Here is a 115,343-nt window from a genome sequence, read left to right on the forward strand (position 1 = left end):
CTGGAGCTGGCCCTGCTAAGCCACGTTTTCACGGTCGCTATCCAAGAGTGGGGGCTGGGCCTGACGTTTAACCCCGTGTTGAATATATGCAAGCCAAGCCCCGGGGAGGGTCGCAATCGTAGACTCTCGCCGGATGAGGAACGGCGGCTGTTCGCAGAGGTGAATCGGCATAGCAATCCAATGCTTGGGTGGATCGTTGGCATCGCTCTGGAAACTGGTATGCGCTCAGGTGAAATCGCGTCGCTACGCAGACCTCAGGTGGATACAGAGCGACGCATCGTAAGACTCGTTGACACGAAAAATGATGGTCAAAGAACTGTGCCACTGAGCAAGCGAGCAACTGCGCTTTTCAAAGCCGCGATGATGAATCCCGCTCGCCCTAGCGATTGCAACCTGGTTTTTTTTGGTGAACCTGGGAAGGACGGGAAACGTCGCCCCTACGCGTTCACAAAAATCTGGGGGCTACTGGTCAAGAAGCTACAGCTATCCGACTTCAGATTTCACGACTTGAGACATGAGGCGGTAAGCCGCCTTGTGGAGGGCGGTCTCTCCGATCAAGAGGTATCGAGCATCAGCGGCCACAAATCAATGCAAATGTTGAAGAGATATACGCACTTACGCTCCGAGGATCTAGTTGCCCGACTAGATAGCATATCAAAAAGAAAGAAAAGTTTAGCTAAAACCCAAAAGGTAGTTTAGCCAAAGTCCTCAGCTCTTTTATCGCGACTCGCAAGCTGAACATAAATTTTAGCCGCTAAAAAACCACAACTCTGGGAAAAGTTTAACTAAATAATCAGCAGGCACTATAGCTAAACTTTTTCACTGTCAAGTTCAGCTTGAAAAAATACTTTTAAAAATTGCGTTAGGTGTCATAGGATATCCGAAATTAAGCGGAGGACACCTAACATGACCACGGAAGAATACATACGCGACTTATTCTCTGGGGCTCCACTTTTGTCCCTTGAGCAGCTTGCAGAGGTATTACATAGAAGCAAGGACGGCCTGAGAATTAGCCTGAGTGGCGACAATGAGGTATCGAGAAAATTTCTTCCTTGCAAGGTCAGAATTGGCAGAAGGATTTACTTTAGAACCGCTGATGTAGCCAAGGTTCTCGAGCAGGGCTGACGAAGATGTCTATATCCCTAATTGTAAAAAGGAAAGTATCAAGCCATTTCACAATTATCCCTAACGATGTAATAAATGACAAAAACCTAAGCTGGAAATCGTTAGGGCTATTGGTGAAATTGCTGTCCCTACCCTCAGGCTGTTCATACCTGACAATGGAATCACTATCCAAGAAAAATGGCACTGGTGCAGCCGCAACCAGGAGCGGACTGCATGAGCTTGAGACCGCTGGCTATTTGAGCATCGAGCGCACCCATGACTCCCGAGGTCGATTCGCAAAAACGGTGTGGCATATCTCTGACGAGCCGTCTGAGAGGGCCGATTCTGCACCATATTGCGAAAATCCAAAGATGGATAAGCCGAAGACGGATCAGCCGCATCCGGACAAACAAGCACATATAAATACTAAACAAACAATAAAACCAAAAAATAAAAAAACTACTACGTCGCTCGACTCAGCTCTGGAGGCCGGGGAGCCCCCGCTGCGGTTGGCGGCATTGGTCTCCGCGGAAACCAGGAGCCAGATTTTCAAGGCACTGGAGCTGGTTGCACCCGTGGACCAGCAGCGGATGCTGAACGAGCTCTCAGCTGCCATCAAAGCAGGATCGATCAAAACCACAGCGATCAGGTGGTTCCACGGAGTGATCAAGCGATATCGCGATGGCAGTTACAACTTCAAGGATCAGTCATCTGCATGGGAGCCAACGAGCGCCGATAACGCGCCTCCAAGGACCCCGACAGCAATTTCGAAAGAAAGCCCCTCAACTGTCAAGAACGAGAGTCGGTCTACCGTAGGAAAGGAATATTTAAAGAAGTTAAAGATAAACAGGTCTAGCCCTGGCTCATCACCAGTTCGGATTTTGACAGTTGAGGGGCCAGAGCCTAGCTCTGAGACATAGCCGTCCGGGAGGTTGAAATGAAGCCACTTAGTGTGCGGATCGCGGAACGAGTAGCTGCAACCTATCCGCCCTCAAGCCCTGCTACCAACTTGGCCCAGTTCATCCTGCTACGCGAGGATATTCTGCAAGCGATTGAAGGTGGTTGGTCTTTGTTAGGGATATGGACGACCTTGCATGATGAGGGATCTATCGACTTTGGCTATCAAGCGTTTCGTCGCTACGCCAAGCGATTGCTACCCGTACACTGCGGCGTTCAATAGCTATTGCACACCGTTGCTGAGCCGAACAATCGTTGCCCAGGCGTTCAATATTCGATCAATACCGTTGTTTCAGCGATCACCTCATAACTGAACGCTGTAGCAACCCTATTGTTTGCCCGAGATCACTGCTGACATTCATGCCAGCCATGCGAATATTCAGGGCAAGACAGGTGAAGTTAGCTAACCGACAAGTCGGCTATCTAATTTCACTCTCGCGTATTCGCGCCTTCGGCGCTCAATGCTGTCTTGCTCTGCGAGGCAGTCGCTGCCGCGACTCTGTGAACACCAAAGAGAGGTCAGACCATGAACCGCAATGAAGCTGAGAGAGATACACGTAAACATGGAAAGCATTTACGTGTGCCGGTATTACCGAGCGAGGAGCTAACCATTTAAGAGAGCGCATCCAAGGCGAGCCTGACGGTCGCTGAGTGCCTGCGGCGCCTGAGCCTCGGCTATGAGATTACAGGCACGCTCGACTCCCAGTACCTAGCGCAGACCGTAAAGATCAACGCTGACCAAGGCCGCCTTGGTGGGCTTCTGAAGCTATGGCTAACCGATGACGCCAAATTGACGGCCTGCAGTACTCCGCTAACACCAGCCATGGTATGAGCGCTGCTGAAACGCATTGGCGCCAATCAAGACGAAATGCTTTCTCTGGTCCAGGCAAGGGGTCTACCCCAGTTCCACAGATCGGCGCCGCGTAATATTGCGTAAGAGTGATACCTGAAAGTCACCCGCACGTCACTCAGGGGCTCAGACGTGGTTAGGTCCTAGCCGGGTGAGCTGCACGAGCTTGTGGCGGCAGTCTGGCAACGAGACTGCCAGCATGATTTTCAACCTGAACTGTACAAATATACAGCATAAGGAAATTGAATCGAATCTCTTTAGACATCTCCTTTAGGGACGGTTGCGATTCGGTATCATCGGGGATGCTGGTGGTGGTTCATGCCTCTACCTCTCAACGATCTGGGTCGGGCTCTCAGCATATGCGCTTCCCCTGCAAATTAGCCCCCCGCTCAGGCGGCTCGGCTCCTGTCCGCGGCTAAGTGTTCAAAAACTTGGCGATATGAGGCGAAAGGCGTTACGAATGGAATTTCTAAGCCCGAAGCTACCCCTGTCTGGGACAGCCCGTATCGAGCTCCATGAGTCTCAAGGGCGCCCTGGGAGGCTTCAACTTCCCACCCGCCGCATGCTCAAATACATACAGGCGATGTAATGACAGACCTGTTATTGGTTAGAATAGAGGGTCATGCGTGTGAACACCCTGAAGGGCAGCGTAAACTATACAACGCCGGACAATATTAAACATTATAGGACTCACCAATGGCTGTGATTCAAGAAGATCTTGCAGAGGAAGGAGTAGGTTCAGGAGTTGAGAGTGAGCCGGAAGAGGAACAGTTCCAGACCGGTGAGCCATTTGACCCCGCCTCGATATCCCTTTCGTCTAAAATTATTGCCCTAGACACAGTACTTAGACGAATTCGTAACCGAACCATCCAGCTAGCACCCGACTTCCAAAGGAATTTCGTGTGGGACATCAAGCGTAAAAGTCTGCTGATCGAGTCGATGATGTTGCGCATTCCCCTTCCGATGTTCTATGTATCGGAGGATAAAGATGGTCGCTGGGAAGTTGTTGACGGCCTCCAGCGTTTAAACACTATTAAAGATTTCATTCTTGGCGAGGATGATGACGGAAAAGGCTTCAAGCTAAAAGGCCTAGAGTTTTGGGGCGCCTCGTTTGACGGAAAAGACTTCTATACAATTGAAAATAAAATCAAAGCAGCACGAGTAATTAATAACATCATGGAAGCTGAGCTTTCATTCACAATTATCAATCCAGACACACCAGAAAAAGTAAAACGCAATATATTCAAACGAATCAACACTGGAGGCATGCGCCTTTCCAATCAAGAAATTCGGCACGCACTGTACCAAGGTGAGGCCTCCGATCTATTGAGAGATCTTGTCCAAGACCCGATATACAAAATGGTCTTAGGCAAAACTGTCAAAGACGACCGAATGGCCGGAAGAGAACTAGTACTTCGATTTGTATCGTTCTACTTGAGGAATAAATCTGAATTTACTGGCGACATGGATGAATTTCTCGCCGACACAATGAGGCATATTAACAAGGAATACACAATAGAGGTCAGAACACCTTATAATAGATCAAACTTAACTGAAGCATTCAGAAAAGCACTAACTAGGAGTCATGAGCTTTTTGGCGAACATGCATTCAGGAGATCCACAGGAGCCTCGAGAAAAACTCCTATAAATAAATCTTTATTTGAAGTATGGATGGTTTTGCTTGCACGATTAAAAACAAGCACTTATGAAAACATATTACAATCCAAAACAACATTCCTCAAAGAATATTATGAAACACTGAAGGACGACGACTTCTCAGAAGCCATTGGCAAATACGGCAGTGAACCGTCCGGAGTCAGGGACAGATACACAAAAATCATAAAGCTTCTAAGGGGATACCAAGATGCTTAGTCACCTAGCCATAAAAAACTTTAAATCCTTTGAATTCCAGCAGCTGGAGCTTGGAAACTTAACTGTTTTTACAGGATTGAACAACACAGGCAAGAGCACCGCCATCCAAGCACTGAGAATGTGCCTTTCAGAGCACACCGCCGGCGGCCCGTACATCAGCGGCCTTGGTGGTTACGCCGAACTTCGCTCTCGACAAGCTGGCACTACTGAAGAAATACAGGTAGGGGCGCTTACCGAGGACGGCAGAGAAATTTCGCTATCTATTTCAAAAAACTCCTTCGACCACATCGGCAAAGAACTGGCACCGCTGACACAGTTCATCTCAGCAGATAGGTTTGGTCCAAGAGTCGGATTGCCCGCTATTGGAGATGATATATCTTCACTCTCTATAGGCCAGAACGGTGAGTACTCTGCACACTTCGCAGCGCTTATGGAGGGATGCATTATTCCAGACGCCCTTAGGCATCCGGACGCGCAAGGGAATACTCTTAAAGCCCAACTTAATTGGTGGATGAGTGATATCGCACCAGGGGTACGACTAGACTATGGCGTTCAAGAAAAATTTGATATGTCCCACCTATCAGTGGACGGTTTCCGCCCTACAAACTCTGGTTACGGCATTAGTTATGCGCTTCCTTTAGTTCTCGGCCTGCTTACCATGCCTGCGAGCCTGGTAGACGACTCTGATCCACGGGTATCGCACTGGTTCCAGCGCATATCAGATACTGGAGCATGTCTAATTTTAGAAAATCCTGAAGCCCATTTACATCCTCGGGGCCAAACGGGTTTAGGCGTACTAGCCGCCATGGCCGCATTTTCCGGCGTCCAAGTTATTATAGAAACTCATAGCGATCACGTTCTCGATGGGATTAGGCTAGCGGCCAAAACAAAGCAGAATATCTTATCACATAAAATAAAAATCTATTTCTTTACAAAGAATTCATCCCAATCAACTATCGCCGAGCAGGTAACTCTCAGACCCGACGGAAAACTTGATCGTTGGCCGGATGGTTTCTTTGACCAACACGCAAAAAACCTTAGAGCATTAGTATCGGGGAAGGCCTGATGGATTTCTTCATGGATGAACAAGCTATCGCAAGCAGCCTAGCAAACTTACCAGCCAATATACAAGCATTCAAGGTTATCGCTGAAGCGCTGGATGAAATCACTTCTAACGAAGAGCTCAGCCTTCATTGCATTCATGATTACCACTCATATAACCACAACGGAGAAACATTCGCAGATCTCCTTTATGCCCATTATGCTGATGGCGATTATCGTGACGCCATCTTGATGTTTGACATCGCTGCTCAGAAGGCTTCTAGCCTGCAAAATGGACGACCACTGGAAGCAGGCAATATAGAATTGGCAAGAGCCAATATCGGGGGATGCATATCTACTGTAGACCATCGAACCATGGAATGGTGGCAGGAAGAAACTATGTGCCTAGTCAACAACTTGGCAAGTTTGACTTCCGCTACGCGTAGACTATTCATAAAAATGAGCCTGCTTACGGAGCAGCTTGCGAAGCTGAGCTCGATTATGTTTCCCAACGTTTATTTTCATGCGAACATTGACAGCTTGAAACGAATGGGCCTTTCGTATCGAGACCACAGCGAAACAATCATCGACCATCTATCTTACCTAAATGATCACGCCGCAATCGATTTCAACAATGACCTCCCGGCTCATATCATTCAGTTAGCAGCAAGTAAAGGAATAGATATTTCCCCTGAAAGCCCTAATACTCACGCCAATGCTCAAGCTATGAGCAGAAGAAAAATTGAGATCAACGGCACACCTTTAGTGTGCGAGTGGCACTCAAAAATAACTTACAATAAAGGCAGAATTCACTTTCATGCTCGACCAAGCACACATCATGAAAACATATTGAAGGTGAGCAAATCCAAAGTAATCGTTGGAATAATTGCAGAGCACTTACCAACGTAACATCTTGCTTTTCCATAAAAGCTTTGGAAAGCACTAGCTTCTTCGATGGGGAAGTGCTATGCGCTGCCCCTAGGCAAACTCCTAGCTATGGGCCTCTTCCTTTGATTTTTCAGAACATGGGCTGAATTGTCCAATTCTGGAGCAGACCTTAGTGCTGACGTGCAGCCTCCGACCTGCTAAGTTTTCAGCTTGCACAGTAGCTCAGATTTTGAATCCATCGGTGAAGCTTTGGCGCCTTTCTTTATCAGCAAATGCCCAAGCGGAGCGATGTGGTGTGGTATCTTGGCGTCCATTGATTCTGGGAGGTCCACCTATCCTAGGAATCAGTACAATCCCGGTACAGTGGCTAGCTTGACCTAGCTACTCCAAACTACGCTCAATGCCACGATATACAGGGCGTCTAGCTGTGCTACGCTTCGATTAGCTTTGGGTGCTTGTGTTAGCCATAATGGTTAGCCCAGCAACTCATAATCCTTTGGTCCACGGTTCGAGTCCGTGTGGGCCCACCATAAAAATCAAAGGCTTGCAGCGATCTGCAGGCCTTTTTTCTTTTCAGCTATTCAATTTTCCTCGTTCGTTCCCCGTTTTTGTGGTTTCTGATTGAAGTCACAGCACCTCTGCAGAGGAGGCGTGGTTTAGAAAACCAGCCGAACGCGCTGATAAACAGAAGCCTCAACCGACAGCATGCATGCGCTTCCAGCCATGAGTGTTATGTGGGTACAAACGAATCCCCGCCACACATGACCTAGCGGAGGTGACATGCCAAGGAAGCATCTCGCGTTTGTTGAGCATCATTACGAAACTGCAGACGAGTTGTGGCTCGCTGTGTCACCGACTTCAAAGCTCGGCCCTGGTGCAGAGGATCTAATCTATCGCGGCCAGTCTGATGCGCGCTGGCCGCTAGTGCCATCGATCTTGAGGCCTCGCCAGCATCCTCCAATATTCTCCAAGCCCGGGCTGGTAGATGCGACTGAGATGGTGTTCTACGAAATCATGATGCTCAACGAGTATGCCCGCCATTGCGATGCTATTGGGATAGCAGTACCCAATGACTCTCCAGGATTCAGGAGAGATGTAATCGAAGCCCAAACCGCAGACCGTTATTTCAAGAATCCCTCGCTTTGGCCTAATCCTGAAGTACTTGACCTGATGGCGATGGCTCAACATCATGGGGTTCCCACCAGGTTGTTGGACTGGACTACCAAGCCCTTCACTTCGCTTTATTTTGCAGCCAGCTCAGCTCTTGCCAACAATGACACGTGGATTCCAGAGCAACGCCTTGCTATTTGGGCAATCAATCGAGCTAAACTTGGGTTACACCCAAAAATAAAACTTCACACATCACCTGGTGTCATTAGCAAGCACTTGGCTGCCCAGGGAGGGCTTTTTACAGTACATCCCCACTCGGGATCACGACGCAGCGCGTTTGAAGTTCATGGTCTCGAGAGCTACTTCGAAGACCTCCCTCCTTCTCTGTTTAAGTTAACCCTACCGGTATTCGAAGCTGGTCGACTTCTAACTTTGTGCTGTCGAGCTGGCTTCAGCGGTGCTGAGATATACCCCACCCCCGATGGTGCTGGCAAGGCAGTTATCGATGGACTTAATATAGAAGGCGCCAGATATCGCTGGAACACTACTGAGGTTCTCGTGCGAATCTAGCGTTGCACTCCGACTAGACGAGTATCACACCCTAACTCTTCCACAGCCCAATCAACGGTGCCATTGCCATGACTCTGAGAGAAGCTCTTCCCACATGCGTTCAAGGTAGCGCAGCACCAATGTTTTCAGGTGATGGGCCGGCGGATCTGAAATGTCGATGCGGCCAAGTTCTCGTTAGCGGCTACCGCTCTCGCCAGCTGTCAGGAATCGCTCTTGAGTGCTTTCACTGCGGCGGCACTACACTCAGCGAATTGTGGCCCTCCGGCGAACCGCTGCCCCGAACCATCGTTACGCTCGGTAGGACGGGACGCTACCGACTAGCTAGCACCGTTGACATTCGCGGAAAGGCCGGTTTCACAACTGATCAGGAAATTGAGAGGATAGGGCGGGAGACCTCTCCGCGCCCACACTCAGATACTCCCTTAGAGCTATCTCACGAAGCTCTCTATGCTTTTGAGAATGAAATCGACGCCATCGCAAATGGCGCGCTAAAAAAAAGCATGGAATCCACCGCCCGAGCATTTAAGGGAGGTAACAAGCATTTCCTCAGTTCGCCGCTCGCATGGGCGCTCTGCCACCTGCATCGCTGTATCGACAAGGGCGAATTTGACTTGGATGACGAAGATAGCAGAGTCGCATTATCGTACATCCAGATATCCAAATACCTGATAAGCCGATGGCAGCATCATCCTCTATTTCATACAATGTCTAAAGCGTTAGTCTTGGAGTTTCCACATTGCATAACACAACTCCTAGCGGCCACATATCTAACAGAGCATGGCAATCCAATAGGCTTCAATGATCACGTCAAGTTTGATGGGCAGTCCCCTGACCTGTTTCTTAATGCCAACGTTTTCGAGACTATTTCCATTGAAATAAAGGCCCCTCAAGACCTCCAGTGGCCCAATGCGGTGCCTAGTGTAGCTAGCCTAGAAAAGATAATTTGCAAGCAAATTCAGAAAGCTAGCTCGCAACTCACCGGAGAGCTGGGAGGCGTGATAGTGATAGGCGCAGCTTGGGCGAAGCTCGAGGGAGAGGAGCATTTTGCTAAGGCTCTTGCAAATTTAAACGAGCGCAGGAAAATCTCAACAAAGGTAGCTGGAGTGGTCGCAGTTTGCATTAGACTTATGGGTGATTACTACTGGTCGCCCACACTGCCTATGAGAACCTCTATATCTAGCAATATATTTACACAAATTAATTTGCGCTTCGCCGGGGATCAGTTTTTAAGGAGATGAATTCGGTAATAAAATGAACATAAGAGTGTCCTCAGTTTTGAGGACACTCTCTACATACCCGGAAATACAGGTATGTAGAAGTGACTCAGGCTCACATCAAGCCTTGTCCTGTGCCACGATTGAAGCCGAGATGATGGCTCCGCCCCAGCGACGTTCACCGATGCAGATAGGTACGGGTAGGCCGCTGGCAGTGGTGTTCTTGGCGGAGCCGAAAGCGTAGGACGGCATGTTTTCAGGCGCTCCGCTCATGGCTAGCCCTTTGGCTTGTGGGCTCAGCATTTGGATTACGCCGCCTGCCACGTTCGCGAGACCTCCCACTAGAAGGGCTGGCTGTGTGCCTGGCGCCACGAAGAACGAGGCGACGATGAGAGCGGCGCCGAGGATCGTTTGAAACAGGCCACCACGCTTGCTACCGGTGACGATCGGCATAAACGTTAGTTCACGCGCTCTGCCCAGGTCGAGGTCACGCTCACCAATGTTCTTCCCGTTCTTGAACACGGCGAACCGTAGGCCACGGCTCTCCGCTTCAGCCAGGTCCTTTGCAAACCCGGGAAAATTCACGTCGAGCGCTCTCGTGGCTTCTCTGGCGTCCCCTCGATCGAGCACCAGGTAATGCACCTTGCCATAGCGCTTGCCTAGAAAGCTGCCCAGTCGGACCTTGGTGCGCGGGGTGGAGCTGCACGCCGGTTTGCCCTACCCACTGGGCCAAGGTCGAGCGAGCAATGGCCAGCCCGGCACGGCCAAAGATTTTCTCCTGCCGGTAGAGCGGCAAGTGATCGGCAAACTTGGCCACCATCACGTGAGCCAGCAGGCCTGCGGTCGGGATACCTTTGTCGATAACTTGCGCCGGAACCGGCGCCTGAATCAGGGTTTCGCACTGACGGCAGGCCCATTTACCACGCACATGTTGCTCGACGGTAAACACGCCCGGCGTGTAATCCAGCTTCTCGCTGACATCTTCGCCAATGCGCTGAAGCTGGCAGCCACAGGCGCACTGAGTGTTTTCGGGTTCGTGACGAATCACGGTGCGCGGAAACTGCGGCGGCAATGGCCCACGCTTGGGCGATTGCCGCGACTCGGCCTGTGACGAAGCGGGAAGAAGCTGTTTTAGCTCTGCCTCGATAGCTTCAAGGTCTGTATCGAGCAGGTCATCCAGCAAGCTGCCTTGCGCCGGGCTGATTTGTTCGCTGCGCTTGGCAAACTTGTGGCGTTTGAGCAGGGCGATTTCGAACTTGAACTGTTCGATGAGAGTTCCATCGTTCTGGATCTTCTTGCTCATCGCCTCGACCTGGGACTGCAACTGCAACGCCTGTGCCGCCAAGGCACGAAGCTGTTCCGGGGTCATCTGGTCGAGGTTGGGCGAGGAAGTCATGCCGCCGATTGTGCCAGAGCAGGCACGTGACGACGACACGTAGACCGGCCAAATGCACGGCGGTTACAGCATGCTGATCACACCGCCTGCGCCAACGCGCTGCCATGGCAAGCCCAGCACCAAGGCCTGGAGTTGTTCACTATCGAGTTCGAGCTCGCAACCATGACGAATGCCGGGCCAGTGAAACTTGCCTTGATTCAAGCGCCGCGCGGCAAGCCAGACACCCACGCCATCGTGCACCAGCACTTTCATCCGGTTAGCCCAGCGATTGGCGAACAGATAAGCGCAGTGCGGCTTCGCCGCACCGAACACCGCGATCACTCGGGCCAATGCCGTTTCGGTACCGGCGCGCATATCCATCGGCTCGGTGGCCAGCCAGATCGCATCAATGCGGATCATTGAGCGACAGCCCTGATAAATTGCGCGCAGCCCTCGGGATCTGAGGTTGGCCATTTCACCGTGATCACTTGCCCGGCCATGGACAACTCGATAATCACTGACGCTTCGACTGGCCGTTTAGGCGCGGCTTTTAGCGGGACGAATGCAGGTAGTGAAGCCGCTGCGGGCTGATCTCGATATAGCGGCAGCCATTTGCGGATGACGTTGGCATTTATGCCGTGACTGATGGCGACACTGGACACAGTTGCGCCAGGTTGCAGGCATTCTTGAACGACCTGGGCTTTGAACGGTTTCGGATAAGAGCTTCGCTGGCGCATGGAAATCCTGGCGATAAGGGTGATCGCGTCCGCTTAAAAATACGCGGACACCATCGCCCTTAAAGCTGGAGTTCGGAAGGTGAGTTCGCCGGACGCTTACGATGCAGATGCAGATGCAGATGCAGATGCAGAGCTATGCCTGGAAGCTTGTAGCCCTTGAGCTACAAGACAGCTTGGACTGTGCCATTTTGTAGCCCAAGAGCTACAAATGACCTCTTTCAACGATGTTTCTGAAACGCTGAACAAGCGTGCGCGCAACAACCCTGATCAGACGCGCTCATCAACCTAGCAAGCCCGGCTTGAGAATTAGACAGTGAGCCGAATAGGCGGCATTATCGGCTCACTGCATGAGCCGAATAGGCTCGTTAATCGGCTCACAGATAACAACCCTTATGAATGACCCGCTCTGGATCTGGCAACGGCCCGACTGGCCGCACTTCAGTTGGCAAGGCGAAGCGCTCGCCCCGCTGTTGCGAGCCTGCAGCCAGGCTCAGGGTCGTTTGTTGGGAATGCTCGGTGCGGTGGGCAGTGACACCGAAGTGCAGAGCAGCCTGGATGCCATGCTGCAGAACATCGTCACCTCCTCAGCCATCGAGGGTGAGCAACTTAATGTCGGTTCGGTGCGTTCATCACTGGCGCGGCGCTTGGGGCTGAGCGAAGAGGGTCGCACCACCTCACGTTCCGAAGGCCTGGCGGAACTGCTGCTCGATGCAACCAGCCTGCATCAACAACCGCTAGAGGAACAGCGACTCTTCACCTGGCACCGTTGGCTATTCCCCACCGATGACCAACTACTGGCTCGACCGCTACACATCGGCACACTACGCGGGGAAGAGCCGATGCAGGTCGTTTCCGGTCGCATAGACCGCCCTACGGTGCATTTCGAGGCCCCTCCCCGCGCAGGGCTGGAAGCGCAATTGGCGGACTTTCTCGCCTGGTTCGAGAGCAGCCGAAGCGATGCCAGCCTTGACCCCTTCCTGCGCGCTGGCATCGCCCATTTCTGGTTCGTGACCCTACACCCTTTCGACGACGGCAATGGTCGCCTCACCCGCGCCATCACCGATCTGGCGCTGGCCCAAGGCGAACAGCAAGCCATTCGATTTTACGCGATGTCCGCGAGCATCCTCGACGACCGCGCCGGTTACTACCGCATCCTCGAAGTCAGTCAGAAAGGTGGGCGAGATATCACCAGTTGGCTGCAGTGGTTTCTCGCGACCTTACTCAACAGCCTGGAACAGGCCCTCGCTCGCATCGACCGTGTACTGGTCAAGGCGCGCTTTTGGCAGGCACACCGCAGCCAAACGCTATCGGCAGAGCAGATCAAAGTTCTGAACCGCCTGCTCGATGGTGGCGAAAAGGGTTTCGAGAACGGTATCAGCGCGGGGCAATACCAAGCCGTGGCCAAAGTCTCCAAAGCCACCGCGACCCGTCATCTGAGCGACCTGCGAGAGAAAGGTTGCATCGAACGGCTACCCGGTGGTGGACGTAGCACCCGTTACCAGATAGCACGCTGAGCACCTGAGCCGATCCCATCGCACCATAGGACTATGGTCGCGATCCCCTTGAGCCATTGAAAGCAATTAGCCACCATCCAGATCTGTGCCAGACATCAGGTTTTCAGCACATCTGCTCGCCCTGCCACGGGCGCTCGTCAAGCAGCTCGGCTCAAGGAAGAAAATGGATTACAGCCCGATAGTCGCCCAGGTCTGGGGCAGGCCCCGCAGCAGTGATCGCTTGATGCTCGGTGGTGTGCTCTGGGTGCTCTGCTCAGGAGCAGCCTGGCGAGATATGCCCGAGCGCTTCGGGTCTTGGGCGACGGTCTATCACCGCTTCCGACTCTGGCGAAACCGCGGAACATTCGATCAGATGCTCAGACGATTGCACCTCAGACTCAATGACAAAGGCTTGATCGATCCCCACACCTGGATGATCGATTCGACCGCTGTTCGAGCAACCCGTGCTTCATCTGGAGCGCGGAACAAAGGGGGCCTGACGAGCCTGCCGATCACGCTCTAGGCCGCAGTCGCGGCGGCCCCGAATCGTCACGCGCTTCGACAAACTCGCAAAAAGTTATGCCGCAATGATCTCGCTGGCTTGCATCTGGCGGCCATGTCCGGCGATTCATTCCTCAGCCGCCAATCCCCTCCAGCGTCACCTCCACCAACGCCTCCACATACGCCGCTTCCAGCGGCTCACCGGAAAACAGAATCCGGTACACCAGCGGTGCCATCAGTCTATCGACCACGCGATCATTGCTCGGAACCGGCTCACCGCGTGCCACTGCGCGTTCGAGAATCGCACCAAACTGCGCCGTGGCAATTTCCAGGCAGCGCCCGGAGCAGCCGCCACCAGCTGCCAGCAGGTCGAGCACCGCGGCGCGGCCGGGCACCGATGATGTCTCTTCCATGTACTGGATGCCCCAGGCGAGCAGGTCTCCGGGCAGGCTGCCGGTGTCGGCCGGGCCGCTGTCCGGACGGATGCGCTGCAGCGCAACGTCTCCCAGCAGTTCGTTGAGGTCGCCCCAGCGCCGGTAGATGGTCGAAGGCGTCACACCCGCGCGGGCAGCGATCAGCGGCACGGTCAGTTCGCCACGCTCGCGCTCCTCCAGCAACTGGTTGACCGCACTGTGGACCGAAGCCTGGACCCTCGCACTACGCCCGCCTGGACGCACGCCCTGATTGATCGCCATACGCACCTTAACGCAAAGAATTTGCTTTTATCTCGAAACAGGTTCATCGTCTGCAAAAGCTAACTCTTAGCCTTTGCGAGAGCAACCATGAGCGATACCTTACCCAAAAGCACGCGCGAACGCCGCAACGGTCTGTCTCGCGCCGCGTCCCTGTGGTTGCTGGGGGCGATTCTGATCGCCTTCTCGGCTGCGGCCAGCGCGCCGACACCACTCTATGCCCTCTACCGCGAAACCTGGGGCTTCTCGCCGGCCTTGCTGAGCGTGGTGTTCAGCATCTACGCGGGCGGTTTGCTGCTGACGCTGCTGGTCTGCGGCTCGCTGTCCGATCACATCGGCCGGCGCCCGGTGATCGCGGCGGCCTTGGCGCTGGAGGTATTGGCCATGGCGGTATTCCTGCGGGCAGAATCGGTCGAGGCGCTGATCGTCGCGCGCCTGCTGCAGGGCTGCGCAACAGGGCTTGCCACCAGTGTGCTCGGCGCGGCGTTGCTGGACTTCGACCGTGAGCGCGGGCCGCTGCTCAATAGCGTGACGCCGATGCTGGGCCTGGCCCTTGGCGCCTTGGGCAGTAGTGCGTTGATGCAGTTTTCCGGCGAGCCGCTGCACCGGGTCTTCCTGGTCCTGTTGGGCGTCTTTGCGCTGTTCGCGGTATTGCTGCCGCGCCTGCCGGAAAGCATCAGCCGTCAGCCCGGCGCCTGGGCCTCGCTGCGACCACGGGTGCGAATTCCACCGCAGGCCCGGCGCGCCTTCTGGCGGATCGCTCCGCTGAATGCGAGCCTCTGGGCACTGGGCGGCTTCTACCTGTCGCTGGGGCCGACCCTGGCGCGCCAGGTCACAGGGCTGCAGGCACCGCTGGTCGGCGGCACCCTGGTTTTCCTGCTGACCAGCTGCGGCGCGCTGGGCATCTTCGCCCTGCGCAACAGCGAGGCCCAGGTGATCCTGCGCCGCGGCAGCCTGGCACTGGTCAGCGGCTTGCTGCTGACCCTGATCGGCGTGGACGGCGGCCTGGCCTGGCTGTTCTTCCTCGGCACCGCGGTCGCCGGCCTGGGCTTTGGTGGCGGGTTTCTCGGCGCCCTGCGCTCGGTCGTACCGCTGGCCCATGCTCACGAACGCGGCGGGCTGATGGCCGGGTTCTATGTGCTGAGTTACCTGGCCTTCAGCCTGCCCGCAGTGGCCGCTGGCATCGCCACCCAGCATGTCGGGCTGGTCGTGACCACCAATGCCTATGCCTGTGTGCTGCTGCTGGCGGCGGCCATGGTGCTTTTGTCGGGCAGTCGCAGCGATCGGTCGCCTGCAGCGTCGGTCGGCTGAGCGTCACGGCAACGCTCAGCGCTGCAGCAGCGTCGCCTGCCGTGGGTTGTAGAACGTCGTGTCGGCGGGAATGTCGCGGGTGACCAGTGACATCGCACCAATCACCACGTTGTCGCCGATGCGCAGGCGGTCGGCGATGATGCAGCTGTTGGCGCCCAGGCTGACGTTATCGCCGATCTCCAGCGCGTAGTGCTCCAGCCCCAAGGTCTTGATGCCGATGGTGCAGTTCTGGCGAATGAAGAAATTGCGCCCGATCCGTACATGCCGGGTAATGACAACGCCTGGCAGATGGGCGATGCGCAACCCCGGCGCAATCTGCGCGCCGATGTCGATGTCCACGGCATACTTCAGGTTGAGTCGCTGCTGCATGCCCCGGGCATAGCGGCGCGCCAGCCCTCCCTTGCCATCCAGGTACTGCGCCAGACGGTAGCAAAACAGGAAGCGCAGCTTGTTATCCCTGCGCGACCGACGCAGGACATTACTCAGCAAACTGATCCACCGTCCCGGCTTCTTCTTATTGGAAACTTCCAGTCGCCAGCACTCGAGCAGATGTTCGAAGGTCAATGCCGGTTTCCCCCTGCGCTATCAAAAGCTCCAGCGTAACAAGGTTTTCCAGAAATACTTCAGCGGCGAACGCAGGTGACGCGCCCAGTTCTGCTGCCACTGCGCATCCTCATGCCGGGCGACACGCGCATCCTGGGAGGCGGCGGTGCTGATGCGGCGGAACAGCATCGGGTAGGCGCAGTGCTGCTTGACCCGTCGCTTGAACAGGCTGTCCAGTGTCCTGCCGTCGTAGGGTGCGGCCACCAGCACTCGACAGCCTTCCTGGGAAAGAATGTAGGCATGCGGCGCACTGACTCGGCCACGGGCGATGAACGGAAACCAGGTCAGCCAGGTGCGGCCCATGGTGTAGCCCAGGTGCAGGCTCTCGAACGGGCGGGTGGCGATGAAGCGGTTGATCCAGTTGATCGACGCGGCGCACCAGTCGTAGGCCTTGGCATCGTCCTCGAAAATCAGGATGCGTTGCCAGCCCTGCTCCAGGGCCATCAGCGCCAACGCGCGATGGGACTCGTAGTGGGCCCGGATCGGGTTGACGTCCTTGTCCCTCAGGTGGAAGACCAGCGGATTGCCAATCCTGCTGCCCACTTCTCGCATGAAACGCTCGCGGCTGTCTTGCCGATCGCGCAAGGAAACACAGAACGCCGCATCGACGTCGAACTTGAACAGGCTGGACACGTGGCACCTACCGCTAGGCAGAGAGGATTTCTGGCGCCAATTCCATAGCGCGAATGATTATCAAATACCAAGTGGCGCATCATAATACGCGCCCGCTCTGAGACAGAAGTGAAATCGATTAAATCATTTTGCCATCATCGTGCGAACGGCTCACCTTGCCGCCCGAGCCCAGGTCTGGCTAGGCTAGCGCACCCATTGCAGAGATTTGTCATGCCGGACTCCCGTGCCATCGCCCTCGACGAAATCGATCGCCAGCTCATCGCCCTGCTGCAGATCAACGCCCGCGAAAGCGTCGCCACTCTCGCACGCCATCTGGGCATCGCCCGCACCACCGTCACCTCTCGGCTGACGCGCCTGGAGAAGCACAAGGTGATCACCGGCTACGGCGTGCGCCTGGGCCAGCGCCTGGCCGGGGGTGGTCTGCAGGCCTATGTCGGCATCACGGTGCAGCCACGCTCAGGACGCGAGGTGGTGCGCCGCCTGTCGGCAATGGGGCAGGTACAGCAACTGTGTGCGGTGAGTGGCGAGTTCGACTACGTCGCCTGGCTGCTCAGCGACTCACCGGAACAGCTGGACCAGCTGCTCGACCAGATCGGCAGCCTGGAGGGCGTGGAAAAGACCACCACCTCGATCATCCTGAGCAGCAAGGTGGATCGCGGGCAGCCTGGATAGAGGTATCGCCACAATGCAAACTCTTATCGTCATATCGACATAATCCCCTGCAGATCGACGCCACTATTGCTCTTAATTACGAGCGCCCCGCTTCATAAAATGACCACCAGGCATTTCCTATACTCAGGCTCCGCCCTCAGCGCAGCCGCTCTGGCAAGGTCATCAGATGAACAAGAAAAACCGCCACCCCGTCGACGGCAAACCGCCGGTCACCATCTTCGGCCCTGATTTTCCCTTCGCCTTCGACGACTGGCTGGAGCATCCCGCAGGCCTTGGCAGCATCCCCCCTGAACGGCATGGCGAAGAAGTGGCGATCGTCGGTGCCGGTATCGCCGGGCTGGTGGCGGCCTACGAACTGATGAAGCTGGGCCTCAAGCCGGTCGTCTACGAAGCCTCGAAGCTCGGCGGGCGCCTGCGCTCGCAGGCCTTCAACGGCACCGACGGTATCGTCGCCGAACTGGGCGGCATGCGCTTCCCGGTGTCGTCCACCGCCTTCTACCACTATGTCGACAAGCTCGGCCTGGAAACGAAACCCTTTCCCAACCCGCTGACCCCGGCCTCGGGCAGCACGGTGATCGACCTCGAAGGCCAGACCTACTACGCCGAGAACGCCGCCGACCTGCCGGCGCTGTTCCATGAGGTGGCCGAAGCCTGGGCCGACGCGCTGGAAGACGGCGCACGCTTCGGCGAGATCCAGCAAGCCATCCGCGAGCGCGACGTGCCACGCCTGAAAGCTCTGTGGGACACCCTGGTGCCGCTGTGGGACGACCGCACCTTCTACGATTTCGTCGCCACCTCCAAAGCCTTCGCCAAGCTGAGCTTCCAACACCGGGAAGTGTTCGGCCAGGTCGGTTTCGGCACCGGCGGCTGGGATTCGGACTTCCCCAACTCGATGCTGGAAATCTTCCGTGTGGTCATGACCAACTGCGACGATCACCAGCACTTGGTGGTCGGAGGCGTGGAGCAAGTGCCGCAGGGCATCTGGCGGCATGTGCCGGACAGCACTGCGCATTGGCCGGCCGGCACCAGCCTCAGCTCACTGCATGGCGGCGCGCCGCGGGCGGGGGTCAAGCGCATCGCCCGCGCCAGCGATGGCCGTCTGGCGGTTACCGACAACTATGGCGACACCCGCCACTACGCCGCCGTGCTCACCACCTGCCAGAGCTGGCTGCTGACCACCCAGATCGACTGCGAAGAGTCGCTGTTCTCGCAGAAGATGTGGATGGCCCTGGACCGCACCCGCTACATGCAGTCCTCGAAGACCTTCGTCATGGTCGACCGCCCGTTCTGGAAGGACAAGGACCCGCAGACCGGCCGCGACCTGCTGAGCATGACCCTCACCGATCGCCTGACCCGCGGCACCTACCTGTTCGACAACGGTGACGACAAGCCGGGAGTGATCTGCCTGTCGTACGCATGGATGAGCGATGCGCTGAAGATGCTGCCGCACCCCACCGAGAAACGCGTGCAGCTGGCCCTGGATGCGCTGAAGAAGATCTACCCGAAAACCGACATCGCCGGGCACATCATCGGCGACCCGATCACCATCTCCTGGGAAGCCGACCCCTATTTCCTCGGCGCCTTCAAAGGCGCGCTGCCAGGTCACTACCGCTACAACCAGCGCATGTACGCGCACTTCATGCAACAGGACCTGCCCCCCGAGCAGCGCGGCATCTTCATTGCTGGCGACGACGTGTCCTGGACCCCGGCCTGGGTCGAAGGCGCGGTGCAGACGTCGCTGAATGCGGTGTGGGGTATCATGAACCACTTCGGCGGCAAGACCCACGCGGACAATCCCGGGCCGGGCGACGTGTTCCACGAGATCGGCCCGATCGCCCTGCCTGACTGACACGAGGAGGCGCCCATGCGCATCGCCCTGTTCCAGGGCACGCCCAGGCCACTGGACGTGCCCGGCAATCTCGAACGCCTGCAGCAGCAGGCGCAACTGGCCGCAGCGCGTGGCGCGCAACTGCTGGTGTGCCCGGAGATGTACCTCAGCGGCTATAACATCGGCGCCGACGCGGTGCAGCGCCTGGCCGAACCCGAAGACGGACCGTCGGCCATGGCGGTGGTGGAGATTGCCCAGGCGCAGCGCATCGCCATCGTCTATGGCTACCCGGAGCTGGCCGAGGACGGCTCGATTCACAACAGCGTGCAACTGATCGACGCCCACGGCCGCAGCCTGTGCAACTACCGCAAGACCCACCTGTACGGCGAGCTGGACCGCTCGATGTTCAGCCCCGGTGCCAACCATTTTCCGGTGGTCGAGCTCGATGGCTGGAAGCTGGGGCTGCTGATCTGCTACGACATCGAGTTCCCCGAGAACGCCCGGCGCCTGGCACTCGAAGGCGCCGAGCTGATCCTGGTGCCGACCGCGAACATGACGCCCTACGACTTCGTCTGCCAGGTGACGGTGCGCTCGCGGGCGCAGGAGAACCAGTGCTATCTGGTATACGCCAACTACTGCGGGTCTGAAGGTGAAATCCAGTATTGCGGGCAGAGCAGCATCATCGGCCCGGACGGCAGCCTGCTGGCCATGGCCGGACGCGAGGAATGCCAGTTGCTGGCCGACCTTGAGCGTGAGCGGGTGGTGAAGGGGCGCGAGGCGTTTCCGTATCTTGCCGACCTGCGGCGGGATCTTCACCGCGCACAGGATTGACGCCGACGGGCAAGGAGCGGCTTCACTGGCGAAATGGGCACCGTGGCAGATGGCACCGGCCGGGCCAGCGCAAATGCGCTAGCATCCCTCCATGACCGACGCTATCAACACACTCACCCTGCCCAACGGCCTGCGCCTGACCCTGCGCCACGCCCCGCGCCTCAAGCGCGCCGCCGCAGCCTTGAGGGTACATGCCGGCAGCCATGACGCCCCGCCAAGGTGGCCGGGCATTGCGCATTTCCTCGAGCACCTGTTGTTCCTCGGCACCGCGCGCTTCCCGCTGGAAGATGGCCTGATGCGCCATGTCCAGGCGTTCGGCGGCCAGGTCAATGCCAGTACCCGCGAACGCACCACCGACTTCTTCTTCGAAGTGCCTCCGGCGGCCCTGGGGTCTGCGCTGGAGCGCCTGTGCCAGATGCTCGCCGAGCCGGACCTGAGCCTTGCACGCCAGCACCGCGAGCGTGAAGTGATCCATGCCGAGTTCATCGCCTGGTCACGCAATACCGAGGCGCAGCGCCAGTTCAGGCTGCTGCAATGCGTATCGCCACACCATCCCCTGAGCGGGTTCCACGCAGGCAACCGGTACAGCCTGGCGCTGCAGGACCCTGCTTTCCAGGGCGCGCTGGGCGACTTCCATGCCCGCTTCTATCGCGGTGGGCAGATCCATCTGAGCCTTTGCGGCCCGCAATCGCTGATGCAGCTCGAAGCCCTGGGCCGACAATTCGGTGGCCTGTTCAGCATGGGCGCAATGCAGGCGCAAACGCCTCCCGTCCCTCTGCTCGATACCCCCTTGATCGAGCCTGAAGCCTCCACTGGCTGTCTTGACCTGCTGTTCGCCCATGAGCACCTTCCTCCAGGCGCCGAGCAGGCCCTCGACCTGCTGCAGGCCTGCCTGAGCGACAGCCGCCCGGGTGGCTGGCTCGATGTCCTGCGTCAACGCGGCTGGCTACAGGAGGTTCACAGCGACTCGCTGTACGCCTTTGCCGGTCAATTGCTCTGGCACATTCGCCTGCAACTGCAACCTGACGCCCCGCCAGCCGAGGTCCGCGCACTGCTGCACGGCTGGCTCGGCGCGTTGCGCCGCTCGGACACGGCAGCGCTCAACAGCGAATTCGAGCGCCTGCAACACAGCCGCAAGCAAGCAGCCAGCGCACTCGAGCTCGCCCGCCGGGACAGTGCCGGGCGCCCGTTCGAAGCACTGGATGCCCGGGCGCTGGAAGCCTTCCAGGCATTACTCGATGATCTGCCGAACGGCGATCAGGGCCAATGGCAGCAACCGCGCGAGGAGCCTCTGCTGATGGCCGACCTCCCTGTTGGCGGCGCGGCGCTGCCGAAGGACCTGACCGTCAGCGAGGTGCTGCCGGTCGAGCGAGGCTTCGCAACGCTCTATCTACGCTGGCAGATCGCCTCGCCGCTGCGCGAGCGCTTTCATGCGGTGCTGTCACAGGCGTTGCAACCACTGCTCGAACGCGCCCGCCGCGCCTCGCTGCAGCTGGACTTCACCCTCGTTGGTGAACACTGGCAACTGCGCTGTGCAGGCATGCCAGGCGCGGTGATCCGCACCCTCGAGCTGGCCCTGGAACACCTGCGCCATCCTCCACCACACTTGTTGCGCACACCTGCGCCCGCCGAACCGCCGCACATCCCGATCAGGGCACTGCTCAAGGTGCTGCCCGATCACCTGCGCCCGGCAGCCGTACAGCCACAACCAGCCTGCTTGCTGGATCTGGCGGTGCTTGAGCAGATCTGGGCCAGCGCCCCTCGACACGGGCTCGCCATCGGCTTCGATGGCGCGGCGCAAGCAGCACTCGGCGCGGTGCTGGCAGGTGCACCGGGGGTGCAGGGAACGCCCCCGCCGGCCTCTCTGTTGTTACCGAACCGGCGCTGGGTGCAGCACTCCACGGGCGGCAGTGAGCATGCATTGCTGCTGTTCTGCCCGCTTCCTGCCCACGATGAAGGCGCAGGTCGGGTACTGGCGCAAGCGCTGCAAGGCCCGGTGTACCAACGCCTGCGGATCGAACTGCAACTGGGCTATGCCGTGTTCAGCGCCTTTCGTCTGATAGAAGGCCAGGGCGGCCTGCTGTTCGGCGTGCAATCGCCACAGGCCACGCCCGGCAAGATTCTCGAGCACCTGCTGAGCCTGCTGGCCGACGGCGTCACGTTCGATCCCACCGCCCGGCAGGCCCTGGCCGCGCAGTTCGAGGAGCCGGCGATGGCCAATGGCGAAGTCGCCGAATGGGCCTGGCAGACATATCTGGCTACAGAGCCGACAGACCTTGCCCGGCTGCGCAGGTCTATTCTCAGGACAGACCAGCCAATACTGGACCATTTGCTGAAACGCCTTCTGGACGCCGACCACGGCTGGCTGTGCCTGGCCACCAGCGCTGCGCCGGATGCGCGCTTCGAGTAAATACCCCCTGTCCGAGGCGAGGATTGTTACCTGTACTGCAAGGGCGCTTTTCGAAGAATTAACCTTTCGGTACAAATTTTTCTTGTAAGATAGCGCAATCTCAGCCAATGGAACCTCCTGACTCAGGCGGCACCAAAGTAGATAGCTGACATCCACCCACACCATCCGGAAGGAGTTCGACCATGACCACCTGGACCAAACCCGCTTACACCGACCTGCGCATCGGCTTCGAAGTCACCATGTACTTCGCCAGCCGCTAAGCAGCGCTGCAGTGCAACGCCTCGGCCCGCCGGGGCGTTTTCGTTTCATGGACCCGCGGCAAGAGAGTAGCCATGTTCATCCAGATTCTCGGTTCCGCCGCCGGTGGCGGTTTCCCGCAGTGGAACTGCAACTGCGTCAACTGCAAGGGCTTTCGCGATGGCAGCCTGCGCGCGACGGCACGCACCCAGTCGTCCATTGCCCTGTCCGACGACGGTGAGCACTGGATCCTGTGCAATGCCTCGCCCGATATCCGCGCCCAGCTACAGGCCTTTGCGCCGATGCAGCCGGCACGCGCCCTGCGCGACACCGGCATCGACGCGATCGTCCTGCTCGACAGCCAGATAGACCACACCACCGGCCTGCTTAGCCTGCGCGAAGGCTGCCCGCACCAGGTCTGGTGCACCGACATGGTCCACCAGGACCTGAGCACCGGCTTCCCGCTGTTCACCATGCTCAGTCACTGGAACGGTGGCCTGCAGTGGAACCGCATCGAGCTGCAAGGCAGCTTCGTCATCCCCGCCTGCCCGAACCTGCGATTCACCCCCTTCCCCCTGCGCAGCGCAGCGCCGCCCTACTCGCCGCACCGTTTCGACCCGCACCCGGGCGACAACCTTGGCCTGCTGGTCGAGGACCTGCGTACTGGCGGCAAGCTGTTCTACGCACCGGGGCTGGGTCAGGTCGACGACAAGCTGCTGCAGATGATGCATGGCGCCGACTGCCTGCTGGTCGACGGCACCCTGTGGGAAGACGATGAAATGCAGCGCCGCGGCGTCGGCACCCGCACCGGCCGCGAGATGGGTCACCTGGCCCAGAACGGCCCCGGTGGCATGCTGGAGGTGCTCGACGCCTTCCCACGCCAGCGCAAGGTGCTTATCCACATCAACAACACCAACCCGATCCTCGACGAAGACTCCCCGGAGCGCGCCGAAGTCCAGCGCCGTGGCGTGGAAGTCGCCTACGATGGCATGAGCATCGAGTTGTAAGGAGGCCTGATGAGCGACGCACTGCCGATGTCCCCTGCCGAGTTCGAGCAGGCCCTGCGCGCCAAGGGCGCCTACTACCACATCCATCACCCCTACCATGTGGCGATGTACCAGGGCCGCGCCACCCGCGAGCAGATCCAGGGCTGGGTGGCCAACCGCTTCTACTACCAAGTGAACATCCCCATGAAGGATGCCGCGATCCTGGCCAATTGCCCGGACCGCGAAGTACGCCGCGAGTGGATCCAGCGCCTGCTCGACCACGACGGCGCCCCGGGCGAGGACGGCGGCATCGAGGCCTGGCTGCGCCTCGGCCAGGCGGTGGGCCTGGACCCGGACCAACTGCGCTCGCAGGAACTGGTGCTGCCCGGCGTGCGCTTCGCCGTCGACGCCTATGTCAACTTCGCCCGCCGCGCCTCCTGGCAAGAAGCGGCCAGCAGCTCGCTGACCGAGCTGTTCGCCCCGCAGATCCACCAGTCGCGCCTGGACAGCTGGCCGCAGCACTACCCCTGGATCGACCCGGCCGGCTACGAGTACTTCCGAACCCGCCTGGGCCAGGCCCGACGCGATGTAGAGCACGGCCTGGCGATCACCCTGCAGCACTACACCACGCGCGAAGGGCAGGAGCGTATGCTGGAAATCCTGCAGTTCAAGCTGGATATCCTCTGGAGCATGCTCGATGCCATGAGCATGGCCTATGAACTGAACCGCCCGCCCTATCACAGCGTCACAAGCGAACGGGTCTGGCACAAGGGGATCGCACTATGAGTCTCGACCGCACACTGGTGCCGAAGTGGCGCACCGGCTACCGCTTCCAGTACGAACCCGCGCAGAAGGGTCACGTACTGCTGTACCCCGAAGGCATGATCAAGCTCAACGACAGTGCCGGCCTGATCGGTGGACTGGTCGACGGCCAACGCGATGTCGCGGCGATCATCGCCGAGCTCGAACAGCAATTCCCCGGTATCCCGGAAGTGGCCGAGGATATCGAGCAGTTCATGGAGGTGGCCCGTGCCGAACACTGGATCACCCTCGCCTGAGGTGCCGGTCGGTCTGCCGTTGTGGCTGCTGGCCGAGCTGACCTACCGTTGCCCGCTGCAGTGCCCGTACTGCTCCAACCCGCTGGACTTCGCCGCCCAGGGCAAGGAGCTGAGTACCGAGCAGTGGTTCCAGGTGATGGCCCAGGCCCGTGAAATGGGCGCGGCGCAGATCGGTTTTTCCGGCGGCGAGCCACTGGTGCGCCAGGACCTCACCGACCTGATCGGCGAGGCCCGGCGCCTGGGTTACTACACCAACCTGATCACCTCCGGGATCGGCCTCACCGAGCAGAAGATCGCGGCCTTCAAGCAGGCCGGCCTGGACCATATCCAGATCAGCTTCCAGGCCAGCGACGAACAGGTGAACAACCTGCTGGCCGGTTCGAAGAAAGCCTTCGCACAGAAGCTGGAAATGGCGCGCGCGGTGAAGGCCCACGGTTATCCGATGGTGCTGAACTTCGTCACCCACCGGCACAACATCGACCGCATCGACCGCATCATCGAGCTGTGCATCGCTCTCGAGGCCGACTTCGTCGAACTTGCCACCTGCCAGTTCTATGGCTGGGCGCACCTCAATCGCCTGGGCTTGCTGCCGACCCGCGAGCAGCTCGAGCGTGCCGAGCGCATCACCAACCAGTACCGCGATCGTCTGAAAGCCGACGGCAACCCGTGCAAGCTGATCTTCGTCACGCCCGACTACTACGAAGAACGCCCCAAGGCCTGCATGAACGGCTGGGGCAGCCTGTTCCTGACCATCACCCCCGACGGCACCGCCCTGCCCTGTCATGGCGCGCGCCAGTTGCCGGTGCAGTTTCCCAACGTGCGCGACCATGACCTGCGGCATATCTGGTACGACTCGTTCGGCTTCAATCGCTTTCGCGGTTATGACTGGATGCCCGAACCCTGCCGTTCGTGCGACGAGAAGGAAAAGGATTTTGGCGGCTGCCGCTGCCAGGCCTTCATGCTCACCGGCGATGCCAGCAAGGCCGACCCGGTGTGCGCCAAGTCGCCGGATCACGGCATCATTCTCAAGGCCCGCGAGGAGGCGCAGACCGCCCAGATGAACATCGAACAGATGACCTTCCGCAACGAGCGCAACTCCCGTGTCATCGCCCGCGGCTGAGTTCAGCGCCACCCAGGCAGTGGCCGCCGGCACCGACTTCGCCGAACTCAAGGTCGGCGACCAGGGGCTGTTCTGGAACGAATTCCGCCCCGCCGATGGCGCCTGCCGTATCTGGCACTGGCGCCAGCAGCAGGCCCATTGCCTGACACCGGATGGTTTCAGCGCGCGCAGCCGAGTCTATGAATACGGCGGCGGCAGCTTTTGCCTGAGCCCGGATGCCGTGCTCTTCGTCAACGAGAAAGACCAACAGGTCTATAGCCAGGCGCTGGACGGCTCGCAGCCACAGGCGCTGACCGCAGCACCTGACTGTCGCTATGGCGACCTGCAGTGGCATGAGGGCCAGGTACTGGCGGTCGAAGAGCATCATGCCGAGCGCGTCGAGCATCGGCTGGTGGCGCTGGCCGCCGGAACGCGCCAGGTGCTGGCCGAGGGCGCCGACTTCTACGCCTCGCCCACCTTGAGCGCGGATGGCCAACGCCTGGCATGGATCGAGTGGGATCGCCCGGCACAGCCCTGGACGGTCACCCGCCTGATGCTCCGCGAACTACAAGGCGATGGGCTCTGGGGGGCGGCACAATGTGTGGCCGGCCAGGACGAGTCCCTGCAGCAACCACGCTTCGACGCTGACGGCAGGCTGTACTGCCTGTCCGATCGCAACGGTTTCTGGCAACCCTGGGGCGAGGTCGGCGGTCGTTGGCAGGCGCTGCCCGCCGAGGCCGCCGACCACGCTGCCGCGCCCTGGCAGCTGGGCGCATGCACCTGGCTACCCTTGGGGCCGCAGCGCTACCTCGCCACCCGCTTCGAAAACGGGTTCGGGACCTTGGCGATACACGGCGAAGACAACCGTATGCAGGCCTTCGCCAAGGACTACACACGGTTTCGCAGCCTGGCGATGGACGCGCAATACCTCTACGCCATCGCAGCTTCCCCCACACGCCCGCCTGCAATCCTCGCCATCGAACGCGACGGCCAGCGCAGCCGGGTCCTGGCGGGAGGCAGCCAGGTGCTGCCGGACACGCGCATCAGTTGCCCGCTACCCATCAGCTACCCCAGTGGCGAGGCCCTGGCCCATGGTTTCTTCTACCCAGCCATGGACAGCCAGCACAAACCCCCACTGGTGGTGTTCATCCACGGAGGCCCGACCTCGGCCTGCTATCCGGTGCTCGACGCACGCATCCAGTACTGGACCCAGCGCGGTTTCGCCGTCGCCGACCTCAACTACCGGGGCAGCAGCGGCTATGGCCGCGCCTATCGCCAGGCATTGCACCTGCGCTGGGGCGAGATCGACGTGCAGGACGCATGCGCCGCCGTTGTATTTCTCGCCGGGCAAGGTTTGATCGACCCGGACAAGGCGTTCATTCGCGGCGGCAGTGCCGGCGGCTACACCACGCTATGCGCCTTGGCCTTCCACGACGTATTCCGCGCGGGCGCCAGCCTTTATGGCGTCAGCGACCCCATCGCGTTGGGCAAGGCGACTCACAAGTTCGAAGGCGATTACCTGGAGTGGCTGATCGGCGACCCGCAGCAAGATGCCGAGCGCTACCGGCAGCGCACGCCGCTACTGCATGCTGAGCGGATCAAGGCGCCGGTGATCTTCTTCCAGGGCGAACTGGATGCCGTAGTAGTGCCGGAACAGACCCGCAGCATGCTGGAAGCACTGAAAGCCAATGGCATCAAGGCCGTGGGGCATTTCTATGCCGAAGAGCGTCATGGTTTTCGCAAGGCACAGAACCTTGCCCATGCGCTGGAGGAGGAATGGCGATTCTATTGCCAGGTGCTGGAGCGCTGAGGGGGCCGCGCACGGCCCCACCATGGCCTAGCGTTTGGCGATGATGTACACCGCATGCACGATCCCTGGAATGTAGCCCAGCAGGGTCAGCAGGATGTTCAACCAGAACGCGCCGCCGAAGCCAACCTGCAGGAACACGCCCAAAGGCGGCAGAAGAATAGCGATGATGATACGAATGAAGTCCATGTGATGCTCTCCTGGAGGGTTCTCAACACAGACTAGTGCGCTTCGTCAGAGGTTCCACACTGATATCACGCTCAAAAAAAACGCCCCGGGCCAAATACAGCTGGCCAAGGGCGATGCGCAGGAACGCGAGACGGTTCTTTGAAATTCGGTGGTCAGGCCGTCGCTTCGCGGCGAACCTGTTGGCGGGAATGCACACGGGCGAAGGCGCGGGACAGCCGCAGCAGCATCTCGTCGATATTGCCCCGGCTCACGGTCAGCGCTGGCGAGAAGCGCACCACATCCGCTTGCGCGGCATTGAGCAGCAGGCCTTCTTGCAGTGCTGCCTCGACCAGTTCCTGAGCCAGCGCTTCACGCAGCTGCAACGCCCATAACAGCCCCAGGCCCCGCACCTCGCCCTGCCCGTAGCGCCCCGCCAGACGGCTGAGACCCTCGCGCAGGTGTCGGCCGCTGTCCTGCACCTTCTCGAGAAAACCCGGCGCCAGCACGGTATCCAGCACAGCCAGGCCCGCCGCGCTCATCAGGGCGTTGCCGTGGTGGCTGCCCTCGAGCTCGCCCGGCGCGGCGCAGCAGGCCGTACCGCGGGCCAGCAGGGCCGCCAGCGGCACCCCGCCGCCCAGGCCCTTGCCCAAGGTGAGGATGTCGGCCCGCACGCCGTAGGTCTGTTCGGCCAGCAGCGCGCCACAACGGCCGATACCGGTCTGCACTTCGTCGAGAATCAACAGGATGCCCAGCTCGCGGCAAAGCTTTTCGACACCCTGCAGGTATTCACGTGTTGCCGGAATCACGCCGGCCTCGCCCTGGATCGGCTCGAGCATGATCGCCACGGTGCGCGAGTCGACCTCGGCATGCAGGGCGGCCAGGTCGTTGAACGGCACCTTGCTGAAACCGGGCAATCCCGGTTCGCAGCGGTTGCACGGCAGCGGGTCGGACGCCGACAGCGCGCCAAGGCTGCGGCCATGGCAGGCCTGGCTGGCCGTGATGATGTGATAGGCACCGCCGCGATGCAGCTGGCCCCATTTGCGCGCAAGCTTGATTGCGCCCTCGCAAGCCTCGGCGCCACTGTTGAGCAGGTACGCCTGGTCGCTGCCGGTGCTTTGGCACAAGCGCCCGGCCAACGCCAGCAGCGCCGAGCTGTGAAAGCCCGCGCCCGGATTGATCAGGGCCTGGGCCTGGCTGCCGAGGGCCCTGGCCAGCACTTCCGGGCTGTGCCCGAGGCTGTTGACCGCGCAGCCCTGGGTGAAGTCCAGGTACGCATGCCCTTGGTCGTCCCACAACCACGAACCCTGGCCACGCACGAACACCTGAGGTGCGCGCTTGCGGCCAGGCATCAGCCACTCGCGGGACAGTTGCGATGGCGCCGCCTCCTGCGTCGTGCTCTGCACGGGCCCGGCAACGGCCGCAGCCGAACGACGCAGCTTGAACAGGTTCATGATGACTCCAGGGCAATCACGGGGACGGCAAGGCGCCCCGGTCTTCGCCTGGGGTCGGATATTTTGCCTTGCCTATCAAAAGTGTTTCTCATCCGGGGTAACAATGAACCGGGCTGATCGCTTCAGCCCTCCGGAATACGGCGATAGACTAGGCGTACCGGCGCTTCGCGGCCATTTCGTTTTTCCAGCTTTTTCGATAAGTATTTCTTATGGATTTTCGCCAACTGCGTTATTTCGTCGCGGTCTATGAAGAAGGCCATGTGGGCCGGGCTGCCGAGCGCCTGTCACTGTCGCAACCGGCACTGTCGCAACAGATCCGCCAGCTTGAGCACAGCCTTGACCTGAACCTGTTCGAACGCAGCAACAAGCGCTTGCTGCCAACCCTCGCCGCGCACACCCTCTACAACCATGCGCTGCCCCTGCTCGACGGGCTGCAGCGCGCCCAGGAAGCCATGCAGGGGTTCAAGGGCCAGTCCTTGCGCACCCTGGCCATCGGCGTGCTGCAGACCGTACGCCCGAGCCTGGTGCCGCGGCTGCTGGAGAAACTGCGCAAGGCCCAGCCACACCTGATCGTGCAGATCTACGAGTTGTCGGGGCTGGAAATCGAGCGGCGGCTGCTCAACGGCAGCCTGGATATCGGTATCAGCTACCTGCCGCCACGTCAGCCAGGGCTGCATGGGCTGTTGTTGTACGAAGATGAACTGCAGCTTGTCATCCCCAATACGCATCCACTGAAAGACTTCAAGAAGGTCTCGATCAGACAAGCCGCCGAATTACCGCTGCTGATGCTGGGGGAGGAATTCCAGATCCGGCAGATCTGGAAGGCGCAACTGGCCAATCTCGGGCGCAGGCCGCAGGTGCAGGCAGAGATGAACAACATGGGCGGGATTCTCGACAGCCTGGCCAATACCGCCCTGGCGACCATCCTTCCGGGGCGTGCCAAGGAAGCGGCCGAAGACGATCAGGCACTGCTGTGGAAACCCCTGAGCGAGCCACGGGTTCCGCTCAAGGTGGGCCTGGTATTTCGCGATGCCCAACGCCAGCAGGCGTCGGTGGAATTGCTGCGCACCCTGCTGGAGGAGGAGAGCGATGCTCGCCAGGTGGGCGTCCCGGCGCTGGACGGCCGCAACGGGTAAAAACGCCAGAAAAAGAAAACCCCGCCGAGGCGGGGTTCTCCAGACTGTTTCCCTGACATCCTTATCGTCCCACCATCCTGGCGGGAAATCCTACGTGTCCCTGTTCTGTCCTTTGCGCTTCCTGCGCTCCGTCCATGTAAGAAAGATTAACCGTGGATCCAATCTTAGGAAAGAGGAGAAAAGTCACCACGTGATGTAGGAAAAAGCTTACAAAGCCGAGGTTTTCAGAACGTCCTGTTCGCACGCGTAAACCCCGGCCCTCGATCAGAATTGCGCGGCATCCAGCAAGTACAACGACTCGCTGCCCGCCTTCACCGAAGCCACCAACGAATCCAGCCTTGGCAGCAGGCGGGCGAAGTAGAAGCGCGCCGTCCCAAGCTTCGCGCCATAGAAGGCCTCGTCGCCCTCACCTACCTGCGCAGCACGGGCCATCAGTGCCCACATGTAGCCATAGGCCACGTAGCCGAACGCATGCAGGTACTCGACCGAGGCGGCACCAATTTCGTTGGGGTTGCCTTTGGCCCGCTCCAGCACCCATTCGGTCAAGCCGTCGAGCTGATCCAGCGCAGTACCCAGCGGCTGGCTGAACTCGACGTCGGTGGTGCGGATGAACTCGCGGATCTCGTCCGCGAACAGACGGTAGTAAGCGCCGCCGCTGGCCACCACCTTGCGCCCCATCAGGTCCAGGGCCTGGATGCCGTTGGTGCCTTCGTAGATCTGCGTGATGCGCACATCGCGCACCAACTGCTCCTGGCCCCATTCGCGGATGTAGCCGTGTCCACCGAACACCTGCTGGCCATGTACGGTGCACTCCAGGCCGAGGTCGGTGAGGAAGGCCTTGGCCACCGGCGTCAGCAAGGCCACCAGTTCCTCGCTGCGTTTGCGGGTGGCGGCGTCTTCGCTGAACTTGGCGCTGTCCAGTTGCATCGCGACATAGGTGGAAAACGCCCGACCGCCTTCGGTCAGCGCTTTCATGGTAAGCAGCATGCGACGCACGTCGGGGTGGACGATGATCGGGTCGGCGACCTTGTCCTTGGCTTGCGGGCCCGTCGGCGCACGGCTCTGCAAGCGGTCGCGGGCGTATTCGACGGCATTCTGGTAGGAGCGCTCGGCCGACGCCAGGCCCTGGATACCGACACCCAGGCGCTCGTAGTTCATCATGGTGAACATCGCCGCCAGGCCTTTGTTCGGCTCACCGACGATATAGCCGACCGCCTCGTCGAAGTTCATCACACAGGTGGCCGAAGCCTGGATGCCCATCTTGTGTTCGATCGAGCCACAGGTGGCCGGGTTGCGCGCACCCAGGCTGCCGTCGTCGTTGACAAGGAACTTGGGCACCAGGAACAGCGAGATGCCTTTCGGACCGGCCGGCGCATCCGGCAGCTTGGCCAGCACCAGGTGGATGATGTTTTCAGTCAGGTCGTGCTCACCACCGGTGATGAAGATCTTGGTGCCGCTGACCTTGTAGCTGCCGTCAGCCTGCGGCTCGGCCTTGGTGCGGATGATGCCCAGGTCGGTGCCGGCATGGGGCTCGGTCAGGCACATGGAGCCGGCCCAGACGCCGGCGTACATGTTCGGCAGATACTTTTCCTTCAACGCTTCGCTGGCGTGGGCGTTGATCGACAGGCAGGCACCTGCGGTGAGCATCGGATACAGCCCGAACGACAGGCTCGAGGCGTTGACCATTTCCTCGACCTGGGCCGAGATGGCCTTGGGCATGCCCATGCCACCAAACAGCGGATCACCACCGACACCGACCCAGCCGCCTTCGGCGTAGGTCTGGTAAGCCTCGATGAATCCGGCCGGGGTGCGGACCGCGCCGTTGTCCCAGTGACAGCCTTCTTCATCAGCGGCGCGGCTCAGCGGCGCGATGCTCTTGCTGGTGACCTTGCCGGCCTCCTCCAGCACGGCCAGGGCGGTCTCGGCATCGACGACGTCCGCCAGGCCCGGCAGTTGAGCCCAGAGTTCGGAAACCTTGAAGACTTCATTGAGTACGAAGCGCATATCGCGCAGGGGCGCTTTATAGTCGGCCATGACAACCTCTCGTTAGCAGAGTCGGGGCGGCCACCAGGGGCCGCGCACTGGGTTGAGGCCAGTGTAACCGAACAACTTTTACGAGACATAGGGTCATCACTCGACCATATAGTCCGATATGGTCACGCCGTGCGAACCGCCCCGCGCCGCGCGGTCTGCCCCGACAGCATCACACAGTTGCGCCCTGCAGCCTTGGCGCTGTAGAGCGCCTGGTCGGCGGACTTGAGCACCTCTTCCGGGTTGCGGTGCTCCGGCAGGCGCTCGGCGACGCCGATACTGATGGTCACCGACACCGTGTTGCCTGCCGACCCTGCCCGTCGCTGGCGCCCGGTGGAATCATCCTGCGGGCGGTTGTTCTGGTCGCGCAACTGGATGGCATAGTTGGCGATCATCTCGCGCACCGCCTCCAGGTGCGGCAGGCATTCTTCGGCAGTCTGGCCGGCGAACACCAGGGCGAACTCCTCACCGCCATAGCGATAGGCACGCCCACCCCCGGTCACCTTGGACAGTCGACTGGCGACCAGGCGCAGCACTTGGTCGCCAACGTCGTGGCCATGGGTGTCGTTGAATTTCTTGAAGTGATCCACGTCGGTCATGGCGATCACATAGTTGCGGCCCAGGCGCTGCATGCGTTCGTTCAGCGCGCGGCGGCCAGGAAGCCCGGTCAGCTCATCGCGAAACGCCATCTGGTAGGCCTCGTGGGAGACCGCTGCGGCGATCATCAGCATCACCTGGCTGCACATGATGTTCAGGGTGAAGGGCAGTATGAACGTCTGCGGCAGCATCCAGAAGATCCCCACCAGGCCGGTGATCTGCGCGGCGTGCAATGGCCGGGGCTCGCGCAGGTACTGCACCACCAGCAGGATGAACACGCCCAGGAACAACGGGTAGGCCAACTGGATCAGGCTCATCCACTGCCCATGCAGCGACGGCCAGCGGATCTCTGCCAGCCACGTCAGCAGCGCCTGTGGGTAACTCTGCTCCAGCGCCAGGGTCACGCTGCCAACCGCGAACAGCACGGCGAAGCGAGCAAGCATGTCCTGGGCCAGGTGGGTGCGCTCCTGCCAGGCGCCGAACAGGCCGAACAGCGCAGGCAGCAACAGGCACACCAGGTGAAACACGACTGCAGCGTCTTCGCGGACCTGGCCGTGATCGCGGTAGTAATCGGTCTGGGTATCGAGCAGGAAGTAGGCGATGTACACCGTAACCATCAGGAACAGTTCGCGCTGGCGGCGATACACCGCACAGTAGGCACCGCCGAGCAGCAGCACCAGGGTAGGCAGCACGTTGAACAGGGACGTGAAGAACACGCTCAGGTCCCTGACGTAGGCCGCCGCAAGCCCCGACAGCAACAGCAGGATCGAAGGCAGGAAGTGGCTGGCGCGAACAGCGGATAGACGAAACAAGGGTAATCTCCGACCCGGCAGATCAATAATGGCATTGTGCCCTTACTTCATCGGCAGCGCACATGAATAGATGAATACAACAAAAGGGTTTAACGGCAGGCGGGTGTCGAGTCTTGAGGTTTTCTCGTTACCGGATGCAACGAGGGCGGGCAAAAAAAAACGCCTGCCGATAATGGCAGGCGTTTTTCCGTACAGCGTCAGGCGTCAGATCGACAGACCGAAGTCTTCTTCTTTCATCGCCATCAGGTTGTTGGCACCCGACAGGATGGCCGCCACATGCGTGCGGGTGCGCGGCAGGATGCGCTGAAAGTAGAAGCGTGCGGTCTGCAGCTTGGCAGTGTAGAACGCCTCTTCAGCAGTACCGGCCGCCAGCTTCTCGGCCGCCAGGCGGGCGATGTCGGCCCAGAAGTACGCCAGGCACGCGTAACCGGAGTACATCAGGTAGTCCACGGACGCGGCACCGACTTCCTCGCGGTCTTTCATGGCGGCCATGCCGATCTTCATGGTCAGCTCGCCCCATTCCTTGTTCAGCGCAGCCAGCGGCTCGACGAACTCCTTGGTGGCTTCGTTACCTTCCTGGCCCTGGCAGAACTTGTGGACGATCTTGGTGAAGCCCTTGAGCGCCTCGCCCTGGGTCATCAGCACCTTGCGGCCGAGCAGGTCGAGGGCCTGGATGCCGGTGGTGCCTTCGTACAGCATCGAGATACGGCTGTCGCGCACGTTCTGCTCCATGCCCCATTCGGCGATGAAACCGTGGCCACCGTAGATCTGCACGCCATGGTTGGCGGCCTCGAAACCGACTTCGGTCATGAACGCCTTGGCGATCGGGGTCAGGAAGGCCAGCAGTGCATCGGCCTTCTTGCGCTCTTCCTCGTCCTGGCTGTACTTGACGATGTCCACCTGTTTGGCGGTGAAGTAGACCATTGCGCGGTTGCCTTCGGCGAAGGCTTTCATGGTCAGCAGCATGCGGCGCACGTCCGGGTGGACGATGATCGGGTCAGCGGCCTTTTCCGGTGCTTTCGGGCCGGTCAGGGAACGCATCTGCAGACGGTCGCGGGCATACTTCAGGCCACCCTGGAAGGCCACTTCGGCGTGAGCCAGGCCTTGCAGTGCAGTGCCCAGGCGCGCGGTGTTCATGAAGGTGAACATGCAGTTCAGGCCTTTGTTGGCCGGGCCGATCAGGTAACCGGTGGCCGCGTCGAAGTTCATCACGCAGGTGGCGTTACCGTGGATGCCCATCTTGTGCTCGAGCGAGCCGCAGCTCACGCCGTTGCGCTCGCCTACACCGCCTTCGGCGTTCGGCAGGAACTTGGGCACGATGAACAGCGAAATGCCCTTGGTGCCGGCCGGAGCATCGGGCAGGCGCGCCAGCACGATGTGGACGATGTTGTCGGCCATGTCGTGCTCGCCGGCCGAGATGAAGATCTTGGTGCCGGATACCTTGTAGCTGCCATCGGCCTGCGGCTCGGCCTTGGTGCGCAGCATGCCCAGGTCGGTGCCGCAGTGCGGCTCGGTCAGGCACATGGTGCCGGTCCATTCGCCGGACACCAGCTTGGTCAGGTAGGTTTCCTGTTGCTCGGGGGTGCCGTGCTCGGAGATGGTGTTCATCGCGCCGTGCGACAGGCCTGGGTACATGCCCCAGGACCAGTTCGACTCGCCGACCATCTCGCTCAGGGTCAGGCCCAGCGACTCTGGCAGGCCCTGGCCGCCGTGCTCGACGTCATGGGCCAGGCTCGGCCAGCCACCTTCGACGAACTGCTTGTAGGCTTCCTTGAAGCCGGTCGGAGTCTTCACGCCCGACTCGCTCCAGGTGCAGCCTTCCAGGTCGCCGACACGGTTCAGCGGGGCCAGCACCTGCTCACAGAACTTGGCACCTTCCTCGAGGATCGCATCGACCATGTCCGGCGTAGCATCCTGGCAACCCGGCAGGCTCTGATAGTGCGCTTCATAGCCGAGCAGCTCGTCACGGACGAAGCGAATATCACGCAAGGGGGCTTTGTATTCAGGCATGGCGATGAACCTCTGGGCTGAGTTCGTTGGGGAGACCGCGGGTACCAACCAGCTCTTGGCGGCTTTCGGTCAAACAGTTGTTTGAAACTTACGTTTAGCTCAGGGCAATGTCAAGAAGGGACGATGGTGCCAATTCGGTCGCGAACGATGGCATTTATGCCAGCGCTTGATTCATCGGCCCAAAGCGCCTGTGGGAGCGGGTTTACCCGCGAATCAACCAGGCCACGCAATGGTGTCTGGATTGTTCGCGGGTAAACCCGCTCCCACAGGTGCTTGGCCGACGGTTATGCAGTCAGGCGTAGGTGTCGATGAACCGACCGAGCATTTCGTCGGACGCTTTGGCGACTTTCACGCCCAGTTCGACTTCATGCTTGCCCAGGGCGAGCTGCACAGTGCTGGTGGCCAGGTCTTGCTGCTGGCTGCGGTCTACGCCACGCAGGCGCTCGGCCTGATAGCTGGTGGACTGGCTGGTGCCTGCGCGCTCGACGCCATTGCTGGCGATCTGGCCGGCGGCCTGGTCGACACGGTTCTGCCCGTTCTGGATGGCGCCGAGGCCTGCGTAGAAAGCAGAGCTGCCGGTGATTTCCATATCAGGACTCCACAAGACTGGGTGAAGGAAGAGGCCTCAATTAAAACAGCCCGGAAAGGAAATTACCCGTTTAAATCCTTAATAGCCCAGTGCCAGCTAATAGAATCAGGGCATTTTTCGTAACCGGATGTTCACCGAGCGATCAGTCAAGCAGGTCCAGATCCAGATGCTCGGCCACCGCCTCGGCTGCGGCAGGTTTCAGCCACGGCACCCGCCCCAGGCATGGCGCCGGCAGACGCTCGGCGAGGCTCGCCAGGTTCTCTTCTAGCCGCGAAGTCCGGGGATCGACGATATTGGCCACCCACCCCGCCAGTTGCAGACCATCGCGGGCGATGGCCTCGGCACTGAGCAGCGCATGGTTGATGCAACCCAGGCGCACCCCCACCACCAGGATCACCGGCAGCTTCAAGGCAATCGCCAGGTCGGACAGGTTGGCATGATCGGACAAGGGCACCCGCCAGCCACCCGCACCCTCGATCAGGGTGAAGTCGGCGCCGTGCGCCAGTACTTGCTGCATGGCGTCACGCAGCGTCGGCACGCTCAGTGCCACACCGGCTTCGCGTGCAGCCACATGTGGGGCGATGGCCGGTTCGAAGGCGAAGGGATTGACCTGCTCATAAGGCAGCTTGATCGAGCTTTCGTCGATCAGCGCCAGCGCATCACTGTTGCGCAGCCCCTTGGGGCTGACCGTGCATCCGGACGCCACAGGTTTGGCAGCCAGTGTGCTGCGCCCAAGGTTACGTGCTGCACGCAGCAGCCCGGCGGCGATGGTGGTCTTGCCGACATCGGTGTCGGTACCGGCGATGAAATAGGCCTGGTTCATGTCACTCCTCTTCGCCTCTGCGCAATACCCCATAGACCACCTGATAGGTGGCAGGCAGGCCTTGGTCATCACGGAACTGCTCATAGGCCTGCAGCAGCCCCTGCATGCGTGCACGCCCGGTCAGGCCCGACGGGCGCCCGGGATTCAGGTTGTGCGCACCCAGCGCCTTGAGTTCGTGGGTCAGGCTGCGCACATCCGGGTAGTGCAGTACGTGGGGCAGGCGCTCCAGCCCGAGCAGGGTCAGGCCGCTGTCGGCGCACAGGCGCTGGTAATCCTCGAAGCGCCGGAACCGATTGACATGCACCATCCCATCCACCGCCTGCCAACTGGCACGCAACTCCTCCAGCGTGCCGACACACAAGCTGCTGAACGCCAGCACCCCACCCGGTCGCAACACGCGCCGGGCTTCGGCCAGCACGCTGGCGAACTGGTCGCACCACTGCACCGCCAGGCTGGAGAACACCAAGTCGAAAGCGTCATCGCGCAGCGGCAGACGCTCGGCATCGCCCGCCACGTGATGATGCGCCCCGCCCTGCTCGCGAGCATGGCCCAACATGCCTTCGGCGATATCCACCGCCACACCGTGGGCAGCCTCGAAGCGGGCGGCCAGGGCCCGGCTGAAATGGCCAGTACCGCTGCCCAGGTCGAGCCAGCGGGTCGGCGTCATCGACGTCGGCAAGCGCGTGAGCAAAGCCTCACCCACCGCGCGCTGCAGGGCGGCAACGCTGTCATAGCTGGCCGCCGCGCGGGAGAACGAGGCCGCCACCTGGCGCTTGTCCGGCAGGGCACCGGGCAGGATCGGACGGGAAAGATCAGTCATCACCACTCTCATGCAAGAAACTCTTGATACCCGCCGCCAGCTCCTGTGGGTACTCCTGCAGGAACGCGTGGGAACTGTCTTCGACCAGGCCGACTTCGACATCCGGCAGCAGCTCGCTGAGCGCCTTGGCCGCATCCGCCGGCACCAGGGCATCGCTGCCGGCGAACAGGTGCAGTTGTGGGCCGCCGTACTGTTCGAGCGCCTGGCGGGTGTCCAGCCTGGCCAGCACTTGCAGGCCGGTGGCCAGGTACAAGGGGTCAGTGTCCGGCACGCCCACGCCAAGCTGGCGCAGCAAGGTGCGGGGTTGCTGCGCGCCCTCGCTGCACAGCGTACGGAATCGCTTGAGGGTGACCTGGGGGTGGCTGCGACAACCATCGAGGAAGGTGCCGAAGGTGTCCTCGGCCATGCCGTGGGGCCAGTCGGGCCGGGCCACGAAACTGGGGTTGCTGGCCAACGTCAGCAAGCCGCAGCAGTGGTCGCCGCGCTTGTGCGCCAGGGCGCTGGCCAGCATGCCGCCCAGCGACCAGCCGCCCAGCCAGACATCCGTCGGCAGCTTGCGGTCGAGGTGATCGACCCAGGCCTGGACGTCATCGTCGGCCAGTTCCGGTAACGGCGCCAGTTCGATCTGCAGGCGTGGATCCTGTGCCCGCAGGCTGGCAGCCAGGGGTTCCAGTGAAGCAGTGCCCAGCCCCCAGCCGGGCAGGAGGATCAGTCGGTTACGCATCGGCGGACTCCAGCTGTGCATGACACTCGGCCAATGCATTCAACAATAGCTGGACCTGCGCTTCGCTGTGCGCGGCGCTCAAGGTTACCCGCAGGCGTGCACCGCCGGCCGGTACGGTTGGCGGGCGGATCGCGGTGACCAGCAAGCCCCGCGCGCGCAGCATCTTCGACAGCGTCAGTGCCCGCGCCGCATCGCCAACCAGGATCGGCTGGATCGCGGTCGGGCTGTCCATCAATGCCAGGCCGATCTGCTGCGCGCCCTGGCGGAACTGGCGGATCAACGCGCCAAGGTGCTCGCGCCGCCAGCGTTCGTCACGCAGCAGTTGCAGGCTTTTCAGCGTTGCGCAGGCCAGTGCCGGCGGCTGACTGGTGGTGTAGATGTAGGGACGGGCGAACTGCACCAGCGCCTCGATCAGGTCATCGCTGCCCGCGACGAACGCGCCGGCAGTACCGCAGGCCTTGCCGAGCGTGCCGATCAGCACCGGCACCTGGTCGATGCCCAACCCGAAGTGCTCGACGATACCGCCACCATTGGCGCCCAACGTGCCGAAACCATGGGCGTCGTCAACCATCAGCCAGGCGCCGTGCGGACGCGCCACTGCAGCCAGGGCGGGCAGGTCGGCAAGATCGCCGTCCATGCTGAACACGCCGTCGGTGACCACCAACGTGTCACCGGTCGCTTTATCCAGGCGGCTCGCCAGGCTGGCCGGATCGTTGTGCAGGTAGCGACTGAAACGGGCGCCGCTGAGCAGTCCGCCGTCGAGCAGGGAGGCATGGTTGAGGCGGTCCTGCAGCACCGTATCGCCCTGCCCCACCAACGCCGTGATAGCACCCAGATTGGCCATGTAGCCGGTGGTGAACAACAACACACGCGGACGCCCGGTCAACTCGGCGATGGCCTCTTCGACCTCGTGGTGCGGCGTACTGTGGCCGACCACCAGGTGCGAGGCACCGCCACCGACGCCCCAGCGCTCGGCACCGTCACGCCAGGCAGCGATCACCTCGGGGTGGCTGGCCAGCCCGAGGTAGTCGTTGCTGCAGAACGCCAACAGGCGTTGCCCATCGACCACCACCTCCGGGCCTTGCGGGCTCTGCAGCAGGGGGCGCTGCCGATACAGGTCCGCGGCGCGCCGTTCGGCCAGGCGTGCCGCCAGATCGAAGGCCATGCTCAGACCGATGCGGCGTTGTAGAACATCTCGCTGCTGCGCTGCTCGACCAGCGCCTGCTCGATGGCCGCCTGGTGCACTTCGTCGGCATGCTCTTCGCGCTCTTCAGGCTTGATCCCGAGGCGGGCGAACAGTTGCATGTCCTTGTCGGCCTGCGGGTTGGCGGTGGTCAGCAGTTTCTCGCCGTAGAAGATCGAGTTGGCACCGGCCATGAAGGCCAGGGCCTGCATCTGCTCGTTCATCTGCTCACGGCCCGCGGACAGGCGTACGTGCGACTTGGGCATAAGGATGCGGGCTACCGCCAGCATGCGGATGAAGTCGAACGGGTCGACATCTTCGGCGTTGGCCAGCGGCGTACCGGCCACCTTCACCAGCATGTTGATCGGCACCGACTCCGGGTGCTCGGGCAGGTTGGCGAGCTGGATCAGCAGGCCTGCGCGGTCGTCCAGCGACTCGCCCATGCCGAGGATGCCGCCGGAGCAGATCTTCATCCCGGCGTCACGCACATAGGCGAGGGTCTGCAGGCGCTCGCTGTAGGTGCGGGTGGTGATGATGCTGGTGTAGAAGTCCGGCGAGGTGTCGAGGTTGTGGTTGTAGTAGTCCAGACCCGCCTGGGCGAGTGCCAGGGTCTGGTCCTGATCGAGCTTGCCGAGGGTCATGCAGGTTTCCAGGCCCAGGGCCTTGACCCCTTTGACCATCTCCAGCACGTAAGGCATATCCTTGGCGGAGGGGTGCTTCCAGGCGGCGCCCATGCAGAAGCGGGTCGAGCCGATGGCCTTGGCCCGGGCAGCCTCTTCCAGCACTTTCTGCACTTCCATCAGCTTCTGTTTTTCCAGCCCGGTGTTGTAGTGGCCGGACTGCGGACAATATTTGCAATCTTCCGGGCAGGCGCCGGTCTTGATCGACAGCAGGGTCGAGACTTGCACGCGGTTTGGGTCGAAGTGCGCGCGGTGCACGGTCTGCGCCTGGAACAACAGGTCGTTGAACGGCTGCTGGAACAGCGCCCTGACCTCGGCCAGGGACCAGTCGTGACGTGTTGTTGCATTTGTGCTGGCGCTCATCGGCGTTTCCTTATCTAGGCTCTGACAGGCGCCGGGACAGGAAAGCCCGCCAGCGCTTCACGGATAGCTCGCATAGTCAGGGAAGGCCCATGCACTGTCAACCAAACATAAAATCACTGGTTTACAAGTGGATAAATATTAAACAATTCTGTTTGCTCTGCGACGAACCTGCGCAACAGGCATATCCCCTGTGCCCGGCCTGCGAGCATGAGCTGCCCTGGCTCGACGAGCATTGCACGCGCTGCGCGCTGCCACTGGCGATGCGGGCGATGACCTGTGGCCAGTGCAGCCGCAGGCCACCGCCTTTCGAGCAGGTGATCGCGCCGTGGCACTACGGGTATCCGTTGGATACTGCAATCAGCCGCTTCAAGCACCGCAGCCAGTGGCCGCTGGGGCGGTTGCTGGCGGATCTGCTGGCGCAGGCCCTGCAGCATCGCTATGACGAGGGCCTGACAAAACCCGACCAGCTGTTGCCCGTGCCACTGGCTGCACGTCGACTGCGCCAACGCGGCTTCAACCAGGCCGCCATGCTCGCCCGCTGGCTGTCGAGCCAGTTGCACATCCCCTGCGACGAGCGCGTGCTACTGCGCCCACGCGACACTGCGGCGCAGCAGACCCTCGACGCCAAGGCGCGCTGGCGTAACCTGCGCCAGGCCTTTGCCATCGCACCGCACGCCGCGCTCGACGGATGCCATGTGGCCCTGGTCGACGACGTGCTGACCACCGGTGCCACTGCCCGAGCGCTGGCGAGCCTGCTGCGCAAGGCCGGGGCGCGCCGGGTCGATGTGTATTGCCTGGCACGCACGCCCAGGCCCGGCGGGGTTGACTAGACTCGGTCTCGAAGGCACTTTCGCCGCATCACACCGCCGGTAACCTGCCCCATGTCCCTGCCCGCCCTGCTTGCCCAGCACATCTTTCGTCGCCCGCAGCGCATCGCCTTGTTGCAGCACATCGCTGAACAAGGCTCGATCACCCGCGCCGCCAAGGCGGCCGGGATCAGTTACAAGAGCGCCTGGGATGCCATCGACGAGCTCAACAACCTCGCCGCCCAGCCGTTGGTCGAGCGCAGTGCCGGCGGGCGTGGCGGTGGCGGCGCCAAGCTGTCGACGGAGGGCGAGCGGGTCTTGCGCCTGTATCAGCGTCTCCAGGCGTTGCAGAGCGAAATCCTAGAATCCACCGAAGAACACAGCGACCTCGACCTGCTCGGCCGCCTGATGCTGCGCACCAGCGCTCGCAATCAATTGCGCGGGCAGATCAGCGGGCTGCGCCGCGAGGGGCGTTACGACCGGGTCAGCCTGGCACTGGGCGGCGGCCTGGAAATCGATGCGCTGATCACCCGGGACAGTACCGAACGGCTGGAGCTGACACTGGGAAGCACGGTGGTGGCCCTGCTCAAGGCCGGCTGGGTGAACGTGCTGGCTGACGCTGATCAGCCAGACGCCGAGAACAATTGCCTGCACGCCCAGGTCGACGAAGTGCTGGCCGATGAAGGCGGCGGCAGTGAAATGCGGCTGGCGCTGGAGAACGGGCAGACGCTGTGCGCCTTTGCCGAACCGCAATGGCTGCAGCAGCAGGCAATCGTGGTCGGCAGCAGGGTGCGGGCGCAGTTTCATCCGTCGTTCGTGCTGCTGGGGGTGCCGGTGTAACGCGCAATGCGTTGGAGCGGGCTCGCACCGCGATCACCCGAAGCGGCTACCTGGCATGCGACGTGATGGGCCTGAAGCACTGTAGTGGCTGGTTTGCGGCCGCTTCGCGCCCGATCGCGGGACGAGCCCGCTCCCACAGGATGGACTGCCCCCCAAGAAGCTGGACACACATCCAACCCTTGGGGGCAGTCCAGGAATGCTGGGAGCCTTGGCACCTGAAGCAACCATGGAATGCGTTACCATGCCACGCATGCATTCCCCTGCCGGAGCTCCCATGTCCCACCCCTTCGATACCCTCACCCCCGACCTGGTCCTGGACGCCGTCGAAAGCCTGGGCTTTCTCAGCGATGCCCGGGTGCTGGCGCTCAACAGCTATGAGAACCGCGTCTATCAGGTGGGCATCGAAGGTGAACAACCGCTGATCGCCAAGTTCTACCGCCCAGGGCGCTGGAGCGATGCGGCCATCCTCGAGGAACACCGCTTCAGCTTCGAACTGGCCGAGCACGAGGTGCCGGTTGTCGCCCCGCTTCAGCATGACGGTCGCAGCCTGTTCGAGCACCAGGGCTTTCGCTTCACCCTGTTCCCCCGCCGCGGCGGCCATGCGCCCGAACCCGGCAACCTCGACCAGTTGTATCGCCTCGGGCAATTGCTCGGACGTCTGCATGCCGTCGGCGCCACGCGCCCATTCGAGCATCGCGAGACGCTGGCTGTAGACAACTTCGGCCATGCCTCGCTCAAGACCCTGCTCGACGGCGATTTCGTCCCGCGCGAGCTGCTGCCGGCGTTCGAGTCGGTGGCCCGCGACCTGCTCAAGCGGGTCGAGGATATCTACCAACGCACGCCCTTCGAGGCGATCCGCCTGCATGGCGACTGTCACGCCGGCAACCTGATGCACCGCGACGACATCTATCACGTCGTCGACCTCGACGACTGCCGCATGGGGCCAGCGGTGCAAGACCTGTGGATGATGCTGGCCGGCAGCCGCGAAGAGCGGTTGGCCCAGTTGGCCGAACTGGTCGACGGGTACGACGAGTTCCACGATTTCGACCCGCGCCAACTGGCGCTGATCGAGCCGCTGCGCGCCTTGCGCCAGTTGCATCACAGCGCGTGGCTGGCACGGCGCTGGGACGACCCGGCGTTCCCGCGCAGCTTCCCCTGGTTCGGCCAGCCGCGCTACTGGGGCGACCAGATCCTGGCCCTGCGCGAGCAGATGGCCGCACTGGATGAAGCGCCACTGAAATTGTTCTAGTTGCAAGGCGTCACCTGTCTACAATAGGCGCCGCGATATCAGCTGCCAAAGCAAGGAATCTGCATGCACGCCGCAAACCCGCAGCGCGGGTACATCCTGGGCCTCAGCGCCTACATCATCTGGGGCCTGTTCCCCCTCTACTTCAAAGCTATCCAGAGCGTCCCGGCGGTAGAGATCATCGTCCACCGGGTACTGTGGTCGGCGCTGTTCGGTTCGCTCCTGCTGCTGGTGTGGAAACACCCGGGCTGGTGGCGGGAGCTGCGCGACAACCCACGGCGCCTGGCGATCCTGGCCCTGAGCGGCGCGCTGATCGCAGGCAACTGGCTGACCTACGTGTGGGCCGTGAACAACGGTCGCATGCTCGAGGCCAGCCTGGGTTACTACATCAACCCGCTGGTCAACGTGCTGCTGGGCATGCTCCTGTTGGGCGAACGCCTGCGCCGCCTGCAATGGCTGGCGGTCGGGCTGGCGGCGGCGGGGGTGGCGCAACAGGTGTGGCAGGTCGGTGGCCTGCCCTGGGTGTCGCTGGGGCTGGCGCTGTCGTTCGGTTTCTACGGCCTGATTCGCAAGCAGGCGCCGGTGGCGGCGCTGCCGGGGCTGGTTGTGGAGACCTGGATGCTGGTGCCATTGGCACTGGGCTGGCTGCTGCTGCATCCGCAGGCCAACAGCGCCAACCTCGCGTTCTTCAGCAGCAGCGAAGCGCTGTGGTTGATGGCTGCGGGCCCGGTCACGCTGGTGCCGCTGGTGTGCTTCAACGCCGCCGCGCGCCACCTGCCCTACACCACCCTGGGCTTCCTGCAATACCTGGCGCCGACCCTGGTGCTGCTGCAGGCGGTGCTGCTGTTCGGCGAGCACCTGTCCTCAAGCACGCTGATCGCGTTCATGTTCATCTGGGCGGGCCTGGCGATCTACAGCGTCGATGCCTGGCTGAGCCTGCGCAAACGCGCCTGATCAAAAAACGATCAAGCCTCTGCAGGCCACGGAAAGCGTGGCCTGCAGCAAGGTCTCCAGAGGTTATCCACACCCTGATCCCCGTGCTTTGTGCACAACCCCCTGAAATATGGACATTTTTTGCTCAATCCGGTGCAGCCCGCGATTGGTCGGGGCTGGCGGGGAGTACCCTCAGGTTATCCACAGGGGCTTCCCCGTTAAACCGGGGATAACCTGCTATTCCTCCGGCCTGAGCTTCAACTCCACCATCAGGTCATCGGCGAGGCTTTCCAGCTTCTGCTGCAGGTCATCCAGCGACAAGGTCAGCGGCAAGGCCAGCAAGGCATCGGCGTGGAACAGCGGCTCGCTGCTCATCGGTGCCGGACGCACCTCGGTGGTAAAGCGCTCCAGGTTGACCCCCTGATCCGCCAGCAGCCGGGTAATATCGCGAACGATCCCCGGGCGATCATTGCCCACCAGCTCCATCGCGATCGGCTTCCAGGTGCAGGACGGCTCGATGCCGCTCTCGGCAATCAGCACGCGAATGCCATGATCGCCCAGCTTCTGCAGCGACTCGACCAACTCGTCGTAGTTTTCCGCCGGCACCGCAACCCGCAGGATCCCGGCGAACTGCCCGGCCATGCGCGACATGCGGCTTTCCAGCCAGTTGCCGTTGTGATCGGCGATGCACTGGGCGATGCGTTCGACCTGTCCGGCCTTGTCAGGGGCGATCACGGTGAGTACAAGATGATCCACGGGCCACTCCTCTACCTGCGCGTACAAGGGCATCGAATCAGTATAGGCAAGGCGCGGCAACCTGCCGCAGGGCGGACCACGCAACAAATCGTGTACCGTTTAGAGATTTATCTGGAACAATCCACAGGTTTTTTGCGAACATACTGCCTTCCAGCGTGACCCGATGCGACCAATAGGTCGCACAACGACGCTTTTAGTCTGATGTTCACCCGCCTACTGCATCATGTAGTATGCGCCAGCGCGGACTACAAAACGTCGTTTGGATGTCTGCCAAGGCGCCTGTGAAAATACGCGAATCGCCCGCCAGCCTGTCTGGCAGGCCGCACCCAGCCGCGCTCGGGCTGCATGACGAGGGCATGTACTGGCCGCGTGTTTAGAGAAGCGCTACAGGCTTAATACAGAAGAGCGAAATAGCTGAGCAGAGTGAGGCAAGCAATGACTGGATACGTTCAAGTCGGTGGCCTTCAGGTCGCCAAGGTCCTGTACGACTTCGTCAACGACGAAGCCATTGCAGGGACCGGCATCGTCGCCGAGCAGTTCTGGGCCGGTGCAGAGAAGATCATCAACGACCTCGCTCCAAAGAACAAAGCCCTGCTCGCCAAGCGTGACGAGCTGCAAGCCAAGATCGATGCCTGGCACCAGGCACGCCAGGGTCAGGCCCACGACGCCGCGACCTACAAAGCATTCCTCCAGGAAATCGGCTATCTGCTGCCACAAGCCGACGATTTCCAGGCCACCACGCAAAACGTCGATGAAGAAATCGCCCACATGGCCGGCCCGCAGCTGGTGGTGCCGGTGATGAACGCACGTTTCGCCCTGAACGCCGCCAACGCCCGCTGGGGCTCGCTGTATGACGCACTGTATGGCACCGACGCCATCAGCGAAGAAGGCGGCGCCGAAAAAGGCCAGGGCTACAACAAGGTACGCGGCGACAAGGTCATCGCCTTCGCCCGCGCCTTCCTCGATGAAGCCGCGCCCCTGGCTGCCGGCTCCCACGTCGACTCCACCGGCTATCGCATCGACGCCGGCAAGCTGGTCGTCGCCCTCAAGGGCGGCAGCAACAGCGGCCTGCGCGACGACGCCCAGCTGATCGGCTTCCAGGGCGACGCCGCAGCACCGACGGCCGTGCTGCTCAAGCACAACGGCCTGCACTTCGAGATCCAGGTCGACGCCAGCACCCCGGTCGGCAGCACTGACGCCGCCGGCGTGAAAGACATCCTGATGGAGTCGGCACTGACCACCATCATGGACTGCGAAGACTCTGTCGCCGCCGTCGATGCCAACGACAAGGTCGTCGTCTACCGCAACTGGCTGGGCCTGATGAAAGGCGACCTGGCCGAAAGCGTGAGCAAGGGCGGCAAGACCTTCACCCGGACCATGAACCCCGACCGCGAGTACGCAGCGCCCAACGGCGGCAGCGTCACCCTGCACGGCCGTTCGCTGCTGTTCGTGCGTAACGTCGGTCACCTGATGACCAACCCGGCGATCCTCGATGCCCAGGGCAACGAGGTTCCCGAAGGTATCCAGGACGGCCTGTTCACCAACCTGATCGCTCTGCACAACCTCAACGGCAACACCAGCCGCAAGAACACCCGTACCGGCAGCGTGTACATCGTCAAGCCGAAGATGCACGGCCCTGAAGAAGTGGCGTTCGCCGCCGAGATCTTCAGCCGCGTCGAAGACCTGCTGGGCATGCCGCGCAACACCGTCAAGGTCGGCATCATGGACGAGGAACGCCGTACCACGGTCAACCTCAAGGCCTGCATCAAGTCGGCAGCCGAGCGCGTGGTGTTCATCAACACCGGCTTCCTCGACCGCACTGGCGATGAGATCCACACCTCGATGGAAGCCGGCGCCATGGTGCGCAAAGGCGCCATGAAGAGCGAGAAGTGGATCGGCGCGTACGAGAACAACAACGTCGACATCGGCCTGGCCACCGGCCTGCAAGGCCGTGCCCAGATCGGCAAGGGCATGTGGGCCATGCCTGACCTGATGGCGGCGATGCTCGAGCAGAAGATCGCTCACCCGCTGTCCGGCGCCAACACTGCCTGGGTCCCTTCGCCAACCGCCGCGACCCTGCACGCGCTGCACTACCACAAGGTCGACGTCCAGGCACGTCAGCGCGAGCTGGCCTCGCGTACCCCGGCCTCGGTGGACGACATCCTGACCATTCCGCTGGCGGCCAACACCAACTGGTCGGCCGACGAAATCCGCAACGAGCTGGACAACAACGCCCAGGGCATCCTCGGCTATGTCGTACGCTGGATCGACCACGGCGTGGGCTGCTCGAAGGTGCCGGACATCAACAACGTCGGGCTGATGGAAGACCGCGCCACCCTGCGCATTTCCGCCCAGTTGCTGGCCAACTGGCTGCGCCATGGCATCGTCACCCAGGCGCAGGTGCTGGAAAGCCTCAAGCGCATGGCGGCGGTGGTCGACAAGCAGAACGCGGGCGACGCCCAGTACCGCCCGATGGCGCCGAACTTCGATGACAACATCGCGTTCCAGGCCGCGGTCGAGCTGGTCGTCGAAGGTGCGAAGCAGCCGAACGGTTACACCGAGCCGGTCCTGCATCGCCGCCGTCGCGAGTTCAAGGCGCGTAACGGGCTGTAAGTTACATCTACGACGGGGTCGCTTTGCGGCCCAATCGCGGCACAAGGCCGCTCCCACAGGCACAGTGCAAGGTTCGAAGCTTGCGCCGTACCTGTAGGAGCGGCCTTGTGCCGCGATTGGGCTGCGAAGCAGCCCTAGTCCTGCATTACTCGATCTTCAATTCTTTTTTCACCAACTCCAGCAATTTTCCCAGATCCACCGGTTTAAGCAGAAAATCCACCACCCCCAGGTGCATCACGTCCACCGCCTCTTTTACATCGGTGTCGCCCGAGACCACGATGATCGACAACGCCGCCCGGTCCGAGTCGCGAATCTGCCGGATCAGCTCCAGGCCATCCTCGGGCTCCATGCGCAGATCGGTGATCATCAGCGCGATGCGCGGTTCGTAGTGCAACTTGAACATCGCCTCCTGCGCACCATCGGCCACCATGCAGTCGATGCCACGGCTTTTCAGGTACAGGCTCAGGGCCTCGCTGTTCACCGGGTTGTCGTCCACCACCAGCACCACCGGCCTGGGCGCCACTGGCGCGCTCACCACGGCCAACGCCTCGCGCTCGGCGTCACTCAGTATTTCGTCATGCTCAGCCATGGCCATCTCGTCAAAAAAATCTCGTGCTAGGTTTAGGACCGCGAAAACCGGCGTAGCCTACCCACCTTTCGTCGGATCCTTGACAGCGACTCTCACCGATAGACTTACGTCCAATGGGCATCCACGGGCCGCCAGCCGACCATGGAGGCCGAAAACAACAAAGCCGATACCTATAGATAGATATATATAGTTCGGCGTAGCGATACGGTCAGCTTCATGAGCAAAAAGGACGCCTACACCCAGGCCGGCAGGACAGCGGTGCTGCAGAATATCCAGGGGACGCTGCAGTTTCTGCAGCGCTTCCCGCCGTTCAACCAGATGGAACAGGGCCACCTCGCCTACCTGGTGGAACAGTGCCAACTGCGTTTCTATGCCAGCGGCGAAAGCATCATCAAGCCTGCCGACGGACCCGTGGAACACTTCTACATCGTCAAGCAGGGCCGGGTGATGGGCGAGCGCCAGCATGTCACCGGCCCCGGCGTGGAAACCACTTTCGAGATCGCCAGCGGCGAATGCTTCCCCCTGGCCGCACTGCTCGGCGAACGGGCCACGCGCACCGAACACCTGGCCGGCGAAGACACCTTTTGCCTGCAATTGAACAAGGCGGCGTTCATCCGCGTGTTCTCGTTGTCCGGTGTGTTTCGCGACTTCGCCCTGCGTGGCGTCAGCAGCCTGCTCGACCAGGTCAACCAGCAGGTGCGCCAGCGCGCCGTGGAAACCCTGGGCACGCAGTATTCGCTCAATACGCCGCTGGGCGAGCTGGCCATGCGTCACCCGGTGGTGTGCACGCCCGACACGCCGCTGCGCGACGCGGTAAGGTCGATGCACGAACAACAGGTGGGGAGCATTGCCATCGTCGATGAGCAGCGCTTCCCCATCGGCATCTTCACCCTGCGCGACCTGCGCCAGGTGGTCGCCGACGCCAGCGCCGAACTCAGCGCACCGATCGACCGGCACATGACCGCCGCACCGTTCTACCTCAGCCCCCAGGCCAGCGCATTCGATGCCGCCATGGCGATGACCGAGCGGCATATCGCGCATGTCTGCCTGGTCGACAACGGTCGCCTGTGTGGGGTGGTGTCCGAGCGCGACCTGTTCTCCCTGCAGCGGGTCGACCTGGTGCACCTGGCGCGCACCATCCGCCACGCGCCGCGCCTGGAGGTACTGGTGGCATTGCGCGGCGAGATCGGCCAACTGGTCGAGCGCATGCTCGCCCATGGCGCTTCCTCGACGCAGATCACCCAGATCATCACCCTGCTCAACGACCACACCGTGTGCCGGGTCATCGAACTGGCGCTGGCCGAACGCGGCGACCCCGGCGTGGCGTTCAGTTGGCTGTGCTTCGGCAGCGAAGGACGCCGCGAGCAGACCCTGCACACCGACCAGGACAATGGCATTCTCTTCGAGGCCCGCGACAGCGCCGAAGCCGATGCCATCCGCGCGCGCCTGCTGCCACTGGCGCAATACATCAACCACAACCTCGCCCAGTGCGGCTTCACCCTGTGCAAGGGCAATGTCATGGCCGGCAACCCCGAGCTGTGCCTGTCGCGTGCCGAATGGGCACGGCGCTTTGCCGGTTTCATCCGCGAAGCCAGCCCGGAAAACCTGCTGGGCTCAAGCATCTATTTCGACCTGCGCGTGGTCTGGGGCGACGAGCAAGGCTGCGAAGCGCTTCGCCAGGGCATCCTCGCCCAGGTTGCCGACAACCGCATCTTCCAGCGCATGATGGCTGACAACGCCCTGCGCCAGCGCCCGCCGGTCGGGCGCCTGCGCGAGTTCGTGCTGACCCGCCAGGGCAACGACAAGGCTGCCACCCTCGACCTCAAGGTCCAGGGCCTGACCCCCTTCGTCGATGGCGCCCGCCTGCTCGCCCTGGCCAACGGCATCGCTGCCAACAACACGCTGGAACGCTTGCGCCAACTGGTGGCCAAGGGCGTCATCGATGCCCTCGACGGCGCCGCCTTCGAAGAGGCCTATCACTTCATCCAGCAGACCCGCATGCAGCAGCACCAGCGCCAGAGTCGCGACAACCTGGCCTACTCCAACCGCGTCGACCCGGACAGCCTCAACCATCTGGACCGGCGCATCCTGCGTGAATCGCTGCGCCAGGCCCAGCGCCTGCAGAGCAGCCTGGCGCAGCGGTACCAGTTATGAAGCTGTTCGCCTGGCTGCGCCCCAACCCGCCCACTCTCGACGCCGACCTGCGCCAGCGCCTGGCGCTGCTGCCGCGCCCGATGCCGTCCAGCATGCAGACGCTGCGCGAGCAGCGCTGGGTGGTACTGGACCTGGAGACCAGCGGCCTCAACCTGAATCGCGACCAAGTGTTGTCGATCGGGGCCGTGGCCATCGAGGACGGCGGCATCGACCTGGGCCGCCAGTTCGAACGCACCCTGCGGCGTCCCGAGCAGAAAACCAACGCCAGTGTGCTGATCCATGGCCTGGGGCCCAGCGCCCTGGCGGCGGGTACCGACCCGGCCGAAGCCTTCGTCGAGTTGCTGGAGTTCATTGGCGACAGCCCGGTGCTGGCCTTCCACGCCCCATTCGACCAGGGCATGCTGGCCCGCGCCCTGAAGGACACCCTGGGCCATCGTCTGCAGCAGGTGTTCATCGACGTGGCGGAACTGGCGCCTATGCTCAACCCCGACACGGTGCTGCGTGAAGCAAGCCTGGACGATTGGGTGGCGCGCTTCGGCCTCGAGGTACAGGCGCGCCATCATGCCAGCGCCGACGCCCAGGTCACCGCCGAACTGGCCTTGATCCTGTTCAGCCAGGCACGACGCCAGCAACTGGACAGCCCGTTGCAACTGGAACAGCGGCTGAGGCAGTGGCGGCGGCGGGCTGTGCACAGCCATGGCCTGTAGGCAGATGGTGATCGTTTCACGGGTAAATCCGCTCCTGCTGGCATTCTGACCAGCGTCAATTGCATCCCCCCTCCCTCCTCTGCCACAATCGCGAATCATTATCGTTATATAACGCATTCTTCCCCGGGGAACGCCTTTGTCGTCTGCGCACAGCCCACATGCCGAGCTGGTCGGCAGCCTGTACCGCGACCACCGCAGCTGGCTGCTTGCCTGGCTGCAGCGCAGCACAGCCTGCCGCCAGCGCGCCGAAGACCTCAGCCAGGACACCTTCGTGCGCCTGCTCGGCCGCGAGCAACTGATCACGCCTCGCGAACCCCGGGCGTTTCTCGTCGCCGTGGCCAAGGGCCTGCTGTTCGACCATTTCCGGCGTGCCGCCCTGGAGCAGGCCTACCTTGCCGAGCTGTCGCTGCTGCCTGAAGCCGAGCAGCCTTCGCCAGAGACCCAGCACCTGATCCTCGAAGACCTCAAGGCCATCGACCGCCTGCTGTGCAAACTGTCGAGCAAGGCACGCACGGCGTTCCTGTACAACCGCCTGGACGGCATGGGCCATGCCGAGATCGCCGAGCGCCTGGGGGTGTCGGTGTCGCGGGTGCGCCAGTACATCGCCCAAGGCATGCGTCAGTGCTACGTGGCGTTGTACGGGGAGCCGACGTGAGCAATACGCCGGTCTCGGCCAAGGTCCTGGAAGCCGCCATCGCCTGGAAACTGTGCCTGGAGGGCGGCGACGGCACGGCCGATGAGCGCCACGAATTCACGCGCTGGCACGCCGCCAGCGAGGAGCATGCCCGCGCCTGGTTCCAGCTCGGCATGCTCGATCAACGCGTGGGCGCGGCTGCAGGCCCCGCCCGCCACGCCCTGCTGCAATCACGCGCCGGCCTGCGTCAGCGGGTTGGCAAACTCGGCGGCGGGCTGGCCGGGATGTTCCTGCTCGGTGGTCTGCTGGCCTGGGTCGGCGCCCCATCGCTGGCGCCCAGCTACTGGCTGGCCGATCAACGTACCGGAACCGGCGAGCTGCGCACCCTGCGCCTGGAGGACGGCACGCTGCTGAGCCTGGACACCCATACCGCAGTGGACATCGACTACGCGGGCGAACAGCGGGTGATCGTGCTGCACCAGGGGGAAATCTCCGTGGAAACCGGCCACGACGATCCGCGCCCCTTGTGGATACGCACCGACGATGGCCGACTGCGCCCGCTGGGTACGCGCTTTCTGGTCAAACGCGAAACCGCCGGCACACGCCTTGAGGTGCTGCAGGCCCAGGTTGCTGCGCAACCGCGCAACACGGGTAACGAAGAGGTGCTGAACGAGGGCCAGCAAGTCTTGATGCACAGCAACGGCCTCGGCCTGGTAGGTCCAGTCAGCGCCGGAGCCGACGCCTGGACCCGCGGCATGCTGGTGGTAGACAACGTGCGCCTGGCAGACCTGGTCGCCGAGCTCGGTCGTTATCGTAGCGGGCACCTGGGGGTGTCGGATGAGGTGGCCAACCTGCGCGTGACCGGCAGCTTCCCGCTGACCGATATCGATCTGGCACTGGCCTCGCTGGTGCCGGCACTGCCGGTGAAGATCGAACAGCGGACGCCCTGGTGGGTGACGGTAAGGCCTCGCTGAATCCAGCGAAGCCGTGCAGGCAAACTTTTTTCAAATAGCCCCTGTCACTTTCCAAATCTCGCTCGGCAAGGAAGCAGTTAGCACTTATCCGTCTAGGAGCCACTGCATGTCCCGTGCTGTCGAGTCTTACCTGCGTCCCAGCCTGATGGCCCTGGCCATCGGCCTTGCCACCCCCCTGGTCAGCCCCATGCTGCTGGCTGCCGAGCAGTCCAGCGTGCGGGCATACGACCTGCCCAGTGCACCGCTGGCCGGCACCCTGAACCGGATCGCCAGCGAGGCCGGCATCGCCCTGGCCCTGGACCCGAGCCTGGCCAGCGGGCGGACCTCGGCACCGGTCCGTGGCACCTTCAATGGCATCGGCGCCCTGCAGGCCGCCCTGCGTGGCACCGGCCTGCAACTGCAGCAGGGCAGCGCAGGCAGCTACAGCCTGGTCGCCGTCCCGGAAGGCAGCCTGGCGCTACCGGAAACCAGCGTGAACGCGTCCAGCGACAGCGAAAGCGCCTGGGGCCCGGTAGATGGCTACCTGGCCAAGCGCACCGCTGCTGGCACCAAGACCGACACCGCACTGGTCGAGGCCCCGCGCTCGATCTCGGTTGCCACCCGCCAGCAGATGAGCGACCGCGGCGTGCACAGCCTCGATGACGCGGTGAAGTACATGCCGGGCATCGTTTCCGCCAGCTTCGGCAGCGATACCCGCTACGACTGGATGCGTGTACGTGGCTTCGAGCCGACCCAGTTCCTCGACGGCCTGCCACTGCCACGCGGCGTCTACGCCAACCCAAAGCCGGAAACCTGGAACCTCGACCGCCTGGCCCTGCTGCGCGGCCCGGCGTCATCGGTCTACGGCCAGACCCCGCCCGGCGGCCTGCTGGACATCGTCAGCCGCCGCCCACAAGCCGAAGCCGCGCATGAGATCGAAGTCCAATACGGCAGCGACAACCATCGCCAGATCAACTTCGCCAGCACTGGCAAGATCGACGATGAAGGCCGATTCCTCTATGGCGTCAGCGGTGTGATCCGCGACAGCGGCACGCAGATCGACCACATCGAAGACAAACGCTACAACATCGCCCCAAGCCTGACCTGGAACATCGACGAGGACACCTCGCTGACCTTCCTCAGCCAGTTCACCCGCGACGATACTGGCGTTACCAGTCAGTTCTACCCGATTCAGGGCACCAAGATCGACATGCCGTTCGGCAAGATCTCGCACCACAAGAACCTGGGCGATCCGGACTACGACTTCTACGACCGCACCTACTACGCCGTCGGCTACGCCTTCGAGCACCGCTTCAACGATGTCTGGCAGTTCCGCCAGAACCTGCGCTACACCAAGTCGGACCTGTCGTTCCAGACCGTGACCGTCAACAGCTACAACCCGACCTTCGGGATGGTGGTGGACGATCAGGGCAACACAGGGCGCGGTACCACCAATGTCGACGAGGATATCAGCCAGTTCACCGTCGATAACAACTTCCAGGGCAACTTCAACACTGGAGCCATCAGCCATACCCTGCTGATCGGTCTGGATCACCAGCGCATGAACAACAACTACCTGGCTATCTTTGGTAGTGCGCCGGCGATCAACGTGAACAATCCGGTGTATGGCCTGCCCATCACCCGTCCGGATCGCTCCACGGCGTTCTACGACTACGACCAGAAAACCCGACAGACCGGCCTCTACGTACAGGACCAGATGGCCCTCGACAACTGGCGCCTGACCCTGGGCGGACGTGAAGACTGGGTGCATACCGGCACCAAGTTCTTCAACAAGGGCGATGCAACCAACACCCAGCGCGACAAGAAGTTCAGCGGTAACGCCGCGATCAGCTATGTCTTCGATTCGGGCTTCGTGCCATATCTGTCCTATGCCGAGTCGTTCCAGCCCAGCAGCAAGGCCGACATCGACCCGACCAACAGCCTCAAGCCGACCGAGGGCAAGCAGTGGGAGCTGGGGGTCAAGTACCAGCCACCGGGCTCCAACACCTTGCTGACAGCCGCGGTGTATGACCTGACACAGAAAAACGTCGCGGTCACCAACAACATCGGCAACGTGACCGTCACCAGCCAGACCGGCGAGGTGAAGGTACGTGGCCTCGAGCTCGAGGCCATCTCCGATGTTACCGAGAACCTGAAGGTGATCGCGGCCTACACCCTGGCGAAATCGGAAGTGCAGGACGGCCAGTTCAAAGGCAACCGCCTGCAGTTGATGCCCAACCAGCAAGCCTCGCTGTGGGCCGACTACACCTGGCACAGCGGCGTGCTCGACGGCTTCGGTATCGGCGGCGGTGCGCGCTACACCGGCAACACCTACGGCGACCAGGGCAACACCTACCTCGGCAAGGCCAAGGCCTACACCGTGTTCGATGCCTCGGTGCATTACGACCTGGGCCGCCTGGACAACAGCCTCAAAGGCGCTTCGGTGGCAGTCAATGCCACCAACCTGCTGGACAAGGACTACATTTCGACCTGCGATTCGTTCTACTGCTACTACGGCGACCAGCGTAGCGTAGTCGTCAGCGCCAACTACAAGTTCTGAGTGGCGCATCGCGGGGCAAGCCCGCTCCCACAGGATTGTGGTGTACCTGTAGGAGCGGGCTTGCCCCGCCATTGCGTCCTAAAAGACAGCACAAGCTGCAAAGGCTGCAACCCTGATGAAAAGCCAAACCATCCGCCGCTGGTCGGCGATCCATACCTGGACCAGCCTGATCTGCACGCTGTTCCTGCTGCTGCTCGCCCTGACCGGCCTGCCGCTGATCTTCCACCACGAACTCGAACACCTGCTCGGCGATGCCCCGGAACTGCGCGAGATGCCCGCCGACACCCCGCACCTGGACCTGCAGCAGCTGGTGCTGAAAGCCGAACAACACCGCCCCGGCGAAGTGATGCAGTACTTCGGCTATGACGAGGATGAACGCAACGGTGTGGTGGCGATCACCGCAGCCACCGCCGGCACCGAGCCCAACGCCTCGCACACCTTCATGCTCGATGCCCGCACTGGCGAAGCGGTGGCCATGCCCGCCGCCAATGGCGGCTTCATGATGTTCATGCTGCGCCTGCACGTGGACATGTTCGCCGGGCTGCCCGGCAAGCTCTTGCTGGCGGCCATGGGCGTGTTGTTCGTCGTTGCCATCGTGTCAGGCACGGTGCTCTATGCCCCGTTCATGCGGCGCCTGCAGTTCGCCACGGTCCGCACCGACAAGTCGCGACGCCTGCGCTGGCTCGACCTGCACAACCTGATCGGCGTTGTCACCCTGACCTGGGCGCTGGTGGTCGGTGTCACCGGGGTGATCAGCGCGCTGTCCGACCTGGTCATCGCGGCCTGGCGCAACGACAGCCTGGCGGCGATGGTCGCGCCTTACCGCGATGCCCCGCCGCTCATCGAGCGCGCGCCTGCCACGCAGTTGCTGCAGATCGCCGAACAGGCCGCACCAGGCATGCGTGCGGACTTCATCGCTTTTCCCGGTACACGCTTCTCCAGCGAGCACCACTACGCGGTGTTCATGAAAGGCGCGACACACCTGACCTCGCACCTGCTGACCCCGGTGCTGATCGATGCCCGTACCCTGGAGGTCACCGCAGTCGGCGATCGCCCCTGGTACATGGACGCCATGGGCCTGTCACAGCCGCTGCACTTCGGCGACTATGGCGGCCGGCCGATGCAGATCCTCTGGGCGGCACTGGATGTGCTGACCATCGTAGTCCTGCTCAGCGGCCTGTACCTGTGGTGGGGCAAGCAGCGCAAGCCACGCGAGGTGCGGACATGAGCCACCGCTCGCAAAGCACTCGGCGGATCTTCGCCTGGCCGACCGCCATCGCCCTCCTGAGTGCTGCAGGGCTGTTCGCGGCCTTGCTCGGTGATGGCGCCTGGGACGTGCTGTCCTGGATGGGGCTGGGCCTACCGGCGCTCCTTGCGGTGCGTGGCCTGTCGCGACGATGAGGTAATCGGCTAACGCGTCCACCGCGGGCAGGCACGCCAAGCTGATCGCTCCATCACTGCGGAGTGCAGCCCATGAGCCTGCAACATTTCCAAGCCTTCGACCAACAACTGAGCAGCCTGCTCACCTCGCCGCCCAGGCCTGATACCTCACAGCCCTGGCTCAAGGCGCGCCAGCGGTATTTCGCTGACCTCGCCGAGTACTGGCTCGACAAGGGCGCCAGCACCGAAAGCCGCAAGGCACGGCTGATCACCTTGTTGCGCGAACAACTGCTTGCACAGATCACCCTGCGCGTCGACGACCACACCCTCGGCTCGAACCACGCCGATTTGCTCAGAACCAGCATAGAGCTGCCGCTGCCCGGACAACGCCAGCATCTGCCCCACGCCGAACGCCCGCAGGTGTACCGCCCACTGCTGGACATCGGCACCCCTCACTGGCGCGAGTTCCTGCCCGGCGTCTTCGTGATTGTCGAAGGCGGCCCCGAGGGCAGCTCGCCCGACCCTGACCACCCCAGTGACTACGCCGTGCTGTGCAGTCTTTCCCACGGCATCGAGGCGTTCGACGATCTGGCAGAGCTGCACACCGAGCTGTGCGAACGCCTGGACGACCTGCAGCAGAGCAGACCATTGCTGCAGTTGATGGCCAGCGATGACCAGCGGGAGCTCGCGCGCAATGCCGAACGCCTGCGTTACGAGTGGTTCAACGACGATCCGCTGCAGTTGCAGGCCCAAGCCCTGATAGATGCCCAACATGCACGCCTGACCCAGGCTTGGGAAAGCGCTGCCCAGGCATCGTCACTCGACTGGCCAACCCTGGCCACCCAACTGGACACAGCCGCCGACCTGCTGCCCCTGGCCGACAGCCGGTCGGCCCTGCAGACGCGCTATGCCCTGCTGCTGGAGAGAAACAGCCCCGCCTGGCTCAAGAACACGTCGGCACAAGGCCTGACCCACATCATGCAGACCATGCAGGAGCTGGTGATCGCCATCGACAAGGCCGCCGCGCCAGGCATTCTCAGCCACGATCAGTTCCTCGACCGTGAAGGCCTGCGCACCTGGACCTGCGAGCAACTGCGCACAGCCCTGCGCCAGCAGTATCAATTCGATGTCGATCCGCTTGAGCTCCGTGTCAGCGTGACAATGGCACGCCAGACCGGGCCCGTCCTCCATCCCGGCCTCGCCACCGGCTACATCCCCGCCGCCAGCCGCCCGCAGGTTGGCGACACCGTCGAACTGGTTTCGCAGACTTACCGACTCGATCAGTTGGCCATGCTCAATATCGCCTGGTTCGACATCGACTATTGGCTGACAGCACGGGTACACCGCGCGGACGGCAGCCCCGTGACACAGATCACTGCGGCGCAGATCAAGCAGATGGTTCGCGCCCTGGACGTTGGCGAGAGCTACAGCCGCTACCTGCGCACGCACCTGCTGGAATCACCGACGGCCAAATGGCGACAGGACAGCTACGCCGCTATCAGCACAGCACGCATGCGTGCCGAGGCGGCCAAGGCGCGATACGCCGGCCACTACCTCGAAGATGCCTTCGAGCGCGGCTATAGGTGGACGAGCACCGTGCTCGACCATCCCGACAGCAGGCAGCGCGCGGCGCTGAAAACCACGCGCCTGAGCGTACGACAACTGCTGATCGGGGGTCATACGGTGCAAGGGGTCATGCTCGTCACCCCCGAGAACGCCGGCATGCTGCGCTTTCTGGTCTATACGCCAGATGCCCCGGATCGACGCGCCTGGCGCGAATATCGCAACGCCCGGCACATGCTGCGCACGCTACGCGAGAAGCCAGCCCTGCGTACCTATGTCAAAGAGCGCATGCCGTTGGCCAACCCGGATGAGATCGAGCGCTGGCTGTCCAAGGGCGGTTTGGGCTCACGGGTCAGCCGCCCGGAAATCACCGGCGACTTTCAGCACGCCCGCTATCAGGCCGAAGTCCATGCAGCCCTCGCAGCGGTGGACGCGGCCACCAACACCAAGCTGGAGTTACTGGGCGATTTCAGCCTGCATGTGCTGTGGATCATCCTCGACCTGCTCAGCCTGGTTCTGCCTAACCGTGCCCTGTCACCGCTGTCGTTCGCCCGTGCTGCGATCTCGGTAATCGACACCCACAAGGCGCGCGTCGAAGGTGATCGCATCGGCATGCTGCGCTCGCTGGTCGATGCCTTTACCCATACCAGTGATGGCATCAACAGCATCGCGGGCTCAACCGTGGTGCGCCGGGCAATTCGAGCCATGCCGCCGACACCGCCGCTGTCGCTGCCTCCGAGCATGGCCAGCGCGGTCAATACCAGCAAGCTGCGCTACCGGGTCGACGGCATCCACAAGGAGGGCATCTATGAGCAGCCTTCACCCTATCCCGGATTGAGCTTCTACTTCATCAAGGACAGCACGGGCCAGAGTTACCAGGTCGCGTTCGATGGTTACCGCTGGCGGGTGGTCGATCCGCGCAAGCCGGACACCTACACCAAGGTGCCGGTCAAGCGTCGCAAGGATGGCGAATGGGTCGTGGACTCCCCCGTCCTGTGGTACGACGGCCTGCCAGACCTGAAGGCGATGTTCGACACCTGTCGCCTCGCCGAGGTGCCTGCAGGGAGCAAGCGGGAGGATACCGACGGGCTGTACGAGAGCGAGCAAGGGCTTTACCTGCTTGCAGGTGGCCATGCCCTGCCGCTGCGCGCGCATCTGCTGAAGCATTACTACCACTTGCTGCTCGCCGAGCAAAACCGCGAAAGCCCCACCTCGACCATCCTGCGCTGGCAGGACAGCCAATGGCGCCTTCGCGTGCGCCAGGCCGGTCGCAGCAGCGACTGGCTGCCGCTACCGCAGGCTTATTCGGTGAGCCGCGGCAGCAACTGATCGAGGCGCTGGTGCAAGGCACTGCTGCTCGGCCAGTTGCGCAGCAAACGCGCACGATCACGTGCGTAGGCGGGAGCGAAGCTGAGCTGGGTGGCGTGCTGGGTCATGGCATCGAGGTCGATCAAGGCCCACTGGCCGTCCTGCCAGAACAGGTTGTGCCCCTTGAAGTCACCATGGCTGATGCGCTCGGCAATCAGCTGCTGCATCAGCCTGACCAGCGCCTGCACCTGTGCCTCCGGCACTTCGCCACTCTCGACATGGGGCGCGAAGCATGCGGTCAGATCCGGGCCGTCGATGTATTCGGTCACCAGGTAGGCGGTGCTGCGCAGCCCCATCACCCGTTGCTCCAGCACCGCCAGCGGGCGTGGCGTGGCGATGTCGAGAAACGCCAGGCGATGGCCTTCGATCCACGAATGCCAGGCGCGGCTCGGGCGCCAGAAACGCTTGAACCAGTGGGCGGTGTTCTTGATGTTGTAGCGCTTGAGCACCAGCGTGCGACCACCGGCCTCGATACGTGCGACGCTGGCGGCGCCGCCGGTCTTGTACAGGTGGCCCTGCTCGATCAGCGTGTCGGCCTGCTCCAGCACCGGCAACAGGGCAGCCACCTCCTCGCGCCGAATCGCCCGCAAGCCTGAGAGGCTGCGCTCGACGCTGAACAACGTGCAGTCGCGCCCGGCTTTGTCCAGGTAGTCTTTCAAGCGCCAGCTGCGCACCTTGTCGACCTGCTTCTGCAGGGCTTCGAGCGGCAGTGCATGCTCGCCATTGGCCAGCAGGTAATGCACCAGTGCCTCTTCGATGAAGGGTTCCAGGCGCTTGGGCAACTGGGCGAACAACACCCCGAGGTTTTCCAGCACGCGCTGGCGCGACAACTGCTGGCCCGGCGTTTCGGCCTTGATGCCGGCACCGTCGATCAGGTAGAGCTTGCCCTTGTGGCGCAGCAGGTTGTCCAGGTGCAGGTCTTCCTGCCACAGGCCCTTGGCGTGCATCTGCGCCACCGCGGTCAGTGCCTCGCCGAGCACACCATGCTGCTCATCCGCCAGCATCGGCAGATGCTCGACCCTGGCCCAGGCATCGCCCAGGTTCTCGGCGTTCTCAAGGAACTCGAACAGCAGCCAGCCACCCTCGCCATCCTTCAGGCCATCGGCCAGCAGGCGGGGTGTGGTCAACCCCTGTGCAGCCATCAAGCGCACACCCTCCAGCTCACGCTGGAAATGACGGGCGGCGCTGCTGCCGACCAGCAGTTTGGCCAGCACCGGCGTGCCACGCCAGATACCGGCACCGACATAGCGCTGCCCCGGCAGCACGCGCAGCAGGCTGAGCAACTGCAGCTCGGCACTGCCGGCAGCATCTTCGAGCGTCACATTCAGCGGCAGGCTCGGGCTGCGCCCGGCGTCCTTCAGTTCAGACAAACGCATCAGCGGGCCTCTTTTTCACGACGGCGTTGCGTCAGGCGTTGCAGCCAGGTGCCGACCAGAGCGCTGTCGGCCGGGTGCGCCAGGTAGGCGGCGAGCAGGCTGCGCACGTCTGCCTCGCTCCAGGCACGGGCGCGACGCAGCAAGGGCTCGAGGTCCTTGAGGCGGTCACGCATGCCAAACAGCAGTGGCCGCGTCTTTTCCAGGTCGATCAGCTGGGCCTGCCAGCCATCGCGGCGTTCACGCAGGAAAATATGCTTGGGATAGAAACAGCCATGCACCTGGCCGGCGCCGTGCAGGGTACGCGCCAGCTCGCCACAGGCCGCGAGAATGCCCTGGCGCTGCTGTTCGGGCAGTTGCGGCCATTGGCCGAGGAAGCTCTCCAGATCGCTCCACTCGTCGAGCGCGCGGGTCATCAGGATCGCCCGGTGCTTGCCGCCCTGCTTGCGCTCGCCATAGAACACCGCCTGCAACGCCGGGATGTTGAGCTTTTCGTAGCGGCTTATATTGCGGAACTCGCGGGCGAAGGTAGGCTCGCCGAACGGCCGATGCAGGGTACGCGTGAGGTAGTCGCTCTGGCGCTTGAGGTAGTAGCCCTTGCCCTCGAGCTCCAGGCGGAACACGCTGCTCCAGCCGCCGCGCCCGGTGTTGGGTTCGTCAACGGCGTCCAGTTGCAGCGCCCACAGCGCCTCGAAGTCGTTCAGGCCATGGCGTTGCAGCAGCGCCTGATCGACGCTGGCCAGGTAATCGGTCATTCCCTTCCCTCGAAGAAGCTCACCACCTGGCGAATCCGTCGCTTGTCACGGGCATTGAGCCGCGCGTGCCCGCGATATTGCAGGTAGAAGCGCAGGCGCTGGGTGGCCGAGAGGTGATATTTGGCGACCTTGTCCAGGCACGCCAGGTCCTTGATAAGCCGGTGGCGGAGCATGAAGCCGCGCCAGAAATCGCCCGTCGGGCAATCGATGAAGAACAGCGTCGCCTGATCATCCACCAGCAGGTTGCGCCACTTCAGGTCGTTGTGGGCGAAGTGGTGATCGTGCATGACCCGGGTATGGCGCGCCAGCTGACGACTGACATGCTCGACCCAGGCGCGGTCGGCCAGACGCGGATCGTTGCGCTCGGCCAGCGCCGAAAGGTCTTCGGTGCGCGGCAGCTCGCGGGTGATCATCGCCCCGCGGCCGAACGACAGGCCATTGCGCTCCAGCCCCCAGGCCACCACTTCGGCGGTAGGGATGCCCCACTTGGCGAACTGCTTGAGGTTCTGCCATTCGGCCTTGATCCGGGGGCGCCCGAGGAAGCGACGCATGTGCTTGCCGGCACCGGTGTAGCGTTTGACGTAGTAGTTGATCCCATCGCGCTCGATGCGGATGACTTCGCTGAGCGGGTCGCGGGTCAGGCGTTCGCCGTCAAGGGCGAACACCGCGTCGATACTGCCGAAATCCGCCGCCAGGTGTTCGTAGCCTGGCGCCAGTGTCCAACCCGCCATCAGAGCGCATCCCCATAGCGTTGCTTGCGATCGTAGAGTTTCTGCGCCTTGCGTTCGAGCCAGGCGAGCAGTGCGGCTTCCTCGCCGAGCACCTGGCGCAGCGGGCGCTGGAAATAGCCCTTGAGGAAGCGCAACTTGTCGCGGCGCGTCAGGCCGATGTCCAGGGCCGAGAAGTACAAGGCGGCCAGGTCCTTGTCGCGCCAGCGACGGGTGATTTTCGCCCGAGTCTGTGCGCGGTGCAGGTCGATCACCGACAGTTTGAAGTCTTCCGGCGTCACTGGCCGGTCGGTGTGCAGCAGGAAGTGGCAGATGTAGCAGTCACGGTGGTTGACGCCAGCACGGTGCATGCCGCCGACCATCTTCGCTACCTCGGCGATCAGCGCACGCTTGAGGCGCGGCTCGGGAGGCTGCCTGAGCCAGTCGATGCTGAAGTCTTCCAGGCTGACGGTAGGTGCCAGCTCCTCGGTGACGATGAACGAATGCTGGGCCGCCGGGTTGCTGCCCCGCTCGCCATAGGCGACGGCGGTCATGGTCGGCACGCCGACCTCCTGCAGGCGCTGGATCGCCAGCCATTCCTGGCCGGCACCGAGCACCGGCAGCTTGGCGCTGAACAGGTTCTTGAAGATCTCGCCCCAGCCAATGCCACGGTGAATCTTGACGAAATAGCCCTCGCCCTCGACCTCGGTGCGCAGGGTTCGGCGCCCTTCGAGCTCGCGGTATACCTCGCCCTGCAAGGCTTCGACGGCGTCGAAGGGGTCGCGCCCGGCCCACAGGCGCTTGAAGGGTTCGGCCAGCATCAGCTTCATGCGTGCTCCTGGCCGAGGATCACGTCGGCGGCGTGCTGCGGCATGCTGTAGAGATCGGCGCTGTCGGCAAAGGCCAGGCCGTTGCGCGCCCAGTCGGCGCGGGCCTGCGGGTCTTCGAGCATGCGCTGCAGGTAGGCGTTGAGCTGCTCCTGCTCGAACGGCTCGTCGAGCACCAGGCCGCTGTCGGCCTCGGCGATGTAATGGGCATAGCCGCAGACCTTGGATACCAGCACCGGCAAACCGGCGACCAGCGCTTCGAGCAGCACGGTGCCGGTATTTTCGTTGTAGGCCGGGTGGATCAGCAGGTCGGCGCCGAGCAGGAAGCGCGGGATATCGCTGCGCCCCTTGAGGAACTGCACCTGGTCACCCAGGCCGAGCGTGGCGCTCTGCAGTTGGAACACCTTCGGGTCGTCCTGGCCGATGACCATCAGCCGGGTGCGCTTGCGCAGGCTCGACGGCAGTGCGGCCAGGGCCTTGAGGCTGCGATCGACGCCCTTGGTCTTGAACCCCGAGCCGATCTGCACCAGCAGCAGGTCGTCGTCGCCCAACGCGAACTCCTGGCGAAACGCTGCGCGGATCTCGGCGGCATTGGAGGGTGCCCGGCGATCGTGAGAGATGCCCGGCGGCAGCAGGTGGAAACGCTCCACAGGGGTGTCGTAGTGCTTGATGAACAGCGGTTGCTGCACTTGCGAGATCATCAGGATCTCGGTGGCAGCATCCTTGGCGAACACGGCACGCTCGTATTCGGCGAAATGCCGGTAGCGGCCCCAGCGACGATACAGGCCGCCGCGCAGGGTCTGGGCCTTGTCTTCGAAGCAGCCGTCGGCGGCGTAGTAGACATCCAGCCCTGGCATCTTGTTGAAGCCGATCAGGCGATCGACCGGGCGCTTGGCCAGGTCGGCGGCCATCCAGGCGCTGAGTTTCTCGTTGCGGCGGTGGTTGAACAGCGCCTTGACCGGCGCCACCAGCACTTCGAAGCCCGGGGGGATATCACCTTCCCAGATGAGTGTGTAGACGCGGATCTGATGCCCGCGCTTCTGACACTCGAGGGCGATGCGCATGAAATCGCGCTGCAGCCCGCCGAAGGGGAAGTATTTGTAAAGCACGAAAGCCAGTTGCATCAACGAACATCCTCAGCCAGCAGCAGCGCGCTCAAGCGGCCCGCCACATGCTCGGGATTCAGGCGAGTGAAGCACAGCGGCCACTCGCGTTTGAGATCGAACCGGCGCAGGTCCTCGGCGCTCGGTTTGTAGGTGCACTTCTTCTGCAGGCACGGCGCGCAGGGGAAGTTGCTGGCCTGGTGGATCTGGGCGCGTCCGTAGGCACCGGTCAGACCAGGATTGGTGGGGCCGAACAGCGAGATGGTCGGCACGTCCAGCGCGGCGGCCAGGTGGCCGAGGCCGGTGTCCACCGCCACGCAGGCCTTGGCCGCGGCGAGTATGCGCGCGACCCCTGCGAGGTTCAATTTGGGGAGTACCTGGCAATTTTCCAAGCCTTGGGCGATGCGTTCGGCACGGGCCTTCTCCGCAGGATTGCCCCAGGGCAGCACGACTTTCATCTTGCGCCGCCCCATGCGCTCGGCCAGCTCGCGCCAGTAGGCTTCCGGCCAGTGCTTGGTGGCCCAGGTGGTGCCATGCAGGAACACCACGTAGGGGGCGGTCGGAGGCAGTTGCAGGCGGTTCAGGTCGAGGCCGTACTGGCCGATGCCTTCAGGCAGGTCGTAGGCCAGGGACAAGGCGAACAGCTGGCGTACCCGCTCCACCGCATGCTGGCCGACGGCTACCGACAGCCGCCGGTCGTAGAAGCGGCTGGCCCAGCCTTCGCGCGCCGAATAGCGGTCGAGCCCGGCCACCGGTGCCTTGACGTAACGGGTCAACCAGGCCGACTTGACCAGCCCCTGGGCATCGATCACCAGGTCGTACTTGCGCTCGCGCAGGCGTTGCTTGAAGGCCTTCCACTCGCCGCTCTTGAGCGTTTGCCAGATATTCTTGCGCCAGCGCCGGATAGCCACCGGGATCACCTGGTCGACCGCCGGATGCCAGCTCGGGATCTCGGCGAACCCCTCTTCCACCACCCAGTCGAAGCGGATGCCGGGGATGGCGTGAGCGGCATCGGTGAGCGCCGGCAGGGTGTGGATCACATCGCCCAGCGACGAGGTCTTGATGATCAGTACCCGCACTTAGTCGACCTCGGCCACGCTATCGATCAGGTTCGGACCACCCAGGCTGTGCAAGGCGGCGATGACTTTTTCAGGCTCGAGCAGACGCAGGCAGTTGTAGTGGCCGAAGCGGCAGGTGCGTTCGAAGCACGGGCTGCACTCGATGCCGGTGCGCACCACCTCGACCTGGTCGGCCAACGGCGGAGTGAAGCCCGGCGAGGTCGAACCGTAGACGGCCACCAGCGGACGGTTGAGCGCCGCCGCCACATGCATCAGGCCGGAGTCGTTGGACACCACCGCATCGGCGCAGGACATCAGGTCGATGGCTTCGGCCAGCGAGGTCTCGCCGGCCAGGTTGCTGGACTCTTCACGGAACCCCGGAATCAGCCGGTCGCGGATCTGCTCGCCGACCGGATGATCGTTCTTCGAGCCGAACAGCCACACTTGCCAGCCCTGACGAATCATCGCGTCGGCAACGGCGGCGTAATGCTCCGCCGGCCAGCGCTTGGCCTCGCCGAACTCGGCACCTGGGCACAGCGCCAGCACCGGGCGGTCCAGTTCCAGGCCGAACTTGGCCAGGGCGGCCTCGCGGCTCTGGTCTTCGATGCGCAGGCTCGGGCGGGGATAGGGTTGTGGCAGCGGCGCGCCCGGCTCATAGGCCAGGGCCATGAAGCGCTCGATCATCAGCGGGTAGCGCGCCTTGTCGAGCTTGCGCACGTCGTTGAGCAGCAGGTAGCGCATCTCGCCGCGCCAGCCGGTACGCTGGGGGATGCCGGCGAAGTAAGGCACCAGTGCCGACTTGAGCGAGTTGGGCAACAGGATCGCCTGGTCGTACTGGCCGGCCAGTGATTTGCCGATGCGCCGACGCGTGGCCAGCTCCAGGGCACCGTGGCCGAGCGGGAAGCTCAAGGCCTGGCGCACCTCGGGCATGCGCTCGAGGATCGGCCGGCTCCACTCGGGGGCCAGCACGTCGATCACGCAGTCGGGGTGACGCTGTTTCAGGCACTGGAACAGGGTCTGCGCCATCACCATGTCGCCGACCCAGCTGGGTCCAATGATCAGTATTCTCATGCTTTATCCAGAAACATTCGGGGAGGCTGCAGGCTGCTCTACAACCTGGCCTCCCCTCTTTATATTCAGGCTATGTGGCGGACAGTGTACCACTGACATGCCTCGTTCGCGGGCAAGCCCGCTCCTACAGGCCCCCACAGATCTTGAGTGCTGTGGTGTACCTGCAGGAGCGGGCTTGCCCGCGAACGAAGCCAGCGCGGTAATCAGCTCAAACCCAGCTCACCCCAGATCCGCCGCACCTCGCGGCGCTCATCGACAAGCTGTCCGGCATCGATCACCCCGGCTTGCTTCTGCAATGCCTGGCGGTGCGAGGCGGAGCGGAAGGTCTTGTACACCTCGCGCAACAAAATCGCGTCCTCGGCGGGCATCAATCCGGCCTGCTCCAGCTCTTCGAGGATGCGAATGTTATCGGTCCAGCGCAGCAGGGCCGGATGATCGTGGGACCAGGCCAAAGCGGCGTATTGCACCATAAATTCGATATCCACGATACCACCGGCATCCTGCTTGACATCGAACGGCTGGCCGGGCTCGAAGGCGTTGTCGGCGGTACCGGCGACGGTACTCTTGCTGCCCAGGCTGGCGCGCATCTTGGCGCGCATCTCGCTCACTTCCTGACGCAGCGCATCGAGATCTCGGGCCTTGCCCAGCACGCCGGCACGCACCGTTTCGAAGGCACTGCCGACCTGCTTGCAGCCCACCAGCACACGGGCCCGCACCAGGGCCTGGTGCTCCCAGGTCCAGGCCTCGTTCTGTTGGTAGCGCTCGAAGGCCCCGAGCGAGCTGACCAGCAGCCCCGACGCACCGGAGGGACGCAGGCGCATGTCCACATCATAGAGCTGGCCGGAGTTGGTCTGGGTGGTCAGCAGGTGAATGATGCGCTGGCCCAGGCGGGTGAAGAACTGCGCGCCGTCGATGGGCTTGGCGCCATCGGTCTCGGCGTTCGGATCGCCGTCGTGGATGAACACCAGGTCCAGGTCCGAGCCATGCCCCAGCTCGATGCCACCGACCTTGCCGTAGCCGACGATGATGAAACTTGGGTCGCACAGGCTTCCATCACTGCGCTTGGGCTGGCCATGACGGGCCACGGTCTGACGCCAGGCCAACGCCAACACCTGGTCGAGAATGGCCTCGGCCAGCCAGGTCAGATAGTCGCTGACCTTCATCAAGGGCAGGTTGCCGCTGATTTCGGACGCCGCCACACGCAGGCTGTGCGCCAGCTTGAAGTGGCGCAGGGCCTCCATCTGCTGTTCCAGGTCGTCCTCGGGGATGCGCGTCAGCCGCTCGCGCAGCTCCGACGCCAGTTCCGGCGCCAGCGGCGGGCTGAACAGGCGGCCTTCGTTGAGCAGTTCGTCGAGCAGCAGCGGGAAACGCGTGATCTGCTCGGCGATCCACGGGCTGGCGGCACACAGAGTCAGCAGACGACGCAGGGCTCCAGGGTTTTCAGTCAGCAACACCAGATAGGCCGAACGCCGCGCGACCGCCTCCACCAGCGGCAGTACCCGCTCCAGCACCAGGTCAGGGTTGTCGTGCTCGACGGTCTGCGCCAGCAGGCGCGGAATGAAAGCATCCAGGCGTTCCCGGCCAATGCGCTGCATCGAGCGCAGCGACGGGCTGGCACGCAAGGCGGCCAAGCGCCGCAGGGCCTCGCCCGACTGCTTGAACCCGGCCTCTTCCAGTTGGCGGCCAGCGGCCTCCTCGTCCTGCGCCTGCTCCCACAGCGGCGACCATTCGCCGCCCACCACCAGCTCGCCCTCGGCTTCCTCTTCGTCCGGGTCGGCGATCACCTGGCGGAAGTGCCAGTCGACCCGACCACGCCACTGCATCAGTTGGTCATGGAACGCCTGCCAGTCGGCAAAGCCAAGGATGTAGGCGACCCGTTCACGATCGAGCTCGGCATCGGGCAGCATCTGGGTCTGGCGGTCGGCGATGGCCTGGATCGCATGTTCGGTGTAGCGCAGGAACTCATACCCCTCGCGCAGCTCGGCCACCACTGCCGGCGGCAGGTAGCCCTGCCCTTCAAGCGTGGCCAGCACCTTGAGCAGCGGACGTTGCTGCAAGCTCAGGTCGCGCCCGCCGTGGATCAGCTGGAACGCCTGGGCGATGAACTCGACCTCGCGAATGCCCCCGGCGCCGAGCTTGATGTTCTCGGCCATGCCCTTGCGCCGCACTTCCTGCTGGATCAGCTGCTTCATGGTGCGCAGCGCCTCGATGGCGGAAAAATCCAGGTAGCGCCGGTAGACGAACGGTCGCAGCATCTCCTGCAACTGCGCCCCGGCCACCTGGTCACCCGCCACCACGCGGGCCTTGATCATGGCGTAGCGTTCCCAGTCACGCCCCTGGTCCTGGTAGTACTGCTCCAGGGCATTGAACGAGAGCACCAGCGCACCGGCCGAGCCATAGGGGCGCAGGCGCATGTCGACGCGGAACACGAAACCGTCGACGGTGACCGGGTCCAGCGCCTTGATCAGGCGCTGGCCCAGGCGGGTGAAGAATTCCTGGTTATCCAGCGAGCGCTTGACCCCTTCGGTTTCGCCGCCTTCGGGAAAGGCGAAGATCAGGTCGATGTCCGACGACAGGTTGAGCTCCACCGCGCCCAGCTTGCCCATGCCCAGCACCACCATGTGCTGCGCCAGGCCGCTGCGGTTGCCGATCGGCGTGCCGAACTGCTGGCAATGGCGCGGGTACAGCCATTGGTAGGCTTCGTCGATCGAGGCGTCGGCAAGCTCGGACAGGTCGCGGCAGGTCTCGCCCAGTTCGGCCTGGCGGGTGATATCGCGCCAGATGATCCGCACCTGCTGACGGTTGCGCGCGCGGCGCAGGTTGCGCGCAAGTTCGTCTTCGCTCTGCGCAGCGTCGGCGGCGGCTTTTATATGGGCACGCAGTTGGCCGGGAGCATAGGTGCGGTCCATTTCGCCGCTGGCGAGCAGCTCGAACAGCGTCGCCGGCTCGCGCTGCGCCTGCTCGAGGACGAAATCGCTGGCAGCAGCCACCTGATCGAACTGCAGGCGATGCGCCGGGCTCCAACTGTCTGGATCAAGATCCGGATGCGCCGCCAGCGCCTCCTGCAGGAATTGTCGGTTACGGGCGACCAGCGGTTGCAGGGCGCCAGGCAGATCGAGCGGCAAAGGCAGGCGCATGGTCTATCCTTGATCGGCGTGAATGAGAGAGGTGGGTGCAGGCGAAAGAGGGACGAGCCGCGGTTGGACTGTCATACAAAAGTTGTAAATAGCTGAAAAACTCGAATCATTGGTACGAAACATCAAGAAACCTCTTGTGCCAGTGCGATACCAACCAACAGGAACGTTTTTCTCCACAACCCGAAAGGCGGCCACAAGCCGTTTTTCTGTAGTATTACTACTCCCTCGACTGCTCAAAAGCATGAAATGCCAAAGCATTTGTAGTAAAACTACACGGCGCCGGATGACTGTCCGGCAAATCCAAGAATTCACGACGTCTGCCCAAAAGGCCAGTCGCAAACTCAGGCTTCCGATTCTGGTTGCCTTTCCGCCCTGGAGCAAGCCATGCAAGACCTCGATCCTATCGAAACCCAGGAATGGCTGGATGCCCTGGAGTCGGTCCTCGACAAAGAAGGCGAAGACCGCGCTCATTACCTGATGACCCGCATGGGCGAACTGGCCACCCGCAGTGGTTCCCAGTTGCCTTACGCCATCACCACGCCATACCGCAACACCATCCCTGTCACCCACGAAGCACGCATGCCTGGCGACCTGTTCATGGAACGCCGCATTCGCTCGATGGTGCGTTGGAACGCCTTGGCCATGGTCATGCGTACCAACCTGAAGGACTCGGACCTGGGCGGACACATCTCGAGCTTCGCCTCCAGCGCCACCCTCTACGACATCGGCTTCAACTACTTCTTCCAGGCCCCGACCGAAGAACACGGCGGCGACCTGATCTTCTTCCAGGGCCACGCCTCGCCAGGCGTCTACGCCCGCGCCTTCATGGAAGGCCGCATCAGCGAAGAGCAGATGAACAACTTCCGCCAGGAAGTGGACGGCAACGGCCTGTCTTCGTACCCGCACCCCTGGCTGATGCCTGACTTCTGGCAGTTCCCGACCGTTTCGATGGGTCTGGGTCCGATCCAGGCGATCTACCAGGCACGCTTCATGAAGTACCTGGAAGCCCGCGGCTTCATCCCGGCCGGCAAGCAGAAGGTCTGGTGCTTCATGGGTGACGGCGAGTGCGACGAGCCGGAATCCCTGGGCGCGATCGCCCTGGCCGGCCGCGAGAAGCTGGACAACCTGATCTTCGTCATCAACTGCAACCTGCAGCGCCTCGACGGCCCGGTTCGCGGCAACGGCAAGATCATCCAGGAACTCGAAGGCGTGTTCCGTGGCGGTGGCTGGAACGTCAACAAGGTCGTCTGGGGCCGCTTCTGGGACCCACTGCTGGCCAAGGACACCAACGGTGCCCTGCAGCGCCGCATGGACGAAGTCATCGACGGCGAGTACCAGAACTACAAGGCCAAGGACGGCGCGTACGTCCGTGAGAACTTCTTCAACACCCCAGAGCTCAAGGCCATGGTCGAAGACCTGTCCGACGACGAGATCTGGAAGCTCAACCGTGGCGGCCACGACCCGTACAAGGTCTACGCGGCGTACCACCAGGCTGTGAACCACAAAGAGCAGCCGACCGTCATCCTGGCCAAGACCATCAAGGGTTACGGTACCGGTGCTGGCGAAGCCAAGAACACCGCGCACAACACCAAGAAAGTCGACGTCGACAGCCTGCGTCACTTCCGCGACCGCTTCGACATTCCGGTCAAGGACGCCGACCTCGAGAACCTGCCGTTCTTCAAGCCTGAAGAAGGTTCTGCCGAAGCCAAGTACCTGGCCGAGCGTCGCGCCGCACTGGGTGGCTTCGTGCCACAACGCCGCGCCAAGAGCTTCAGCGTGCCGACCCCGCCACTGGAGACGCTCAAGGCGATCCTCGACGGCTCGGGCGACCGCGAAATCTCCACCACCATGGCCTTCGTGCGCATCCTGGCGCAACTGGTCAAGGACAAGGAAATCGGCCAGCGCATCGTCCCGATCATCCCGGACGAAGCCCGTACTTTCGGTATGGAAGGCATGTTCCGCCAGCTGGGCATCTACTCGTCGGTCGGCCAGCTCTACGAGCCAGTCGATAAAGACCAGGTGATGTTCTACCGCGAGGACAAGAAGGGCCAGATCCTGGAAGAAGGCATCAACGAAGCCGGCGCCATGTCGTCCTTCATCGCTGCCGGTACCTCGTACAGCTGCCACAACCAGCCGATGCTGCCGTTCTACATCTTCTACTCGATGTTCGGCTTCCAGCGTATCGGCGACCTGGCCTGGGCCGCTGGCGACAGCCGCACCCGTGGCTTCCTGATCGGCGGTACCGCCGGCCGTACCACGCTGAACGGCGAAGGCCTGCAGCACGAAGACGGTCACAGCCACATGATGGCGGGCACCATCCCAAACTGCCGCACCTACGATCCGACCTACGGCTACGAGCTGGCGGTGATCATCCAGGACGGCATGAAGAAGATGACCGAAGAGCAACAGGACATCTTCTACTACATCACCGTGATGAACGAATCCTACCAGCAGCCTGCCATCCCGGCCGGTGCCGAGGAAGGCATCATCAAGGGCATGTACCTGCTGGAAGAAGACACCCGCGAAGCCGCGCACCACGTTCAGCTGATGGGCTCCGGCACCATCCTGCGCGAAGTCCGCGAAGCGGCGAAGATCCTGCGTGAAGAGTTCAACATCGGTGCCGATGTATGGAGCGTCACCAGCTTCAACGAACTGCGTCGCGACGGCCTGGCCGTGGAACGCGCCAACCGCCTCAAGCCTGGCCAGAAGCCACAGCAGACCTACGTCGAGCAGTGCCTGAGCGGTCGCAAGGGTCCGGTCATCGCCTCCACCGACTACATGAAGCTGTTCGCCGAGCAGATTCGTCAGTGGGTACCAAGCAAAGAGTTCAAGGTCCTGGGTACCGATGGCTACGGTCGCAGCGACAGCCGCAAGAAGCTGCGTCACTTCTTCGAAGTCGACCGTCACTTCGTGGTGCTGGCTGCCCTGGAAGCCCTGGCTGACCGTGGCGAGATCGAACCGAAGGTTGTCGCTGACGCCATCGTCAAGTTCGGCATCGACCCGGACAAGCGCAACCCACTGGACTGCTGAGGAGTAACTTAAGTGAGCGAACTCATTCGCGTACCTGACATCGGCAGCGGTGAAGGTGAAATCATCGAGCTGTTCGTCAAGGTCGGCGACCGCATCGAAGCGGACCAGAGCCTGCTGACCCTGGAGTCGGACAAGGCCTCCATGGAGATCCCGGCCCCCAAGGCCGGCGTCATCAAGGAGCTGAAGGTCAAGCTGGGCGACCGCCTGAAAGAAGGCGACGAACTGCTGGTCCTGGAAGCCGAGGGCGCCGCTGCGGCGCCTGAGGCTCCGGCCGCCGCCCCGGCTGCTGCTGCCCCTGCGGCCGCTGCACCCGCCGCTGAAGCCGCCCCTGCTCCGGCACCTGCCGCAGCACCGGCAGCCGCCAGCGTGCAGGACATCCACGTGCCGGATATCGGCTCGTCGGGCAAGGCCAAGATCATCGAAGTGCTGGTCAAGGTCGGCGATACCGTCGAAGCCGACCAGTCGCTGATCACCCTGGAATCCGACAAGGCTTCCATGGAGATCCCATCGCCTGCCGCCGGCGTGGTCGAAGAAGTCCTGTGCAAGCTGGAAGACGAAGTCGGCACTGGCGACCTGATCTTCAAGCTGAAAGTCGCAGGCGCCGCGCCTGCGGCCGCTCCGGCACCAGCTGCTGCCCCGGCAGCCGCCAAGGCCGAGGCTGCTCCGGCTGCCGCCCCAGCTGCTGCCCCTGCACCGGTTGCTACCGCACCGGCCGCTGGCAGCAATGCCAAGGTTCACGCAGGCCCTGCCGTTCGTCAGCTGGCTCGTGAATTCGGTGTCGACCTGGGTGCTGTTGCCGCCACCGGCCCGCACGGCCGCATCCTGAAAGAAGACGTGCAGGTCTACGTCAAGGCCATGATGCAGAAGGCCAAGGAAGCACCGGCAGCCGCTGGCGCAACCGGTGGTGCTGGCATCCCGCCGATCCCGGCCGTGGACTTCAGCAAGTTCGGTGAAGTCGAGGAAGTCGCCCTGACCCGCCTGATGCAGGTCGGTGCTGCCAACCTGCACCGCAGCTGGCTGAACGTGCCGCACGTGACCCAGTTCGACTCCGCCGACATCACCGAGCTGGAAGCCTTCCGCGTTGCGCAGAAAGCCGTGGCGGAAAAGGCCGGCGTCAAGCTGACCGTCCTGCCGCTGCTGCTCAAGGCCTGTGCCCACCTGCTCAAGGAGCTGCCGGACTTCAACAGTTCGCTGGCACCAAGCGGCAAGGCCATCATCCGCAAGAAGTACGTCAACGTCGGCTTCGCCGTGGACACCCCGGACGGCCTGCTGGTCCCTGTGATCAAGAACGTCGATCAGAAGAGCCTGCTGCAACTGGCTGGCGAAGCAGCTGCGCTGGCTGAAAAAGCCCGCACCAAGAAGCTGTCGGCCGACGACATGCAGGGTGCCTGCTTCACCATCTCCAGCCTCGGTCACATTGGCGGCACCGGCTTCACGCCGATCGTCAACGCGCCGGAAGTGGCGATCCTCGGTGTTTCCAAGGCGACCATCCAGCCAGTCTGGGACGGCAAGGCCTTCCAGCCGAAGCTGATGCTGCCGCTGTCGCTGTCCTACGATCACCGTGTGATCAACGGCGCTGCCGCTGCGCGCTTCACCAAGCGCCTGGGCGACCTGCTGACGGACATCCGCACGCTGCTGCTGTAATGCTGCACCCCGCCTCCCCTCACCGGGGAGGCGGGACCGATTTCGAGCTGCCACGCTCGTACCTCAACCCCGCCCCTGGCGGGGCTTTTTTTGCCTGAAAACAACCTTCCCATGAAGGGCCGCCAGGCGCGCAAGCTTCAGATTTCCGACGCCCAGCCGACAACCTGCATACGCTGCCCCACATGGCCGCTTGCCAGCCCACGGGACATGATGCACCCTTGCTCAACGCGCCGCCGCTTACCTGCGGCATACCGCGCCAACCGCCTTGTTCAAGCGAGTCTTCGATGAAAAGCCAACCCGATGCCGCCAGCCGTGTGGCGGCCGAGGTCGTGACGCAGTTACCCGTGCCCTCGCGGCTCGGGATGCTGCGTTTCGAGCGGCTGAACGAAGCCAGTTGGGCCATGCTCTACCTCGACCCGGGCTGCGATCGCCAGTTCGGCCTGCCCGCAGCCGAACTCTGTGCCCTGATCGGCTCGCCCTATGCCAGCCTCATGGAGCCTGAAGCGCGCTACAAGCTGCACGACGAGATCCAACTGCAGCTGGCGCGGCGCAACCACTACCGCGTGCGCTATACCCTGCACGCCGGCTCCGGGCCCCTGCGCTTGCTGGAGGTCGGCGAGGCCTACAAGCAGCACAACCGCCAACTGCTGCGCGGCTACCTCACGGTGCTGGACGACCAGGCAGAAGAAATCCCGAGCCAGGACGCAAACGATCTCGAGTCACGCAACAGCCGCCTGCAACTGGCCCTGCAACTCAACCAGCGCGCCCAACAGGAGCAACTCGAGCACCTGGAGCGGGTGCGTGCCCAGCAGGACCTGATCCTGCGCCTGGCACGCCAGCGCTACAGCGCCAGCAACTCGCTGCTCGAAGCGGCCGAACTGATCACCCGCAGCGCCTGCGAAATCTACAAGCTCGACTGCGCCAGCATCTGGTACCTCAACGAGCAACGCCTGGAACCGATCACCGCCTGGTTCCAGCACGAGCAGGCCCACCGCCTGCCGCAGCCGATCGACGCCAGCCACTACCCGGATTACCTCGACGCCCTGCACGCCAGCCGCGCCATCGACGCCCACAACGCCAGCCATGACCCACGCACCCGGGACATGGTCCAGGGCCTGCTCAGCACCGCCGACAATGCCATGCTCGATGCCAGCATCCGCGTCGACGGCCAGGTGGTCGGCGTGCTCTGCCTGGAGCAGACCGGCCAGCCGCGGGCCTGGCAGTCCGACGAAATCGCCTTTGCCGGCGAGCTGGCCGACCAGTTCGCCCAGGTCATCACCAACCACAACCGCCGCACCGCCACCAGCGCCCTGCACCTGTTCCAGCGTGCGGTAGAGCAGAGCGCCAGCGCCTTCCTGCTGGTCAATCGCGACGGGGTGGTGGAGTACGTCAACCCAAGCTTCACCGCCATTACCCAGTACAGCACCGACGAAGTGCAGGGCCACCACCTGGCCGAGCTGCCGGCACTGGAAAACCTCAGCCAGATCCTGTTCGACTCACCGTCGAGCCTGGCCATGGGCAACAGCTGGCAAGGTGAATTCAAGAGCCGGCGCAAGAGCCTGGAACCCTACTGGGGCCAGTTGTCGATTTCCAAGGTGTATGGCGACAACCGCGAGTTGACCCACTACATCGGCATCTACGAAGACGTCACCCAGAGCAAGCTTGCCCAGCAACGCATCGAGCGCCTGGCCTACACCGACAACCTCACCAGCCTGGGCAACCGCCCGGCGTTCATCCGCAGCCTCGACGAACGCTTCGCCCGCGACGGCGACAGCCCGATCTGCCTGCTGCTGGTCGACATCGATAACTTCAAGCGCATCAACGACAGCCTCGGTCACCAGACCGGCGACAAGCTGCTGATCAGCCTGGCCCGCCGTCTGCGCAACAGCCTGAGCAGCGGTGGCAGCCTGGCGCGCTTTGCCAGCAACGAGTTCGCCGTGCTGCTGGACGACACCGGCCTCGAAGACGGCCAGAACATCGCCCAGCAGTTGCTGCGCACCCTCGACAAGCCCATGTTCGTCGACAACCAGCTGATCAACGTCACCGCCTCCGTGGGCCTGGCCTGTGCGCCCCTGCACGGCGCCGACCCGCAGACCCTGATGAAGAACGCAGGCCTGGCCCTGCACAAGGCCAAGGCCAACGGCAAGCATCAGGTCCAGGTGTTCACCGAAGTGCTCAACGCCGAGGCCAGCTACAAGCTGTTCGTCGAGAACAACCTGCGCCGGGCCCTGACCCAGAACGAGCTGGAGGTCTTCTACCAACCCAAGCTGTGCCTGCGCAGCGGTCGCCTGTTGGGCCTGGAGGCGCTGCTGCGCTGGAACCACCCCGAGCGCGGCATGATCCGCCCCGACCAGTTCATCAGCGTGGCCGAAGAGACCGGCCTGATCATCCCCATCGGTAAATGGGTGGTGCGCCAGTCGTGCCGCATGAGCCAGGAGCTGCGCGAGGCCGGCATGGGCAATCTGCACGTGGCGATCAACCTGTCGCCCAAGCAGTTCTCCGACCCCGAGCTGGTCAGCTCGATCGGTGCCATTCTCAAGGAAGAAGCGCTGCCCCCGCATCTGCTGGAACTGGAGCTGACCGAGGGCCTGCTGCTGGAGGCCACCGAAGACACCCGGCGCCAGCTCGACGAGCTCAAGCAGCTGGGTCTGACCCTGGCCATGGATGACTTCGGTACGGGCTATTCATCGCTGAGCTACCTGAAGAAGTTTCCCATCGACATCATCAAGATCGATCGCAGCTTCATCAGCGAGATTCCCGCCAACCAGGACGACATGGAGATCACCTCGGCGGTGGTGGCCATGGCCCACAACCTCAAGCTCAAGGTGGTCGCCGAAGGCATCGAGACCTCCGAACAGCTGGCGTTCCTGCGTCGCCACCGCTGCGACGTCGGCCAGGGCTACCTGTTCGACCGGCCGATCCCCGGGCGCGAGCTGGTCGACAAGCTCAGGCGCTACCCGCGCGGGCCGGTGGCCTGACAGGCGCGTAAACCTCGGGCACTATAGGGGCCATGTGGGCCTCTTCGCGGGCAAGCCCGCTCCCACAGCAACCCCTGTAGGAGCGGGCTTGCCCGCGAACAAGCCACAACCGCTCCCACTGTCAGACAGAGGAACAATCATGGTCCTGCGCTCGGAAATCCTCGTGAACAAAAACGTCCTGCCCACCGCGGAACAGGCCCTGCCTGGCCGCGAAACCCCCATGACCCTGCCCGAATTCCACTACGTGTTCGAAGGCACCCCGTTGCTCGGCCCATTCTTCGAAGGCAGCATCGACTTCGCCATCTTTGGCCTGGGCTGCTTCTGGGGCGCCGAACGACGTTTCTGGCAGCGTGAAGGCGTGGTCAGCACCGTGGTCGGCTACGCCGGCGGTTTCACCCCCAACCCGACCTACGAAGAGGTCTGTTCGGGCCTGACCGGCCACACCGAAGTGGTGCTGGTGGTGTTCGACAAGGACAAGGTCAGCTACCGCGAACTGCTGGCGATGTTCTGGGAACTGCACAACCCGACCCAGGGCATGCGCCAGGGCAACGACATCGGCACCCAGTACCGTTCGGCCATCTATTGCACCTCGCCGGAGCAACTGGAGCAGGCCAAGGCCAGCCGCGATGCCTTCCAGGCCGAGCTGAGCAAGGCCGGTTTCGGCGAGATCACCACCGAGATCGACCAGGCGCCGACCGTCTACTTCGCCGAGGCCTACCACCAGCAGTACCTGGCCAAGAACCCCGGAGGCTACTGCGGCATCGGTGGCACCGGCGTGTGCCTGCCCCCCAGCCTGCAGGGTAACTGACCCATGATCCTGTTCCATTCGCCGCTGTCGCCGTTCGTGCGCAAGGTCATGGTGGTGTTGCACGAGACCGGCCAGCTGGCCCGCGTGACCCTGCAACCCGTCAACATCAGCCCGGTGAGCGGTGACGAGCAGCTCAACCAGGACAATCCGATCGGCAAGATCCCGGCCCTGCGCCTGGACGACGGCAGCGTGCTGCACGACAGCCGGGTGATCTGCGAGTACCTCGACACCCAGCACGTCGGTAACCCGCTGGTTCCCCGCGAGGGCTCGGCGCGCTGGCGGCGCCTGACCCTGGCCTCCCAGGCCGATGCGATCATGGATGCGGCGGTGTCGAGCCGCTATGAAAGCTTCCTGCGTCCTGAAGACAAGCGCTGGGATGGCTGGCTGCAGGCGCAGTCAGAGAAGATCCGCCGAGGCCTGGCGGATCTTGAGCAGCATCACCTGGCAGAGATCGCCTCCGGCTTCGACATCGCCTCGATCGGCGTGGCCTGCGCGCTGGGCTACCTGGACCTGCGCCAGCCGGAATTCGGGTGGCGTGAGCAACAGCCTGGGCTGGCTGCATGGTATGCCCAGGTGTGCCAGCGGCCATCGATGCTGGCTACAGTGCCGGTAGCCTGAAGCCCCCGTTCACGGGCAAGTCGGAGCGCCGACTTGCCCGTGAATGCCTCAACCCGACCTGGCAGGAAACAACATCCCCACCCGAACCGCCAACCAGCGCCCGATCGCCTTGTCCTCCCTCATGCCACCCTCCCCACTCGCGACCAGTCCAGCCGCCGGGTCAGCACCATGAACACCCCGAGCAAGCCAAAACACAGCAGCGAGCCCATCAGCAGCGCATAGTCCTCGGCACTCAGCAGCCCGTAGAGCAGGCCATACAGCGCCGCCAACCCCAGCGCAAAACCCGCCCCGCGCACCGGGCTGTGCAGCACATGGCTCAAGTAGAAGCCGATCAGCAGCACACAGGCCGCCGCCGACAAGCCGTACGCCAAGCCGAAACCCAGGTGTTCCGACAGTGACAGCAGCAACAGATAGAACAGCGCCAGCGCCGCCCCCACCAGCATGTACTGCATCGGGTGCACGCTGAGGTTCTTCAACACCTCGAACAGGAAGAAGCCGGCAAAGGTCAGCGCGATGAACAGCAGCGCGTACTTGATCGCACGTTCGCTCTTGAGGTACTGGTCCACCGGATCGACGAAGCTCACACCAAAGGTGCGCCCACTGAAATCCGCGCACTTGTCCGCACCGGCACATTGGCGCAGCGCGTCTTCCAGGTTGGTGGCAAAGAACGAGGTCTGCCAGCGCGCAGTGAAGCCCTGGGCATCGATCTCACGGCTGGCCGGCAAGTAGTTGCCGATGAAGCTCGGATGGGGCCAGTTGGCGCGCATCTCGACCCGGCTGCTGCGCCCCACTGGCAGTACATGGAGTTGTCCGGTGCCCTGCAGCGCCAGGTCGAAGGCATAACTGAACTCGCGGGCAGCCTGGCCATCCAGCCCCGGCAGAGCGACGCGCACGCCACCGGCCATCCAGTCCAGGCCGGTGCCTGCTTCGAACGGCAGGCGCTGATCGTCGAGGCTCAGTTCCAAGGCGTTCTCGATGCCACGAATATCGCTGATGCCCACGACCATGAACGGTTTGTCGAACCGGTAGTCGTCGTAGTCCTTGTCGATACCCCAGCGCTCGGGCAGCTTGAAGCGGCCACTGACATGGTTCTTGGCATGGAACAACCGCGCCTGGTAGATGCCACGGGCGCGCAGCTCGGTATCGACCTGGCTGGCGACCTCGAAGGTTTCCGGCAGGAAGTACAGGTGGCCGCTGACAGTGCTGGTTTCCTGCACACTCTTGCCGTCCTTGTCGATCCAGCGGCGCTGGTACTTGCGGTACGGCACCACCAGCAGCGGGCCGCTGATCTGCTGGTCGAAGCTCGAGCTCTGGGCGATGTCCTGCAGCACGCTATCGCGCGCGGCCTGGCGTTCATCGATCAGGCCACCGATCATCAACAGAGGGATCAATAACAGCAGCATCAGCAGGACGATCATGCCGAGCTTGAAACTCAGGGGCTTGTTCATGGGGCGTTGGCTCCGGTTGTGATGGGCGCAGGTTGCGCCCATCACATGGAGACAATGGGGAGGGTTTGTGCAGATTGTGTGGAGATGGCGAGCCGGTCTCGAATCCGGCGCCGGAATCAGCCCATGCGCCGCGCAGGCAGCCACAGCCTGACCCGCACCCCGCCGTCGACGTTATCGACCGCCAGCGCTCCACCATGCAGCTGCATCACTTCGTCGACAAAGTTGAGCCCAAGCCCGGTGCTCTTGCGTCCGGTCCCTGGCCGCGGCAAGGAATAGAAGCGCTCGCTGACCCGCTCGATGGCGTAATCCGGAATCGCCTCCCCCTGGTTGAACAGGCTCAACGCAACCCGTTCGCCCTCCTGCACCCACTCGAACGACAACGTGCCGCCGGCCGGCGTGAAGTCGAGTGCGTTGTCCACCAGGTTCGCCAGCGCCTGGCGCAACAGGAAGGGGTCGCACAGCAACAACACACCACCCGGCACCTGTTGCCGGATCTGCAATCCGGCACTATCGATCCGCGCCGCATACCCGTGCAGCAACTCGTCGAGCAGTGCCGCAAGCGGCACCTGCTGCTCATCCTCCAGCGCCTGCATCTGCTCGACCCGCGCCAGGTTGAGCAAGCGCTCGATCATCTGCTGCAAACGCTCGCTCTCACGCTCGATATTGCTGGCAAAACGCGCCCGCTGCTCATCCGGCATCGGCCCCTGCAACAGCTCGGAAGCCCCGCGAATCGCCGCCAGTGGGCTCTTCAGCTCATGGGTGAGGGTATGCACATAGCGCTCGACATACGCCTTGCCCTCCAACTGCGTGCGCATGCGCTCCACCGCCGTGGCCAGTTGCAGCAGTTCGCCGCCCTTGTAGTGCGGCAGCGCCGCGCGCTCGCCCTCACTCACCGCCTGGGCGTAGCGGGTGAGGCGGCGCAACGACCGCGCCAGCCACCAGGACAGCGCCGCGCCCACCAGCAGCCCGAGCACGATCAAGCCCAGGCCGAGCGTCAGCAAACGTTGCTCGGAGCGGTCGATATAGGGTTGCAGCGAACTGTTGGGCTTGGCCACCGTCACCACACCGATGACCTGGCCGTTATCCATGATCGGTGCCGCCACATGCATCACCGAGGTGCTTTCGTCGTCCGGATCGCTGCGGGTCGAACGCGCGCCATACTGGCCGCGCAGGGTCAGGTAGACGTCGTTCCAGCGCGAGTAATCCTTGCCCAGTGCCTGGCCACTGGAGTCGAGCAGGACGATGCCTTGGGCGTCGGTGACATAGATCCGGTGACTGACCTGGTTTTTCGCCAGCCCCCAGATATCGGCACCCGGGCGGCGCTGCCCGTAGGATTCGAGCACTTGCGGCAGACGACTTTGCCCAAGCGTGCCGGCCTTGACGTCATCGTGAAGGATTTCTGCCAACAGGTTGGCGGTGTCCACCAGGGTTTCCTCGGAAGACTGGCGCACCACCGGGCGAATCTGTTCGCGCACGGTATTGAGCAGGAAGTAACCCGACAACCCGACGAACAGGAAGTACACCAGAAAGATCCGGATCCCCAGGCGCATCAGGCGTGGTCCGGGCTGTAGCTGTAGCCCAGGCCGCGATGGGTCTGGATCGGCTCGGCGTCGGCCACGACCTGGCGCAGCTTGGCGCGCAGGCTCTTGATGTGGCTGTCGACGGTACGCTCGTAACCGGCATCGGAGGACACGCCCAGGCCGTCGAGCAGTTGCTCGCGGCTGAACACCCGCCGCGGTTGCTCGAGCAGGCAGTGCAACAGGCGAAACTCATGGCGGGTGAGTGTCAGCGCCTGGCCCCGGTAGAGAATGCGCATACCCCGCGTATCGACTTCGAACGGCCGGGCTTCGCCCACCGCCTCGCCCCGGGGCGCCATGCGCTTGAGGATCGCCCGCACCCGCGCAGCCACTTCGCGCGGGCTGAACGGCTTGACCACATAGTCGTCGGCACCGATTTCCAAGCCTACGACCCGGTCGATCTCACCATCGCGGGCACTGAGGAACATCACCGGCACCTCGCTGAAGCGGCGCAGCTGGCGACAGGTTTCGAAGCCGCTGATATCGGGCAGGCCGATGTCGAGGATGACCAGGTCGGCCGGACGCTGGCGCATCTGATCGAGCGCGGCGCTGCCCAGGTTCACCCAGGTGGTAGTATGGCCGTCGGCCTGGAGGGCGTAGACCAGGGTGTCGGCGATGGCGGATTCGTCTTCGACGATGAGGATGTGGGGCATGGGTGAGGCTCTGAGGGTCTGGTCGTCGATTGTCCGACCGGGCCCTACCGCCGGACAAGCCCACTCCCACAATTGCAGGTTGACGCTGCACCTGCGGGAGCGAGCTTTGCCTGCGAGAGGCCAGCCCGGACGATCAGCAGTCCGGTTTGTCTGCGGTATAGCGCCGCGCCGGGTTCACCGCCGCCTTGAACTCACGCAGCGCCTTGGCGCCGATCAGCAGCGGGTAGTTGAAGTTGCTGCGGTCGGTCAGGTTGACCTCCACCGTGCGCTTGACGTCGCCCAGGCACAGCTCCAGGTCCACCACCGGGCGGCGGGCGGCCTCGGCCGGTTCGTCCTCGTCGTCTTCATCGCCCGAGCGGGCCTTGATCTTGCTGATGCGCGCCACCTTGTGCTCGTAGACCTTGCCGTCGGCGTTCTTGGTCGCCAGGCGGAATCGCACCCACTCCTCGCCGTCGCGGGTGAAGGTCTCGATATCCTTGGCCGACAGCGAAGCGGTCAGCGCGCCAGTATCCATCTTGGCCTTGAGGGTCTGGCCGATCTCGGGGAGCTTGATGTACTCGTAGCGGCCATAGAGTGTCGGCTCGGCGGCCATCACCGGCAGCGCCAGCAGTGACAGGAGGGCAAGCAGTGGTTTCACGGGAAACATTCCTTGAGATGAGACAGTGCTTAGACTACGCGGGCAGGATAGGTTCGTTGTCATAGCCTATCCAACATAATGTGAAACATTTGTGCCTTCCATTGGGCACTGGACGTTTGGCGTAGGCCCCCGCCCTGCTTATCATTGCCAACCGCAAATTTCACACAACAAGAGTCTCCTTATGCGTCGCCTGCTGACCGGCATTCTCACAACAGCCCTGCTGCTGCTCAACACCCTGGTGCTGATCGGGCCGCTGCTGGTCTTCGCCCTGCTCAAGCTGGTGCTGCCCGGCCGTGGCCGCGACTATGCCTCCTGGGCGGTGATGTGGATCGCCGAGACCTGGTCGGAAATCGACAAGGCCATCTTCGCCCTGTGCATCCCCACGCAATGGGACATCCGTGGCATCGAGAACCTGAACCCGAACACCTCCTACCTGTGCATCAGCAACCACCAGAGCTGGGTCGACATTCCCGCACTGATCGAAAGCCTCAACCGCCGGGTGCCGTTCTTCAAGTTCTTCCTCAAGAAGGAGCTGATCTGGGTGCCGCTGCTGGGCCTGGCCTGGTGGGCGCTGGACTACCCCTTCATGAAGCGCTACAGCAAGGCCTTCCTCGACAAGCACCCCGAACTCAAGGGCAAGGACCTGGAAATCACCAAGGCTGCCTGTGAGCTGTTCAAGCGCCAGCCGGTGACCGTGGTCAACTACCTTGAAGGCACGCGCTTCACCGAAGCCAAGCGCGCACAACAGCAGTCGCCGTACCGCCACCTGCTCAAGCCCAAGGCTGGCGGCGTGGCCTTCGTGCTCGCCGCACTGGGCGAGCAACTCGATGCCCTGCTCGATGTGACCATCGTCTACCCCGGCAACAAGGCGCCGGGCTTCTGGGACCTGCTCAATGGCAGCATCAGCCGGGTGACCATCGACATTCAGGTGCGTGAGCTGGACCGCACCCTGTGTGAAGGCGACTACGAGAGCGATCCGGCGTTCCGGCAGCAGGTTCAGGCGTGGGTGAACCAGTTGTGGGAAGACAAGGATCAACGCATCGAGCAGCTGCGCGCCGAGATGCGCTGAGCATGATCTCTGCGTATTCGCGGATCTGACCGCGAATACGCGTCCAGATGCTCGATTAAAATCCATATTTATAATTGAGATAAGCAACTCTTTGTTTGTCATCGTCCAGTCGCCTGGATAAAAATCGATCTACACAATTACAAAAAGCCAGGATCGATCGATGGCCCACACACCCTCCTCTTCCGCCGAGGCGCCAGCACCACAACTGCGCCGCGTGCTCGGCCTCCCCGCACTGGTGTTCTTCGGCCTGGTGTACATGGTCCCGCTGACCATCTTCACCACCTACGGCATCGTCACCGAGATCACGGGCGGGCGCACCGCAGGTGCCTATCTCGTCACCCTGCTGGCGATGCTGTTCACCGCCACGTCCTACAGCTTCATGGTCAAGCGTTTTCCGGTCGCAGGCTCGGCATACTCCTATACAAACCTCGCGTTCGGTCCGAATATCGGCTTCCTGGCCGGCTGGTCGTTGCTGCTCGACTACCTGTTCATCCCGATGATCAACTACCTGCTCATCGGCCTTTTCCTCAACCTCGCCTTCCCTGCCATCCCGGCCTGGGGCATCGTCCTGGCATCGATTGCCCTGGTCACCCTGCTCAACGTGATCGGCATCCACTCGGTGGCCAAGGCCAGCAACCTGATCGTCGGCGCGCAGATCGTCTTCATCGGGGTGTTCGTCGCCCTGTCCTATCAGAGCCTCGCCGGACAACCGGTAGAGATGCTGGCTCCGCTGCGGGGCGACGGCAGTGCCCCGGGCTTCGCGGCGCTGATGGCCGGGGCGGCGGTGCTGTGTCTTTCGTTCCTGGGCTTCGATGCGGTGTCGACACTGGCCGAGGAATGCAGGGACGCCCGTCGCGACGTACCGCGGGCGATCATCCTCACCACCCTGAGTGCCGGGCTGCTGTTCACCGTGCTCGCCTATGTCAGCCAGTTGGTGCTGCCAGGCAGCGCATTCAGCAACGTCGACGCCGCCGCCAACGAGGTGATGCTCAAGGCCGGCGGCCAGTTCCTCGCCAACTTCTTCACGGCCGCGTTCGTCGCCGGCAGCCTGGGCTCGGCACTGGCCTCCCAGGCGGCGGTGTCACGTATCCTCTTCACCATGGGCCGTGATGGCGTGCTGCCAAGGCGCACTTTCGGCCACCTGTCGCCACGCTTCGGCACACCGGTGTTCGCCATCGTGCTGGTCTCGGCCTTTTCGCTGCTGGCACTGGTGATCGATCTGGCGACCCTGGCATCGCTGATCAGCTTCGGTGCGCTGGTGGCGTTCTCGGTGGTGAACCTGGCAGTGGTGCGCACGCACCTGATCGACGAGCGTACCCATCGCACTCCAACAGGGCTGCTGCGCTATGGCTTGGTGCCATTGGTCGGGTTGGGGCTGACGCTGTGGTTGTGGACCAGCCTGTCGGCGTTGACCCTGGTGATTGGCCTGTGCTGGTTCGCCCTGGGGCTGGCTTACCTGGCGGTGCTGACGGCCGGCTTCCGGCGGCCGGTGCAACTGGTGGACTTTTCCGAGGCGGGGTAACGGCGTGTCCGCGCCGGCTTTTTCGCAGGCAAGCCCGCGAAAGGGCCGGCTGGCTGTCAGACCGATGGCACCGCACTTGCCGGGCTGCCCCACAGGCTGCCCAGGTTCTGCAGCAACGAACCGGCAATGCCCTGCTGCCCCAGGTACTGCAGGATCAACGGCGCGAACTGGCCGATCATGCCGGTATCCATGCCCAGCGCCTTGAAGGCGTTATCCAGGTCGTTGCGGTTCTCGACATTGCCCAGGGCATTGCTCAGCGCCGACGGGTGCTGGTTGTTCTGCCCCAGCAACTCGCCCAGCCCGTTGAGCCCGCCCAGGGCGTTGGCACCGGACAACAGGTCGAGACCGGGCACCGCCTTGGTCAACTGGCCGTAGTCGTCATTGCTCAGGTTGTTGCGCGCAAGGCCCAGCATGGCGCCAGCGCCGCCGACAGCCTGCTCGGGGGTGATCTTCAGTTCGCTGCCCAGGGTATTGAGCAGATTGGCCTGGGCAGCCGGCGCCTGGACCTGGCCTTTCGGGGTCTGCATGGCCGAGACAGCATTGGCGGCATCGTTGAGGTTGAAGGCGAACACCGGGCTTGCGGCCAGGGTCATCAGGGTTGCCAGGGTGAATGCTTTCATCGGGGGACCTCGTAGGCCGGGATGGCCTGGAAAACGAGGTGTTGGACTGGGGGCCCGGAGGTTTGTTCCTGCCGGGTGTCGGCAAGCAGCGAGCCCGCCCCACAGGCCTGTGGGAGCGGGCTCGTCCCGCGATTGGGCCGCAAAGCGGCCCCAAAAACCTCAGGCAGCGCTGAAGGTCCTGTGCGGATCGATCACGAATTTCTTCGGCACGCCCGCATCGAACTCACCGTACCCTTCCGGCGCCTGATCCAGGCTGATCACCTGCACGCCCACCACTTCGGCGATGTTGATCCGATCCCACATGATCGCCTGCATCAGCTGGCGGTTGTACTTCATGGTCGGGGTCTGGCCGGTGTGGAAGCTGTGCGACTTGGCCCAGCCCAGGCCGAAGCGGATGCTCAGCGCGCCGATCTTCGCCGCCGCGTCCACCGCGCCCGGGTCTTCGGTCACGTACAGGCCCGGAATGCCGATCTTGCCGGCCACACGGGTGACCTGCATCAGCGAGTTGAGCACGGTCGCCGGGGCTTCGTGCTTGGCACCTTCATGGCCGTGGCCGCGGGCTTCGAAGCCTACCGCATCGACGGCGCAGTCCACTTCCGGCTCGCCGAGGATGTCGATGATCTGCTCGTGCAGCGGGGTGTCCTTGGACAGGTCGACCACCTCGAAGCCCTGGGACTTGGCGTGGGCCAGGCGCAGCGGATTGAGGTCACCCACGATCACGCAGGCGGCGCCCAGCAGGCGTGCCGAAGCGGCAGCGGCCAGGCCGACCGGGCCGGCGCCTGCCACATAGACGGTGCTGCCCGGGCCGACGCCTGCGGTGACAGCACCGTGGTAGCCGGTGGGCAGGATGTCCGACAGGCAGGTCAGGTCACGGATCTTCTCCATGGCCTTGTCGCGGTCAGGCAGTTTCAGCAGGTTGAAGTCGGCGTACGGCACCAGCACGTATTCAGCCTGGCCGCCGGTCCAGTCACCCATGTCGACATAACCATAGGCACCGCCGGCACGGGCCGGGTTGACGGTCAGGCAGACGCCGGTGTGCATCTCCTTGCAGGAACGGCAGCGCCCGCAAGCAACGTTGAACGGCACCGACACCAGGTCGCCGATCTTCAGGCGCTCGACATCGCGGCCCAACTCGACGATTTCACCCGTGATCTCATGGCCGAGAACCAGGCCGACCTGAGCGGTGGTGCGGCCCCGGACCATGTGCTGGTCGGAACCGCAGATATTGGTGGAGACCACCTTGAGGATCACGCCGTGCTCGATCTTCTTGCCGCGCGGATCCTGCATCTTGGGGTAGTCGATCTTCTGCACCTCGACCTTGCCTGCGCCGAGATACACCACTCCACGATTACCAGACATGCTCTTACCTCGCTTGATTTGTATTTATGCAGCGGTGGTTGAAGCGCCGCCATCCCTGGGCGGCCTGTGTTACTGGAATGAGGGGAATTGTGGGCTTGATGGGGGATGTCGCAGTGACTGGATGCGACAGGGGATTATCTGTTTACGGCAGGTCGAAAGTGGTGAGGCCATTCGCGGGCAAGCCCGCTCCTACAGGGGATCGCATGCCTGAGAACGGCGCTGTGCCTGTAGGAGCGGGCTTGCCCGCGAAGAGGCCCGTGCAGACGTCAGAGAACGACAGTCCGGTTGGCATTGAGGAACACCCGTCGCTCGATGTGATACCCCACCGCCCGCGCCAGGGTCAGGCACTCGATATCGCGCCCCTTGGCGATCAGATCTTCAGGATAGTGGCTGTGATCGACCACCTCGACGCCCTGGGCAATGATCGGCCCTTCGTCGAGGTCGTTGTTGATGTAGTGCGCGGTCGCGCCGACCATCTTCACACCCTTGTTGTACGCCTGGTGATAGGGCTTGGCGCCCTTGAACCCCGGCAGCAGCGAGTGATGGATGTTGATCGCCCAGCCATCCAGGCGCCGGCACAGCTCTGGCGACAGCACCTGCATGTAGCGCGCGAGAATCACCAGCTCAGCGCCGGTTTCCTCGATCACCTTGAGCACCTTGCGCTCCTGGCCCGGCTTGTCGTTCGGGTCGAGCGCGAAGTGGTAGTAGGGAATCTTGTGCCAGTGCGCCAGCGGCTCCAGGTCGGGGTGGTTGGAGATCACTGCGACCACCTCCATGCCCAATTGGCCGATGCGCTGGCGATACAGCAGGTCGTTCAGGCAATGGTCGGCCTTGGACACCATGATCACCACCTTGGGGCGGTGATTGGGTGCCGTCAGCTCGAACGCCATGCCAAAGGCTTCACTGCGCTCGGCGAGCCCGGCACGGAAGGCATCTTCATCGAAACCGTCAGGTGCGCGGAATTCCACACGGATGAAGAAACGCCCCGACAGTCGGTCATCGAAGGAGTGATGCTCGGTGACGTAGCAGCGCTGCTCGAAGAGATGACGCGTGACCACATCGACCGTGCCGAGCATGCTCGGGCAGTCGGCGGTGAGAATCCAGGTGTCCGGTGCCCGACTCATGATCTGCGCTCCTTATGCCTCGATGGCCAGGCCGTACTCGGCCGATGCGTCCTGCAGCCACAGCCACCAGTAGTCGGAGAAGCTGCGGCGAATCACCAGCTCCCAGGTGTCTTCGGCAGTGCGGCGGATCACCAGTTGCGACTTGGCGAACACGGTGCCGACGGCCTTGCCCACCGGGAAGTTGTTCGGGTGTACATCATAGCTGGTGGATTTCATCAGCACGTCGCGCACGTTCGGGCCGCGCAGCTCGAGCAGGGTCTGCCCGCCACTGACATTGACCACCTGGACATGCTGGCCGTCGAGGGCATCGCGCAGCTTCTGCTCGACGCTGAACTCCTGGCCGCCCGGGACGATCAGCAGCCATTCATCGGGGCCGACCCACTGCAGCGACATGTCACTGTTGGCGACCACCGTCAGCGCCACCGGCAGCTCCAGGCCCAGGGCCTTGTGCACGGCGCCGGCGAACTGCGGATCGTGGCCATCACCACGGATCGTCAGGTGACCGAGGAATTTCTTCTCGCGCAGGGTGACGCCTGCGTTGTTGCGGCCCTTGCCGACCAGGCTGGCCAGGTCTGCGTGGTGCAGCGGCGACTGGGCCTTGGCATCGCTGCCGGGGTTTTGCTGGAAGACGTTGATAGCGCTCATTTCTTACCTGCCTTGAATTCTTGTGCCAGGAACGGCGCCGACCTGTAGGAGCGGGCTTGTCCCGCGATTGGGGCGCAGAGGCCACCATCGCAATCGCGGGGCAAGCCCGCTCCCACAGGGTCCGGCGTGGTCTTCCAATGCCTTAGACGTTCTGCCGCTCACCCTTCGGATCGAAGAACACCGAAGACACGATCTCTGCCTCGATCACGCTGCCGTCGGCCTGTGGCGAATAGACCCGCTCGCCGAGGCGCTTGAGGCCACCCTTGACCACGCCCATGGCGAACGAATAGCCCAGGGAGTTGGCCTTGTAGCTGGAGGTGACGTGACCGACCATGTCCATCGGGATCGGCTGCTTGGGATCGAACACCAGCTGGGCACCTTCAGGCAGCCACACGTTCGGGTCCACAGGCTTGAGGCCGACCAGTTGCTTGCGGTTCTCGCGGGTGGTGTCCTCGCGGTTCATGCCGCGCAGGCCGATCCACGAGAACGGCTTGTTGCGGCCCACGCACCAACTCATGTTCAGGTCGTCCGGGGTCATCGAGCCGTCGGTGTCCTGGCCGACGATGATGAAGCCCTTCTCGGCACGCAGCACGTGCATGGTCTCGGTGCCGTACGGCGTGAGGTTGTACTGCTTGCCCGCCTCGATGATCTTTTCCAGCACGCCCATGGCGTAGTTGGCCTGGACGTTGACCTCGTAAGACAGCTCGCCGGTGAACGAGATACGGAACACCCGCGCCGGCACCCCACCGACGTTGCCTTCCTTCCAGCTCATGAACGGGAAGGCGTCCTTGTCCAGGTCGATATCGCTGATCTGCTCCAGCAGCTTGCGGCTGTTGGGGCCGGACAGGGTCATGGTCGCCCAGTGGTCGGTGACCGAGGTGAAGTACACCTTCAGCTCCGGCCATTCGGTCTGGTGGTACAGCTCCAGCCACTGCAGCACACGGGCGGCGCCGCCAGTGGTGGTGGTCATGATGAAGTGGTTGTCGCCGACGCAGGCGGTCACACCGTCGTCGAAGACCATGCCGTCTTCCTTGCACATCAGGCCGTAGCGGGCCTTGCCCACATCGAGCTTGGTCCAGGCGTTGGTGTACACGCGGTTGAGGAACTCGCGCGCATCCGGGCCCTGGATGTCGATCTTGCCGAGCGTGGAAGCATCGAGCAGGCCCACGCTGTCACGCACCGCCTTGCACTCACGAGCCACGGCGGCGTGAATGTCTTCGCCAGGCTTGGGGAAGTACCACGGACGCTTCCACTGGCCGACATCCTCGAACTCGGCGTTGTTCTTCACGTGCCAGGCGTGCAGCGCGGTGAAGCGCACCGGCTCGAACAGGTGGCCACAGTGACGGCCCGCCACCGCGCCGAACGTGACCGGCGTGTAGTTGGGGCGGAACATGGTGGTGCCCATTTCCGGAATGGTGATACCCAGCGAGCGGGCGGCGATGGCCAGGCCGTTGATGTTGCCCAGCTTGCCCTGGTCGGTGCCGAAGCCCAGCGCGGTGTAGCGCTTGACGTGCTCGACCGACTCGAAGCCTTCGCGGGTGGCCAGCTCGATGGCGGCAGCAGTGACGTCGTTCTGCTGGTCGACGAACTGTTTCGGGGCGCGCGCAGTGCCTTTGTCGTGCGGCACCTGGAACAGCGCCACGGTGGCCTCTTCCTTGCGCTGCACGGTCTTGGGCAGGCTGCCGACGCTGGCCTTGAAGCCGGCCTCGGTGGCGGCGCGAACACCGCCTTCGAAACCATCGGCGAGGGTGTCGCCCAGCGCATAGACGCCGTTCACGCCACCGACGCACACACGCTTCTGCGGCGCGTCGCCCGGCACGAAGCCGAGGATATCGTCACGCCAGACAGGGCGCCCGCCCAGGTGCGAGGCCAGGTGCACCACCGGGCTGTAGCCCCCGGAAGTGGCAACCAGGTCGCATTCGAGCCATTCGCCAGGGCTGGTGACCTTGTGTGCAGGCACATCGATGGCCGCCACACGGGCACCGGTGACGTGCTTGCCGCCACGGGCTTCGATCACCGCGCTGGAGGTGAGGATGCGGATCCCCTTGGCACGCGCCTCCTCGACCAGCGAACCGCGCGGGTTGTGGCGCGCATCGGCGATGGCGACCACCTGCAGGCCGGCATCGTGCCAGTCCAGGGCGGTGCGGTAGGCATGGTCGTTGTTGGTCGACAGCACCAGCTTGCGGCCCGGCGCCACGCCATAACGGCGCACATAGGTGGAAACCGCTCCGGCCAGCATGTTGCCCGGCAGGTCGTTGTTGCCGTACACCAGCGGACGTTCGTGGGCGCCGGTAGCCAGCACCACACGCTTGGCCCGCACACGGTGCACGCGCTGGCGTACCTGGCCGATCGGCGCGCGGTCACCGAGGTGGTCGGTGAGGCGCTCGTGGATGGTCAGGAAGTTATGGTCGTGGTAACCGTTGACCGTGCTGCGCGGCAGCAGGGTGACTTCGGCCAGCCCCTGCAGCTCGGCAAGGGTCGCAGCCACCCAGTCGGCGGCCGGCTTGCCGTCGAGGGTCTCGCGGCTGTCGAGGAGGCTGCCGCCGAACTCTTCCTGTTCATCGGCCAGGATCACCCGCGCCCCGCTACGGCCGGCCGCCAGTGCAGCAGCCAGGCCTGCCGGGCCGGCACCGACGATCAGCACGTCGCAGTGCTGGTTCATGTAGTCGTAGCTGTCCGGGTCGTTCTGCAGCGGTGCACGGCCCAGGCCCGCCGCCTTGCGGATGTACTTCTCGTAGGTCATCCAGAACGACTTGGGATACATGAAGGTCTTGTAGTAGAACCCCGGCGGCATCATGTTGCCGCCGACCTTGCCGATGATGCCCATCACGTCGTTGTTGACGTTCGGCCAGCCGTTGGTGCTGCTGGCCACCAGGCCCGAATACAGCGCCTGCTGGGTGGCACGCACGTTGGGGATCTGGGTGGCTTCGCTGGAGCCGATCTGCAGGATAGCGTTCGGCTCTTCGGTACCGGCGGCGATGATCCCGCGCGGGCGCGAATACTTGAAGCTGCGCCCGACGATCTCGACACCGTTGGCCAGCAGCGCGGCGGCCAGGGTATCGCCGGCATAACCCTGGTAGGTCTTGCCGTTGAAGGTAAAGTTCAGAACCTTGCTGCGGTCGATGCGACCGCCGCTGGCGAGGCGATAGACCTGGCTCATACTTTTTCTCCCTGGCCCTTGGCGGTCGCCGGTGCGGCGCTTTGTCTGGATGCAGCGGTCACCTGAGGCTTCTCACCGATCTTGTAGGTTTCGAGAATCTCGTAGGTCACCGTGTCACGGGTCACGTTGAAGTACTGGCGGCAACCGGCGACGTGGTCCCACAGCTCGTGGTGGATACCGCGCGGGTTGTCGCGGAAGAACATGTAGGTGCCCCACTCTTCGTCGGAGCAGGTGTTCGGGTCCAGCGGGCGGGCGATGTGCGCCTGGCCTGAAGCGTGGAATTCTTCTTCGGAGCGCAGCTCGCCGCAGTGGGGACAGAAGATTTGCAACATGACGGTTGTCTCCGGGTCAGTGGGCGACGGCAGCAGCGCCGTGTTCGTCGATCAGCGCGCCGTTGTAGAAACGGTCGATGGAGAAAGGCGCGGCCAGTGGATGCATCTCGCCCTTGGCCAGGCTCGCCGCGAAGACGTTGCCCGAGCCCGGAGTGGCCTTGAAGCCGCCCGTGCCCCAACCGCAGTTGAAGAACATGTTCTTGACCGGGGTCTTGGAGATGATCGGGCACGCATCCGGGGTGGTGTCGACGATGCCGCCCCACTGGCGGTTCATGCGCACGCGCGACAGGATCGGGAACATCTCGACGATCGCCTGCAGGGTGTGCTCGATGATCGGGTACGAGCCACGCTGGCCATAACCGACCCAACCGTCGATGCCGGCGCCGATCACCAGGTCGCCCTTGTCGGACTGGCTGATGTAGCCGTGCACGGCGTTGGACATGATCACCGAGTCGATGATCGGCTTGATCGGCTCCGACACCAGTGCCTGCAGGGGGTGCGACTCCAGCGGCAGGCGGAAGCCGGCAAGCTTGGCCATGTGCCCGGAGTTACCGGCAGTGACCACGCCGACGCGCTTGGCACCGATGAAGCCCTTGTTGGTTTCCACACCGATCACCGCACCGTTCTCCTTGCGGAAACCAATGACTTCGGTCTGCTGGATCAGGTCCACACCCAGGGCGTCGGCGGCCCGGGCGAAGCCCCAGGCGACCGCATCGTGGCGGGCCACGCCGCCGCGACGCTGCACGGTGGCGCCCAGGATCGGGTAACGGGTGTTCTTCGAGCAGTCCAGGTACGGGATCTCGGCCGCGACCTGCTCGGTGAGGATCAGCTCGCCATCGACACCATTGAGGCGGTTGGCGTTGACCCGGCGCTCGGAATCGCGAATGTCCTGCAGGGTGTGGCACAGGTTGTAGACGCCGCGCTGGGAGAACATCACGTTGTAGTTGATGTCCTGCGACAGGCCTTCCCAGAGCTTCATGGCGTGTTCGTAGAGGTGCGCGGACTCATCCCACAGGTAGTTGGAACGCACGATGGTGGTGTTGCGCGCGGTGTTGCCACCGCCCAGGTAACCCTTCTCGACCACCGCGACGTTGGTGATGCCGTGTTCCTTGGCCAGGTAGTAAGCCGTGGCCAGGCCATGGCCGCCGCCGCCAACGATGACCACGTCGTAGACCTTCTTGGGGGTCGGCGTGCGCCACATGCGCTGCCAGTTCTCGTGGTGGCTGAGGGAGTGCTTGAGAAGGCCGAAGCCCGAATAGCGTTGCATGGTGTTCTACTCCACTCAGCGGTAGACCGGGAAGTCGGCGCACAGGGCGGCGACGTTCTTGGCGACATCGGCTTCGACGTCGGCGTCGCCCAGGTTGTCCAGCACATCGCAGATCCAGCCCGCCAGCGCCACGCACTGGGCAACCTTGAAGCCGCGGGTGGTGACGGCCGGGGTGCCGATGCGCAGGCCCGAGGTGACGAACGGCGACTGCGGGTCATTGGGCACAGCGTTCTTGTTGACGGTGATGTGGGCGCGGCCGAGGGCGGCGTCAGCATCCTTGCCGGTCAGGCCCTGGCGGATCAGGCTGACCAGGAACAGGTGGTTGTCGGTGCCGCCGGAAACCACGTCGTAACCACGCTCGATGAACACCTGGGCCATGGCCTGGGCGTTCTCGATGACCTGCTTCTGGTAGGTCTTGAATTCGGGCTCCAGCGCCTCCTTGAAGCACACTGCCTTGGCGGCGATCACATGCATCAGCGGGCCGCCCTGGGCGCCAGGGAACACGGCAGCGTTGAGCTTCTTCTCGATTTCTTCGTTGGACTTGGCCAGGATCAGGCCGCCACGCGGGCCACGCAGGGTCTTGTGGGTGGTGGTGGTGACCACGTCGGCAAAAGGAATCGGGTTCGGGTACAGGCCCGCAGCGACCAGACCGGCAACGTGGGCCATGTCGACGAACAGCAGCGCACCGACTTTATCGGCGATCTGGCGGAAGCGTGGGAAATCGAGGGTTTTCGAGTAGGCCGAGAAACCTGCGACGATCATCTTCGGCTTGTGCTCGACGGCGAGGCGCTCGACTTCGTCGTAGTCGATCAGGCCGGTATTGGTGTCGATTCCGTACTGAACAGCATTGTAAAGCTTGCCCGAGGACGACACCTTGGCACCGTGGGTGAGGTGGCCACCGTGGGCCAGGCTCATGCCCAGGATGGTGTCACCGGCCTGCAGCAGAGCGAGGTAGACCGCGCTGTTGGCCGAAGAGCCGGAGTGCGGCTGGACGTTGGCGTAATCGGCGCCGAACAGCTGCTTGGCGCGCTCGATGGCCAGTGCCTCGACCTTGTCGACGTGCTCGCAGCCACCATAGTAGCGCTTGCCCGGATAGCCTTCGGCGTACTTGTTGGTCAGGCCGCTGCCCTGGGCCTGCATGACGCGCTTGCTGGTGTAGTTCTCCGAGGCGATCAGCTCGATGTGATCTTCCTGGCGCTGTTCCTCGGCATTCATCGCCGCCAGCAGTGCATCGTCGTAACCCTGGATCTGGTCTTGCTTGCTGAACATCGTGTTTCTCCCGGCAGCGATCGCTTCTTGTCTGATGAGGGTCTTCTCACCCTTTGCGGCGATGGTATGACTGGGCCGGGGGGCACAGATGCCTGCGCGCGCCTTGCAATGGCGCGTTTACGACATTGGTGGTGTGTCAGTACCGGCCTCTTCGCGGGCAAGCCCGCTCCTACGGGGGCCGTGGTGAACCTTGTAGGAGCGGGCTTGCCCGCGAAGAGGCCGGCACTGACACCCCACACTCGGCTTGTATAGGCAACTGCTGAATCGATGGTTTAGAGTGCTGCCTTGCGTCGTAAAAAGGACAGGCGTCATGACCGATAACAACCAACAATTCGCCAGCGACAACTATTCCGGCATCTGCCCTGAAGCCTGGGCGGCGATGGAAAAGGCCAACCAGGGCCACGAACGCGCCTATGGCGACGATCAGTGGACCGAACGCGCCTCGGAATATTTCCGCAAGCTGTTCGAAACCGACTGCGAGGTGTTCTTCGCCTTCAACGGTACTGCCGCCAACTCCCTGGCGCTGGCCTCGCTGTGCCAGAGCTACCACAGCGTGATCTGCTCCGAGACCGCCCACGTCGAGACCGACGAATGCGGCGCGCCGGAGTTCTTTTCCAACGGCTCCAAGCTGCTGACCGCACGCAGCGTCAACGGCAAGCTGACCCCGGACTCGATCCGCGAGGTCGCGCTCAAACGCCAGGACATCCACTATCCCAAGCCGCGCGTGGTCACCATCACCCAGGCCACCGAAGTCGGCAGCGTGTATCGCCCCGACGAGCTCAAGGCAATCAGCGCCACCTGCAAGGAGCTGGGCCTGAACCTGCACATGGATGGCGCACGCTTCTCCAACGCCTGCGCTTTCCTCGGCTGTTCGCCGGCAGAGCTGACCTGGAAGGCGGGCATCGATGTGTTGTGCTTCGGTGGCACCAAGAACGGCATGGCGGTGGGCGAGGCGATCCTGTTCTTCAACCGCGACCTGGCCGAAGACTTCGACTACCGCTGCAAGCAGGCCGGGCAGCTGGCCTCGAAGATGCGCTTCCTGTCGGCGCCCTGGGTCGGGCTGCTGGAAGACAGCGCCTGGTTGCGTCACGCACAGCATGCCAACCACTGCGCGCAGTTGCTGGCTTCGCTGGTCAGTGACCTGCCGGGTGTCGAGCTGATGTTCCCGGTGGAAGCCAACGGGGTGTTCCTGCAACTACCGGAATTCGCCATCGAAGCCCTGCGCGGCAAGGGCTGGCGCTTCTACACCTTCATCGGTAGCGGTGGCGCGCGCTTCATGTGCTCGTGGGATACCGAAGAAGCGCGGGTGCGTGAGCTGGCGGCCGATATCCGCGTAATCATCGGCGGCTGATCGAAAGGCACTCGGCGAGAGCGGGCTGTTTGGGACCGGGCTTGTGGGGGCCCGACAAGCCCGCTCCTCCACTCAAGGTCATCAGCAAGACGTTGCCCTGCCTCAAGCCTGGATTCAGGCCTCGCCGATGGTCCGGGCGATAGCGTCCACCGCAGCATCCACCTTCGCCTGAGTGCGTTCGAGCGTCTGCGCGTGCTCGCGCTGCAACTCGATCTGCCTGGAGCACAGGTTCAAAGCTGCCAGCACCAGCAACTTGTCGCCGATCAATGTGGGGTAGTTGCGCTTGGTCTCGGCCAGAGCGACGTTGAGCATGCGCACGGCCTGCGAGAGCGTCTCTTCCTGGCCCTCGGGCGCCTTCAGCGAGTAGTCGGTGCCGAGAATGTTCACCACATTGATCGGCTGCGCTTGCAGTCTCATGCGCCTACGACACCTGCACTGGCACGCTCGACCAGCGCCTGGATACGTGCGGCGGTAGCGCCGTGCTTCTCTTCCTGCTCCATCAGCGACAGCTGCAGAGTCTCGTTCTCTTCCTTGGCCTGGGCCAGTTCCTGATCGAGCTTCTGGTTCTGCTCGGTCAGTTGTGTGTTCTTGTGCATCAGGTCGCCGACCAGTTGCTCCAGTTGATTCAGGGATGCTTCCAACATACGTCTATCTCGGTTGTTGCAAAGGGCGCACACGATAAAGAAAAGCTCGCGCCCCCGCCATTAAAAATCAGGTAAGGGAGGGTGTGTTCCGGCAGATTGACAGGCTTGCGGGCACCTTGTTCCGGCCTGGATCAACCGCCTGTCAGGAAGAACGAGTGTAAATCCTCGTTTAGCCCCCCATTGCCTAAAGACTTGTGCGTTCCGACCGATAGGCAGGTAGGTCAAATTCCTTCGCATGGACGCGAGCCTTCCCTCCGGATCTCGACGTCATGTCCCTACGCAATCTGAATATCGCCCCACGCGCCCTGCTCGGCTTTTCCCTGATCGGTGTGCTGATGCTTAGCCTAGGTATTTTTTCACTCATCCAGATGGGCAATATCCGGCAGGCGGGCATCATCATCGAGCAGGTCAATGTCCCGAGTATCAAGCTGCTGGACGAAATGACCGCGCTCAATCTGCGCCTGCGCACCCTGTCCTATCGACTGCTGGTCAACCGGGATTCGCAGGCCGATACCATGCGCCTGATGGACGAACGCAACGCCCAGATCGACAAGGCTCGTAGCGCCTACGTGCCGCTGATCGCCGAGCCTGAGGAACAGGCCGCATTCGACCAGCTCGGCCAGTTGCTGACGCAGTACCGCCAGCTTGAAGCCCGTATGCGCAGCCTGAGCCAGGCCGGCCAGCTCGATCCTCTGCGCGAGATGCTCAACCGCGACCTGCTGGCCAACTCCGACCAGATCAACAAGGCCATGGACCGCCTGCTGCAGATCAACACCGCGCAGACGCGCAAGGCCAACGAAGAAGCCGCACGCCAGTACGACAGCGCCTTCATGCTGGTGATCGGCCTGCTGGTGGCTGCCACGGTGCTCACGCTGCTGTTCGCCCTGCTGCTGACACGCAGCATCGTGCGCCCGATCTACGACGCCCTGCGAGCCGCCGAACAGATCGCCGAAGGCGACCTCACCCAGCGCGTCAGCACCGACGGCACCGACGAAGCCGCCCGTCTGCTGCAGGCCATGGCCAAGATGCAGGACAAGCTGCGCGACACCCTGCAACTGATCTCAGGCTCTGCCACCCAGCTCGCCTCGGCCGCCGAGGAACTCAACAGCGTCACCGACGAAAGCGCGCGCGGCCTGGCCCAGCAGAACAACGAGATCCAGCAGGCCGCCACTGCGGTTACCGAGATGACCAGCGCCGTCGAAGAGGTTGCCCGCAATGCCGTCAGCACCTCGGAGGCCTCGGGTGAAGCCAGCCGCTCGGCCGGCGATGGCCGCGACCTGGTGATCGAGACGGTCGGCGCCATCGAACGCATGAGCAGCGACGTGCAGACCACCGCCAGGCTGATCGAGGATCTGGCCGGGCAATCACGCGATATCGGCAAGGTGCTGGACGTGATCCGCGGCCTGGCCGACCAGACCAACCTGCTGGCACTCAACGCCGCCATCGAAGCGGCACGTGCCGGCGAGGCTGGACGTGGCTTCGCGGTGGTGGCTGACGAGGTGCGGGCATTGGCCCATCGCACCCAGCAATCGACCAGCGAGATCGAGCGGATGATCGGCAGCATCCAGGGCGGCACCGAGCATGCGGTGGAATCGATGCGCACCAGCACCGATCGCGCCGAATCGACCCTGAACATCGCTCGCGGCGCTGGCCTTGCATTGGACACCATCACCAGCGCCGTGGCGCAGATCAACGAGCGCAACCTGGTGATCGCCAGCGCTGCCGAGGAGCAAGCCCAGGTGGCCCGCGAGGTGGACCGCAACCTGGTGAACATCAATGACCTGTCGGTGCAGAGCGCGACCGGCGCACACCAGACCAGCATGGCCAGCGCCGAGCTGTCGCGCCTGGCAGTGGATCTGAATGGGCTGGTGGGGCGGTTCCGCACCTGACCACGCAATCCTGCAGGAGCGGCAATTCGCCACTCCTGCAGTTACGGTGCAACGGATCAGTAGTCGATCCGCACATCCCCCTTGGGCACGCTGCAGCACGACAGGATGTAGCCTTCGGCTTCGTCGTCCTCGGTGATCCCGCCGTTGTGGTCCATCTCCACTTCACCGCCGAGCTTGAGCACCTTGCAGGTGCCGCAGATGCCCATGCCGCAGGCCTTGGGAATCATCAGCCCGACTTTCGCCGCCGCCGCATGCACCGTCTCGCCCGGGGCGATGCGAATGCTCTTCTCGCTGCCGACGAACTCGACCAGGTTGAGGTCGGCCACATCCACTGCCGGCGCCTCGGCCGCCGCTTCGGCATGCTCGACCGCATCGGCCTTGGCCTCGGCCGGCGTCGCGCCGAACGATTCCTCGTGGTAGTTCTTCATGTCGAAGCCGACCGCTTCGAGCATGCGTTTGACCGCGTTCATGTAGGGCGTCGGCCCACAGCAGAAGATCACCCGCTCGAGGTAGTCAGGCGCGATCAACTCCATCAGCCGCTGGTTCAGGTAGCCGCGATAGCCCGCCCAGGGCTCGCCCAGGCCGTGCTTCTCGCAAATGATGTGCAGGCTGAAGTTGGGGATGCGCGAGGCCATGTGTTCCAGCTCGCGGTGGTAGATGATGTCCTTGGGTGAGCGGGCGCTGTGCACGAACACCATGTCGACGTTGGCGTTGGTGTCGTAGAACCAGCGCGCCATGGACATCACCGGGGTGATGCCGACACCGCCGGAAAGGTACAGCGCCTTGTTGGCCGGGAAGTCGATGGCGTTGAACAACCCCACCGGGCCGTGCACGGGAAGCTCTGCGCCTTCGTGCAGGGTGTCGTGGAGGAAGTTCGATACCAGCCCGCCGGGCACGCGCTTGACGGTGATCGAGAAGCTGTAGGGGACTGATGGCGAGCTGGAGATGGTGTAGGAACGCATCACTGGCTTGCCTTCGATCTCCAGCTCCAGCGTCACGAACTGGCCCGGCTTGAAGAAGAACATGATCGGCTGGTCGGCCATGAAGCAGAAAGTGCGCACGTCCCAGGTCTCCTGGATGACCTTGACGCAGCGCACGATGTGGCGGCCGTTGGCCCAGGTCTGGGTGGTGACCGGATTGAGGAAGGTTTCGGACATGTTCTTCTCCAGCAGCCGACTATCGGCCTTCTTATGGCTGCGATAATGCGCAACGCCGTGACGTCGCACATTCCCATCCGCGACATCGGCGTGCTTATCGCGACCAGCCCCAAGGTACAAGGGTTGGCGCGTCGGAATTCGATTCGGCCATGTCGCCCATGGATATGGTTCGCGAACGGCGCGAACGCACACTCCTCGGCAAATAGAACCGCCGTTTTTTCGCTGACAGCCTTGCGCCAACCACAACAACGATTAGCCACCTTTCGCCGGCCGACAACGGCCTTGAGGATATAACGATGGACGTCACCGCAACCCTGAGCCTGGGCGATCCACTGGAACCTGCACGCAAGGCCACCGCCGAGATGCTGCAGACCCGCGAGCGGACCTACTCGCTGCCGCAGCCGTTCTACTGCGACGAGCGCCTGTTCCAGATCGACATGCAGGAGATCTTCCACAAGGAGTGGCTGATCGCGGGGATGACCTGCGAAATTCCATCGAAAGGCAACTACCTCACCCTGCAGATCGGCAAGAACCCGGTGATCGTCATCCGCGGCGCCGAAGGCAAGGTGCACGCTTTCCACAACGTCTGCCGCCACCGCGGTTCGCGGCTGTGCGTCAGCGAAAAGGGCAAGGTGGCCAAGCTGGTCTGTCCCTACCACCAGTGGACCTACGAGCTCGACGGCCGCCTGCTGTTCGCCGGCACCGAGATGGGCGCCGACTTCGACATGAACCAGTACGGCCTCAAGCCGATCAACGTGAAGACTGCGGGCGGCTACATTTTCATCAGCCTGGCGGAAAATCCGCCGGCCATCGACGAGTTCCTGGCCACGCTCGACCACTACATGGAACCGTACGACATGGAGAACGCCAAGGTGGCCGTGCAGACCACCTTGATGGAAAAGGCCAACTGGAAACTGGTGCTGGAAAACAACCGCGAGTGCTACCACTGCAACGGTTCGCACCCTGAATTGCTCAAGACCCTGCTGGAGTGGGACGACACCAACGACCCGCGCGCCGACCAGGCGTTCAAGGACCACGTCGCCGCTTCCGCTGCCGCCTGGGAAGCCGAGAAGATCCCTTACCTGCACAAGAGCCATGGCCTGCGTAACCGCATCGTGCGCATGCCGCTGCTCAAGGGCACCGTGTCGATGACCATGGACGGCAAGCAGGCGTGCAAGAAGCTCATGGGCCGCATCAAGAACCCCGACCTCGGTTCGATGCGCATCCTGCACCTGCCGCACTCCTGGAACCACTGCATGGGCGATCACATGATCGTCTTCACGGTGTGGCCGATCAGCGCCCAGGAAACCATGGTCACCACCAAGTGGCTGGTGCACAAGGATGCCGTCGAAGGCGTCGATTACGACCCCGAGCAGATGCGCAAGGTCTGGGATGCCACCAACGACCAGGACCGCCGCCTGGCCGAAGAGAACCAGCGCGGGATCAACTCCACCGCCTACCAGCCGGGCCCGTACTCGAAGACCTACGAGTTCGGTGTGGTCAACTTCATCGACTGGTACAGCGACCGCGTCCTGGCCAACCTGGGTGCGGAACCTGCGCCATACCTGAAGGAAGTCAAGGCGCAGTAAGCCTTCACGGGTGTTGATAAACGCCACGGCCGAGCGATCGGCCGTGGCGTTTTACATTGCAATCCAAAGGAACTGAACATGTTATCCACAGAGTTGTTCAGATGTTCTGTGGACAGGCGTCGAGCCTCGGCAGACGACAGACTGATCATTATTTGATCAATTCTTTGAAAGCCTTTGATCCAGAGGCCTGCAAGTAATATCGAACACCTTGTCCACAGATACGCCAACAGATTTTGTGGGCACATGCAGACTGCGTGGAAAAGTGCTGTGGATAATGGCCTTGACCCCTTGTAAATCATGACCTTGAGAGTGATTAAGGCGAATTTGGTCAATTATTGACCAATAGATTGCAGGCCAATGAAATCAAGGCATCCAGCGGTTGCCCAACATATTATCCACAGAGCCGCCAACAGTGATTGTGGGAAACCTCATGGGAATGACCCGGGATTGCCATGGGTGATTCACGGAGCGGGCTGTATGTTTTTTGATCAATGCTCTACACGCATTGATTTCAAAGGGCTGTAGCGAAGCGCGAACACTTTATTCACAGGGTCGCGAACAGATTTGGTGGGCAACTCTCTGTGGGAGCGGGCTTGTCCCGCGAACACGAGCGTAGCCCGTGCCAGGCAGCGCGGTGTTCTTTTCGCGGGCAAGCCCGCTCCTACAACAGCCCCAACCAGTCAGCGCAACACGCCTTCCTCCACCAGCAACTTGAGGATCGCTTCGGCACCCTCCTGTGGGGAAACATCCTTGAGCACCTTGCCGCCACCGCCACTGGCCTTGGCCGTGGCTGCCTTCATCCGATCGGCGCCGCTCTTGGCCTTGATCACCTTGAGCCGCTTGGGCCGCGGGCGGGCAGGCTGCAAGGCGTCGCCTTCGAGCAGTTCATCGTCCACCACCGCCACGTTACGCGCCGCCAGCACACCCCGCCGCGCAGGGCCAAAGGCGCTCTGGCGCGGCTTGGGCGCGGCGTTATCCACAGTCGCCAGCAACGGCAGGCGTACCTTTAACCGGCGTCGTTGACCGCGCGGCAAGGCCTGCAGCACCTGGGCGGTGCCATTCTCGATCGACTCCACCTCAGCCAGGCCCACCACCAACGGCCAGCCCAGCCTCTCGGCCAGCAGAAACGGCAGCATGCCCGAGCCTTCACCCGTCTCGGCCTGGCTGCCGGTCAGCACCAGTTGAGCACCAGCGTCGCGCAGGTAATCCCCCAGCACCCCCAGCACATCGGCCCCCGCAGGCTGCTCGAGCACATCCAGATGCTCCAGGCCCATGCCCAGGTAGCCGCGCAGGGCCTCTTCGCGCGGGTCGCCGGCATGTACCACCTGCAAGTTATCCCCAGCCAGCTGCAAGCCCAATTCGACAGCGCGTGCATCCTGCTCGGCGCGGCGAGCGCGACCAGAGCTGGGGTGAGCGCCGATGGAAACCAGGCTGATGACTTTCGTACTCATGCTCGTGCCCTTATGCCGCGTCGCGCCGAGCGCCGCTGCGGTAGTTGTCCACAGCCTCGATCAGTGCCTGGAGAATCGCCGCGCTGTCGCCAATCACCGACAGATCGGCCCGTTTGATCATGTCGCAGCCGGGATCCATGTTGATCGCCACCACCTTGTCGCAGGCACCGATACCTTGCAGGTGCTGGATGGCCCCGGAGATCCCCACCGCCACGTAGACCCGCGCCGTGACCCAGGTACCGGTGGCACCGACCTGGCGGTTGCGCGGCATGAAGCCGTCGTCCACGGCGACCCGCGAGGCGCCCTCGGTTGCCCCCAGGGCCGCAGTTGCCCTGTGGAAAAGTGCCCAATCCTTCACACCGTTGCCGCCGGAGACAATGAATTCGGCTTCGGCCATGGCGATGGCCGCCGGGTCTACCGCCACCGATCCGAGGTCTTCGATGCGCGACAGGCTGCGCGCCACGCCTGTGGACAACGTGACCGGCAGCGCTTCGTGACGGGTTTCGCTGACCGGCTCGGCGCATTCGGCGGCGGCCAGTATCAGGCGCGGCAGGCCGCGCTGCAGGTCCTGCTGGCCGGCGCCGGCACGGCCGATGCACTGGCCGTCCTTGATCTGCCAGACCCGCGTGGCCGGGCGCTCGCCGAGCGCTGCCCCCAGGCGCCGCCCCAGTTCGCCGCCACCGGTGCGGCTGTCAGGCAGCAACCAGTGCTGCGGCGCAAACTGGTTATCCACAGCCCGCAAGCCCTGGACAAGCTGCTCGGGCACATAGCCTTCGAATGCTTCGCCATCGATGACCAGCAGGCGATCGACACCGGCTGTGGAAAAGTGGCTTTCCTTGTGTTCGCCAAAGACGACCGCAAGCACTGCCCCCTCACTGCCGGCAAGGCTGCGGGCAAGGCCGAGCAGGTCGCGGTCGTGGCTGCCGAGGCGGCCACCGACCATGTCGGGCACCACGGCGATGTAGAACGCCGGATCCGCCACCTGATGCAAGGGCAATTGCACCTCGGCGGCTGCCGTGCGCCGACCGCCGATCGCCGTGCCCTGCTGGGCACCGCTGCGGTCGATACGCTTGAGGCCGCTGGGGCCGATGAAGCCGGCAGCGATGGCGTGGGGGTTCTTGCGAATCAGCCCGTTGGGGCCCATCCAGCGCGTCTGTTGCGTCTGCATCGCCGCGTGCAGCGGGTGCAGGCGGTTACGGGCAATCCACTCGGCGCGAGGATCGCGGCGGATGATGTCGCTCATCAGTGCACCTCCGCAGGTTCACGTTCTACCAGGTTCGATTTGCTCGCAGCGGCGGGCGTCTCGTCTTCGATCAGCACATCGGCGACCAACTCGGCCAGGTCCTTGATCTGTGGGCGCGGCTCGACCACACCCTCAAGCATCGCCGTGCACTGTGGACAACCTACCGCCACCAGTTCGGCCTCGGTCTCGCGGATATCGTCCATGCGCATGTCGGGGATACGCTGCTTGCCTGGGATGTCGGTGATCGGCGCACCGCCGCCACCGCCACAGCAACGCGAACGGAAGCCCGAGCGCTGCATCTCGCGCACCTCGATGCCCAAGGCCTTGAGCACGTCGCGCGGGGCCTGGTACTCGCCGTTGTAGCGCCCCAGGTAGCACGGGTCGTGGTAGGTCACGCTACCGCCCTTGTGCTGGCCGAGGTTGAGCTTGTTGGCGGCGATCAGTTCGGCGATGTAGGTGCTGTGGTGCTGCACCTGGTACTCGCCGCCCAGGGCGCCGTATTCGTTCTTCAGCACATGGAAGCTGTGCGGATCGCAGGTGACGATGCGCTGGAAGCGGTATTGGCCCAGGGTCTGGATGTTGCGCCTGGCCAGGTGCTGGAAGGTCGCTTCATCGCCCAGGCGACGGGCCACGTCACCGCTGTCGCGTTCTTCCAGGCCGAGCACGGCGAAGTCCACACCCGAGGCCTTGAGCACCTTGACGAAGGCACGCAGGGTGCGCTGGTTGCGCATGTCGAAGGCGCCGTCGCCGACCCAGAACAACACCTCGGTGCTCTTCACGTCCGACAGCAGTTTCAGGTTCAGGTCGGCGGCCCAGTTCATCCGCCCACCGGGGTTGAAGCCGCCGGGGTTGTCGGTGGCGATCAGGTTGTCGAGCACCTCGGCGCCCTTGTTCGGCGTCGCGCCCTTTTCCAGCGTGAGGTGGCGGCGCATGTCGACGATGGCATCGACGTGCTCGATCATCATCGGGCACTCCTCCACGCAAGCGCGGCAGGTGGTGCACGACCACAGCGTCTCGGCATCGACCAGGCCGTTGACGATCGGCTGGTGCGGATGACCGCCATGCTCACCAACCGGTTTACCGGGGTAAGGGCTGCCGGCAAAGGTCGCATCGGTGCCACCGGCCAGGCCGATGACCATGTCCTGGATGAGCTTTTTCGGGTTCAGCGGCTGGCCGGCGGCGAATGCCGGGCACATCGCCTCGCACTTGCCGCACTGCACGCAGGCGTCGAAGCCCAACAGCTGGTTCCAGGTGAAATCGACCGGTTTCTCCACACCCAGCGGCGCGTTCGGGTCTTCCAGGTCGAGCGGCTTGAGGCCAGTGGAGCGACCGCCGCCGAAACGCTCGGCACGGCGGTGCCAGGCCAGGTGCAGGGCACCGGCGAAGGCGTGCTTCATCGGCCCGCCCCAGGTCATGCCGAAGAACAGCTCCGACACACCCCACAGCACGCCAAGGCCGAGAATGCCGACCATCACCCAGCCGCCGGTATTGGCCGGCAGGATGCCCGCCACCGGCAGGGTGGCGATGAAGAAGCTCGCGGCGAATACCAGCAGGCTTTTCGGCAGGCGCATCCACGGGCCCTTGGACAGGCGCGAAGGCGGATTCAGACGACGCTTGAAGACGAAGATCGCGCCGCTGAACATGATCACCGTAGCAACCAGCAGCGCGTAGCCAAGGATCTTGCTCTGCAGGCCGAAGCCATGCACCAGGATCGCCAACAGCGCCGACAGGACGAAGCCACCTGCAGTGGCCACGTGGGTCTTGGACATGTACTTGTCGCGCTCGACCACATGGTGCAGATCGACCAGGTAGCGCCGCGGCATGGCCAGCAGGCCGCCGAGCAGGTCGACCTTGCTCGGCCGCCCGCGCCGCCACATGCGCACCCGGCGCAGGGCGCCGAGCACCGCCAGGGCGAGTGCGGCGAACAGCAGGATGGGTAGAAGGGTGTTCAACATGGGAGGCTCCCACAACAGCGGTTGCAAGGGGTTCAGGCCCCTGGAATCCTGCACTGGCCCTGTGGGAGCGGGCTTGCCCGCGAATGCGCCAGGTCAGACACCCCTGTTGTTGGTGCTGACGCTTTCGCGGGCAAGCCCGCTCCCACAGGGGCCGGTGTGTGCCGACAGTTCGATCAGAAGTCCTTGCACAACCGCAAGGCGTCATAGATCGCCGCATGCACGTTGCGCTGGGCCACGCAGTCGCCGATGCGGTACAGCAGGTAGCCCTCGCCCGGCTGGCTGAGGATCGGCTGCGGCTGGATCGCGAACAGAGCGTCGATGTCGATCTGGCCCTTGTTGCGCGAACCCTCCTTGAGCCCGTAGTACAGCTCCTCGTCCGGGCGCACGCCGTTCTCGATCACCACCTGGTCGACCACACGCTCTTCCTTGGCCCCGGTGTATTCGTTCTCGAGCACCGCCACCAGCTTGTCGCCCTCGCGGTAGACCTTCTCCAGCATCATGTCCCCGGTCATGATCACTTCCTTGGGGTAGATGCTGCGGTAGTAGGTCGGGAAGGTCGTGCCGCCCATGGCCACGCCCGGCTTGATGTCGTCGGTGACGATCTCGACCTGGCTGCCCTTGTCGGCGATGAAATCAGCGGTGGACATGCCGGTGAATTCGCAGATGGTGTCGTACACCAGCACGTTCTTGCCCGGTGCGACCTTGCCGTCGAGCACGTCCCAGCTACTGACCACCAGCCCTTCGGCGGCGCCCCAGTGCTCGTTCTGCTCGATGAACGGATGACCGCCCACCGCCAGCACGATGATGTCCGGGCGCAGGTCCTGGATGGTCGCGATGTCTGCCGCAGTGCCCAGGCGCAGGTCGACCTTCAGGCGCGCGAACTCCAGCTGGTACCAGCGGGTGATGCCGGCGATCTGGTCGCGCTGCGGTGCCTTGGCGGCGATGGTGATCTGCCCGCCGATCTGCTCCTTCTTCTCGAACACGGTGACGTCATGGCCACGCTCGGCGGCTACCCGTGCGGCCTCCATGCCGGCAGGGCCGGCGCCGACCACCACCACCTTGCGTTTCGGCCCGGTGGACTTCTCGATGATGTGCGGCACGCCCATGTATTCACGGGACGTCGCGGCGTTCTGGATGCACAGCACGTCCAGGCCCTGGTACTGACGGTCGATGCAGTAGTTGGCACCGACGCACTGCTTGATCTGGTCGATCTGGCCCATCTTGATCTTGGCGATCAGGTGCGGGTCGGCCATGTGCGCACGGGTCATGCCGACCATGTCGACATAGCCGCCTTCGAGAATGCGCGTGGCCTGGTTCGGGTCCTTGATGTTCTGCGCGTGCAGCACCGGGACCTTGACCACTTCCTTGATGCCGGCCGCCAGGTGCAGGAACGGCTCGGGCGGGTAGCTCATGTTGGGAATGACGTTGGCCAGGGTGTTGTGGGTGTCGCAACCCGAGCCGACCACGCCGATGAAATCGATCATGCCGGTGGCGTCGTAGTAGGCGGCGATCTGCTTCATGTCCTCGTGGCTCAGGCCATCGGGGTGGAATTCGTCACCGCAGATGCGCATGCCCACGCAGAAGTCGTCGCCGACCTCGGCGCGTACCGCCTTGAGTACTTCCAGGCCGAACTTCATGCGGCCTTCGAAGCTGCCGCCCCATTCGTCGGTACGCTTGTTGACCCGAGGGCTCCAGAACTGGTCGATCATGTGCTGGTGCACCGCCGACAGCTCCACGCCGTCCAGTCCGCCTTCCTTCGCCCGGCGCGCAGCCTGGGCGTAATTGCCGATCACCCGCCAGATCTCCTCCACCTCGATGGTCTTGCAGGTGGCGCGGTGCACCGGCTCGCGGATGCCGGACGGCGACATCAGGGTCGGCCAGTGGAAACCGTCCCAGCGCGAGCGACGGCCCATGTGGGTAATCTGGATCATGATCTTGGCGCCATGCTTGTGCATGGCGTCGGCGAGGTTCTGGAAGTGCGGGATGATGCGGTCGGTGGACAGGTTCACCGAAGCCCACCATTGCTGCGGGCTGTCGATGGCAACCACCGACGAGCCGCCACAGATGGCCAGGCCGATGCCGCCCTTGGCCTTCTCTTCGTAGTACTTCACGTAGCGCTCGGTGGTCATGCCGCCATCGGTGGCGTAGACCTCGGCGTGCGCGGTGCTGAGCACGCGGTTGCGGATGGTCAGCTTGCCGATCTGGATCGGCTGGAACATTGCTTCGAATGCCATGACGCTCTCTCCGGCTTACAACGGCTTTGTAACGAACAGGCCATCTTCGTGGCCTTCTTCAGAACCGCCATAGACCTGCTCCGCCACAGTGCGGATCGAGCTGCCACGGGCAGCGAGGATCTGGTCCATGGCACCGGCGAACCAGCCGGTGAACATGTAGTCGACCTTGCGGCCGCATTTGCCATACACGTAGACGAACGCCGAGTGCTTGAGCTTGACGCTGCACGTGCCTTTGTCGAGGTCGATGTCCTGGATCTCGAACAGGCCCCAGCCACGCTGGCTCAGGCGCTTCATGTAGTGCTCGAACACCGCCACGCCTTCCAGGCCATGGCACTCGGCTTCTTTTTCGCACCAGTGCCAGGCAGACTTGTAACCCGCCTTGTAGAGGATCTCGGCATAGGCGTCGGCGCCCAGCACTTCCTCGATGCCAATGTGGTTGTTGACGAAGAAATGCCGCGGTACGTACAGCATCGGCAGGGCATCGGACGTCCAGACACCGGTCTCGCTGTCGACTTCGATTGGCAATTGCGGGGCGATCTTGGCCATGGAAACTCAACTCCATAAAATTTTTTGTTTGGATGCCCCGGCGTTGCTGGCAAGGGCTTTCAGGCTCGGAGTGCGGCTTTATTCGCCCCACACATCCTTGAGAACGTTCACCCAGTTCTCGCCCATGATCTTGCGCACCACGCGTTCGGAATGGCCGCGCTTGAGCAGGGTCTCGGTGAGGTTGGGGAATTCGCCCACGGTGCGGATGCCCAGCGGGTTGATGATCTTGCCGAAGTTGGTCAGGCGACGGGCGTAGCCCTTGTCGTGGGTCAGGTACTCGAAGAATTCCTGGCCATGGCCCTGGGTGAAGTCGGTGCCGATACCGATGGCGTCTTCACCGACGATGTTCATGGTGTACTCGATGGCCTCGGCGTAGTCGTCGATGGTCGAGTCGATGCCCTTGGCCAGGAACGGCGCGAACATGGTCACGCCGACGAAGCCGCCGTGGTCGGCGATGAACTTCAGCTCGGCATCGGACTTGTTGCGCGGGTGCTCTTTCAGGCCCGACGGCAGGCAGTGGGAATAGCAGACCGGCTTTTTCGATTCGAGGATGACTTCCTCGGAAGTCTTGGAGCCCACGTGCGAGAGGTCGCACATGATGCCGACACGGTTCATCTCGGCGACGATCTCGCGGCCGAAGCCCGACAGGCCGCCGTCACGCTCGTAGCAACCGGTGCCGACCAGGTTCTGGGTGTTGTAGCACATCTGCACGATGCCCACGCCCAGCTGCTTGAACACGTCCACGTAGGCGATCTGGTCTTCGAACGCATGGGCGTTCTGGAAGCCGAAGAGGATGCCGGTCTTGCCCAGCTCCTTGGCCTTGCGGATGTCGGCTGTGGTGCGCACCGGCATCACCAGGTCGCTGTTGTCGCGGATCAGTTTCTGGCTGGCGGCGATCTGGTCGACCGTGGCCTTGAACCCTTCCCAGACCGACACGGTGCAGTTGGCTGCGGTCAGCCCGCCTTTACGCATGTCTTCGAACAGCTCGCGGTTCCACTTGGCGATAATCAGGCCATCGATGACGATGCTGTCGGCGTGTAATTCGGCTGGGCTCATCAGGCTGTCCCCTTTTGTCGAGTTGGGCGACGCCGAATCGTGTGCCGGCGCTTTGGGGCCAGCATATGCCTGCGGCCTGTGTCGCCCCGATGCAAAAACGACAGGGGGTTTGCCGAAAGCGTCAATGAGCGACATGGCAAGCTCTGGCGCGCTGCTGGGCAATGAGAGCGAGTCTCGACAAGAACCGTTCATGAACATTTTCTTTGCCCTCTACCACCCGGCTCTAGGCTGAGCGAGAATCTCGACGATTCGTCAGCCTGTTCAGGAGAAAACGGATGAAATCAAAGGCATGGCTGGTACTGCTGTTCGTGGCGCTGGGCGCCCAGGCCGCCGAAGAAGAAAGCACGCCCTGCGACAACGTCGAGACCGACCAGCAGACCTATGCGTGCGCGGCGTACAACAAGCAGACCGCCGAACGCGAACTGAAGGCCGCCTATGACGACCTGATCCAGCGCATCCGTGACCAGTACGCGGACGAAAACGACAAGGCCGTTGCGCTCAGCGGACGCATGGAGGCGGCCGAGAAGCTCTGGACCCAGTTGCGCGATGCCGACTGCAAGGTCGAGACCTATGCCGAGAAACCCGGCAGCAAGGCCTTCGAGGCGGCGTGGAATACCTGCGTGGCGCAGCGTAGCGATGAGCGGTCGGAGTATCTGCAGTCGGTGGGGCAGCAGTGATTATCTAATGGCCCTTTCGCGGCCAAACCCGCGAAAGGGCCAGCGCAGCCCCCATCACACCGCCCTGGCCAACCTGTCCTCCCGCGGGCAACGTTCGAACCGCGCCCGATAACAGCGGGTGAAATACGACGCCGACTCGAACCCGCACGCCACACCCACTTCCAGCACGCTCATGTCGGTCTGGCGCAGCAGTTGTCGGGCCTTGTCTAGCCTGAGCCGCAGGTAGAAGCCGCTGGGCGTGTCGTCCAGGTGCAGGCGAAACAGGCGCTCCAACTGACGACGGGTCACCTGCACGGCATCGGCCAGAACCTGGGTGTTGAGCGGCTGCTCGGTGTTGCGCTCCATTTCGCCGATCACCTTCACCAGCTTCTTGTTGCGAATGCCGTAGCGCGTGGCGATCTCCATGCGCTGGTGATCCTGGCGCGGACGAATACGGCTGACCACGAACTGCTCCGACACCTGGATCGCCAGCTCGCTGCCGTGGGCCTGGGCGATCAGATCGAGCATCAGATCGATGGACGCCGTCCCTCCCGCGCAGGTGATCCGCCGCCGGTCGATCTCGAACAGCTCCTGAGTCGCCTGCAGGCGCGGATAGCGCTCCTTGAACGCCTCCAGCGCCTCCCAGTGCAAGGTCGCGCGATAGCCGTCGAGCAGGCCCGCTTCGGCCAGCACCAGCGCACCGGTATCGATGCCGCCGAGCGTGCCGCCGTCATGCTCGACGCGCCGCAGCGCCTGTTGCAGCACAGGGCCATAGCAGGCCAGCGGCTCGAAGCCGGCGACAACCAGCAGCATCCCTCCCCGCTCGCTGTCAGACAGCGCCTGGTCGGCATTGACCGACATGCCGTTGCTGGCCTGCACCGGGCCGCCGTCCAGGCTCAGCACCTGCCAGCGATACAGCGCTCCGCGAAAGCGATTGGCCACCCGCAAGGGCTCCACCGCACTGATGAAGCCCAACGCAGAAAATCCCGGCAAGAGGAGAAACTGGATCGTTTCCGGCATCGCTGACTCCTGGGAAGTGGGTGGTCGCTGCAGTGCAACTCTTGGTCGCCAGCGTGCGATTGCCCACTGTGCCATGGGCGTAACTTTTTTCCCACGGCCCGCAGAGGCCGGATCCCATAACAATACGCACTGCCGATGGAGAGCCACCATGCATCGCTTTATCCGCCGCAGCCTGTTGTCCCTCGCTCTCAGCACCACCGTGGTCACCCCGCTTTTCGCCGCCGAGCCCGCCGCCTGCAAGAACGTGCGCCTCGGTGTGGTCAACTGGACCGACGTCATCGCCACCAGCGCCATGGCCCAGGTACTGCTGGACGGCCTGGGCTACCAGACCAAACAGACCAGCGCCTCGCAACAGATCATCTTCGCGGGCATCCGCGACAAGCGCCTGGACATGTTCCTCGGGTACTGGAACCCGATCATGACCCAGACCATCACCCCGTTCGTCGACGCCAAGCAGGTCAAGGTGCTCGACAAACCCAGCCTGGAAGACGCCCGCGCCACGCTCGCAGTACCCAAGTACCTGGCCGACAAGGGCCTGAAGAGCTTTGCCGACATCCACAAGTTCGAGAAGGAGTTGGGCGGCAAGATCTACGGCATCGAGCCCGGCTCGGGCGCCAACACCCAGATCAAGGCGATGATCGCCAGCAACAAGTTCGACCTGGGCAAGTTCCAGCTGGTCGAGTCGAGCGAGGCCGGCATGCTCGCCGCCGTCGATCGCGCCGTGCGCCGCAAGGAGGCCGTGGTGTTCTTCGGCTGGGCGCCGCACCCGATGAACGTGAACATCGACATGGTCTACCTGGGTGACAGCCAGGACGCCCTGGGCCCGGACGAAGGCCGTGCCACGGTCTGGACCGTGACCGCGCCCGACTACGCCGAACGCTGCCCCAACGCCAACCGCCTGCTGGCCAACCTGAAATTCAGCGCCGAGGACGAGAGCCGCATGATGCAGCCGCTGCTCGACCACAAGGACCCGCTGGAATCGGCACGCCAGTGGCTCAAGGACCACCCACAAGACAAGGCCCGCTGGCTTGAAGGCGTGACCACCTTCGACGGCAAGCCGGCGGCTGACAACCTCAAGCTCACTGCCAACTGACCCGGCCTCTTCGCGGGCAAGCCCGCTCCTACAGGTTATGCGCATGCCATGAGCTGTAGGAGCGGGCTTGCCCGCGAAAAGCCCAACACCGAACTCACAGAACAGACACGCCTGAAGGATTTACCCCATGAACCACGACGTCATCATCACCTGTGCCCTGACCGGAGCCGGCGACACCGTTGCCAAGAGCCACCTGGTCCCGGTCACCCCCAAGCAGATCGCCGAAGCCGCCGTCGAGGCCGCCAAGGCCGGCGCCACCGTGGTCCACTGCCACGTCCGTGACCCGCAGACCGGCCGCTTCAGCCGCGACGTCGCGCTGTACCGCGAAGTGATGGAACGCATCCGCGAATCCGACGTGGACGTGATCGTCAACCTGACCGCCGGCATGGGTGGCGACCTCGAGATCGGCCCGGGCGAGGCACCGATGGACTTCGGCGCCGGCACCGACCTGATCGGCCCGCTGGAGCGTCTGGCCCACGTCGAGGCACTGCTGCCCGAGATCTGCACCCTGGACTGCGGCACCCTCAACTTTGGCGACGGCAACTCGATCTATGTCTCCACCCCGGCGCAACTGCGCGCTGGCGCCAAACGCATCACCGAGCTGGGCGTGAAGGCGGAGCTGGAGATCTTCGACACCGGCCACCTGTGGTTCGCCAAGCAGATGATCAAGGAAGGCCTGCTCGACGATCCGCTGTTCCAGCTGTGCCTGGGCATCCCATGGGGGGCGCCGGCCGACACCACCACCATGAAAGCCATGGTCGACAACCTGCCGGCCAACGTCACCTGGGCAGGCTTCGGTATCGGCCGCATGCAGATGCCGATGGCCGCACAGGCGGTGCTGCTCGGCGGCAACGTACGCGTGGGCCTGGAAGACAACCTCTACCTCGACCGTGGCGTGCTGGCCAGCAACGGTCAACTGGTCGAACGCGCGGTGGAGATCATCTCGCGCCTCGGTGGCCGCGTGCTGACCCCGGCCGAAGGCCGCGAAAAAATGAATCTCAAGCGTCGCTGATCGCACTGCCCCCTGTAGGAGCGGGCTTGCCCGCGAAGAATGCGACGCGGTGAATGGCACCGGCTTCGCCGGTGTTCGCGCGCAAGCCCGCTCCTACAGGGCCCGCGCCAACCTCAAGTACATAGAGAGACTGATATGCCTTTCATCACCCACATCAAGACCTTCGCCACACTCGGTAGCGGCGTCATCGGCAGCGGTTGGGTCGCTCGCGCCCTGGCCCATGGCCTGGACGTGATCGCCTGGGACCCGGCGCCCGGCGCCGAACAGGCCCTGCGCAAACGCATCGCC

Annotated in this window: 96 protein-coding genes and 2 pseudogenes (2 of these 98 cut by a window edge); 49 read left to right on the plus strand and 49 right to left on the minus strand. The window is 62.9% G+C overall.

The window, feature by feature from the left end:
- The 8 genes from HU748_RS08885 to HU748_RS08920 form a co-directional block, all read left to right on the plus strand.
- Positions 1–699, plus strand: partial view of a site-specific integrase gene (locus tag HU748_RS08885; RefSeq protein WP_186720111.1) — the 3' portion only. It extends 393 nt beyond the left edge of the window; only the last 699 of its 1,092 coding nucleotides appear in the window; its start codon lies beyond the left edge, outside the window; it ends in the stop codon at positions 697–699.
- Between the two features lie 207 nt (positions 700–906).
- Positions 907–1,125 (plus strand): hypothetical protein, encoded by a 219-nt coding sequence (locus HU748_RS26400; RefSeq protein ID WP_028633554.1) that lies wholly within the window; start codon positions 907–909, stop codon positions 1,123–1,125.
- A 5-nt stretch (positions 1,126–1,130) separates the two neighbouring features.
- The gene (locus HU748_RS08890) at positions 1,131–2,024 is read left to right on the plus strand and encodes a helix-turn-helix domain-containing protein (protein WP_186720112.1); all 894 of its coding nucleotides are present in this window, start codon (positions 1,131–1,133) and stop codon (positions 2,022–2,024) included.
- Between the two features lie 1,583 nt (positions 2,025–3,607).
- The gene (locus HU748_RS08900; RefSeq protein WP_186720114.1) at positions 3,608–4,783 is read left to right on the plus strand and encodes a DUF262 domain-containing protein; all 1,176 of its coding nucleotides are present in this window, start codon (positions 3,608–3,610) and stop codon (positions 4,781–4,783) included.
- Positions 4,776–5,849 carry a DUF3696 domain-containing protein gene (locus tag HU748_RS08905; protein ID WP_186720116.1) on the plus strand — a complete coding sequence of 358 codons (1,074 nt, stop codon included), beginning with the start codon at positions 4,776–4,778 and terminating at the stop codon, positions 5,847–5,849. Before HU748_RS08900 ends, HU748_RS08905 begins: the two co-directional genes overlap by 8 nt.
- Positions 5,850–5,860: 11 nt before the next feature.
- Positions 5,861–6,733, plus strand: coding sequence for a hypothetical protein (locus tag HU748_RS08910; RefSeq protein WP_186720118.1), 873 nt, complete (start codon positions 5,861–5,863; stop codon positions 6,731–6,733).
- Between the two features lie 759 nt (positions 6,734–7,492).
- Positions 7,493–8,392, plus strand: a complete 900-nt coding sequence (locus HU748_RS08915; RefSeq protein WP_186720120.1) for an FRG domain-containing protein — start codon at positions 7,493–7,495, stop codon at positions 8,390–8,392.
- Positions 8,393–8,460: 68 nt separating this feature from the next.
- The gene (locus tag HU748_RS08920; RefSeq protein WP_186720121.1) at positions 8,461–9,630 is read left to right on the plus strand and encodes a hypothetical protein; all 1,170 of its coding nucleotides are present in this window, start codon (positions 8,461–8,463) and stop codon (positions 9,628–9,630) included.
- 96 nt (positions 9,631–9,726) lie between these two features.
- Here HU748_RS08920 and HU748_RS08925 read toward each other — a convergent pair whose 3' ends face one another.
- From HU748_RS08925 to tnpB, 3 genes and pseudogenes are all read right to left on the minus strand, one after another.
- Positions 9,727–10,281: a tail assembly protein gene (locus HU748_RS08925; RefSeq protein ID WP_186720278.1), complete on the minus strand. Its 555-nt coding sequence runs from the start codon at positions 10,279–10,281 to the stop codon at positions 9,727–9,729.
- Between the two features lie 22 nt (positions 10,282–10,303).
- Positions 10,304–11,002, minus strand: a pseudogene (locus HU748_RS08930) (IS66 family transposase zinc-finger binding domain-containing protein); the annotation flags it as partial.
- A gap of 63 nt (positions 11,003–11,065) precedes the next feature.
- Positions 11,066–11,455 (minus strand): IS66 family insertion sequence element accessory protein TnpB, encoded by a 390-nt coding sequence (tnpB, locus tag HU748_RS26405; RefSeq protein WP_238343320.1) that lies wholly within the window; start codon positions 11,453–11,455, stop codon positions 11,066–11,068.
- A gap of 655 nt (positions 11,456–12,110) precedes the next feature.
- Here tnpB and HU748_RS08945 point away from each other — a divergent pair.
- Together HU748_RS08945 and HU748_RS08950 are read left to right on the plus strand one after the other, a co-directional pair.
- Positions 12,111–13,232 (plus strand): Fic family protein, encoded by a 1,122-nt coding sequence (locus HU748_RS08945; RefSeq protein ID WP_186720124.1) that lies wholly within the window; start codon positions 12,111–12,113, stop codon positions 13,230–13,232.
- Positions 13,233–13,428: 196 nt separating this feature from the next.
- A pseudogene (locus tag HU748_RS08950) lies at positions 13,429–13,751 on the plus strand (transposase); the annotation flags it as partial.
- Positions 13,752–13,846: 95 nt separating this feature from the next.
- Here HU748_RS08950 and HU748_RS08955 read toward each other — a convergent pair.
- Positions 13,847–14,407: a TetR/AcrR family transcriptional regulator gene (locus tag HU748_RS08955; RefSeq protein WP_186667532.1), complete on the minus strand. Its 561-nt coding sequence runs from the start codon at positions 14,405–14,407 to the stop codon at positions 13,847–13,849.
- A gap of 87 nt (positions 14,408–14,494) precedes the next feature.
- Here HU748_RS08955 and HU748_RS08960 point away from each other — a divergent pair, with 87 nt between their 5' ends.
- Positions 14,495–15,715 carry an MFS transporter gene (locus HU748_RS08960; RefSeq protein WP_186720125.1) on the plus strand — a complete coding sequence of 407 codons (1,221 nt, stop codon included), beginning with the start codon at positions 14,495–14,497 and terminating at the stop codon, positions 15,713–15,715.
- Between the two features lie 15 nt (positions 15,716–15,730).
- Here HU748_RS08960 and HU748_RS08965 read toward each other — a convergent pair whose 3' ends face one another.
- Both HU748_RS08965 and HU748_RS08970 read right to left on the minus strand, forming a co-directional pair.
- The gene (locus tag HU748_RS08965; RefSeq protein WP_186667530.1) at positions 15,731–16,279 is read right to left on the minus strand and encodes a serine acetyltransferase; all 549 of its coding nucleotides are present in this window, start codon (positions 16,277–16,279) and stop codon (positions 15,731–15,733) included.
- Positions 16,280–16,300: 21 nt separating this feature from the next.
- Positions 16,301–16,951, minus strand: a complete 651-nt coding sequence (locus HU748_RS08970) for a hypothetical protein (RefSeq protein WP_346655461.1) — start codon at positions 16,949–16,951, stop codon at positions 16,301–16,303.
- Between the two features lie 210 nt (positions 16,952–17,161).
- On the opposite strand from HU748_RS08970, the gene HU748_RS08975 reads away from it, so the two are divergent.
- The 10 genes from HU748_RS08975 to HU748_RS09020 all read left to right on the plus strand — a co-directional run bounded on the left by HU748_RS08975 (position 17,162) and on the right by HU748_RS09020 (position 27,882).
- Positions 17,162–17,623, plus strand: coding sequence for an Lrp/AsnC family transcriptional regulator (locus HU748_RS08975; protein WP_186667529.1), 462 nt, complete (start codon positions 17,162–17,164; stop codon positions 17,621–17,623).
- A 166-nt stretch (positions 17,624–17,789) separates the two neighbouring features.
- A complete protein-coding gene (locus HU748_RS08980; protein ID WP_186667528.1) occupies positions 17,790–19,472 on the plus strand; it encodes an NAD(P)/FAD-dependent oxidoreductase in 1,683 nt (560 codons plus the stop codon).
- A 15-nt stretch (positions 19,473–19,487) separates the two neighbouring features.
- Positions 19,488–20,282 carry a carbon-nitrogen hydrolase family protein gene (locus HU748_RS08985; RefSeq protein WP_186720126.1) on the plus strand — a complete coding sequence of 265 codons (795 nt, stop codon included), beginning with the start codon at positions 19,488–19,490 and terminating at the stop codon, positions 20,280–20,282.
- 91 nt (positions 20,283–20,373) lie between these two features.
- Positions 20,374–22,692 (plus strand): pyrroloquinoline quinone biosynthesis protein PqqF, encoded by a 2,319-nt coding sequence (pqqF, locus tag HU748_RS08990; protein ID WP_186720128.1) that lies wholly within the window; start codon positions 20,374–20,376, stop codon positions 22,690–22,692.
- A 182-nt stretch (positions 22,693–22,874) separates the two neighbouring features.
- A complete protein-coding gene (gene pqqA / locus HU748_RS08995) occupies positions 22,875–22,952 on the plus strand; it encodes a pyrroloquinoline quinone precursor peptide PqqA (RefSeq protein WP_081255326.1) in 78 nt (25 codons plus the stop codon).
- 72 nt (positions 22,953–23,024) lie between these two features.
- Positions 23,025–23,936 carry a pyrroloquinoline quinone biosynthesis protein PqqB gene (gene pqqB, locus HU748_RS09000; RefSeq protein WP_186667525.1) on the plus strand — a complete coding sequence of 304 codons (912 nt, stop codon included), beginning with the start codon at positions 23,025–23,027 and terminating at the stop codon, positions 23,934–23,936.
- 9 nt (positions 23,937–23,945) lie between these two features.
- The gene (pqqC, locus tag HU748_RS09005; RefSeq protein ID WP_186667524.1) at positions 23,946–24,701 is read left to right on the plus strand and encodes a pyrroloquinoline-quinone synthase PqqC; all 756 of its coding nucleotides are present in this window, start codon (positions 23,946–23,948) and stop codon (positions 24,699–24,701) included.
- The gene (gene pqqD / locus HU748_RS09010; RefSeq protein WP_186720130.1) at positions 24,698–24,973 is read left to right on the plus strand and encodes a pyrroloquinoline quinone biosynthesis peptide chaperone PqqD; all 276 of its coding nucleotides are present in this window, start codon (positions 24,698–24,700) and stop codon (positions 24,971–24,973) included. The genes pqqC and pqqD overlap by 4 nt, the downstream gene beginning before the upstream one ends.
- Positions 24,945–26,093 carry a pyrroloquinoline quinone biosynthesis protein PqqE gene (gene pqqE / locus HU748_RS09015; RefSeq protein WP_186709379.1) on the plus strand — a complete coding sequence of 383 codons (1,149 nt, stop codon included), beginning with the start codon at positions 24,945–24,947 and terminating at the stop codon, positions 26,091–26,093. The genes pqqD and pqqE overlap by 29 nt, the downstream gene beginning before the upstream one ends.
- Positions 26,074–27,882 carry a prolyl oligopeptidase family serine peptidase gene (locus HU748_RS09020; protein WP_186720131.1) on the plus strand — a complete coding sequence of 603 codons (1,809 nt, stop codon included), beginning with the start codon at positions 26,074–26,076 and terminating at the stop codon, positions 27,880–27,882. The genes pqqE and HU748_RS09020 overlap by 20 nt, the downstream gene beginning before the upstream one ends.
- A gap of 27 nt (positions 27,883–27,909) precedes the next feature.
- Here HU748_RS09020 and HU748_RS09025 read toward each other — a convergent pair whose 3' ends face one another.
- Both HU748_RS09025 and HU748_RS09030 read right to left on the minus strand, forming a co-directional pair.
- Positions 27,910–28,068, minus strand: coding sequence for a YqaE/Pmp3 family membrane protein (locus HU748_RS09025; protein WP_003177654.1), 159 nt, complete (start codon positions 28,066–28,068; stop codon positions 27,910–27,912).
- Between the two features lie 152 nt (positions 28,069–28,220).
- Positions 28,221–29,498 carry an aminotransferase class III-fold pyridoxal phosphate-dependent enzyme gene (locus HU748_RS09030; protein ID WP_186720132.1) on the minus strand — a complete coding sequence of 426 codons (1,278 nt, stop codon included), beginning with the start codon at positions 29,496–29,498 and terminating at the stop codon, positions 28,221–28,223.
- Positions 29,499–29,707: 209 nt separating this feature from the next.
- Between HU748_RS09030 and HU748_RS09035 the strand changes: the two genes are divergently transcribed.
- Positions 29,708–30,634 carry a LysR family transcriptional regulator gene (locus HU748_RS09035; RefSeq protein WP_186667520.1) on the plus strand — a complete coding sequence of 309 codons (927 nt, stop codon included), beginning with the start codon at positions 29,708–29,710 and terminating at the stop codon, positions 30,632–30,634.
- A 264-nt stretch (positions 30,635–30,898) separates the two neighbouring features.
- Here the strand turns inward: HU748_RS09035 and HU748_RS09040 are convergent, their stop codons facing one another.
- The 9 genes from HU748_RS09040 to bioB all read right to left on the minus strand — a co-directional run bounded on the left by HU748_RS09040 (position 30,899) and on the right by bioB (position 41,266).
- Entirely contained in the window at positions 30,899–32,668 is a 1,770-nt protein-coding gene (locus HU748_RS09040; RefSeq protein ID WP_186667519.1) for an acyl-CoA dehydrogenase C-terminal domain-containing protein, read from the minus strand.
- Positions 32,669–32,790: 122 nt separating this feature from the next.
- The gene (locus HU748_RS09045; RefSeq protein WP_186667518.1) at positions 32,791–34,074 is read right to left on the minus strand and encodes a GGDEF domain-containing protein; all 1,284 of its coding nucleotides are present in this window, start codon (positions 34,072–34,074) and stop codon (positions 32,791–32,793) included.
- A gap of 204 nt (positions 34,075–34,278) precedes the next feature.
- A complete protein-coding gene (locus HU748_RS09050) occupies positions 34,279–36,084 on the minus strand; it encodes a phenylacyl-CoA dehydrogenase (RefSeq protein ID WP_186667517.1) in 1,806 nt (601 codons plus the stop codon).
- 292 nt (positions 36,085–36,376) lie between these two features.
- Positions 36,377–36,673, minus strand: a complete 297-nt coding sequence (locus tag HU748_RS09055) for a pyrroloquinoline quinone biosynthesis protein PqqE (protein ID WP_186667516.1) — start codon at positions 36,671–36,673, stop codon at positions 36,377–36,379.
- A 142-nt stretch (positions 36,674–36,815) separates the two neighbouring features.
- The gene (gene bioD / locus HU748_RS09060; protein WP_186667515.1) at positions 36,816–37,496 is read right to left on the minus strand and encodes a dethiobiotin synthase; all 681 of its coding nucleotides are present in this window, start codon (positions 37,494–37,496) and stop codon (positions 36,816–36,818) included.
- A 1-nt stretch (position 37,497) separates the two neighbouring features.
- Positions 37,498–38,316, minus strand: a complete 819-nt coding sequence (gene bioC / locus HU748_RS09065; protein WP_186709388.1) for a malonyl-ACP O-methyltransferase BioC — start codon at positions 38,314–38,316, stop codon at positions 37,498–37,500.
- On the minus strand, positions 38,309–39,040 hold the full coding sequence (locus tag HU748_RS09070; protein WP_186667513.1) for an alpha/beta fold hydrolase: 732 nt from the start codon (positions 39,038–39,040) through the stop codon (positions 38,309–38,311). Before HU748_RS09070 ends, bioC begins: the two co-directional genes overlap by 8 nt.
- Complete coding sequence (gene bioF, locus HU748_RS09075; RefSeq protein WP_186720133.1) at positions 39,033–40,205, minus strand: 8-amino-7-oxononanoate synthase; 1,173 nt, start codon at positions 40,203–40,205, stop codon at positions 39,033–39,035. Before bioF ends, HU748_RS09070 begins: the two co-directional genes overlap by 8 nt.
- 2 nt (positions 40,206–40,207) lie before the next feature.
- On the minus strand, positions 40,208–41,266 hold the full coding sequence (bioB, locus tag HU748_RS09080; RefSeq protein ID WP_186667511.1) for a biotin synthase BioB: 1,059 nt from the start codon (positions 41,264–41,266) through the stop codon (positions 40,208–40,210).
- Between the two features lie 89 nt (positions 41,267–41,355).
- Here bioB and HU748_RS09085 point away from each other — a divergent pair, with 89 nt between their 5' ends.
- The 4 genes from HU748_RS09085 to rarD all read left to right on the plus strand — a co-directional run bounded on the left by HU748_RS09085 (position 41,356) and on the right by rarD (position 45,112).
- Complete coding sequence (locus HU748_RS09085) at positions 41,356–42,096, plus strand: ComF family protein (protein ID WP_186720135.1); 741 nt, start codon at positions 41,356–41,358, stop codon at positions 42,094–42,096.
- A 51-nt stretch (positions 42,097–42,147) separates the two neighbouring features.
- Positions 42,148–42,912, plus strand: a complete 765-nt coding sequence (locus HU748_RS09090; RefSeq protein ID WP_186720138.1) for a TOBE domain-containing protein — start codon at positions 42,148–42,150, stop codon at positions 42,910–42,912.
- A 274-nt stretch (positions 42,913–43,186) separates the two neighbouring features.
- Positions 43,187–44,161 carry a serine/threonine protein kinase gene (locus tag HU748_RS09095; protein ID WP_186709394.1) on the plus strand — a complete coding sequence of 325 codons (975 nt, stop codon included), beginning with the start codon at positions 43,187–43,189 and terminating at the stop codon, positions 44,159–44,161.
- 63 nt (positions 44,162–44,224) lie between these two features.
- Entirely contained in the window at positions 44,225–45,112 is an 888-nt protein-coding gene (gene rarD, locus HU748_RS09100) for an EamA family transporter RarD (protein WP_186667507.1), read from the plus strand.
- A 216-nt stretch (positions 45,113–45,328) separates the two neighbouring features.
- Here rarD and HU748_RS09105 read toward each other — a convergent pair whose 3' ends face one another.
- A complete protein-coding gene (locus HU748_RS09105) occupies positions 45,329–45,847 on the minus strand; it encodes an ACT domain-containing protein (protein WP_186667506.1) in 519 nt (172 codons plus the stop codon).
- A gap of 435 nt (positions 45,848–46,282) precedes the next feature.
- Here HU748_RS09105 and HU748_RS09110 point away from each other — a divergent pair, with 435 nt between their 5' ends.
- Positions 46,283–48,460, plus strand: coding sequence for a malate synthase G (locus tag HU748_RS09110; protein ID WP_186720140.1), 2,178 nt, complete (start codon positions 46,283–46,285; stop codon positions 48,458–48,460).
- A 145-nt stretch (positions 48,461–48,605) separates the two neighbouring features.
- On the opposite strand, the gene HU748_RS09115 is transcribed toward HU748_RS09110, so the two are convergent.
- Complete coding sequence (locus HU748_RS09115; protein WP_186709396.1) at positions 48,606–49,049, minus strand: response regulator; 444 nt, start codon at positions 49,047–49,049, stop codon at positions 48,606–48,608.
- Positions 49,050–49,265: 216 nt separating this feature from the next.
- Here HU748_RS09115 and HU748_RS09120 point away from each other — a divergent pair, with 216 nt between their 5' ends.
- The 8 genes from HU748_RS09120 to HU748_RS09155 all read left to right on the plus strand — a co-directional run bounded on the left by HU748_RS09120 (position 49,266) and on the right by HU748_RS09155 (position 60,329).
- Positions 49,266–51,203 (plus strand): putative nucleotidyltransferase substrate binding domain-containing protein, encoded by a 1,938-nt coding sequence (locus HU748_RS09120; protein WP_186709400.1) that lies wholly within the window; start codon positions 49,266–49,268, stop codon positions 51,201–51,203.
- Entirely contained in the window at positions 51,200–51,910 is a 711-nt protein-coding gene (locus tag HU748_RS09125) for a 3'-5' exonuclease (protein WP_186667502.1), read from the plus strand. The genes HU748_RS09120 and HU748_RS09125 overlap by 4 nt, the downstream gene beginning before the upstream one ends.
- Positions 51,911–52,046: 136 nt before the next feature.
- Positions 52,047–52,565: an RNA polymerase sigma factor gene (locus tag HU748_RS09130; RefSeq protein ID WP_186667501.1), complete on the plus strand. Its 519-nt coding sequence runs from the start codon at positions 52,047–52,049 to the stop codon at positions 52,563–52,565.
- On the plus strand, positions 52,562–53,518 hold the full coding sequence (locus tag HU748_RS09135) for a FecR domain-containing protein (protein ID WP_186720142.1): 957 nt from the start codon (positions 52,562–52,564) through the stop codon (positions 53,516–53,518). The genes HU748_RS09130 and HU748_RS09135 overlap by 4 nt, the downstream gene beginning before the upstream one ends.
- Before the next feature lie 106 nt (positions 53,519–53,624).
- Complete coding sequence (locus tag HU748_RS09140; RefSeq protein ID WP_186720144.1) at positions 53,625–56,057, plus strand: TonB-dependent siderophore receptor; 2,433 nt, start codon at positions 53,625–53,627, stop codon at positions 56,055–56,057.
- 115 nt (positions 56,058–56,172) lie between these two features.
- Positions 56,173–57,285 (plus strand): PepSY-associated TM helix domain-containing protein, encoded by a 1,113-nt coding sequence (locus HU748_RS09145; protein WP_186667498.1) that lies wholly within the window; start codon positions 56,173–56,175, stop codon positions 57,283–57,285.
- Positions 57,282–57,458 (plus strand): hypothetical protein, encoded by a 177-nt coding sequence (locus HU748_RS09150; RefSeq protein WP_186667497.1) that lies wholly within the window; start codon positions 57,282–57,284, stop codon positions 57,456–57,458. The genes HU748_RS09145 and HU748_RS09150 overlap by 4 nt, the downstream gene beginning before the upstream one ends.
- A gap of 72 nt (positions 57,459–57,530) precedes the next feature.
- The gene (locus tag HU748_RS09155; protein ID WP_186720146.1) at positions 57,531–60,329 is read left to right on the plus strand and encodes a DUF6543 domain-containing protein; all 2,799 of its coding nucleotides are present in this window, start codon (positions 57,531–57,533) and stop codon (positions 60,327–60,329) included.
- Here HU748_RS09155 and HU748_RS09160 read toward each other — a convergent pair.
- From HU748_RS09160 to glnE, 8 genes are all read right to left on the minus strand, one after another.
- The gene (locus tag HU748_RS09160; RefSeq protein ID WP_186720148.1) at positions 60,302–61,744 is read right to left on the minus strand and encodes a lipopolysaccharide kinase InaA family protein; all 1,443 of its coding nucleotides are present in this window, start codon (positions 61,742–61,744) and stop codon (positions 60,302–60,304) included. The two genes, HU748_RS09155 and HU748_RS09160, sit on opposite strands and share 28 nt — an antisense overlap.
- Positions 61,744–62,496, minus strand: coding sequence for a lipopolysaccharide kinase InaA family protein (locus HU748_RS09165; protein WP_186720150.1), 753 nt, complete (start codon positions 62,494–62,496; stop codon positions 61,744–61,746). The genes HU748_RS09160 and HU748_RS09165 overlap by 1 nt, the downstream gene beginning before the upstream one ends.
- Positions 62,493–63,227, minus strand: a complete 735-nt coding sequence (locus HU748_RS09170) for a lipopolysaccharide kinase InaA family protein (RefSeq protein ID WP_186667493.1) — start codon at positions 63,225–63,227, stop codon at positions 62,493–62,495. Before HU748_RS09170 ends, HU748_RS09165 begins: the two co-directional genes overlap by 4 nt.
- Positions 63,227–64,033, minus strand: coding sequence for a lipopolysaccharide core heptose(I) kinase RfaP (gene rfaP / locus HU748_RS09175; protein ID WP_186667492.1), 807 nt, complete (start codon positions 64,031–64,033; stop codon positions 63,227–63,229). Before rfaP ends, HU748_RS09170 begins: the two co-directional genes overlap by 1 nt.
- A complete protein-coding gene (locus HU748_RS09180) occupies positions 64,030–65,154 on the minus strand; it encodes a glycosyltransferase family 4 protein (RefSeq protein ID WP_186667491.1) in 1,125 nt (374 codons plus the stop codon). The genes rfaP and HU748_RS09180 overlap by 4 nt, the downstream gene beginning before the upstream one ends.
- Positions 65,154–66,212 (minus strand): lipopolysaccharide heptosyltransferase I, encoded by a 1,059-nt coding sequence (gene waaC / locus HU748_RS09185; protein ID WP_186667490.1) that lies wholly within the window; start codon positions 66,210–66,212, stop codon positions 65,154–65,156. Before waaC ends, HU748_RS09180 begins: the two co-directional genes overlap by 1 nt.
- Positions 66,213–67,262: a lipopolysaccharide heptosyltransferase II gene (gene waaF / locus HU748_RS09190; RefSeq protein ID WP_186711380.1), complete on the minus strand. Its 1,050-nt coding sequence runs from the start codon at positions 67,260–67,262 to the stop codon at positions 66,213–66,215.
- A gap of 203 nt (positions 67,263–67,465) precedes the next feature.
- The gene (glnE, locus tag HU748_RS09195; RefSeq protein ID WP_186711381.1) at positions 67,466–70,399 is read right to left on the minus strand and encodes a bifunctional [glutamate--ammonia ligase]-adenylyl-L-tyrosine phosphorylase/[glutamate--ammonia-ligase] adenylyltransferase; all 2,934 of its coding nucleotides are present in this window, start codon (positions 70,397–70,399) and stop codon (positions 67,466–67,468) included.
- Positions 70,400–70,783: 384 nt separating this feature from the next.
- On the opposite strand from glnE, the gene aceE reads away from it, so the two are divergent.
- From aceE to HU748_RS09220, 5 genes are all read left to right on the plus strand, one after another.
- Positions 70,784–73,429: a pyruvate dehydrogenase (acetyl-transferring), homodimeric type gene (gene aceE / locus HU748_RS09200; RefSeq protein WP_054892164.1), complete on the plus strand. Its 2,646-nt coding sequence runs from the start codon at positions 70,784–70,786 to the stop codon at positions 73,427–73,429.
- A 12-nt stretch (positions 73,430–73,441) separates the two neighbouring features.
- Complete coding sequence (aceF, locus tag HU748_RS09205) at positions 73,442–75,073, plus strand: dihydrolipoyllysine-residue acetyltransferase (protein WP_186720151.1); 1,632 nt, start codon at positions 73,442–73,444, stop codon at positions 75,071–75,073.
- Positions 75,074–75,357: 284 nt separating this feature from the next.
- Positions 75,358–78,051 (plus strand): GGDEF and EAL domain-containing protein, encoded by a 2,694-nt coding sequence (locus HU748_RS09210; protein ID WP_186720152.1) that lies wholly within the window; start codon positions 75,358–75,360, stop codon positions 78,049–78,051.
- 139 nt (positions 78,052–78,190) lie between these two features.
- Positions 78,191–78,859, plus strand: coding sequence for a peptide-methionine (S)-S-oxide reductase MsrA (msrA, locus tag HU748_RS09215; RefSeq protein WP_186720153.1), 669 nt, complete (start codon positions 78,191–78,193; stop codon positions 78,857–78,859).
- A 3-nt stretch (positions 78,860–78,862) separates the two neighbouring features.
- Positions 78,863–79,477 (plus strand): glutathione S-transferase, encoded by a 615-nt coding sequence (locus HU748_RS09220; RefSeq protein ID WP_186720154.1) that lies wholly within the window; start codon positions 78,863–78,865, stop codon positions 79,475–79,477.
- Positions 79,478–79,596: 119 nt separating this feature from the next.
- Here HU748_RS09220 and creD read toward each other — a convergent pair whose 3' ends face one another.
- From creD to HU748_RS09240, 4 genes are all read right to left on the minus strand, one after another.
- Positions 79,597–80,925, minus strand: coding sequence for a cell envelope integrity protein CreD (gene creD, locus HU748_RS09225; protein ID WP_186720155.1), 1,329 nt, complete (start codon positions 80,923–80,925; stop codon positions 79,597–79,599).
- A 116-nt stretch (positions 80,926–81,041) separates the two neighbouring features.
- The gene (gene creC / locus HU748_RS09230) at positions 81,042–82,475 is read right to left on the minus strand and encodes a two-component system sensor histidine kinase CreC (protein WP_186711522.1); all 1,434 of its coding nucleotides are present in this window, start codon (positions 82,473–82,475) and stop codon (positions 81,042–81,044) included.
- Entirely contained in the window at positions 82,475–83,155 is a 681-nt protein-coding gene (gene creB / locus HU748_RS09235; protein WP_186667481.1) for a two-component system response regulator CreB, read from the minus strand. Before creB ends, creC begins: the two co-directional genes overlap by 1 nt.
- Before the next feature lie 133 nt (positions 83,156–83,288).
- Complete coding sequence (locus HU748_RS09240) at positions 83,289–83,792, minus strand: RimK/LysX family protein (protein WP_186711520.1); 504 nt, start codon at positions 83,790–83,792, stop codon at positions 83,289–83,291.
- Positions 83,793–83,973: 181 nt separating this feature from the next.
- Here HU748_RS09240 and HU748_RS09245 point away from each other — a divergent pair, with 181 nt between their 5' ends.
- Both HU748_RS09245 and HU748_RS09250 read left to right on the plus strand, forming a co-directional pair.
- On the plus strand, positions 83,974–84,861 hold the full coding sequence (locus HU748_RS09245; RefSeq protein ID WP_186720162.1) for an acyltransferase: 888 nt from the start codon (positions 83,974–83,976) through the stop codon (positions 84,859–84,861).
- A 160-nt stretch (positions 84,862–85,021) separates the two neighbouring features.
- Complete coding sequence (locus HU748_RS09250; RefSeq protein WP_186711518.1) at positions 85,022–86,383, plus strand: APC family permease; 1,362 nt, start codon at positions 85,022–85,024, stop codon at positions 86,381–86,383.
- A 56-nt stretch (positions 86,384–86,439) separates the two neighbouring features.
- Here the strand turns inward: HU748_RS09250 and HU748_RS09255 are convergent, their stop codons facing one another.
- The 8 genes from HU748_RS09255 to HU748_RS09290 all read right to left on the minus strand — a co-directional run bounded on the left by HU748_RS09255 (position 86,440) and on the right by HU748_RS09290 (position 96,159).
- A complete protein-coding gene (locus tag HU748_RS09255; RefSeq protein ID WP_186720164.1) occupies positions 86,440–87,003 on the minus strand; it encodes a DUF2780 domain-containing protein in 564 nt (187 codons plus the stop codon).
- A 159-nt stretch (positions 87,004–87,162) separates the two neighbouring features.
- The gene (gene fdhA, locus HU748_RS09260) at positions 87,163–88,362 is read right to left on the minus strand and encodes a formaldehyde dehydrogenase, glutathione-independent (RefSeq protein ID WP_054892154.1); all 1,200 of its coding nucleotides are present in this window, start codon (positions 88,360–88,362) and stop codon (positions 87,163–87,165) included.
- Between the two features lie 266 nt (positions 88,363–88,628).
- Positions 88,629–89,486 carry a formyltetrahydrofolate deformylase gene (gene purU, locus HU748_RS09265; protein WP_186667476.1) on the minus strand — a complete coding sequence of 286 codons (858 nt, stop codon included), beginning with the start codon at positions 89,484–89,486 and terminating at the stop codon, positions 88,629–88,631.
- 12 nt (positions 89,487–89,498) lie between these two features.
- Positions 89,499–90,131, minus strand: a complete 633-nt coding sequence (gene soxG / locus HU748_RS09270; protein ID WP_186667475.1) for a sarcosine oxidase subunit gamma family protein — start codon at positions 90,129–90,131, stop codon at positions 89,499–89,501.
- Between the two features lie 142 nt (positions 90,132–90,273).
- A complete protein-coding gene (locus tag HU748_RS09275; protein WP_186667474.1) occupies positions 90,274–93,291 on the minus strand; it encodes a sarcosine oxidase subunit alpha in 3,018 nt (1,005 codons plus the stop codon).
- Complete coding sequence (locus HU748_RS09280; protein WP_186667473.1) at positions 93,288–93,623, minus strand: sarcosine oxidase subunit delta; 336 nt, start codon at positions 93,621–93,623, stop codon at positions 93,288–93,290. Before HU748_RS09280 ends, HU748_RS09275 begins: the two co-directional genes overlap by 4 nt.
- A 16-nt stretch (positions 93,624–93,639) precedes the next feature.
- Entirely contained in the window at positions 93,640–94,890 is a 1,251-nt protein-coding gene (locus HU748_RS09285; protein ID WP_186720166.1) for a sarcosine oxidase subunit beta family protein, read from the minus strand.
- Between the two features lie 15 nt (positions 94,891–94,905).
- Positions 94,906–96,159, minus strand: coding sequence for a serine hydroxymethyltransferase (locus HU748_RS09290; RefSeq protein WP_063542290.1), 1,254 nt, complete (start codon positions 96,157–96,159; stop codon positions 94,906–94,908).
- Positions 96,160–96,469: 310 nt separating this feature from the next.
- On the opposite strand from HU748_RS09290, the gene HU748_RS09295 reads away from it, so the two are divergent.
- The gene (locus HU748_RS09295; protein ID WP_186667472.1) at positions 96,470–97,510 is read left to right on the plus strand and encodes a low specificity L-threonine aldolase; all 1,041 of its coding nucleotides are present in this window, start codon (positions 96,470–96,472) and stop codon (positions 97,508–97,510) included.
- A 114-nt stretch (positions 97,511–97,624) separates the two neighbouring features.
- Here the strand turns inward: HU748_RS09295 and HU748_RS09300 are convergent, their stop codons facing one another.
- Positions 97,625–97,927, minus strand: a complete 303-nt coding sequence (locus tag HU748_RS09300) for a cell division protein ZapA (RefSeq protein WP_186667471.1) — start codon at positions 97,925–97,927, stop codon at positions 97,625–97,627.
- The gene (locus HU748_RS09305) at positions 97,924–98,154 is read right to left on the minus strand and encodes a hypothetical protein (RefSeq protein ID WP_186667470.1); all 231 of its coding nucleotides are present in this window, start codon (positions 98,152–98,154) and stop codon (positions 97,924–97,926) included. The genes HU748_RS09300 and HU748_RS09305 overlap by 4 nt, the downstream gene beginning before the upstream one ends.
- Positions 98,155–98,423: 269 nt before the next feature.
- On the opposite strand from HU748_RS09305, the gene HU748_RS09310 reads away from it, so the two are divergent.
- Positions 98,424–100,043, plus strand: coding sequence for a methyl-accepting chemotaxis protein (locus tag HU748_RS09310; protein WP_186720168.1), 1,620 nt, complete (start codon positions 98,424–98,426; stop codon positions 100,041–100,043).
- Positions 100,044–100,099: 56 nt separating this feature from the next.
- Here HU748_RS09310 and gbcB read toward each other — a convergent pair whose 3' ends face one another.
- Entirely contained in the window at positions 100,100–101,200 is a 1,101-nt protein-coding gene (gene gbcB, locus HU748_RS09315; protein WP_186667468.1) for a glycine-betaine demethylase subunit GbcB, read from the minus strand.
- 296 nt (positions 101,201–101,496) lie between these two features.
- Here gbcB and gbcA point away from each other — a divergent pair, with 296 nt between their 5' ends.
- Entirely contained in the window at positions 101,497–102,789 is a 1,293-nt protein-coding gene (gene gbcA, locus HU748_RS09320) for a glycine-betaine demethylase subunit GbcA (protein WP_186667467.1), read from the plus strand.
- Positions 102,790–103,469: 680 nt separating this feature from the next.
- Here the strand turns inward: gbcA and HU748_RS09325 are convergent.
- The 6 genes from HU748_RS09325 to HU748_RS09350 all read right to left on the minus strand — a co-directional run bounded on the left by HU748_RS09325 (position 103,470) and on the right by HU748_RS09350 (position 111,274).
- Positions 103,470–104,240, minus strand: coding sequence for an electron transfer flavoprotein subunit beta (locus HU748_RS09325; RefSeq protein ID WP_186711265.1), 771 nt, complete (start codon positions 104,238–104,240; stop codon positions 103,470–103,472).
- 10 nt (positions 104,241–104,250) lie between these two features.
- Positions 104,251–105,483 (minus strand): electron transfer flavoprotein subunit alpha/FixB family protein, encoded by a 1,233-nt coding sequence (locus HU748_RS09330; RefSeq protein WP_186667465.1) that lies wholly within the window; start codon positions 105,481–105,483, stop codon positions 104,251–104,253.
- Positions 105,483–107,438 (minus strand): dimethylglycine demethylation protein DgcB, encoded by a 1,956-nt coding sequence (gene dgcB / locus HU748_RS09335; RefSeq protein ID WP_186667464.1) that lies wholly within the window; start codon positions 107,436–107,438, stop codon positions 105,483–105,485. Before dgcB ends, HU748_RS09330 begins: the two co-directional genes overlap by 1 nt.
- A gap of 173 nt (positions 107,439–107,611) precedes the next feature.
- On the minus strand, positions 107,612–109,672 hold the full coding sequence (gene dgcA / locus HU748_RS09340; protein ID WP_054891725.1) for a dimethylglycine demethylation protein DgcA: 2,061 nt from the start codon (positions 109,670–109,672) through the stop codon (positions 107,612–107,614).
- 15 nt (positions 109,673–109,687) lie between these two features.
- A complete protein-coding gene (locus tag HU748_RS09345) occupies positions 109,688–110,218 on the minus strand; it encodes a DUF5943 domain-containing protein (RefSeq protein WP_054891724.1) in 531 nt (176 codons plus the stop codon).
- A 78-nt stretch (positions 110,219–110,296) separates the two neighbouring features.
- The gene (locus HU748_RS09350; RefSeq protein WP_186667463.1) at positions 110,297–111,274 is read right to left on the minus strand and encodes a dipeptidase; all 978 of its coding nucleotides are present in this window, start codon (positions 111,272–111,274) and stop codon (positions 110,297–110,299) included.
- A 275-nt stretch (positions 111,275–111,549) separates the two neighbouring features.
- Here HU748_RS09350 and HU748_RS09355 point away from each other — a divergent pair, with 275 nt between their 5' ends.
- On the plus strand, positions 111,550–111,951 hold the full coding sequence (locus tag HU748_RS09355) for a lysozyme inhibitor LprI family protein (RefSeq protein ID WP_054891723.1): 402 nt from the start codon (positions 111,550–111,552) through the stop codon (positions 111,949–111,951).
- A gap of 54 nt (positions 111,952–112,005) precedes the next feature.
- On the opposite strand, the gene HU748_RS09360 is transcribed toward HU748_RS09355, so the two are convergent.
- On the minus strand, positions 112,006–112,950 hold the full coding sequence (locus HU748_RS09360) for a GlxA family transcriptional regulator (RefSeq protein ID WP_151925302.1): 945 nt from the start codon (positions 112,948–112,950) through the stop codon (positions 112,006–112,008).
- Between the two features lie 148 nt (positions 112,951–113,098).
- Between HU748_RS09360 and choX the strand changes: the two genes are divergently transcribed.
- The 3 genes from choX to HU748_RS09375 all read left to right on the plus strand — a co-directional run.
- Positions 113,099–114,043 (plus strand): choline ABC transporter substrate-binding protein, encoded by a 945-nt coding sequence (choX, locus tag HU748_RS09365; protein ID WP_186667461.1) that lies wholly within the window; start codon positions 113,099–113,101, stop codon positions 114,041–114,043.
- A gap of 127 nt (positions 114,044–114,170) precedes the next feature.
- Positions 114,171–115,055, plus strand: coding sequence for a 3-keto-5-aminohexanoate cleavage protein (locus HU748_RS09370; RefSeq protein WP_186667460.1), 885 nt, complete (start codon positions 114,171–114,173; stop codon positions 115,053–115,055).
- 135 nt (positions 115,056–115,190) lie between these two features.
- Positions 115,191–115,343 carry the 5' portion of an L-carnitine dehydrogenase gene (locus HU748_RS09375; protein WP_186710238.1) on the plus strand. Its footprint extends 813 nt past the window's final position, so 153 of the gene's 966 nt are visible here — the first part of the coding sequence; the start codon lies at positions 115,191–115,193; its stop codon lies off the right edge, out of view.

The organism is Pseudomonas sp. RW3S2, from assembly GCF_014268955.1.
Taxonomy (GTDB): domain Bacteria; phylum Pseudomonadota; class Gammaproteobacteria; order Pseudomonadales; family Pseudomonadaceae; genus Aquipseudomonas; species Aquipseudomonas wayambapalatensis.

Bases quoted from the DNA above. Each gene is read 5' to 3' on its own strand.
- HU748_RS09055 (WP_186667516.1), bottom strand. From the start codon at position 36,673: ATGGAAATCACCGGCAGCTCTGCTTTCTACGCAGGCCTCGGCGCCATC.
- HU748_RS09140 (WP_186720144.1), top strand. From the start codon at position 53,625: ATGTCCCGTGCTGTCGAGTCTTACCTGCGTCCCAGCCTGATGGCCCTG.
- choX (WP_186667461.1), top strand. From the start codon at position 113,099: ATGCATCGCTTTATCCGCCGCAGCCTGTTGTCCCTCGCTCTCAGCACC.
- HU748_RS09125 (WP_186667502.1), top strand. From the start codon at position 51,200: ATGAAGCTGTTCGCCTGGCTGCGCCCCAACCCGCCCACTCTCGACGCC.
- bioB (WP_186667511.1), bottom strand. From the start codon at position 41,266: ATGAGCGCCAGCACAAATGCAACAACACGTCACGACTGGTCCCTGGCC.
- HU748_RS08905 (WP_186720116.1), top strand. From the start codon at position 4,776: ATGCTTAGTCACCTAGCCATAAAAAACTTTAAATCCTTTGAATTCCAG.
- HU748_RS09245 (WP_186720162.1), top strand. From the start codon at position 83,974: ATGCGTCGCCTGCTGACCGGCATTCTCACAACAGCCCTGCTGCTGCTC.
- HU748_RS09070 (WP_186667513.1), bottom strand. From the start codon at position 39,040: ATGCGTAACCGACTGATCCTCCTGCCCGGCTGGGGGCTGGGCACTGCT.
- HU748_RS09155 (WP_186720146.1), top strand. From the start codon at position 57,531: ATGAGCCTGCAACATTTCCAAGCCTTCGACCAACAACTGAGCAGCCTG.
- HU748_RS09285 (WP_186720166.1), bottom strand. From the start codon at position 94,890: ATGCAACGCTATTCGGGCTTCGGCCTTCTCAAGCACTCCCTCAGCCAC.
- fdhA (WP_054892154.1), bottom strand. From the start codon at position 88,362: ATGTCTGGTAATCGTGGAGTGGTGTATCTCGGCGCAGGCAAGGTCGAG.
- HU748_RS09210 (WP_186720152.1), top strand. From the start codon at position 75,358: ATGAAAAGCCAACCCGATGCCGCCAGCCGTGTGGCGGCCGAGGTCGTG.
- HU748_RS09180 (WP_186667491.1), bottom strand. From the start codon at position 65,154: ATGCAACTGGCTTTCGTGCTTTACAAATACTTCCCCTTCGGCGGGCTG.
- rfaP (WP_186667492.1), bottom strand. From the start codon at position 64,033: ATGAAGCTGATGCTGGCCGAACCCTTCAAGCGCCTGTGGGCCGGGCGC.
- HU748_RS08980 (WP_186667528.1), top strand. From the start codon at position 17,790: ATGAACAAGAAAAACCGCCACCCCGTCGACGGCAAACCGCCGGTCACC.
- HU748_RS09280 (WP_186667473.1), bottom strand. From the start codon at position 93,623: ATGTTGCAAATCTTCTGTCCCCACTGCGGCGAGCTGCGCTCCGAAGAA.
- HU748_RS09110 (WP_186720140.1), top strand. From the start codon at position 46,283: ATGACTGGATACGTTCAAGTCGGTGGCCTTCAGGTCGCCAAGGTCCTG.
- HU748_RS09310 (WP_186720168.1), top strand. From the start codon at position 98,424: ATGTCCCTACGCAATCTGAATATCGCCCCACGCGCCCTGCTCGGCTTT.
- pqqD (WP_186720130.1), top strand. From the start codon at position 24,698: ATGAGTCTCGACCGCACACTGGTGCCGAAGTGGCGCACCGGCTACCGC.
- pqqA (WP_081255326.1), top strand. From the start codon at position 22,875: ATGACCACCTGGACCAAACCCGCTTACACCGACCTGCGCATCGGCTTC.
- HU748_RS09170 (WP_186667493.1), bottom strand. From the start codon at position 63,227: ATGGCGGGTTGGACACTGGCGCCAGGCTACGAACACCTGGCGGCGGAT.
- HU748_RS08955 (WP_186667532.1), bottom strand. From the start codon at position 14,407: ATGGCGATCAATCAGGGCGTGCGTCCAGGCGGGCGTAGTGCGAGGGTC.
- HU748_RS09150 (WP_186667497.1), top strand. From the start codon at position 57,282: ATGAGCCACCGCTCGCAAAGCACTCGGCGGATCTTCGCCTGGCCGACC.
- gbcB (WP_186667468.1), bottom strand. From the start codon at position 101,200: ATGTCCGAAACCTTCCTCAATCCGGTCACCACCCAGACCTGGGCCAAC.
- aceE (WP_054892164.1), top strand. From the start codon at position 70,784: ATGCAAGACCTCGATCCTATCGAAACCCAGGAATGGCTGGATGCCCTG.
- HU748_RS09355 (WP_054891723.1), top strand. From the start codon at position 111,550: ATGAAATCAAAGGCATGGCTGGTACTGCTGTTCGTGGCGCTGGGCGCC.
- HU748_RS09085 (WP_186720135.1), top strand. From the start codon at position 41,356: ATGCACTGTCAACCAAACATAAAATCACTGGTTTACAAGTGGATAAAT.
- HU748_RS08960 (WP_186720125.1), top strand. From the start codon at position 14,495: ATGAGCGATACCTTACCCAAAAGCACGCGCGAACGCCGCAACGGTCTG.
- HU748_RS09115 (WP_186709396.1), bottom strand. From the start codon at position 49,049: ATGGCTGAGCATGACGAAATACTGAGTGACGCCGAGCGCGAGGCGTTG.
- HU748_RS09040 (WP_186667519.1), bottom strand. From the start codon at position 32,668: ATGGCCGACTATAAAGCGCCCCTGCGCGATATGCGCTTCGTACTCAAT.
- HU748_RS09360 (WP_151925302.1), bottom strand. From the start codon at position 112,950: ATGCCGGAAACGATCCAGTTTCTCCTCTTGCCGGGATTTTCTGCGTTG.
- HU748_RS09095 (WP_186709394.1), top strand. From the start codon at position 43,187: ATGTCCCACCCCTTCGATACCCTCACCCCCGACCTGGTCCTGGACGCC.
- HU748_RS09120 (WP_186709400.1), top strand. From the start codon at position 49,266: ATGAGCAAAAAGGACGCCTACACCCAGGCCGGCAGGACAGCGGTGCTG.
- creC (WP_186711522.1), bottom strand. From the start codon at position 82,475: ATGCGCCTGGGGATCCGGATCTTTCTGGTGTACTTCCTGTTCGTCGGG.
- msrA (WP_186720153.1), top strand. From the start codon at position 78,191: ATGGTCCTGCGCTCGGAAATCCTCGTGAACAAAAACGTCCTGCCCACC.
- HU748_RS08985 (WP_186720126.1), top strand. From the start codon at position 19,488: ATGCGCATCGCCCTGTTCCAGGGCACGCCCAGGCCACTGGACGTGCCC.
- HU748_RS09330 (WP_186667465.1), bottom strand. From the start codon at position 105,483: ATGAGCGACATCATCCGCCGCGATCCTCGCGCCGAGTGGATTGCCCGT.
- HU748_RS09300 (WP_186667471.1), bottom strand. From the start codon at position 97,927: ATGAGACTGCAAGCGCAGCCGATCAATGTGGTGAACATTCTCGGCACC.
- HU748_RS09305 (WP_186667470.1), bottom strand. From the start codon at position 98,154: ATGTTGGAAGCATCCCTGAATCAACTGGAGCAACTGGTCGGCGACCTG.
- purU (WP_186667476.1), bottom strand. From the start codon at position 89,486: ATGAGTCGGGCACCGGACACCTGGATTCTCACCGCCGACTGCCCGAGC.
- creD (WP_186720155.1), bottom strand. From the start codon at position 80,925: ATGAACAAGCCCCTGAGTTTCAAGCTCGGCATGATCGTCCTGCTGATG.
- dgcB (WP_186667464.1), bottom strand. From the start codon at position 107,438: ATGTTGAACACCCTTCTACCCATCCTGCTGTTCGCCGCACTCGCCCTG.
- HU748_RS08920 (WP_186720121.1), top strand. From the start codon at position 8,461: ATGACTCTGAGAGAAGCTCTTCCCACATGCGTTCAAGGTAGCGCAGCA.
- gbcA (WP_186667467.1), top strand. From the start codon at position 101,497: ATGGACGTCACCGCAACCCTGAGCCTGGGCGATCCACTGGAACCTGCA.
- bioD (WP_186667515.1), bottom strand. From the start codon at position 37,496: ATGAACCAGGCCTATTTCATCGCCGGTACCGACACCGATGTCGGCAAG.
- glnE (WP_186711381.1), bottom strand. From the start codon at position 70,399: ATGCGCCTGCCTTTGCCGCTCGATCTGCCTGGCGCCCTGCAACCGCTG.
- HU748_RS09295 (WP_186667472.1), top strand. From the start codon at position 96,470: ATGACCGATAACAACCAACAATTCGCCAGCGACAACTATTCCGGCATC.
- bioF (WP_186720133.1), bottom strand. From the start codon at position 40,205: ATGGCCTTCGATCTGGCGGCACGCCTGGCCGAACGGCGCGCCGCGGAC.
- rarD (WP_186667507.1), top strand. From the start codon at position 44,225: ATGCACGCCGCAAACCCGCAGCGCGGGTACATCCTGGGCCTCAGCGCC.
- HU748_RS09345 (WP_054891724.1), bottom strand. From the start codon at position 110,218: ATGGCCAAGATCGCCCCGCAATTGCCAATCGAAGTCGACAGCGAGACC.
- HU748_RS09370 (WP_186667460.1), top strand. From the start codon at position 114,171: ATGAACCACGACGTCATCATCACCTGTGCCCTGACCGGAGCCGGCGAC.
- HU748_RS09255 (WP_186720164.1), bottom strand. From the start codon at position 87,003: ATGAAAGCATTCACCCTGGCAACCCTGATGACCCTGGCCGCAAGCCCG.
- HU748_RS08890 (WP_186720112.1), top strand. From the start codon at position 1,131: ATGTCTATATCCCTAATTGTAAAAAGGAAAGTATCAAGCCATTTCACA.
- HU748_RS08910 (WP_186720118.1), top strand. From the start codon at position 5,861: ATGGATGAACAAGCTATCGCAAGCAGCCTAGCAAACTTACCAGCCAAT.
- HU748_RS08945 (WP_186720124.1), top strand. From the start codon at position 12,111: ATGAATGACCCGCTCTGGATCTGGCAACGGCCCGACTGGCCGCACTTC.
- HU748_RS09050 (WP_186667517.1), bottom strand. From the start codon at position 36,084: ATGCCTGAATACAAAGCCCCCTTGCGTGATATTCGCTTCGTCCGTGAC.
- HU748_RS09160 (WP_186720148.1), bottom strand. From the start codon at position 61,744: ATGCGTTTGTCTGAACTGAAGGACGCCGGGCGCAGCCCGAGCCTGCCG.
- HU748_RS09145 (WP_186667498.1), top strand. From the start codon at position 56,173: ATGAAAAGCCAAACCATCCGCCGCTGGTCGGCGATCCATACCTGGACC.
- HU748_RS09325 (WP_186711265.1), bottom strand. From the start codon at position 104,240: ATGAGTACGAAAGTCATCAGCCTGGTTTCCATCGGCGCTCACCCCAGC.
- HU748_RS09290 (WP_063542290.1), bottom strand. From the start codon at position 96,159: ATGTTCAGCAAGCAAGACCAGATCCAGGGTTACGACGATGCACTGCTG.
- HU748_RS09035 (WP_186667520.1), top strand. From the start codon at position 29,708: ATGGATTTTCGCCAACTGCGTTATTTCGTCGCGGTCTATGAAGAAGGC.
- HU748_RS09275 (WP_186667474.1), bottom strand. From the start codon at position 93,291: ATGAGCCAGGTCTATCGCCTCGCCAGCGGCGGTCGCATCGACCGCAGC.
- HU748_RS08915 (WP_186720120.1), top strand. From the start codon at position 7,493: ATGCCAAGGAAGCATCTCGCGTTTGTTGAGCATCATTACGAAACTGCA.
- HU748_RS26400 (WP_028633554.1), top strand. From the start codon at position 907: ATGACCACGGAAGAATACATACGCGACTTATTCTCTGGGGCTCCACTT.
- HU748_RS09165 (WP_186720150.1), bottom strand. From the start codon at position 62,496: ATGACCGATTACCTGGCCAGCGTCGATCAGGCGCTGCTGCAACGCCAT.
- HU748_RS09220 (WP_186720154.1), top strand. From the start codon at position 78,863: ATGATCCTGTTCCATTCGCCGCTGTCGCCGTTCGTGCGCAAGGTCATG.
- pqqC (WP_186667524.1), top strand. From the start codon at position 23,946: ATGAGCGACGCACTGCCGATGTCCCCTGCCGAGTTCGAGCAGGCCCTG.
- HU748_RS09025 (WP_003177654.1), bottom strand. From the start codon at position 28,068: ATGGACTTCATTCGTATCATCATCGCTATTCTTCTGCCGCCTTTGGGC.
- HU748_RS08900 (WP_186720114.1), top strand. From the start codon at position 3,608: ATGGCTGTGATTCAAGAAGATCTTGCAGAGGAAGGAGTAGGTTCAGGA.
- creB (WP_186667481.1), bottom strand. From the start codon at position 83,155: ATGCCCCACATCCTCATCGTCGAAGACGAATCCGCCATCGCCGACACC.
- pqqF (WP_186720128.1), top strand. From the start codon at position 20,374: ATGACCGACGCTATCAACACACTCACCCTGCCCAACGGCCTGCGCCTG.
- soxG (WP_186667475.1), bottom strand. From the start codon at position 90,131: ATGAGCGCTATCAACGTCTTCCAGCAAAACCCCGGCAGCGATGCCAAG.
- HU748_RS09090 (WP_186720138.1), top strand. From the start codon at position 42,148: ATGTCCCTGCCCGCCCTGCTTGCCCAGCACATCTTTCGTCGCCCGCAG.
- waaF (WP_186711380.1), bottom strand. From the start codon at position 67,262: ATGAGAATACTGATCATTGGACCCAGCTGGGTCGGCGACATGGTGATG.
- HU748_RS09030 (WP_186720132.1), bottom strand. From the start codon at position 29,498: ATGAACCTGTTCAAGCTGCGTCGTTCGGCTGCGGCCGTTGCCGGGCCC.
- HU748_RS08975 (WP_186667529.1), top strand. From the start codon at position 17,162: ATGCCGGACTCCCGTGCCATCGCCCTCGACGAAATCGATCGCCAGCTC.
- pqqB (WP_186667525.1), top strand. From the start codon at position 23,025: ATGTTCATCCAGATTCTCGGTTCCGCCGCCGGTGGCGGTTTCCCGCAG.
- dgcA (WP_054891725.1), bottom strand. From the start codon at position 109,672: ATGGCATTCGAAGCAATGTTCCAGCCGATCCAGATCGGCAAGCTGACC.
- HU748_RS09250 (WP_186711518.1), top strand. From the start codon at position 85,022: ATGGCCCACACACCCTCCTCTTCCGCCGAGGCGCCAGCACCACAACTG.
- HU748_RS09350 (WP_186667463.1), bottom strand. From the start codon at position 111,274: ATGAGCCCAGCCGAATTACACGCCGACAGCATCGTCATCGATGGCCTG.
- bioC (WP_186709388.1), bottom strand. From the start codon at position 38,316: ATGACTGATCTTTCCCGTCCGATCCTGCCCGGTGCCCTGCCGGACAAG.
- tnpB (WP_238343320.1), bottom strand. From the start codon at position 11,455: ATGGCCAACCTCAGATCCCGAGGGCTGCGCGCAATTTATCAGGGCTGT.